We start from the raw sequence: 96242 nt of genomic DNA, 5'->3' as shown, positions 1-96242 counted from the left end.
AAATCCGGCACGCGGTAATTGCGCGGGTTGTCGAGGCTGACACCCTTCGGCGTGCGCGCCGCAAATGCCTGCGGCACCTGCCGGCCGACGTTCACCCCGATGGTGGGTTCTGCACCACCGCACGCATGATCAAAATAGCGCCCGATCCAGCCGTGTTTCTCAAACCGTTCGGAGTCGCTCGCAGTCTGCCAAATTTCCGTGGATCGAAAATGGGATCGATTCGGGTTTGGATACCCGACGCCGTGGATGACTCCCAACTGTCCAGCATCAAACAACTCCTTGAGTCCTCTCAGCGCAGGATGGAATCCAAAACCGTCGTTCAACTTCAGCGATTGGCTTGGGTCGATTCGCAGCCGCGGCCGAGCCTCCTCGTAAAATTCATTACCGATAGGAATCACGGTGTTCAACCCGTCGTTACCGCCAGCCATTTGCAGCACGACCAGGATTGAACCATCGCGTCCTGTGATGACCTGCGTCGTCCGATCCGCGGCGTCAGCCTGGATCGATGAAAACGTATTGGCGAGGAACGCGGGAACAGTCCACGACAGCGCACTCGTGAGCAGCGTTCCTCGCAAGAATTCACGCCGGGTTTGCAAGGTGATCTTTTTCATGTCAGCTCAATTGATAGTCGGTTGTGCCCAACACCAAACGGATTGCCCCCTTGATCGTTTCAGGGTCGAGGCTTGCCGCCGATTCCACATATTCCCGAAGTTGTTCCGCAGCCTTTCCGCGAAGTTGACCTTGAAGCAGGCGTTGTTGCAGCGCGTCCAGGAACACCCGTTTGTCCGCGCGCTCGGCCGATGAAAAAAGAAGCATCGGATCGATGCCGCCCTTGAGCGCTGGCCGCTGGCGTCGCTGGGGGCGATCGGGATTTCCTTCACGGCGGGGCTGCGGTGGCGCTTCGCCATCGACCAAAACCGGAACAGCGGTGTATCTCGCCATAAGGGTGTTCGTGCTGATCCAACTCGTGCCGCCGTCCCAGCCTTTTACATTCGGCGGAGCGAAAAGTTCCTGTCCGAGCGAACGCAACAAATCCAAACAGAATCGGGGCGTTGGCATTTGCCGCTCGAGGAGCCGCACGCTTCCAACCAGCCATTGAACAGGACTCTTCACCTGATTACCGATGACAGCTTGCGCGTAGAACTCTTCGCAAAGGAACATCGTTCGCAGGAACGCCCCGACCATCTTGTCGCAGCGTCGGAACTCGGCAGCCAACGCCGCATTGAGAGCAGGGGCGGGAAATTCGCCCGTGAAAAACTGCCACAGTCTTCCCGTGATGAAGGTGGCGGCTTCAGGGCGATTCACGATGATTTCAATAACGTCCTCGCCAGTGAAGTTGCCAGTTTTCCCCAGAATGACTTTCTCGCCCTCGTCGTGCCATCGTGGGCGGGTGACGAACCGCTGCGCTGCCCGATCAAGTGTCCAACCCGTGAAGGCGCGGGCCGCCTCAGCAACGTCCTTTTCCGTGTAATGACCTTCGCCGAGCGCAAATAACTCCATCACTTCACGTGCGAAGTTCTCATTCGGCTTTTCCTTGCGGCTTTGTCCCTGGTCGAGCCAGATCAACATGGCGGGATCGGTTCCGACCTCGACAAGAATGTCGCGCCAGTTGCCGACGGCAATTCGGCGGAAAAGCTCATTTTGGCGCCACATGTAGTAGGCATCGCGCACCTTCTCGAAGCTCGTTGCGAAATGCCCATGCCAGAAGAGGGTCAGCTTCTCCTGCAGCGGCCGCGGGCCAAAAGCCATGCGATTCAGCCACCACAGGCGCAATTCCAAAAGCCGTTCCCGTTGCAATCGCTGTTCCTGCCTTTGGAGTTCACGACGTTCAGGTTCAGGAGCCTTGCGCAAGTCGGCCAGACGTTGAATGCGTTCGGGATCAGGCTTTGCCCATTCGGGATCCGCCGTGGGATCCGGAATCCGCTGGAAATCAACCAGCTCCTCAACAGCGGCGGAAGCGCCGAGTTCGGTGAATCGCGCAACTTCCACAGGCTTTCCGCCGAACCCCGCGCGATTCAGCAGGTGCGCTGCCTTGCGAACGTCCCAAGCGGCAGCGGCAATCGGCTTCAGCATGAAATTTGAGACGAGCTGTCCCAAACATTGGTTTCCCGTGAACTTTGGCACCCCAAAAAAAGCGGGTGCAGGGATGCGAACGGGGAACTCACCCCACCTGAGCCGTTTCTCCTCGGAAAATACGGACAATTCCCCCGAAGTTTTTCTGACTAATCCCTTGACAGCTTTGCCCAAAAGGAGGACAACCCTTCACAACACACAGGAGAAGAATGAAAAACACGCAACGCACTCGTTTTGGGGTAAAGAGTCAGGCTTGCCTGGCCGCCGTTTCCGCGCTGGTTCTCGCTGCGCCTTCTCCTGCGCTTGCGGCGCCGGCAAAGCTCACTGATAGCAACAGCTCCCTTGTCATCAATCCCACGAGCGATCAATTGATGACCACGTGGCTCGTCGACGGCGTGAGCCAGCTGGTATTGCAAAGCTTTTACCTTCGCGTGGGCAGCGTTGGTGGCGAAAGCGCGCTGAGCACGCTCCCGTTGATCAGCCAGTCACAGCCGACCGCGAACACACTGAATGTGCTGTATGGCAACGCCATGTTCAGCATCGAGACGAGCTACTCGCTCGTGGGTGGTTCATCGGGCAGCGGCGTCTCCAGTGTTTCCGAGCAGGTCAAGATCACCAACCTTTCCGGGTCAGCACTCGATTTTCATTTCTTCCAGTACGCGGACTTCGACCTGGCGGGATCATCGGCCAATGACACGGTGCAGCTCGGAAAGAACATCCAGGGCTTTTACAACGAAGCCTTGCAGTTCAAGCCTTCCAATCTCGGAACGGTCGATACGGTCCTGACATCGGGCGCGAATCACGGTCAGGTTTCCAGTTTCCCCACCATCCTCAACTCGCTTAACGATGGCGCACCGACAACGCTGAACGACAATTCGGGTCCGATGACTGGCGACGCAACCTGGGCATTTCAATGGGACCGTCTGATTGCTGCGGGCGACTCGTTCATCATCGGCATCGACAAGAATCTTTATCTCGTCCCGATTCCTGAACCTTCGATCTTCGCTCTCGGTGCCCTCGGTGCCGCCTTTATGGCAATGAAGCGCCGCAACCGCTAGGCCCCTCCCGTTTTGGTGGTCCCAACTACCGCGCTGCGCTTCAAATGAATCAGCGCGGATCCTCCCGACTCGCGGCGTAGTGCCCTTTCCCGCTCAGTTCGCTCGCAGATGGCGGCCCTTACGTGATTACAAACATCGCGACGCGACGTTCGCCGGCGGGCAAAATTTTTTTCCACTTCGTTCCCGTTCAAGTTCTTGCCCTTTGCTGCTTCCGTGATAAAACGGAGTTCCATTTTCGCCGCATGAAAAAAGAACCTAAAAAAGCTAACGAAGCCCAGTTGCTCGAACTCCTGAAACGCGTCCTGCCGAAGGCCACGCACGACCCGAAACTCGCCGACAAAATCTACGGCGCCGTCGAAAACGAACTCAAAGCCACAGCCCGCGTCACCGCATTCGAGAAGTTCTGCCAGCACTTGGAAATTCCGGATCTCGAACCGAAGAGCATTGAAGAAGTGAAACGGCAACTGACGCAAACCTTCGGCGATGGCGACGTCACCGTGCGTCCGAACAAGAAAGAAAAGACGCTGACCGTGGAACTTGCCCTGACCGATGGCGCCCAGTTCACAGGCGAAGTGCGCGTCAATCCCAACGCCACTGCGGACCAGGCCGAGGAAGAGGAATTCAAACCCAAGTTTGCGCCATTCCCCGTGGCCATGCCCGGCGACAAGGAACTCGTTTGGATCCTGGCCAAACACGAGACGCTTTCGCCTGAGGAAGCCGGGATCGCCCTGTCGAAAATCGAAGAGGAATTCTGGGCTTCTAAATCCGGACAGAAGCTCCTTCGCGATCGCGTTGAACGCAGCTTTCCAGAATTCATCTCGCGGGTTCCTGCCAAGTTGCTGACCGAGGTTGGACTCAAGCGACATTACAAAACGCCGGAACCTATCAAGGTTGTGCGATCCGGTGCCCAGGCCAAAGCCAAGGCGGCGTAAGGCAAATCAATTTGAAACGTTGTCCGAGTGTGCCCGTGACGGGGAAGAGTGCGAAGATAAGACCTTTAACAGGAGCACGCAGAGGTAGCAGAGAAAAGGCAGAGGAAGCTGTCTCTGAATCCGTGTTCGTCCGCGGTTAGATTTATTTTCCGCTGCCCTCTTTTCGTGTGGTTCGTGTGATTCGTGGTTGAAGTTGCTCTCTTCAATTCGCGAACATTAGCGTCATTCGCCTAAGCCGTTCTCCTCACCGGCGCACTCCGCGTTTATTCCAGGATCGACATCCCCACCAACTCAATCTTCCCATCAGGGGCCAGTCGTTGGACCCGAAATCGAAGCGAGCTGATTTCAACGATGGCATTCAACTGGGGTTCGTCAGGCGCAAGTTTCTTTCGCATCAGTTGGTCCAGCGTCGTTTCATTGTCTTCTTCCATCGAGATGGAATAAAACTCCTCCAGTTCCCCAACCCTCGTCGAGCCTCGGAACGGGAACTCTGCCGTGGACGGCACTGAGGCTCGTTCAGGGGGATTCCGTCCAAACACCTGATCCACGAGCGGTTTCGTGCCGGGGCGCAATACGAGGATGACGTGATCGCCTGCATGGATGCGCGTGAGCCCCTGGGGCGGTATGATTTGTTCGCCCCGCGCGATCAGCGCGATGACCACTCCGCCGGGCAACGCGAGATCCTTGACCTGCCGACCCGCAGCGCGCGAATCGTCGGTGATGGCATAATCCAGAACTTCGCCATCAACGTTGCGCAACGAACTGATCTCAAGGTTCACGGGAGGCTCAGGTTCGCGCGGCGTTTCCAATCCCAGCCATTTTGCAACCGGGGCCAGGCTCGTGCCCTGGACGACGGCCGACACGACGACAATGAAAAACACCACGTCGAAGATCAATTGCGCCTGGAGTGATCTCTCGCCGGTGGCGAACATCAACGGGAACGTCGCCAGTGTAATCGGAACGGCGCCTTTCAATCCAACCCACGACATAAACGTCAGCTCGTTCCACTTGAATCGAAACGGCAGGACCGAAAGCACCACGGAGACAGGCCTCGCAACGAAAATAAGAACCAGGCTGATCAACACCGCCTTGCCGCTCACCTCGAGCAAACGACTCGGGAAACAGAGCAAGCCGAGCGTAACGAACATGATGATCTGCGCGAGCCAGGCAATGGCATCGTGGAATCGTCGAATGCCCTGTTGGAACATCAGCTTTTTATTGCCAATGATGACGCCTGCCAGGTAGACCGCAAGGAACCCGCTGCCGCCCAGTTGCACCGCCGCACCGTAAGTCAGCAGGCCGAAGGCGCTCACGAGGACGGGATACATTCCTGCCGCACCGAGCTCAATCCGGTTCACGGTCCAGACAGCCGCATAGCCACCCGCGATGCCAAGGATTGCGCCGATTGTCATTTGTAACGCGAACAGCTTGAGCAATCCAGGACCCATTTCCACGTTCCCCAACAGCAGTTCAATGCACCCAACGGTCAGGAAAATGGCCATTGGATCGTTGGATGCGCTTTCAACTTCGAGCACGGAAGCGATCTTCTTCGGCAAACCGACTCCGCCCCATCGTAGAATGGAAAACACCGCGGATGCGTCAGTCGAACCAACAATACTGCCCAGCAGCATGCCTTCGAGAAGGCTGACTCCCAGGATCCAGGTCGCGGCCACGCCCGTGATCACCGCGGTCAATATGACGCCGACTGTGGCGAGGAGGATGGATGGCTTCCACGCGATCCGAATGGCAGCGGCCGAAGTTCCCAGTCCACCGTCGAAGAGGATCATCGCCAACGCGACCGTTCCGATGGCATGTGCGAGCTTGTAGTCTTCGAACTCAATACCACCAATGCCTTCGGAGCCGGCGAGCACGCCAACAAGCAGGAACAGCACAAGAACGGGCATTCCAAGCCTGGTGGAAAGCTTGCTGGAAACAATTCCGAACAGCAGCAACAGGCCCGTTATGAGGATCAGTGTATCAACGATGAACATTCAAAATCCAAACGACAAACGGCGTAAACGCCGCGCTCCCAGACTGCACGCTTCAGTCTGCTTCAACGCCAAACCTGCGAACGCGTTGGCATTTTGCCCACGCACTCCCGCCTTCCACAGCCCAAGCGGCGTGAACGCCGCGCTCCTCGGCTACGCCGCAGGCGTTTCAGGCTTCTTCACCTTCAGATCAATGTGCAATTCCCGAAGCTGTTTCGGCTCGACCGTGCTCGGCGAGTCGGTCATCAGGTCAGTGCCTTTTGCCGTCTTTGGGAACGCAATCACGTCGCGAATGCTCGGCGTATTGCACAGAATCGCGCAGAGCCGATCGAAGCCCAGCGCAATGCCGCCATGCGGCGGTGCGCCATACTTGAACGCTTCCAGCATGTAGCCAAAGCGGGCCTTAACGACATCCTCAGGAATCTGCAGGAGCTCCCGGAAAATGGTGTTCTGCACGTCAGGCTGATGGATCCGAATCGAGCCGCCGCCCAATTCGACGCCATTCACCACGATGTCGTAATGCTGTCCGCGCACCTTCTTGGGATCAGTCTTCAGCAGCGGGATGTCATCCGCCACAGGTGCAGTGAAGGGATGATGGCTCGAGTACCAACGATTCTGTTCCCGATCGAAACCCAACAGCGGAAACTCGATGACCCAAAGGAATTCAAAACGATTCGAATCGATCGTGAGCTTTCCCTGCCCTTTCAAAACCTCTGCGCAATAGAGGCGGATCTTGCCCAGGATCTCGCAGGCATTCAGCCATTGGTCTGCCGCAAAAAGAATCAGGTCGCCTTCCTCAATCGCCAGCTTTGTGATCAGCGCCTGCTTTTCAGCGTCGTTGAAGAACTTCACGATAGGCGATTTCCATTCGCCGTTCTCCACCTTGATGTAGGCGAGGCCCTTGGCGCCGAAGCTTTTGGCATATTCGGTCATCGTCTCGATTTGACCCTGCGTCGCTCCCGCCATTCCTTTCGCGTTCAACGCCTTTACGACGCCGCCATTAGCGATCGCGCCGCTGAATACCTTGAAGCTGCTCGCGCGGAAGGCTTCGGTGAAGTCGACCAATTCCATGCCGAATCGAGTGTCGGGCTTGTCGATGCCGTAACGGTCCATGGCTTCCTGGAAGCTGATTCGCTTGAATGGCGTGGGAATATCCACGTTCAACGCGGTTTTCCAGACCCGTTTCAAGTAGCCTTCAATCAGCGCGTAAATGTCTTCGCGCTCGATGAAGCTCATCTCAAGATCGAGTTGCGTGAATTCCAACTGGCGATCGGCGCGCTGATCTTCATCGCGGAAACAGCGCGCAATCTGGAAGTATCGTTCCATCCCTGCCACCATGAGCATCTGCTTGAACTGCTGTGGTGATTGCGGCAGCGCGTAAAAGGTTCCGGGCTCGCGCCGATTCGGCACCAGGAATTCGCGCGCGCCTTCGGGAGTCGACTTGAACAGGATCGGTGTTTCCACTTCAAGGAACCCCTGCTCGTCCATGTATTGGCGCGTGGTGATGGCGACCTTGGAACGCAGGCACAGGTTGCGCGACATCTCGGGACGGCGCAGATCCAGGTAACGATGCTGAAGCCGCAGTTCCTCGTTCACCTTGCTCGAGACTTCGGGATCGTCGACAGGAAACGGCAGGACCTCAGCCATGTTCAACACTTCGAGCTGCTCGGCGACCACCTCGACATCGCCGGTCGGGATCTTGGAATTGTTGGTGCCCTCGGGCCGCTGGCGCACCTTGCCGGTGATACTGACCACACATTCGCTGCGCAACGCCGCCGCATTGGTGAAGAGATCCGCCGCGACATTCGACGGGTCAAAAACGGTTTGCGTGCGGCCTTCCCGATCGCGGATATCAATAAAGATCAAGCCGCCGAGATCGCGGCGGGAGTGAACCCAACCTGATAAAGTGACTGTTTGCCCGATGTGGGACGGCCGTAATTCGTTGCAATGATGCGTGCGTTTCATGTTCGTGCGGACTGCGGAATTCAGGTAACGGAATTCGGCATCCTGAGCGAGCGCGCATGTTGTCGGGGTTCGGGATTGAATTCAAAAGAAAAGTAATACTCCGCCTCACCGCCTCACCCTCTCGCCCCGTGAGGCACGAGCGGGGAGAGAGCCGGAGAGAGGGGCAGCTCGTTGGAATTTCACAGGAGCACACAGAGGTAACGGAGGTCCGGAAATCTTCGGCGATCAACCCCGTCACACCCGCGCCCACCGCCCTCCCTATTTGCTCCGCAACTCCCTGACCCTCTCGCCCCGTGAGGCACGAGTGGGGAGAGAGCCGGAGAGAGGGGCAGCCCGTTGGAATTTCACAGGAGCACACAGAGGTAACGGAGCTTCGGAAATCTTCGGCGGTTAACCCGTCACACCCGCGCCCATCGTCCTCCCTATTTGCTCCGCAACTCCCTCACCCTCTCGCCCCGTGAGGCACGAGCGGGGAGAGAGTTGGAGAGAGGGGCAGCCCGGTTCACATCTCAGACGCGCCCGCCGCGCTCCTATTTCCCCTGCAACTCCAGCGCGATATCCATCTTCATCTTCATCGTCTGCCGCTGACCGCCAGCATTCATCGACATATTCATCTCCAGGTGCGACTTGCTATTGCCCGACAGCGGAAGCAGCCGCACAAGATCCATCACGCCGGTTCCGCTTCCCGCCCCAGTCAACTTTTCCAGGTCCATCTGCATCGACGGCATCCCTGGGTTCGTTATTTTTTGGCGGCCTGCAGTCTGGGAAACTCTGGTGCTCAGCGTCACCCTGCTGCCTTCCATCGCCGTGAGTTCCTGCGTGGTGACCTGGTTGATGGTTATTCCCTGCGACTTCAGTGGCGACCGAACCTCCCATCGCGCCCCGATCCCCACAGGCTCCTCAGGCAACGGCAACGTCAGATTCGCCAGGACTTCCTTGATTTGGTCAACCGTCTGTTGCACTTGCGGGTTCACATTGCCGCTTGTCTTGACCTCCAGGTGTTTGCTGATCGCGCGGCTGCTCAGCGTGCCCGACGTCGAAATCCCACGCACCCCTTCCACGGACCCTTTCATGGCATCCGTGACCTGGCTGGGTACGGACGGATCGTCGCGCATGCTGACTTCGCTGATCACGCTTTCGAATTCGATATCACCGTTCTCGGCCACGCTCTTGACCGTGACCTCCACCGTCATATCCATGGGCGGCGTCTTGATTGATTGAGCGGGTGCGGCGCCCATTTCCATGGAAATATCGAAAGTCATGGTCATCCCAACCTTCTGCACATCGCCCGGCTTGGGTTGCAGTCGAAGGACCTGGCGCGGTTCGGCGCCTGGCGCGAGAAGCTTGACCGGACCTGCGGCAGACCGGGCTGCCGATGCGGCACTTTGCGGCGTCGCAGGTTCAGGAACCTGCGACAGTTTATTGATCTTGTCGGCGAGGTCTGCGAGGCGTGTCGTCACCATGCGGCTATTCCATGTCGGATGAGCGCGCTTGAACTGCATCAATTCGATCTGTGCCGCTTGATACTTCTTGAGGGCTTCCTCGCGTTTGCCGTCGGCGCTCAGTTTCTCAGCCTCGGAGAAAAGCGAGTAGAGGCGGACATATTGATCATCTGGCGACGTGGCTGCGCGAACGGATGGAAGTGAAAAGCAGACTGCAAAGAGCGAAAGCCAAAGCAAAGCCGCGTGGCAGGAGAGGCGCCTCATCATCATGGCCGAAAACTCTAGACCGCCCAATCAATCGGTCAATGCGGAAGTCGATTTTTGATCCATATCGGCTGGATCAAAAGTAGTGATCAAACTCGTAGTTCTTAAACTCCGTCTCTTCCGAGCGCAGCCCGGGGAGCAGAGGCATAGCAGGGTCGTTCATCATCTCTGCTATCAAAATTTTTAACAGGAGCTCGCAGAGGAAGCAGAGGTTCAGATTTAGGACGATTTCAATCCCCTCTCTCCAACTCTCTCCCCGCTCGTGCCTCACAGGGCGAGAGGGTCCAGGGGTTTACAGATCGCAGTGATCACACACACTTGATCACGCCCATCCGTGCTAATCCGTGCGAATCCGTGTCTCAACCGGTTTACAGCTTGTCAGGCATTCCTCTGCTATCTCCGTTTCCTCCGGTCAACCTTTCCGCTTCGGAGTGTGCCCGCTCCAAGACCGATTCGCGTCCGCCTCGCGCGATACGGAGTGGTCGACTATTGGGTTCCAAACAGGAACTGCAGCCTTTCCGTCCACATTTTCGTGTGGTTCGTGTGTTTCGTGGTCATGCATCTTCTGCTGGATCCGTGTCCATCCGTGGTTGCCTCCCCTTCTTTGCCGCCGATTCGTTCGTTGTTCCTGTTACCCGGCGCTTTGCGCTTTGCCCTTTGGCACGTCCCAGCCTAAACTCCGCGCCCATGAACTCATCAGCACCTCTCAGGGTTGGAATTTTAATGGGCAGCGATTCGGATTGGCCCGTGATGAAAGCCGCGGCCGACGTCTGCGCTGATTTTCAGGTCGGCTTCGACGCGCGCGTGATTTCAGCTCATCGAACCCCGCACGATCTCGAGGAATTCGTCCGCGGCGCTTTCGATCGCGGCATTCGCGTATTCATCGCTGGGGCGGGCGGCGCCGCGCACTTGCCTGGCGTCACGGCGGCTTTCACTCCCCTGCCCGTCATCGGCGTTCCCATCCAAGGAAAGGCGCTGGAAGGCATGGACGCTTTGCTTTCAATTGTCCAAATGCCTCCCGGCGTTCCCGTCGCGACGGTTGCCGTCAATGGCGCCAAAAATGCCGGCCTGCTTGCGATGCAGATCCTGGCGACCGGCGACGAACGCCTGCAGAAAGCGTATGTGTCTTTCAAAGAGAAACTTGCAATGGAATCCCGCGCCAAAAACGAGACGCTGGCCAAATCCCTGAAGAACTGACGTTTTGAGTGAAATGCAACGGCTAATCGAAGGCGTTCACAAGTTTCGAAAAGAGGAATTCGGACGCTACAGCGCTCTCTTCAAGAAGCTTTCGCGAACGGGCCAGAGCCCGCACACGCTGTTCATCACCTGTGCCGACTCACGCGTTTTGGCAGAACTCGTGACGCAGAGCCAGCCGGGCGAACTCTTCGTCGTGAAGAACATTGGGAACATTGTGCCGCCTTCGAGTGTCGTGGGCACGACGAATTCCACTGCGGCGGCGATTGAGTTCGCGGTGGATGTCTTGAGGGTCAACGACATCGTCGTATGCGGCCATTCGAAATGCGGTGCCATGGAAACCCTGTTGAATCCGGCAGCGAGCCTGCAGAACATGCCGCATCTCAGCCGCTGGCTCGAACTCGCCGCTCCCGTGCGCGAGACGCTCGAAAAGAATTACTCGAACCTGACGGCTGCCGATCATCGCAGCACGGCTGCTGCCGAGGAAAACGTTCTCTTCGCTCTTGAAAACTTGCATTCGTATCCGTGTGTTCAAGAGCGATTAGCCGACGGCTCCCTTCGGCTTCACGGCTGGTTCTTCAAGATAGCCACCGCGGAACTCTTCGCCTACGACCCCGAAACCCGGCAATTCCAGCCCATCAAGCCCCCCGACGCCGCATAATCCGCAGTCGAAGGTAGAGACATTGCCCTGCGCTGTCCGCATCGCGTAGACCTGAAGCTTGCACGAAGAGTCTGTTCCCCGCTAATCCGCGGAGAATCGCAGCGTGCACCGTATTTACCCCGCGCATGCGCGGAAGGTTCACGATTACATGCTTTGTTTCGTGTGATTCGAGTGATTCGTGGTTGGTTGTTTTAGTATTTCAGCTTTTTAGCGTTTCAGCATTTTTTTCAGATCCATGTCCATCCGTGGTTAAAGTCCCTCTCTTCAATGCCTTCCGACTTGCATTCCTCCCTCGAAAACCCTCTAATCCGGGGGTCATCAGGAGCACATGAAGAAAGCAGCAAATGGGGAGAAGCGAACCAGGGTTTTTGTGGTCGATGACCATCCCCTGGTGCGTCAGGCATTGAAAGAAGCGATCCGGAAAGAATCCGGACTGGAATTCTGCGGAGAGGCTGACGACCGCGAGGAAGCGTTGCAAGGCATCGCCGCCGCGCAACCCGACCTTGCGATCATTGACCTTCGCCTGCGATCCTCGGACGGCCTCGACCTCATCCGCGATCTCCGCGACCGATTTCCGAAGGTAAAAACGCTCGTCCTCTCGATGCAGGACGAAACCATCACCGCCGAGCGGGCAGTTCGAGCTGGCGCCCGCGGTTATGTTTCCAAGCAGGAACCGCCCAAGACCATTGTGCAGGCGATGCACAAGGTAATCGCAGGCGACATTTATTGGAGCGAGCGTGCCGCTGCTCAGGTAGCGTCCCGGCTCGCATCCCCATCCACGACGCATCAATCCGTGGCGGAACGCCTTTCAGAGCGAGAGTTGCAGGTATTTGAACAAGTCGGCCTTGGCCGCAGCACCCAGCAAATTTCCGAAACCCTCCACATCGACATCAGCACGGTTGAGACGTATCGCTGCCGCATTAAGCAAAAGCTCGGTTTGAAGGACGGATCCGAGCTCCTCCAGATGGCAATTCGCTGGGCGCTTTCAAACACGTACTGATCAAAAAGCTTTAAGAAGTCGCGCTTTCCTCCGACCATGCATTCCATGAACAGCCCAACACGATTCTTTCAGGCTCTTTCGCGGCTGGCGCTTCTTGTCACGACATTGTTCCTGATCCACGCGGGCGCGGGCTGCGCCTCGTCGGTGCCGAAACCCAAGGCCACCAAGGAAGCGGAGGCCCTGAAACAAGCTGCAGCAGCAGCCCAGGGAACCAACACCGTTTCCGACGCCACGAACAGCAATAGTTCTGTTTCGGTCGTATTGCGCGAAGGCGATGTGCTCCGAATCGGATTTCCTGGAAACCCGAACTTGAACTCGGTCACGACGATTCGCCGCGACGGAAAGATCGCCCTGGATCTGGTCGGCGAGGTGCCTGCAGCGGGATTAACTCCGATTCAGTTGAAGGACGAACTCGTCAAGCTGTACGGCGATCAATTGATCGACAAGGAAGTGAATGTCTTCATTGAGTCATCGAGCTACCCGATCTTCGTCACAGGCGCTGTGCTGCGTCCCGGCAAAGTGATGGCCAATCGTCCGTTATCGGTGCTCGAAGGCATCATGGAAGCCGGTGGATTCAACTACGGCACCGCCAATTTGAAGGCCGTGCGTGTCATGCGCGAGGTTGATGGCCGCATGAAGCACTACCAATTCAATCTTCGCAAGGTGATGAACGGGGCGGAATCCGAGCCATTTTACCTGAAACCCTCCGACATCGTCTACGTCCCCGAACGCTTCGTTTGGTTCTGATGGAAGGGACTACGGGACTACGGGACTAAAGGACGACGGGACTAAAGGACTAAAGGGTGAGGGGATGAGGGATTACAGGAAGATTCAGGCATGGAAGCTGAGTGACGAGTTGACATTGGCGGTCTACGAATGCACTCGGAACTTTCCACAGGCAGAGATCTACGGTCTGACGAGCCAGCTTCGCCGTGCCGCGTATTCGGTTCCGGCCAATATAGTCGAAGGTTCCTCACGCGAGACCCAACGCGATTACCTACACTTTCTCTACATATCGCGCGGTTCGCTTAGCGAGACCCAATACTTTGTCCACTTGGCTAGCCGCTTAGGTTACCTGACAACCGAACAAGCTGAATTGCTCGAAGGTGCAGGCCGGAGAACTTTTGCGTGTCTGCACGGCCTCATTACCGCCGTTGAAAAACAAACCGGAAAGTAGTCCCTTCGTCCCTTCGTCCTTGAGTCCCTTCGTCCTTTAATCCCTTCGTCCTTTAGTCCCTTCGTCCTTTAGTCCCTTCGTCTCGTGGTCCCGTGGTCCCCTCGTCCCGTCGTCCCTGCCCGCCCATGTAGCGCTCCCCACTACACCCTGTCATGCTCGGACGGACGGCAAAATCAGCATTGTCCACGACAGACAACCCCTGCCGCCGTGTACACAATCCCATCCCATGAAACCAAGTTGGGACACAAAGCGGACGGCAGCATCGCGTCCGTTGATCGCCGACAGTGCAAGACTGGCGCGATTTGAAGCACTTCCACTGGTTGCACCGCACTTAAAGGTAAAGAATGTTCCGCGCGGAACGATAGATGCAGCGGCCCCCGGAACAGAAGTATGATCGCACAGTCTGAAAGTAGCTGCATCGAAACGATGAACTGGTATTGCGCGCGGACCAAACCGAAGCATGAGCACATCGCGGCCGCGAATCTGGTTCGTCAGGTCGGATTGGAAGTGTTTAATCCCCGGCTGCGCATTGAGCGCGCCACTCGTCGCGGTCCTGTTCGAACCGTTGAGCCGCTCTTCCCTTGTTACATTTTTCTTCGCTGCGAACGCTCGCAGATGATGGACATCCGCTTTGTGAACGGCGTGAGCACCCTCGTCCATTTCGGCGATGAGGTTCCTCCTGTGCCTGATGCGATCATCGCCGATCTGCGCAGTTGTTTTGAGTCCGAGGAGCCGATGCCAGTCGAAGACCGCCTGGAATCTGGCGCGGACGTTATCATCGCGGAAGGTGCCTTCCGCGGGCTTTCCGGGGTGGTGCTGCGTTCGATGCCCGCGAGGCGCCGCGTTCAAGTCCTGATGGATGTGCTTGGACGCCCGACGCTTGTGGAAGTCGATCGGAGCGCGGTGACCTTGGAAAATCGAAGAATGGCCGATCTCCTTCCGGCCCTCGCGGCGGTGACCTAGCATGGCAGTTTTGGCCCGGTTCTCGCGGGGCTTGCCACGGGCCAAAAGGACCTCTGTTTGCCGCAGAACATTGGATTGGCGCAGAAGATGATATTGAAGCGCCAGAGGAGCGCGCCGGCAACGAGCGCTGGAAATATGGGAAGCATTGGGAACGCCGTTGAAGTTTGCGAAAAGAATTCAATTCGCGAACAAGTGCGGAGCCCGTACAGACGGCTCTGAGTCGCGTTTCACATCCCAATTTAGTCACCCCCCGGAGCGTCGCACAGCCCCGTCAATGATCCCAAACCAGCAGGCGCAGCCCTCCGCAACTACTGACCACATTTATTCAAGAAGCAAAATTATGACCAAACACATCAACGTTGGCGTCGTGGGCTGCGGCTACTGGGGCCCCAACCTCATACGCAATTTCCGGTCTCTTCCGGGCTGCACGCTGAAGGCTATGTGCGATGTCAGCGTTCAACGCCTGCAACATTTGAAGAACTTGTATCCGGAAGCCGCAACGGAGACTCAGTTTGAACGCATGCTGACGGATTACGATGTCGACGCTGTTGTGATCGCAACGGCTGTCAAGCATCACTTCCCGATGGCGAAAGCCAGTCTCCTTGCCGGCAAACATACGCTCGTGGAAAAGCCTTTGGCCGATTCGGTCGCGCATTGCGAGGAGCTTGTTGACATCGCCGAAAACAAGGGGCTCGTGTTGATGGTGGGCGACACATTCCTGTATTCACCCGCGGTTCGGAAGATCAAGGAAATCGTGGAATGGGGCGATCTGGGTGACATTCGATACATTTCCGCTCGTCGGCTGAACCTTGGTTTATTCCAGCAAGACATCAACGTCGCATGGGATTTGGCTCCTCACGATCTTTCAATCATCCTCCATATCACCGAGGAAATGCCATTGAGTGTGAACTGTACTGGAAGCGCTCATGTGACGCCTGGAGTCGAGGACGTTACGGCAATGTGCTTGTCTTTCCGCCAGAACCGCTCGGCGATTATTCACAGCAGCTGGCTCGATCCGCGGAAGACACGTGAAATGACTATTGTCGGTAGCAAACGGATGATCGTCTATGATGATGTTGCCACGCTCGACAAAATCAAGGTGTTCGACGCCTGTGTCGACCGTCCGCCGCATTACGACACATTCGGAGAGTTCCAATACGCCTATCATTACGGCGACATGTATGTTCCGTACATCAAACACGAGGAGCCTTTGAAGTCTGAATGCCAGCACTTTCTGGATTGCATTCGAGAAGGTATCACGCCACTGACGCATGGCCGTCGCGGTTTGGAGCTGGTTCGCATCCTGGAAGCTTCGTCGGCATCGTTGAAAATGAACGGTGGCGTGGTCGTGTTGGAAGACCGGGTATTGGCTGCAAAGAAACTGGCGGCAAACGGCGGGCACTTGAAGGCAGCGGGAAACTATGCTGTTTCTGAGAAGGCCGTGACCGCATGACGTGCAGCTCCGGTCGTTAACGCATCCACGGTGCCTGCATCCGCCCGAACTCGGTCGGGCAACCCTGCGCGAATGTTGAAACTTGCGCAACCCGCTGCGTGGAAATTCAACGTATCGATCCGCGAGCGGGAACGGAGTGGGACGCCGCAGTTTCCGGGCTTGAAGGTTTCAATGTATTCCACACCGGTGCATGGGCAGCAGTCTTGCGGGAAACCTACGGCTACACCCCGCATTACCTAATCGCAAGAGAAGCCCTCGCAAGCGACGCAGATCCATCAATTCCCTTCCCTCTCCAACCTGCCCTCCAAAGTGGCTTGACTGAGGATGGGTCAGATGGGAGAGGGCTAGGGAGAGGGTCCGCCGCCCTGCCCTTACTGGAAGTTGATAGCTGGCTCACCGGCCGCCGAGGCATCTGCCTCCCCTTCACCGACTCGTGTCCAATGCTGGGTGACAAAGATTCGCAACGCGAACTGATCAACGAGGCCATTCAACTAGGAGAGCAGCGGAAATGGAAGTACCTGGAATTCCGATCCGACCTTTCCGATCTGGAACACCCGAAGTTCAACGAACCGTCAATCCAGTTCCACAGACACACATTGAACCTTTCAGCGTCGGCTGACACGCTATTCAACGGATTTGAAAGTTCGGTCCGTCGCGCCATTCGAAAAGCAGAACGGGCCGGCGTCACAATCGACAAGTCAAACACCCTTGATGCGCTCCGAACGTATTATCTGCTTCACTGTCAAACACGGCAAAAGCATGGGATACCGCCGCAACCGTTCCGTCTTTTTTTGAATCTTCACCGCCACATTCTGTCCCAAGGCCTGGGCATGGTAATTACAGCCCGATACCAGAGCAAGCCGATCGCAGCCGCTGTGTTTTTACATAAAGGCGCGCACTCGATCTATAAGTTTGGCGCCTCGGACCCCGTATTCCTGGAGCTGCGCGCAAATAATCTCGTGATGTGGAAAGCGATTCAATGGCTCAGCGCCTTGGGAGCGCGCATCTTGGATTTCGGCCGAACCTCCATCGGCCAGGAAGGGTTGCGCCGTTTTAAACTCGGTTGGGGTGCTGAGGAACTTGCGATCGGTTATCATCGCTACGATATCTCGACAGCCGCCTGCGTCCCTTCAACCGATGATAGTTCCGGCCGTCACGCAAGCGTTCTGCGCCATGTTCCACTTTCCATCCTTCGTCTGATCGGCGCATTGCTGTATAAACACGTGGCCTAGGCAGCGGGCCATGTTCCAATTTCATTATGTCTCATCCCAATCCACCGTCCGCTGGACCGAATTTCAAGATCGGCGACGCATACCACGCCGTTTTTCGGCACAAATGGAAGATTCTGCTGATTTGGGCAATCGGACTTGTCGCAGGTGGTGCGATCTGGTTTACGCAGCCGAAAGTCTATGAGTCTCGCACGAGACTCTTGATTCGCTATATCACCGACACCCGGTCGATTGTCACCGGCAGTGACGACACCGTGATGACCCCGGGCGGCCGTGGTTCCACCGTGATGAGTTCGGAACTCGCGATTCTGTCGAGCTTTGATTTGGCTCGCCAAGTTGCCGAGGCGATCGGCGCTTCGAATATCCTCAGCAAAGTCAGTGGCGGTTCGGATTTGGGCGCAGCTGCCGGGGTGGTGCGCGGGGGCTTGATCCCTGAGGCGCGAGGCTCTGTCATCGGGATTACCTTCCAACACCCTGACCCTGCCGTTGTTCAGCCGGTTCTGAACCAGGTCATTGCGAGTTATCTCCGGATTCATCAGCAGGTTTATCACGCACCTGGCACACTTGACGAAGTGCTCACCCGGCAAACGGACCAACTTCGCGTCGAACTGCAACAGACGGAACAAGAGCTCCGGACTGTCGAGGGGAAGTCGCCCGTTCTTACCTTGGAAGACAGCAAACGCGCATGTGCGGAACAGATCGCGCGCATTCGAGAAAACTTGTTCGCTGCTGAAGCCGACCTAAGGGCACGGCAGCTTTACTTCACTGACTTGACAAACATGGTTCCCGTTTCCATGGAATCCAACATGGTCTCCATGACAGCGACATCTGCTCCCCCTGAAAAAGTACAAGAGTACAAAAAAGTTTCAGCGCTTTTGGAAACCCTGCGCAAGGTCGAGAAGGACCGCCTGCTCCAGTATCTCCCTGATTCTCCTCGCGTGCTTGATATCCAGAAGCAAATCGCCGAAAAGGAGACGGCGATGACCGCCTTGGAAGCAGAGTTTCCGCAGTTGCTGGGGACACCAACTGCCGCAGCGACTCAAATGACGGCCGACGGGCCTGTCGTAACCCAGCGGGATGTTTGGATACAACTCGCCCAAATCCGCCAGATTCAGTCGAAGATCGGTGTGCTTAATGAGCAAATGCAGAAAATTCGCCTCGAAGCAGCACAGATCGCGGAAATCGAAAGCGACATCAACGAACTGCGTCGCAAGAGAGATCTTCTGGAGCGGAACTACAAGGACTTTTCATCCCGGCTGAGCAGCGCAAGATTTGATGACGCTTTAAGTTCTGGCCGGATATCCAACATCAGCACGGTTGAAAGCCCCACTCCCCCCAGTCGGACTATCACAAAGACAGCTCAGATTGCCATCGGAGTCGCAATCGGTTCCCTCCTGCTGGGAATTGCCGTGGCGTTTGGTATCGAGATGTATCTCGACCGGTCAATCAAACGGCCCATCGAGATTGAGCAGAAGCTGAAAGTTCCGCTCTTCCTCTCCATCCCCTACTCTCGTAACAGTCGCCGCAAGCTCCTTGGGGCTCCCGCCACGAATGGAAACGGGCATGCCACCAACGGCAATACACCCCCTGCATTTCCCTGGAACGAAGATTCCGAAATGCGCACCTATTACGAAACATTGCGCGACCGTCTGTTGCTCTTCTTTGAAGCGCAGAATCTTACCCACAAGCCAAAGCTGGTGGCGGTGACGGGCTGTGCGCCGAGCAGCGGCGTCAGCACCATCGCGAGCGGGCTGGCAGCGACTCTCTCGGAAACCGGAGATGGAAACGTTTTGCTGGTGGACATGAATGAACTGGAACGAGGCGCCGCTGCGCATTTCCACCATGGCAAGCTTGCCTGCGGTTTGGACGAACTTCTCGAAGGCAATGGGACCAAGCGCGAAGACGCAATGGTGACCGACAATTTGTTTGTCGTGGCTGACAGTCCCGGCGATCGCAACCTGCCTCGCATTCTGCACAAACGTTTTCAAAGCCTAATCCCTAAGCTTCGTGCCAGTGATTACGACTATATCATCTTCGACATGCCGGCGGTCAGCCAGATCAGTCCCACCTCCCGACTGGCGCGGTTCATGGACATGGTCTTTCTGGTGGTGGAATCCGAAAAGACCGATCGGGACATCGTGAAGCGAGCCGTGGACATGCTAACCCAGACCAAAGCCAACGTCGGCGTCGTCCTCAACAAAACCCGCACCTACGTGCCGAAGGCATTGCAGCAAGAGCTGTAAGGCAAACGCTGAAAAGCTGAAAACTGAAAGCTGAAATTCGTCCCGGAGTGAAACAGCGGAAAAACCGCAAACGAGAGGGATTATCCCAAGCGGCTTTAAGGCAAGCTCTTTTCCGAAACGCCTCTTTTAGCCTTTTAGCGTTTCAGATTTTCAGCGTTTATATCGAACGATGAGCCGCCTGTCTGAGGAGTTGAGGGAAAGGACGAAAGCTTATGCGTCTGCAGTCATTCGTCTTTACGTCGCTCTGCCTCGGCAGCGCAAGGAAGTTGAGGTTCTAGGTCATCAACTCCTTCGATCCGGCACTTCGGTAGCAGCACATGCCCGCGAAGCATCACGGGCGCGCTCCGACAGCGAGTTCTGCTCAAAACTCGACGGTTTGTTACAGGAAGCCGACGAAACCCAACTCTGGACCGAACTTCTTCGAGATGATTGTGGAATCACGGGCACTGAAGTGGAACTGGTAAACCGAGAAAGTGGAGAACTGCTCGCAATCTTCACAACAATCGTCTCCAAGCTAAGACGCCGCTGATTTTTAAGCATTTTTGCTTTTCAGTTTTTTAAGCATTGGCCTTTGAACGCTTTTTAGCTTTTTAGCTTTTCAGCGTTTCAGCTTTTAACAACGAACGTGTTTAGAAATCGCCTCTATTACCGCTTTAAACCTCTGATCCCGCGGCAGGTCCGAATGGCGGTACGTGGGCAGTTCGCGCGATGGAAGCGGAGACGCGTTCAGGACGTGTGGCCCATCCTCCCCGGGTCGGAGAAGAAGCCTGACAGTTGGCGGGGCTGGCCCGATGGAAAACAGTTCGGCGTGGTCCTCACTCACGATGTAGAAGGACCTGAAGGATTGGCGAACTGCGAAGCCCTCGCGCAAATCGAAAAGGATCTCGGGTTTCGCTCGTCCTTCAATTTCATCCCTGAAGGTTCCTATCGCGTCAACGGAACGCTGCGCGGAAAACTGACGAACGAAGGATTCGAAGTCGGTGTTCATGATCTGCAACACAATGGGAAGCTTTTCCAGAATCGGGATGATTTCCGACGCAAAGCGGAACGGATCAACGATTACCTCCGCTCCTGGGGCGCAGTCGGTTTCCGCTCCGGCTTCATGCTGCACAACCTGGAATGGCTGCATGATCTCAACGTCACTTACGACGCTTCAACTTTTGACACCGATCCATTCGAGCCTCAGCCCGACGGACGCCACACGATCTTCCCTTTTTGGGTTCCCCGCGGACGATGTGAAGAAGCGAACGGTCAACAGAATGGCAATCGCAAATCGCCTTGGGCTACGGGGTATATGGAGCTGCCCTACACCCTTCCCCAGGATTCGACCCTCTTCCTTCTGCTCAAGGAAAAGGACCCGAGCATCTGGATTCGGAAGTTTGACTGGATTGCGGAGAGGGGCGGCATGGTCCTCGTGAATGTTCATCCGGATTACATGAACCTGAGCGACGGAAGCGGCTCGCCAGGAAACTACCCAGTCAGCTTTTACATCGATTTCTTGAAGCATATCCGCAAGCACGCATCCGATCGCTTCTGGCATGGGGTGCCGCGCGAGCTCGCGCGCCATTGCATCGGTCAAAATTGCAGGATCAACGGACCTGGAACTCTGAGCAGTTCAGTGATTCCATCGTCGTCCGATAAGGTTGGACTTAACCAGTAAGATATGATCCGCCTTCGGCACAAATTATTGATCCAGGGATTTCGTCTCTTCGACCAGATCCTGGTTTTCTGCTGCCTCGCAGCGGCAGGCGAATGGCTGCCGCTTCTGACCGGGAACGGTTCGCCGATCGGAATCTTCAAGCGTTCGTACGACGCGTCGGACGCCATAGGGATTGCGCTGTTGATTATCGGATGGAACGTCACGTTCAATGCTTTCGTTCGTTACAACGCAAATCGTTTCAACACCCTCGTCTCCCAGTTGATCGACCTGATCAAGGCGACAACCGCAGCATCCTTCTGGCTGATGCTTGTCGCGTCCGTTGCCTCGTTCGACCGGATCTCTGTCACGATGATCGTGATGTTCTGGACAATGGTGACGGTTCTGGGTGTGCTGAGTCGCGTATTCATCAGGTGGTTCCTGATGACCATTCGCGCTTTCGGATACAATTATCGGTATCTCTTAATCGTTGGGACCAATCTGCGTTCAAGAACCATGGCCGCACGCATCGATGCCAGCCCGGAACTCGGATATAAAATTGTCGGTTTCATCAGTGAGGAACCCCTTGAGAACAAGGCAGTCGAAAGCCCCAGTTCACAGGCAAGCTGGGCTATCAAGGGATCGATGGACGACTTCCAGGAAATCGTCGGCCATGGAACCGTCGACGAGGTTCTGATTTGTTTGCCCGTGGAGGAGCAGTTTTCGAACATCGCCAAAATCGTTCGTGCTGCCAAGGAGCTGGGAGTTGTGGTTCGGTTGTTGCCCGACGCCGAAGACGCCTTGTTGCTGAAGAAACTGCACCTCGAATCGTTTGACGGGGAATACGTCATCACGATGTTCCGAGAACAATTGCTGGTGCAACTGCTGATCAAACGTCTCGCTGACCTGCTGATATCGGCCCTGCTGCTGGTTGTGCTCAGCCCTCTTTTGCTGATCGTCGGCATTGCGGTGGTTACCACAAGCCCCGGCCCGGTATTCTTTGTCCAGGAACGTGTTGGAATGAACAAGCGGCGGTTCCGCCTCTACAAGTTCCGGTCAATGGTGGTGGACGCGGAAACGCGAAAAAGTGCTCTCGCGCACTTGAACGAGATGGATGGCCCGGTCTTCAAAGTCAAAAACGATCCCCGCATCACTAAGGTGGGCAAATTCATCAGGCGCACGAGCATCGATGAACTTCCGCAGCTCTACAACGTTTTGAAGGGCGAGATGAGCCTGGTCGGACCGCGTCCGCCATTGCCGGGCGAAGTGGACAAATACGACTGGCTGTATCGGAAACGGTTGTCGATCAAACCTGGCTTGACCTGCTTATGGCAGATCAGCGGCCGAAACGAAGTGTCATTCCAGGACTGGATGGCCATGGACCGGGAATACATCGAGAACTGGTCGTTATGGTTGGACTGCAAAATCCTCGCCAAAACCGTCCCGGTGGTTCTGCTCGGCAAGGGTGCATCCTAAACAAATACATCGAGAAATCATTATGAGTTCAATTGCTATCGTGGGAACTGGTTATGTGGGGCTTGTCACCGGAGCGTGTTTCGCAGAGGTCGGTCACAAAGTGATTTGTGTCGACAATGACCGATCCAAGGTCGATCTCCTGAACCGCGGCGGGATTCCCATCTACGAACCAGGACTGGAGGAAATGGTCCATCGAAACAAGGCCGCGGGACGCCTGAGCTTTACAAACGACATTGCAGAGGCCGTGGCCGCGTCGCAGGTCATCTTCATCGCAGTTCCCACGCCGCCTTTGCCTGACGGCTCAGTCGATTTAAGTTTCATCGAGAAAGTCGCCCGTGAAATCGCCAGTGCCATCAAGGAATACCGCATCGTCGTGGACAAGAGCACGGTGCCCGTAAAAACCGGCGAAAAAGTTGCCGAAACGATCCGCCGCTATTGCAAGACCAAGGTCGAATTCGATGTGGTCAGCAATCCCGAGTTCCTGCGCGAAGGTTTTGCCGTCGAAGACTTGATGAAACCCGACCGGGTGGTGGTGGGTGTCGCGAGTCAGCGGCCCGTCACGGCCATGCGCGAAATCTATGAACCGTTCGGGGCTCCCATCATCGTCACGGATATCAACTCCGCGGAACTCATCAAGCATGCCGCGAACTCGTTCCTCGCACTCAAGATTTCCTACATCAACGCAATCTCTGTGATCTGCGAAGCCTCCGGCGCGGATGTGCAGCAGGTCGCGGACGGAATCGGCATGGATGCCCGAATCGGCCGGCGTTTCCTTGATGCGTCCCTGGGTTTCGGCGGCAGCTGCTTCCCAAAGGATCTCAGCGCCTTTATCGCCATATCGGAGCAACTGGGATACGATTTTGCTCTCTTGAAGGAAGTGCAGCGCATCAACGCGCAGCAAATGGACCGGTTTGTCAAAAAGATCACGGACACGCTCTGGATCCTGAAGGACAAGAAGATCGGCGTCCTCGGATTGGCCTTCAAGCAGAACACCGACGATGTGCGGATGTCCCCTGCGATCGAATTGTGTCAACGTCTTCTCAAACTCGGCGCGACACTGCGCGTGCACGATCCGAAGGCCATGGAAAAGGCGAAAGCCCTGCTTCCGGATGTGGAATATGTGGAGGACATGAACGCCGTTGCGGAAGGTTGTGACGCGCTCGTAATTGCTACCGAGTGGCCTGAGTTCAAGAAGCTCGATCTGGAGAAGGCGCGCCTGGTCATGTCCCATCCCATCCTTTTTGATGGACGCAACCTGCTCGATCCGAAAATTCTGGAAAGTCTCGGATTCATTTACAAATGCATTGGGCAGCAGGAATTGCGCGATTCCCAGACCTTGCCGATCCGATCGTTGGAAATATCCTCTGCGACTTAATCGGCAGCAGGCGCAACGGATGAAAAATCGCCCGAAACGGGTCGTAGCCATTTCTTCGGGAGGAGGGCATTGGGTTCAACTCCTGCGCCTTCGCCCGGCATTCGAGGGATGCGATGTCACGTTCGTGACGGTGCGTGAAAGCTACCGTTCGGAAGTAAACGGGGCGAATTTCCGAGTCATTCCTGACTCGAATCGCTGGAGCAAGCTTGCGCTCATGCGAACCGCTTTGGGTGTTCTGTGGGTGCTGCTGCGGGTGCGCCCGGATGTAGTCATTTCAACGGGAGCAGCGCCGGGCTATTTCGGAATTCTGATTGGCAAATATTTGGGAGCGCGCACTGTCTGGGTGGACAGCGTCGCAAATGTCGAGGTGTTGTCGATGTCCGGCCAAAAAGCCAAACGCCACGCAGACTTGTGGCTGACGCAGTGGCCGCACCTCGCTGAGAATCAAGGACCCTTTTTCCATGGGAGCGTATTATGATCTTTGTAACCGTCGGAACAGACTTGCCATTTAATCGGCTGATCAACGCGGTGGACCAATGGGCGAAGAAAACCGGGAGGACCGACGTGTTCGCCCAGATTGGCGATACCGATTGGCAACCGTCGCACATCAAGTTCAGCAAATTTCTGGAACCGCCGGAGTTCACCCATATGTTTTCCTCGGCGACCGCAGTGATTGCCCACGCAGGAATGGGCACGATCCTGTCGGCCTTGCATTACGGAAAGCCAATCCTCGTCATGCCGCGTCAGGCGCGGTTGGGCGAACAGCGCAACGACCATCAACTCGCCACGGCCCGTCGTTTGGCTGAGATGAACAAGGTGCATGTTGCATTCGACGAGAAGCAGCTTGATCAGCAACTGCGCGAGCTTGCCGAATTGAAGCCGCGCGCACGCATCGGCGCCTTCGCGAGCGAAGGACTCCTCGCCGCGATTACCGGCTTCATTCACCAGATTCCAAACTCTCCGCTGAAAGTCCCTACCCCGCAGGCCCGGCTGCATAATTCTCCAATGCATGCCCCCCAATCCAATGCCGCTCGCTGAAGCAACCCCGTCTCAAAGCCATCCTTCTGACCGGTCGCTACGCGTCCGCCTCTCCCGCGTTATCGTCTCCCTGTTCGACGTCGGCTCCTATCTGCACGCGTTTCGGATCATTCACTATTACGGTTATAGCCACGTTCGGGAAAAACGGCGGATGAGAATCGGCCACGGAACCGGCATGGCTCCAAACGTCTCGCTCCGAAACGGACACTTGATCGAGATTGGCCACGATTCGCATATTGGCGAGCGTTGCTACCTCTGGGCCGGCGCTGAAACGGGTAAAATCGTGATTGGAAATTTCGTCTCTCTGGCACCGGAAGTCTTCATTACCGCGTCCGATTACCAGTTCGTTGCGGGCGTTCCGTTCCGGCAACAACCGCGTCGTGAAAGAGACGTGGTTCTAGGAAACGACGTCTGGCTTGGAGCACGCGTCGTGGTGACTGCCGGCGTCTCGATCGGCGACGGATGCATCATCGGTGCGGGAGCGGTCGTCACCAGGGACATTCCTGCAGGATCCATAGCTGTCGGCGTTCCCGCAAAGGTCGTGGCTCAGCGGAGCAAACCAGTCTCGCATGATTGACGTATCGGTCATCATCGTAACGTACAACTCCGAGAAGCAGATCGTTGCTTGTCTCGAGAGCGTCTTTGCGCAGTGCCAGAACATCACGCAGGAAGTAATTGTCCTCGACAACAGTCCTGCAGACGGCACCGCCAAAATCGTGCAGAACCGATTTCCTCAGGTGAAATTGATCCTGCCTGGAAAAAACCTTGGCTTCGCGGCGGGTGTCAATGAAGCGTGTCGCCACGCAACCGGAGAATTCGTCCTCCTGCTGAATCCCGACACTATCATCCTGCGAAACGCCATAGGCGTTGTGGTAGAATTCGCGCGCGCCAATCCGAGTTACGGAATCTATGGCGGCCGCACACTGAAGGAGGACGGAAGCCTGGAGCGGTCTTCTTGCTGGGGTTTGCCGTCATTATGGAGCCTAGCGACCTTTGCAGTTGGCCTGAGCGCCATTGCTCCGAGGAGCGCCTTCTTCCATCCGGAAGGGTTGGGCCAATGGAAACGCGACACTGTTCGGGAAGTCGGCGTCATCACCGGGTGTTTCCTTCTCGCGCCGCTCACTGTCTGGCGGAAGCTGAATGGTCTCGACGAACGATTTTTCATGTACGGTGAGGACACCGATCTCGCGATGCGGGCCCGCAAAAGCGGCTTCCGCCCCGTGATTTGTCCCGCTGCTGAACTGGTCCATGAAGTTGGGCAATCGTCCTCCACGCCCTTGCACAAGGCCCTGCTCCTGTATCGAGGAAAAGCCTGTTACGTTCGGACGCACTGGAGCGGCATTCGTCAGCAGGCAGGTCTCTGGATGCTGCAACTTGGGGTCGGACTTCGCAGCCTTGCCGCAGCGATGCTTCGGAAACCTGATTCGACGTGGTGCGCCCTGTGGAAGAAGCGCGGTGAATGGCTGGCCGGGTATCCCGCCTTTGCACCCGAGGCACGAACGCCGAGGCTCGCTCCTAAGCCGGTTCGTTAATCAAAATACAGGCGCTCCATTTCGGAGGGCGGACCATGAATTCTCCCGTGATCAGTGTTGTCATTCCGGCATTCAATCGCCGTGACAGTCTGCAGAAGCTGCTGGATACCGTGTTCAAGCAGCAGGGCGTCGATTTCGAGGTGATCGTGGTAGATGACTGCTCGCCGGACACCACTGCAGATGCAGTCCGTCAGCACTTCCCTTCTGCGACTGTTCTTTCCAACGCTTCGAATGGCGGTCCCGCAGTCAGTCGGAATCGCGGGATCCTCGCAGCGAGAGGTGAGTTTGTTGTGGGATTCGACAGTGATGTCACGGTGCCAGACTCGACACTGTTGAAGAGGGTCCTGGCGACCTTCCAGCAAAATCCCGATGTCACAGGGCTGGCATTTCGGATTATGGGACATGACGGCCTGTCTGACGATGTGCCGCGTTGGTGGCATCCGGTGCCCGTGACGGAGTACGGAAACCGGCAGTTCATGACCCATTATTTTAGCGGGACGGGGTACGCCTTTCGGCGTCAGGAGATGATGGATGCTGGCATGTTTCCCGAGATCCTTTACATGCATTACGAAGAAGTGGAGCTCGCTTTCCGCATCCTGGACAGAGGCGGCTCGATCATGCATTGCCCCGATCTCCAAGTGTCCCATCATGTGCATGCAGTTTCGACGCGGAGCAAAATCAACGTTTTCTACAAGCCACGAAATCAGATTCTTGTGGCGCTCGCTTGTTATCCCTGGCTGCGCGCAATCACCTATTTGTTCCCGCGTCTTGGCTATCACTTTATTCAATCCTTACGTGGAAACTACCCGGTCGAGTTTTTACGGGCACTGGCCTCTGCCGTGTCATTGATGCCTCGACGGCTTTCAACCCGGGCGCCATTGCGCAACGAAACCTGGCAGCGGATCGCGGCCATGCGGAATCCAATCCGCGGCTGATCGGATATGCGCGTCGTTCTCATCGCACCGTTCTATAGTCGCGATGCCGCAGGCGAAAGCTGGAGCACGTACAAATGGGTTCAAGGAATCTCGGAACGATGCGACGCCACCGTTCTTACGACGCATCAAACAGGATGGCACCCGGACCATTCACCTGTCTCGGCCCGGGAGGTCGTCAACTGGCCTGATGTGAAACCGCCGAATCGCCTCCGACGCCTCAATTGGGAGTTGAAACCTTCCTACGTGCTGTTTTACAGCCGCGCGCGGCGCTGGCTTAAACATGCGATCGAACGCGGCGATAAAATCGATTTGGTTCACCAGATCAATCCGTTGGCGCTGCGTTACCCCTGCCCCGCGCGGGGACTTGGAGTTCCGTATATCATTGGGCCTTTGGCCGGAAGTCTGCCGACCCCAAAAGGATTCAAGAGCCAAGGCACCGACCGCCAATGGTTTCGAAAACTCCGGCATCTCGATCAGCTCAGGTTAAGAATCGATCCCTGGCTGCGGGGATCCTATTCGGGAGCCAATGTCGTGCTCGGGGTGGCGCCCTATGTAAGGGATTTGCTGCGGCATATTCCACTCCACCGGTTCGAAGTCATGGCAGAGACCGGGATCGAGCAGGTTGCCGCGTCTCCCAAGTCCGCGCCCTCACCTGGGCGCCCGCTGCGTTTGCTGTATGCCGGGCGAATCATTCGGACCAAGGGCGTGCTGGATGCCATTCGCGCTGTAGCGATCGCCGCAAAAAAATGCCACGTCGAACTCGACGTCCTCGGCGACGGAGATTCATTAGCCGATTGCCGCCTACTTGCGCAGGATCTGGGTATAGGCGACCGGGTAAGATTCCACGGCCGACGCCCGCGATGCGAAGTGTTTGCGCGATGCGACGAAGCCGACGTCTTCTTCTTCCCCAGTTTTCGCGAACCGAGCGGTAACGTCGTGTTTGAAGCTATGAGTCGTGGGCTTCCAGTGATCACGAGTACCAAAGGCGGACCTGCTCACGTCGTGACGGAGAACTGCGGAATCCGGGTGGAACCGTCAAACCCGGAACAATACTCCAAAGCCTTGGCCGATGCGATTGCGTCATTTTCTCAGAATCCGGAACAACTGCCCAAAATGTCTGCCGCCGCCCTGCAACGCATCGAGTCGCTGGCGATGTGGGGGAAAAAAATCGACCGTTTGATGGACACCTACCGAGGTGCACTTCCAAAGCATTTGGTTGGCACCGAGGCTCTGCCCGTACCGGGTCCTGCGACGATCGAAGTTTGATGCGCCATTGGACACCCTGGTGCCTCAATTTCCATCGTGCAGTAATTCGCTTTAAAACCCCGAAGAATTTGCGACTGGCTTGCCTGCTGCTAGAATGTGCCGCTATGAGTAATTGCATCAGATGCTTGACTATTCTAGGGGTCCTCTGGGCCCGGAGTGTCATTGCGATGGACAGTGAATTGACCAACTACAAGTCAGGCATCGACGTCACGTGGGGCGGGGAAAAGGGAGTCGACTACTACGAGGAGTACTATTTCCACGACAAACTGCTGGATGACCACAAAGTCGTCTACATTCGTGACACGACGAAGATCGCCTTCTCACATAATGCTCGCAATGTCGCCTATTACCACAGCACGGAGGGAGGACGCCAAAAGATTGGAGCTAATGGGAAGGATGGAATCGCTAACAGCGGAGACGAGGGCATTATCCGCTACAAAATCGACCGTGATCGGCAATACAAATACAAGTGGGCGATGAACTCGGCTGGAACCGACGCCAATTTTGTACTTCCTGCCGCTGGCACCGGTTTCACGCTTAAAGAAATCCAATTCGAACCTGGAGTTCCCGTTGTCGGTTCCGTCGGCCCTTCATCCGACGTCACCAAATCAAAGGGTGGCACCTATTTTCGGGGCCTGCTCGATTCGTTCGGTGATGAATGGCACACTCTCGCATATGCTGATGATGATCGTGCTTTCTTGTGGGCCCGATATGTCGCGACCAGCAACTTCGTCGATCAGGCATGGTATGCCTCCGACGGAAAAACCGTACAACTCGTTGTTAATCCCAAAACGCCCTGCCTTACGATGAGGGCCACTGGCACGGGGCAGTTCTACACAACTCCTCCAAAGGCTTACTGGACGCCGAAACTCGTGCCCCAGATCACGTATTTGTCCGCTGGCACCGATGGGGCGGTTTCGATTGAATTGCGCGACATCTATGGAAACGAGGTGTTCTATCGCATCAATGGCGGCGAATTTCAGGGCGCGAAGGGCAATTCGGTCGTGATTTCACATACGGAGTTCTCCCGCGGAACCAACACTCTGGACTACTATTACGCCGGCAAACAGGCTTTCACGAAAACGCGTATTGTGGTGAAAGACCCCGAATTTCCAAGCCGCCACGAACCACATGGAACCTACCTCTGGGTGGACAGCGCTGGATACTCCACCGTCAGGAACCGTTTGCACCGCCCACCCTACGCTGCAACCTATTTAGCGTATAAGAGCCGCTCCGAGGTCACAGGACAGGAGAGTTGGGATAAAGGACATCGCCGAGGCGATCGCGTCGGTGGCGCTTACGCCTTGGAGAATGCGTTTGTCGCCAAAGTGGAAGGTTTTGATTTCGCAAGGAGCGGGGCTTCTCGTTCCCATGGAGTTTACGCAAAGGAAATGTTGTTGGAACAGACGAGGAATACCGATCCGCTGGGTTTCGAACTCCAGCACTCCTCCGATTCCATTCCCACACGAGAGCTGCACTATCGCGGATATTACGATTCTCTTCCGATTCTCAAGGGCATTTTCGCGTATGACATCATGGTGGCGAACTTTCGCAGCGATCAGGTGGACGGAGGAATTACAGCAGTCGAAGATTATTTTATCCGCGACAAATTCGCGGGGTTTGTCTACGAGGCGATGCAATGGTCTGCCGACATGACCGCCTTGGGCGCGCCAGGGATGTGGGGTGGTGCGCGAATGATGTGCGCCCAGTCCATAGCCATGATCCTGCGCGAGTACTCGACACCATACTATGGCACAAGCGGTTTTGGAACGAATCAGACGACGTATCCCCTCTGTCCGTACGATGAAGATCGTTATACGTGGAAGGAAGCATTGTTCGATGCGACTGGAACCCGACGAGGCTTCCCCAATTTGCAATGGTTCACGGGCCTTTCTGAGAATGGAACGGAATCCCTGTTGATGAGTGAAAATCAACAATGGGGAACCAACAGGTATCCCTTTGCGACGTGGCAGGACAAGGCGGCATATTTTTCGTCCGGTCTGATGGGAATTCACCTGCAAGTCTGGGCGAACATGGCTCGGATATGGGGCAACAATAAACGTGATGCGCGGCTCGAGATCGCTTTCGAACGAGCATCGAATGGAACCTTTATTGGCGCAAAGGATCCGGTTCCTCAACTGCCTGCTCGTTTCACTCAACTCCTCCTGCTCAATGACGGATGGCCCAATGTCGTGAGCAACGCGGCGCGATGGGTCAGGGCGCTGCCGAGCGCAGACGGCAACTCGATCAGCAAATCGATGCAGGACGCCGGTGTCTTCGGATTTGCATGGTTTGACGACAAGAAGGTCGCGGAAATAGTTCCACCGCTCAACCTTCGGGTTGAAAGCAAGAAATAGAACGGCCGCTGCAGCGGCTTTTCGATTGTAGGGTCCTTAGGAGGCCGCCGTTCCGGCTCGATTCAGTTTCTCCCGGTGAATCCGATTTTTCTCGTATTCGTCCTGTCGCTAGTCGTCGCGCAGGTCGCCCTTCCCAGGCGATGGGCGTTCGTGCCACTGATGGTGGCCGGCTGCCAGATCGGGAACGTGGAATTCCTGCCACAGTTCACAACTGCCCGAATACTCATTGTGATCGGGCTGGCCCGTGCCGTGGCAGGGGGATTTTTAAAGTGGGACAAGAATTCGCGGCTTGATCAGTTCATGCTGCTCTTTTCCGTGGTTGCAGTGGTGAGTTCGATCGGACACACGGCGGACTTCTACTTCCCTTCGCCCTTCAAGGCGCGCGTTGGATTGGTGATCAATGTCCTTGGAACCTATTTGTTTGCCCGCGCGTATCTGCCGGATTTCGAGAGTTTCCGACGCTACGCCTTTATTCTCCCGATTATCATTCTCCCGCTCGCCGTTGGGCTCAGCATAGAAAATCGCACCCGCAAGAATGTTTACCGATCCCTGGGCGGCAGTACGGAGGCCGCGGTTCGAGAAGAACGCGTGCGCGCGCAAGGTCCATTCCGGCACCCGATTCTTGCGGGAACCTGTGGGGCAACGGCGTTGCCATTTGCGTATCTCCTCTGGCGCTCGCGCAGGCGAGTTGCCGGCGTGCTGGGGTTCACGGCCTGTTTCGGCGTTGTTCTCGCCTCATCTTCCAGCGGCCCGCTCGCCGCTGTGGCAGTCACAATGGCGGCCATCTTCATGTGGCGCTGGCGGTATCTCGTACCGCATCTGGTTTGGACCGCCGTCATTCTGGGTTTTGTCTACAATATCGCCAAGGGCCGGGGACCTTGGTACATCATGGCGAGTCTGGATCTCGTCGGTGGCAGCACCGGATGGCACCGCGCTAAGCTGATTGACCAGGGTTTCAAGTACCTCGGCGAATGGTGGCTCTGGGGCACCGATTACACGCGGCATTGGATGTCGTCAGGCGTGCGCTGGAATCCAAACATGGTCGACCTGACCAATTACTACCTGCACTTGGGCGTGACGGGAGGCCTCGGATTGAGCCTGTGTTTGATTGCCTTCATCGTAGTCAGCTTTCGGATGTTGTTGCGGCGGATGCGCGAGATGCGAAGTGACGGGGATCCACGGGAGATCACCCTTTGGTGCGCCGCCGCTGCGTTGGCCGCACACGCGGTCTCATTCATTTCCATTTCCTATTTCGACCAGATGTACGTGTTCTTCTATTCGCTCCTTGGAGCCATCCCTGGCCTGGTGGCCGTGGGTCAAAAAGTTGTCACCGAACCGGAAATTGTCTCCGACTCGATTGACGATTCAGAACGAACCCAAACGCCGGTCTGGTCTCATTGACCCATCCCTGCAACGCCCCAGCCATGCTTGACCTTCCTGTCACAGTTTACAGCCCCGAATCCCCGCTAAAAAATCCGGGATTGCTGCTTAAGCGGATGTTCCGCGACCTTATCGCCTCGCGCGGGCTTGCATGGCGGTTATTTGTGCGGGATCGCAGCGCACAGTTTCGCCAAAGCGTGTTTGGTTATATTTGGGCGTTTGTTCCGCCGTTGATCGCCAGCCTCCCTTTTGTGTTCCTGAACGCCAACGGCGTCGTCTCCATCAAGGAGACTCCGATCCCCTACCCTGCCTTCGCAATCATCGGCACGCTCATTTGGCAGGTTTTCGTGGACGCATTGAATACCCCTCTGAAGACCGTTGCGGCCGCAAAACCGATGCTCACCCGCATCAACTTCCCCCGGGAAGCGCTTTTGCTCTCAGGCTTGGCGACCGTGCTCTTCAACTTTCTGATCCGTCTCGTGCTGCTCGTAGCAGTGATGATCTGGTTCAAGATCACTCCGCCTTCCACGATCGTGCTGTTTCCGTTGGGGATCCTCGCGCTCATTTGCCTGGGTTTCACGATTGGCGTCCTGTTGACGCCGCTGGGTTTGCTCTACAACGACATTCAACAAATGATTCCGATGGTCACGATGTTCCTGATGTTCCTCACGCCCGTGGTTTATCCCAAGCCAAGCGGCGGCTTCGCTGGACGAATCATGGAATGGAACCCCGTCGCGCCTCTGATAACGGCTTCCAGGGATTGGTTGACCACGGGCTCAAATGGAAACGTTTCCCAACTCGCTTGCATCTTGGGCGTGGCAATCCTCCTGTCCTTCGTGGGCTGGGTGTTCTATCGCCTCGCGTTGCCGCATATCATTTCGCGGTCTGGCAACTGATTATGCCGCGTTCTTTGAGATCTCCGATGAAGAGCAACGAAGTATTGGTCCGGGTCGACAAGGTAAGCAAAAAGTTCTGCCGTAGTCTGAAGAAGAGTTTGTGGTACGGCGTCAACGACATCGTCGCCGACTTGCTCCCCTTTTCCAAACGAACCTCCAACGGAACTGCTCAAAGCCCTTTGCGCTCCTCCGAATTCTGGGCTGTAAACAACGTCTCGTTTGAACTGCGCCGGAGTGAATGCATCGGTCTGATCGGCCATAATGGCGCGGGCAAAACCACGCTCCTGAAAATGCTCAATGGGCTCATCACGCCCGATTCCGGCAGGATCGAGATGCGCGGACGGATCGGGGCCTTGATTGCCCTCGGTGCGGGATTCAATCCCATACTCAGCGGTCGTGAGAACATCTACGTCAACGGTGCGGTTCTTGGCCTCACCAAGTCTCAGATTGACGCGAAAATTGAGGAGATCATTGATTTTGCCGAAATCCGGGAGTTCATCGACGCTCCTGTGCAGAGCTATTCCTCGGGGATGGCGGTTCGCCTGGGGTTCGCCATTGCAGCGAAAACCGATCCGGACGTCCTGTTGCTCGATGAGGTCCTGGCGGTCGGCGACGTTGCGTTCCAGGCGAAATGCTTCAACACGCTTGCAGAGTTCCGCGAACGAGGCACTGCCTTCATCCTGGTTTCGCACAACATGCATCAGATATCCCGCTACTGTGACAAGGTCCTGTATCTGAAACGCGGACAAATTGCGCACAGCGGCGACCGGGAAACGGGGATCGATACTTTCCTGCGCGACATGCATCAAGCTGATGCGAATGGCAGCGCCGAACGGACCGACTGGTCGCGTGTTTACGGGTCAGGCAAGGTGGCGTTTACTGCGGCACGTTTTCGGGATTCCGAAGGCAGAGAGGTCAACGAAATTAGTGTTGGCGATTCCGTCACGCTCGAAATCGACTACGAACGTCGGGGTGATCTTCCCCATCCACCAGTTTTGGATCTGATCATGAGAGATCGTGAGGGGATTCTTTTCCAAGGCACGAATATTTCAGAGGGCCACCCTTTTGGTTTTTTGAATGTGAACGGCCATTTTCAGGTTCAATTTCCAGCACTACCAATTAATGCGGACTACGTTGAGTTTTTCTTCTGCGCTTTAGATAAGCAGAGCTCCGAGATTCTTGATTGGAAACGGCACGTTCGACTGAACATCCGGAGGACCGGTGCATCGCATGGGAAACTCCAGCTTCAAACCCGGTGGAGCGCCCTGTGATTCTGTTCGAATTGATCGACCTACTTCGCGATCTTTCAACGCGCAAACGGGCTATGGCCGCGTTGCGTCGGAACAATCCTGAAGTTCAGTTCGCAGATGACGTTATCATCTTGGGCGATCCACGGCGCGTTAAGCTCGGAAAAGGGAGCCAAGTTGACGGTGGAGTAATATTCGACCTCCGCACAGGAGGTGAAGTGGTATTTGGCGAACGAGCTTCCCTCCGACGCGGAGCAATTTTGTCGCCGTATGGCGGACACATCACCTTTGGCAGCGACTGCGGCGTGCAACACTATTCCGTGCTCTATGGACATGGAGGGCTGACAGGGGGAAACTACGTGAGATTCGCTGCACATTGCTTGGTGATTCCTGCTAACCATGGAATCGAACTCAACGGCACACCCATGAACCTCCAGCCTCTCTCGAAGAGAGGCATCCAAATCGGGAACGATGTTTGGATAGGGGGCGGGGTGAGGATATTGGATGGCGTAACTATAGGCGACGGAGTTGTCGCAGCAGCTGGCTCCGTTATCAACAAAGACCTTTCATCCAACGGAATTTTTGGCGGAGTACCCGCAAAACTCATTAAGGAACGATCTTGATCAAGCAAGTCACGTCAAGGATTGCGCGGTTGAGCCAATCCAAACGCCGGGCGGAATTACGGAACTCGGCAAAACAGGCGCTGGTTCAGCCGGGTAAGGAAGACTGCCGGCCTGCGGAAGAAAGGTTCGCGGAGCTGCAAGGGCGTTACCAACCTCGCCCGGAGTACGGCTATGATCCATTCAGCATTTTTCGACGTGCAAGCGAACGAGCACTAGACGTGTTGAAATTGCCAGGCCTCGAAAAACCAGGCTTAAAAGGATTCGATCTGGGAACTGGGGATGGAATGCTTCCGACTCTCCTTCAAACTTTCGGTCATAGAATGATGTTGTCCGATCTGGAAGACTGGCGAACGGACGCAGCAAAATCGCTCGACTTCGTGAAGGCGGATTGCTGCCAGCGCTTGCCATTCGAGGATGCACGTTTCGATTTCTCGCTTAGCTACAACTCGTTTGAACATTTTCCAGATCCAGCGAAGGCCTTCAACGAGGTTCTGCGAATTACTCGGCCCGATGGGATCCTGCATTTTAGTTTCAACCCCCTTTATTGTTCGCCTTGGGGGTTGCACGCGTACCGAATGCTGAGAATGCCATATCCGCAGTTCCTTTTCTCTGACAGTTTCATACAAAGGAAACTTGAGGAAATCGGAATCTGGGACTTGGGCAAAAAGCGGTCCGAACTCCAAGCTTTGAACCGCTGGAGAGCACATCAATTTGACGCCCTCTGGAATCGCCCCGATGTCGAAATTCTGAACCTTCAATGGCACGTTGACGCTGATCACCTGAATTTGGTTTCGGAGTTTCCGACATGTTTCCAAGGCCGGCACTTGACCTTTAATGATTTGATCACCTCCGGCGTTACGGTCACGTTGCGAAAAAAGGTATGATCGCAGACGCTGCGGAGCCTCGGGTATCGGTTATCATGTCCGTCCACAACGGACAAAAGTACCTGCGCTCTGCCGTTCGAAGCATTCTTGACCAAACTTTTGCCGACTTCGAATTCTTGATCGTCAACGACGGTTCTGTTGACGGCAGCGCCAGATTGCTTTCCAAACTGGCTCGCGCCGACCGCCGGGTGATCGTCATCGACACGCCGAACCAGGGACTGACCAAGTCCCTGAATCTCGCCATTCGGCGCGCTAGAGGGAAATTCATCGCGCGCATGGACGCTGATGACATCTCCCTGCCCCAGCGCTTCGAAATTCAGCTGCGCGCCTTCGATCAGAATCCTGAACTCGTTATTGTCGGAAGCGAAGTGTTGCTCGTGGATTCCCGCGGCTGGCCGATTGGAAAACGCGGTGTGGCATTTCAGCACGAAGACATCGATCGGCGGCTGCTGAATGGGGATGGCGGGGCTATGACCCATCCCGTCGTGATGATGCGCACGCAAGCCGTCCGGGATGTTGGCGGTTACGACGAGCGTTTTACCACAACGCAGGACCTTGATCTGTTCCTTCGCCTGGCAGAAATCGGCAAAGCAGTCAATCTGCCAGAGATTCTTCTCCTGTGGCGCCAGCATCCGGAAAGCATCAATCACCGAAAATTCACGACGTGGTCTGAAATGAAGCGAATGGCGCTGACGGCTGCGGCACAACGCCGAAATGTCGTTCTAAACGTCGACGCAATCGTTTCCAAACAGATCATCCCAACGAAGGAGCCGTTGCGCCGGCTCACTTACGCGCGGCAGGCGACGGCCAATCGCTACTATGTGGCCGGCCTGCGCCACGCCGTTCTTTCGACCGCAGCTGGCGAAGGATTTTGGGCTCAGATGCGCCTGGTGAAAACCTGCGTCAAGGGGATGACCAAGCAGGCTTTCGCCCCCGCCCTGGCTGCCCGAGTGAATCACTGAAGCGCTTTTTGCCGCATGAATGTTTCGATCATCATCTGCACTCGCAACCGCGCGGATTCTCTGCGCCAAACGCTGCAGAACTTCCGGGTTGTCCTCCCGTTGGAACACGGGACGGCCGAGGTGATTATCGCCGACAATGGTTCCACGGATGGAACACAGGAAGTCGCTCAGCGGGCCGAGATTCCAGGCTTCGAGGTGAGGTACGTGTTCGAACCTAACCGCGGCCAGGTTAATGCCCGGCACGCAGGAATGGCCGTCGCCAGCGGTCAGATCATCGTCTTTACCGACGACGACGTTCGACCGAGCCCGGGCTGGCTGCGGTCGCTCGTCGAGCCGATTGCCGCGGATCGTGCCGACGCCACGGTGGGTACGGTTCGCATTGCGCCGCATCTGTTGCGTAGTTGGATGACGTCGACTCATCGGGGCATGCTGACCTCCACAGAAAACCTCAATCGGCAAGAACCTGAAGCCATGGTGGGCGCGAACATGGCGTTTTCCCGCAACGTTTTGACGCGAGTACCAGGATTCGATCCCGAGCTTGGACCGGGAAGGCTTGGATTCTGGGATGACTCGCTGTTTTCGTTTCAGGTGAAACGCGCAGGGTTTCGTCTGCGGATGGCCGTTGAAGCCGAGATGGAGCATCATTTTTTACCCGATCGGCTTTCGCGAGCGGCGCTGTTGGATCGAGCCAAGGGCGAAGGGGAGTCGGAAGCCTATGTGGCGTGGCACTGGAAGCATCAATCCATCGAGTCGCCCACGTATCACGCCGGTCGTGCGGCTTTAAGGCTCTTTATGAAGCGGGTACTCGCCGCCGGAAAGAACATCCAATCGGAAGGATTGGAACTCTGGGAATTGAACCTCATTCGAAGAATCGCATATCTCCGGCATCTCAACCACGAACGCAGACGAACTCCTAATTACCAGCCCTACGGCCTGGTCAAGATCTCCGCGCCCCCGCAAGGCGGGAGGATCTCATCGCAAGATGCCTTGAGCGCCGCCGCTTCCACGACCAATTAGAATCGTGCGGCCGGCCGTTTTGAATTCGATTTGCCAGGTCCGATGAAGATTGCAGTTTGGCACAACCTACCCAGCGGCGGCGGAAAACGGGCGTTGTTCCACCACGTCGAGGGTTTGCTCGCCCAGGGGCACAAGGTGGAAGCGTGGTGTCCGCCGACCGCCGACCAGACATACCTCCCGCTCTCACAATTGTGCCGCGAGAATGTCGTTCCATTGGCGTCGCGGGCGGGGGGCAGGAAGGTGCGATGGCGGCCCGTCAGCGCGATGACCGCGCGTTTGGGAGCGATGGATGAACATTGCCTTTTGTGCGCCGCTGACATCCAATCAAAAGGCTTCGATCTATTATTCGCGAATTCGTGTGCCGCCTTCGCAGTATCGCCCATCGCGCGGCATGTTCAGATTCCTTCCGTCATTTATCTCGGGGAACCTTTTCGGCATTTGTACGAATGCATGCCGGGCTCGCAGCACGGAGCCGGTTTTCCATGGGCGGCGCTTCCCGAGCGCGCAGGTCAATCACGCAGTCGTTACTTCAAGTCGCAACTCGCTGACCTGCTCGGCAAACGCGCGCTGCGGCTCCAGGTGAGGGAGGAAATCAGAAATGCGAAAGCATTTTCCACAATCCTGGTGAATTCTCTTTTCAGCCGGGAAACCGTGTTGCGAACGTATGGACTGGAAAGCCGCGTCTGTTATCTGGGCGTCGATGTGAAAGGCTTCAAGCCTACGGGAGAACCGAAGGAAGGCTTTGTTGTCGGGCTCGGAGGTCTGTATGCGGCCAAGGGTCCCGACCGGGCGTTGCGTGCGCTGGCGACGATTCCCGACGCCGCGCGTCCGCCATTTCTGTGGATCGGCAACATGTCTCCCAGTTCAGGGTATGCGAAATCCCTCGCGGACCTTGCGCGCTCGCTTCAGGTGCGTTGGGAGACCAGGATCCGCGTTCCCGATGCGGAATTGGTGTCGATCCTGAGCCGCGCCAGCGTCCTGCTTTACACGCCGCGCTTGGAGCCATTTGGTTTGGCACCGCTCGAAGCCAACGCCTGCGGGACGAGTGTCGTCGGTATCGCAGAAGGCGGGTTGCGCGAGTCCATCCACCACGGAGCCAATGGCCGACTCGTGAATCACTTCGACCCCGACGAACTCGGGCGGCTTGTGGCTGAGCTCACAGGGTCAAGGGAACTTGCGCGGGAGGAGGGAGCGAATGCCCGGCGCCACGTGGAAAACCATTGGGCCGCGGCATCCGGAATGGCGCGATTAACGAATGAATTATCCCGGACTCTGGAAGATTTCCGGAGAATCCCCGGCATGAAAAGCAACCGTGCGGATATCACGGTGCAGAACGGCCCGGCAACTCACAAGGCGACGCTGGCAATGCCGTAATAAGAATGGTTGCGCATTCAACAAATGAGCTTACGCGGCCGGTTTGGTCGGTGATGATCCCCGCGTACAATCCGCCCGCAGAGTGGTTCAAGCAGGCCTTGGACAGCGTTCTGCAACAATCGCTTTCGCCGGCCGAAATGCAGATTGAAGTGGTGGACGATTGTTCACCAACAGTATCCGTCCAGGAATGGGTGCGACGAATTGCAGGAGATCGCATCGGCTACAGCCGCACCCCGAAGAATCTTGGGCTCGCGGGTTGTTGGAACTACTGCATCGAACGCGCACGCGGCACCTGGGTTCACCTGCTGCATCAGGACGATTACATCCTGCCCGGATTCTATGCAGCGTTGGGGCGGGCGGCGGAAGCGCACCCTTCCGTAAACCTGATGGCCACACGCGCGCATCTGGTCGATTCCGCGGGTGTGTCGAAAACGACAACGCCGAGAATTCCGGACCTGGAAACAGGCGGGACTGCTGTTGAAGACTTCTTTTACACCACTCCGATTCAATGCCCGGCAATCGTCGTCAGGCGTTCATTTTATGAGGCACACGGTGGATTTCGAAACGACCTGACCTTCTCGCTCGACTGTGAGATGTGGACGCGGGTCATCAGCAAGGGAGGCGGCGTGGTTCTGCCGGAAATTCTTGCGGCTTACCGCATGACGGACGTTAACCAATCGAGCCGGTTGAGTCGCACTGCGGAGGGTTTGCGCGACCTGCAACGCCTCCATCGAATCTTTTCGGAACGGCATCAGAGGTTCGACCCAAAAAAGGGGGCACGCGAAATCTGTGAGATCGCGTGGAAGCGCTTCCAGTTCTACAACAGCAGGGGCGACATCGAAGCCGCCAATGCGAATTTTGAATTCTGGAACTTGTTTGCACCCGCTTCCATGCGGCTGCGCAAATCCGCGCGGTCCCTCCCCGCCCGGCTCAAAAGACTGGTTCGTTGACCGTAGTATGCTCCACTGGATTTCCGTTATTCCATCGTGACCATTTCCATCATCATTTGCACGCGCGACCGGGCGGACAGCTTGCGCATGACACTGCAATCGATCGCATCTGCGGAAATTCCTGCCGGTTGGTCCGCCGAATTGTTGGTCGTGGACAATGGCTCCACCGATCACACCTCGCAGGTCTTGCAAAATGCCGTCTGCAACAATCTCCGCCTCCGCCACGTGATGGAGCCGACGCCCGGGCAATGCTTCGCCCGAAATCGCGGCCTTAAGGAAGCCACAGGCGACGTTATCGTGTTCACCGACGATGACGTCCGGGTTCCGTCCAATTGGATCGAGGGCATGTGCCGGCCGATCGCAGACGGACGCTGTGATGCCGTTGCCGGCGGAATTGTCTTTCCTCCGCACATCGCCCATCGCATGTCGCGCCCGCCCCTCGTCCTGTTGCGCGCCTGGTTCGCTTCGAGCGACTATCTCGATCCCGAAAAACCAGTGAACATGATCGGGGCGAACATGGCGTTTCATCGTCGCGTATTGAGTAAAGTCCGGGCCTTCGATACGCAACTCGGACCCGGTGCACTCGGGTTCTTTGATGAAGCCCTGTTCTCCTGGCAAATGACGGCGGCGGGTTTTCGTTTGAAGGGATCGTTGGACGTTGCCGTGGAACATCATTTTGACACAACACGACTGACGCGGGATTCGCTGCTCACACTGGCGCGCAAAATGGGAAGATCCCGCGCCTATATCTTTCATCATTGGAAGCAGCAACGTTCGCGCATGATCGTGCCCCGGTTGACCTGGGCTGAGCTCCAACTCGCCTGGGCGCGAATCCTGGATCGGAACGGCCGATTGGCGGGCCGCTTGCCGTCGATCGAAGTCATCCGTCAGGAGGAAATGAGGGCGTTTTGCCGCGAATATCTGGTCCAGCGAAAAGGTCCCGCTCGTTACGCCGTTTCCGGAACGGCTGAGGTCCAGGCAGAACCGGCTTCGACCGTTTGTCCGTCACCGGCGATGGCCAATGGGAGAGGCAGCCGATGAGGCCATCGATTCTTTTTCTTTGCACAGCACCTCCGCTGGGAAACAGCGGAGCCGGCGTCAGAACCCGGCAAATCGCGAAGACGCTTCACAGCCTTGGACAGGTGACGATAGTTGGAATTTCGAATCGTCCGTGGTCCAAGGAACAGATCGCACAAGCAAAGGCGGAATTCGACGTTGCGCGAACCATCACGTATCAACCCTGGCCGCACGTGGGCTTTTCCGGGCGCGTTCGCCAGGTTCTGGATCCCCAATATTTAAACTCCAACGCGGTCCAGGTTGCCCCGTCGGACCGGGAGTTTGTCGATGACCTGATTCGCCAGCGCGATGTCACGTGGATTCATACGCTCAAAATCGCCAATTCGTTTCAGCGGCTTCATTGGAACAGGTCAGTGATGGATGTGGATGACATACCGAGCCGATACCACACCCTCGCCGCGGCGCAGGCTGCCACTGTCGGTGCGAAGCTCAAACGCTGGCGGAACGCTTTTGCCGAAAAGCGTCGCGAGAGGTTGTGTCTGGATCGCTTCGATGTCCTCACCGTGTGCAAGGAAAGCGATCGCGAGCACTTCGACAATGACCCGCGCGTTCACGTCGTGCCGAATGGGTTCGCCACGCCGGAATCGGTCGCGCCCAGAAGTATCGTCCCAGGGCAGCCGCGGCTTGGAATGATTGGACATTTTGAGCACCTTCCGAATCTGGACGGCTTGAAATGGTTCGCGAGCGAGGTCTGGCCGCACGTTCGCAGCAAGGTTCCATCGGCCGAGCTCCGTTTGGTTGGAAAAGGCAGCGACTCCCTCTCGCAAAAGTTGAACGTCCCGCAGATCAAGGGGCTGGGCTTTGTCCACGATGTGGCACAGGAGATGGCGACCTGGTCGGGAATGATTGTCCCCACCCGTCTTGGCGGAGGTACGCACCTGAAAGTCGCTGAAGGGCTGGCGCGGCGAGTGCCAATCGTGATGACTCCTCACGGCGCCCGAGGATACGATGTCTCTCACGGGTGCGAAGCGCTGATTGCAGAAAGTAGTTCGGAGTTTGCGATCGCCTGCCAGCGTATCCTGCTGGATCCGGCCCTGGGAAATCGCCTCGCGGAGGCTGGATGGAGGTTGTTCAACACACGCTATTCGTGGGAATCCATTGCCCCTACGATCGCTGCGACAGTCGATCATTGCCTAGCATTGAATCCGAAGTTGGCTGATGCCGCTCTTTCATGAAAGTCGGCATCATTACTGTTCATTCCGTTCCCAATTACGGGGCGGTTCTCCAAGCCTACGCCCTGGCAACCTACCTTCAGAAAACCGGGCGGACGGTTCATACGATTGATTATCGACAGCCGCAACTTGAAGAGATGTATCGCTTGCGCTGGAAGTTGCCGCCGCCCGTCAACCATTGGATCCGCCTGCGCCGAAACACGCGGTTCGTGGAAAGCCAGTTGCCGCTCAGCCCGCGAAGATATCGTTCGGTTGATGAATTCATCCCGGACGTTGGCAATTACGACGCCTTTATCGCAGGCAGCGATCAGGTTTGGTTCACGGGGCCGGTCCAATATTTCGATCCCATGTTCTTCCTGAACTTTCCGGTGAACGGACAACGGAAGATCAGTTATGCCGCAAGTTCGGGCGGAACCACAGCCTTCGGTGAGTTCGAATCGCAGGTTAAGAACGCATTGGCGGACTTCGATCATGTGGGTGTGCGCGATTCGCACACGGCGAACCTCGTGGCGCCACTCTCTCCCAGTGTCCCCGTTCAGGTGGTCGATCCCGTCTTCCTTTGCGACTTTGGGGATTTGATCGATCCCAAGCCGCCGCTGAGCGAACCCTATCTTCTGGTGTTCGGCGACTTCACGCGCGGGCTTGGTCCGGCTCTCCAGAAGATCATCGAGGCAACCGGGCTGAAGACGGTCGTCTCTTTGCAATATCCCTGTCACCAGGCAACAAAGCGGATTCCTTCCCCCGGACCCGCCGAGTGGCTGTCATGGTTTCGCCACGCGTCTTTCGTCGTTACCAGCTATTTCCATGGAACGGCGATCGCCGCCAAATTCGAACGGCCCTTCATTTCCATCCCAACCCCGGGACGGCGAATCAAAGTAGCCACTATGCTGGATTGGATGCATTTGTCTTCGCGTTGCCTGTTGGACTCCCCTTCACCTGAAGCGGCAGCCGCCCTGGCCATCCAGCCTATTGATTGGAACCGATCCCGTGCCGCTCTGCAGGAGCAAATAAAGGTTTCGCAGCAGTTCATTGAAACTGCTTTGAAATAGAGCTGGTCCACTCGTTTCGACGCTAATTCCGCTTTCGCCGTGTCCACTGATCGATCCATCTGCGTTGTCATTCCGACGTTCAATCGTTCGCAACTTGTCGCGCTTGCCATCCGCAGCGTCCTCTCGCAAACGCATCCCCCTTCTGAAATCATCGTCGTCGACGACGGTTCCACTGACGATACATCCGCAGTGCTTGCAAAATTCGCGGATCGAATCCGGGTGATCCGGCAGGAAAACGGCGGGTTGAGTGCGGCGCGAAACACGGGAATCCAGGCAGCTCGGTCAGAATGGGTTTCATTTCTTGATGACGACGACGAATACGCTCCTGATCGGCTAGCAATTGCGTCGGCGAGCATCGAGAAACATCCCACGGCGGATGCTCACCTCACAAACACCGCGATTGTCGCGCAGGACGGGCCCGAACTAAACCTGTTCAAAATTCGCGGGGTGGAGTCGGGTCAGCTAATGAAACTGGAACGGCCGCTGACCTGGGTGCTGCGCGGCTGCTTTTTCGCGCAGTCATTGGTTGCCCGCCGCAAAACTCTGCAGGAGATCGGGCTGTTTCGGAAAACGTTTTATGAAGACATGGACTTGTTTGTGCGCCTCGCGCGGCAGGCACAATGGATCGTCGATGAACGCCCTGCCCTGCGCTTGATCCGACGACAAAACACGAGCGCCATGTCCGACGACTGGCGTTCCAAGCCGGTGACGCGATGTGAGGCCCTGATTCGAATTCATCGCGAAGCCCTCAATCATCCAAACATCACGCCCGCCGAACTTCAGGTAGTGCGAACGGGACTGGCAACGCACCTCTTCGATCTTGGGACCGCGTTGACCTTCAGTGGAAACGCCAGCACGGCACGGATTCACTTTTCTGAAGCGGCGCGAACGTTCCCCGCCCGCCATAGCCGGATTAAAGCAACAGCGGCGGGGATTGGAGGGAAACCGGTATTGAAGCTCCTTCAGAAGATCGCGCAGCGACGGCGGGGTCTCATTCGTTGAGCGCGCGCATGCATTCTCTCGTGAACTCTGATGGTGAAGACCGGGCACAGCGCGCTTTGACATTTGTGCTGCCGGGCGACGGCCGGTCGGGGGGCGTTCGCGTCACCGTCATCATGGCCAACCTGTTGCTCCAGCGCGGCTATTCCGTTCGGATTGCCTGCCCGAACAAGCGGGAGACGATGCGCAGCAAGATCGGCCGTCTGGCGGCATTCTGGCAGGGACAAGCAACGACAGCGGGTTTCCTGCATGAGTTCACAGGCACCGTTGCGTTCTACGACACTCTTGACGAACTGGATTTCCGGGAGGACGAAATCGTAATCGCGGTTGGAACTTACAGCGTTCCGGACGTTCGCGCGCTCGCCAAGCCTGTGACAAAACTGCGATTCAACCACGGCTTCCCCGCGAAGCCGAATCCGCTTCAGGACCAGGCGTGGCGAGGGTCCATGCCGACGATCACGGTGTCGAACACCCTGGTGGCAAGGCTCGAAGAAATGAGCGGTGAACCGGTAATCGCCGTCGTGCCGAATGGAATAGATACGCAGCAATATTTTCCAGAAGCGGGAGTCTCCCGGACGGGAATCGGAGCCGTTTTCAACAGCCATCCCAACAAGGCCCCGGAAGACATGCTGGCGTTGCTCGAAATGGTGCGACAGCGGTGGCCTGAAATCCCGCAAATCGTGTTCAGTACTGAACGCCAGCCCCGGCGCCTGCGGCATGTAAACTACACACGGCTCCCATCGGTTGCAGCGGCGAGAAACATTTACAATCGCTGCCGCATTTGGCTGCTCACGAGCCGAACGGAAGGCCTTCCGGGAGTCGTGCTGGAAGCCATGGCATGCGGTTGCATCGTGATCAGCACCGACAACGATGGCAGCCTTGAAATCCTTCGGCACAATGAAAATGGGCTTGTCGTTCAGCGGGGCGATCTCCCGGCGTTCCTCGAGCAGATCGACAGCGTTTTGAAGAACGATTCGCTTGCCCAACGGTTGGCTGCGGGCGCACTGGAAACGGCGCAGTCGTTCACGTGGAGCCGGGCTGCGGATAAAATGGAGAGCGCGCTCGCGCGAGTTCCGTCCGGGCAAGGGCGCATCGCCAATCTCTCTCAGTCATGACTTTCCGGCTCCTGGGATGGACCAAAGTAATCCAACGACATACCGTGGTTCCGCTCGTTTTTGAAACTACATGACGAAAATTACCAAGCTGCGCGATGTGGTCGATTGGCGCCTGTGCATAGGTTGCGGCGCCTGCGCTTACATTTGCCCTGAGGAAAAGGTGGAGCTTTGGGATTTCCTAAACGAGGGAATCCGTCCTGTCGTGAAGGAAACCGACTGCGCCTCATGCCGTCTATGCCTGGACGTATGTCCCGCAGTGCATACGAACTTCACTCTTCCCCCTGAGGACTCCGAACGTGTCGTGAGCGACCCGGCACTGGCTGCGCCAGAATATCGACATGATTGGGGGGAAGTTCTGGAGGTGTGGGAGGGACACGCCACGGATCCCGAAATCCGCTTCAAGGGTTCTTCCGGTGGCGTGCTCACTGCGCTTGCAGCGTTTTGCCTGGAGCAGAAGGGAATGCACGGCGTTCTTCACATCGGCCAGGATCCCGACGATCCCGTGCGAAATTGGACGCGCCTCAGCCGGAGCCGGGAAGAACTAATTTCTGCCACCGGATCGCGTTATTCACCCGCTTCTGTTTGCGACCATCTGGAGTGGGTTGAGGACGCGCCCGCCCCATGTGTTGTCATCGGAAAGCCTTCGGAGATTGCAGCCCTGCGGCGAGCCGAGGCGCTGAAACCGCAACTTGCGAGAAACGTTGGACTCACGTTGTCCTTCTTCTGCGCCGAGAGTCCCTCAACCGCGGGAACCGTGGCGCTGCTGGAGGGCATGGGTCTGAGCCCTTCTGGCATCAAAGACCTCCGCTACCGCGGTTATGGCTGGCCGGGACATTTTGCACCGATACGCCATGGCGAGACCGAGCCGTTTCAAAAGATCCCTTATCGTGATAGCTGGCGTCGCCTGCAATCGTTTCGCCCCTGGTCCGTGCATATGTGGCCGGATGGAACGGGCGAACTCGCCGACATCAGTTGCGGCGATCCGTGGTACGAGCAACCCGACGGGGAGAATCCAGGGTTCTCACTACTCGTGGTCCGGACGAATCGCGGCCGACAGCTCCTCCAACGCGCGATCGAAGCGGGTTATTTGAAAGTCTCGCGCGCTGAAGCATGGAAGTTGGTCAAGTCCCAGGGTTACCTGGCAAGGAAGAAGGCGTCTACGTGGGGTAGACTGCTGAGTCTGCGATGTTTCGGCGCTCCCACGCCGCAATTCAAGAATGCGCATCTCTTTCGCTGCTGGCTCCGATTGTCATTTGGCGAGAAGGTCCGGTCGGTGGCCGGGACAATCCGCCGCATCGTGCAGCGCAAACTGTATCGCCCGCTGAAACTGGATCATTCAACGGCAATACGGGTTCGCACGCGGTCTGCCCGACAACCCTCTGTGACGGCCAATCTGTGAGAACCAAATCGGACCCATTCATCGCGGTGATGGGCACTCCAATCAGCTCGCGCAACTGCGGGGTGCTGGCGCTCGGAGCGTCGACAATGAGTTTATGTGCCCGGGCATTCCAATCCCGCAATCTGGTGCTGCTGCTGGGCCATAAGGATAACCTGCCAGCGACTTTCCGGGTCGACGGCGAGACACAACAAGTAGCGGTCGCCAATTGCCGCCTGTCGCCAAGGGCACGAAAGGAGCACCTGCTGTGGATTCTCGTGATGGCGCTCATTTACCGGTTTGTTCCAATCCAACGATTACGAAAGCGTCTGCAGGACGCCAATCCATGGATCCACATTGCTGTGACCGCGAGATTGGTCGGTGACATTCGCGGTGGCGATAGCTTCAGTGATATCTACGGTTTGCAACGGTTCCTGTGGGGATTCGTCATGCAGTGGGTGGTCATCCTGGTCCGTGGGGAAATCATCCAATTTCCGCAAACCTACGGCCCGTACAAAAGTCGCGTCGCCCGCGTTCTCGCGCGGTTTCTTCTTCTTCGCTCTTCCGTGATCATTGCGCGGGACTTGGAAAGCAAACGCGTCGCGCAAGGGCTTGTCGGCAATTGCAAAACGGTTCTCCTCTCGCCTGATGTTGCGTTTTCTCTGGAACCCGTGGTGCCTGAGAACATTCAACTGGATCCCCCTTCTCCACCATCGTCCGTTGCGCGTTCAAGTCCCATTGTCGGCGTGAACGTGAACGGTTTGATGTTCAACGGTGGATACAACCGCCAAAACATGTTTGGCCTGAAGATGAACTATCCCCGGTTTCTCAAGGAACTGTTGTTGGCTCTGGCTAAGGAACAGCCCGGGGAAATCTGGCTGGTGCCGCACACGTATGCACCCAAAGGAAACGTGGAGAGCGACAACGATGCGTGCTTCCAGGTGCGCGATGCCCTGCCGGAAGGGGTCAGAAACCGCGTGCGGATCGTCACTGCGGAATACGACGCGCATCATATCAAGGGCGTCATCGGTTTGTGTGATTTCTTCGTCGGCTCGCGAATGCATTCGTGCATCGCCGCACTCTCGCAGGGGATCCCTTGCGTGGGCGTTGCGTACAGCATGAAGTTCCGCGGCGTTTTCGAAAGCGTTGGGATGGCTGAATGGGTGGCGGATGCGCGGAGCCTGACCACGGACGAGGCATTGGCGCGCGTGCTGGAACTTTATCGCTCGCGCGAGGGTGTTCGCCCAAAACTTGCGCTCAATTCCGATCAAGCGCGCCAGCGTCTGAACACCTTGTTTGCGGATCTTGCAAGTGGTCGCCTGCCGAGTTCGGAATTAGCGGAGCCTCAACTCCGTTCTGCATCGGCCGCTTCCGGGGGCTGATCGTTTTCGCAACGCATGAATGTTGGAGTCGTCGGACTGGGTTTTGTTGGCTTGCCCCTATCGTTGCAATTTGCGCGATCCGGGGTTTCCGTGCTTGGCTTCGATATCGACCGCGCCAAAGTCGATTCCCTGAACCGTGCGGAAAGCTACATCCAGCACATTGCCACGTCTCACATTGACGAGTGCATCCGGGCGAACCGTTTCTCTGCGACGACTGATTTCCACCGCGTCCGCGAAGTGGATGCTGTGATCATCTGCGTTCCGACCCCGCTGAACAAGAATCGCGAGCCCGACATTTCATATGTCCTTGAGACAGGACGGACGATCGCCCCGCATTTGAGGCAAGGCAGTCTAGTGGTGCTCGAATCCACAACCTACCCGGGCACTACCGACGAAGACCTTCGGAATGTCCTTGAGAAGACCTCGAAGCTTAAGGCTGGCGTGGATTTCCATCTGGCATTTTCTCCGGAACGCGAGGACCCCGGTAATTTCGAAAGCAAAGTGGCGGACATTCCCAAAGTGATCGGCGGCTACACACCCGCCTGTCTTGAAAAAACCAGGGAACTCTATTCCAAGGCGATCAAGACTCTCGTTCCGGTTTCTTCCTGCCGGGTGGCCGAAGCGACCAAGTTGCTGGAGAATATTTTTCGAGGGGTAAACATCGCGCTGGTGAATGAATTGAAGGTTGTCTACACCGCGATGGGCATCGATATCTGGGACGTCATCAACGCAGCGAAAACCAAGCCCTTCGGCTTCATGCCGTTTTATCCCGGTCCCGGTCTCGGCGGACATTGCATTCCAATCGATCCGTTCTACCTGGCCTGGAAAGCGCGCGAATACGGGCAAAACACACGTTTCATCGAGCTCGCGGGGGAGATCAATTCGGCGATGCCGGAATACGTTGTCCATCGTGTTGCCGAGGCGTTGAACGAAGCCAGGAAACCAGTTAACGGCAGCCGAATCCTGGTAATCGGGCTCGCCTACAAGGCCGATGTCGATGATGAACGCGAGTCGCCCAGTTATGTGCTCATGGAAATGCTCAAACAGCGCGGCGCTACGATCGACTATTACGATCCGTATGTTCCCGTCATCCGTCCAACGCGCGAGCATGCACATTGGACTGGAACCAAGTCCATTGGCTGGGATCAGAAAACGATTGAAAACTATGACCTCGTCCTGATCTCCACCAAGCACACCAACGTGAACTACCAGGAACTGTCGGACTGGTCGACGTGCATTGTCGATACACGCAACGCCATGGCGGGGATCACGGGCAAGGCGCGCGTCTGGAAGGCGTAACGGTGAAAAAATCTAAACGCTAAAATCTAAAATGCTGAGAGCTGCACGCGAGGGAGAACTCGAGGCACCATAACCTGCAGTCCAGAGTTTTAGCTTTTCAGCGTTTCCGCGTTTCACCATTTTCCTCCTCATGAACCTTCCCCACTCGCGCACGTTTCCCTCCCATCAGCGGATCCGCGTTTCGGTTTCTCAGAATTTGCGACGAAAGGTTCGACGATCGGCGCCAGGTCCGCGCTATCCCGCCTGGCTAGCCCTGGTTTACACCATCCTCGCTTTACCCCGGGCTCTCGCTCAACCAGTGCTCGTGGCTCCGCCACCCGTGGTCAACGCGCCAATTTCAGTCAACTTCGACCCCGCACCCGAAGAAGACCGCGAACCGGGCGCTGACCCTGACGACGCGATGGAATCTTCGGCGAGTACACCGCGCAATTTTAATCCGCTGGTCTGGGGCCCGTTCACCTTGCACCCGTCTGTTTCCTACACTTTCACGCACAGCACGGGAATGCCGATCCGCGGAGGGCGACAAGAGGATTCCATTGTTCAGTCTGTCACCCCGAGCATCAGCATCAACATCGGAAGACGATGGGTTGCAAGCTATACCCCTTCATTGGTCTTTTACTCGAACGAGGAACTGGATGATCGGCTGCAACATACAGCGTCATTGTCCGGCAATGCTCAATTTGACATCTGGAGTTTTTCTTTGGGCCAGAACTTTTCCATGAGTTCCGAGTCTCGCAGTGAAACAGCCACACAGACCGATCAAAAACATATCTCCACTTCGCTCTCAGCGGCGCGTGCCATAGGTCGCGACTGGTCGCTGCAGCTTCAGGTTTCTCAAAGCATCGCCGATCAAAGCGGCTACGAGGATGCGCAGGGAGGGAGCCGCTCCTGGTCGACGATGAATTGGTTGAATTACCATCTCGCTCCTCGAATTTCGCTGGCCGGAGGCGTGGGCGCCGGGTACGTCGACGTAAGTTCCGGCACTGACATGACTCATGAACAACTGCAAGGAAGAATCACTTTTGGACTTTCGCAGAAACTATCCGCTTCGCTGAACGCCGGAGTTGAAATCCGGCAGTTCCTCGATACCGACAAAGGAAGTCTGATCAACCCCTTGTTTGGTTTGTCGGTGTCGTATGCTGCGACAGAACGAACGACATTGGGCCTGGCGGCAAGTCGGAATATCAGCACTTCGTTTTTTCGGAATCAAGTGACAGAAAACACGTCGGTCACGGCGACGTTTACGCAACAAATCTTCAATCGCCTGGCTTTGAACATGAGCGCCAGCTACACAACCACGGACTACGAGGCGACCACGTCGGCCGTGTCAACGTCGCGAAAAGACGAGAATCTCGCGTATCGTGCCTCGTTGAGCACCGCGGTCTATCGCCGGGGAAGTTTTTCAGTTTTCTACGCTCGCAGCGAAAACCTTTCCAACTCCTCGGGTTTCGATTACGCCAGCAACCAGACAGGGTTTTCGTTCTCCTTTGGTTACTGACTCACCTGTGAAGCAATGCGTCCATTTATGGCCAATTTAACGCGACGTTCTGGAAACGACGCCACCCCTCGCGCAGTTCCACTGCCAGTCTCAACTTGGGGTTCCGACCCTTGGAAACTCCTGGCAGGTATAATCTGTGTTCTCGTCGTTGCGTATATTCTGCCTCTTTATGAGCTGGCTAGGTTCTCGTTCGGAAAAGACCTCTTTTCCCACGTGCTTCTGGTGCCTGCGATCACGGTGTATCTGATTCGCACCAGCCGGGATTGTTGGCCCGCGCTGCATAGCGGCGATCGGATGTTTTTGATTCCATGCGTGGCCGCGGTCACTGTGCTCATCGCTTATTTTGTCCGGCTGAAAACCGGTTGGAACGCACCGACGCAGGATCGAATTGCGTGGCTGACGTTGAGCTTCGTTTGCCTGGTTTGGAGTGCATGCTTATACAGCCTGGGGCGGGGATTCTGCCAAAAAATGATGTTCCCGCTTGTGTTCATGATTTTCATGGTTCCCTTTCCTCAGGCGGTGGAACATTGGTTGGAAGCAGCACTCCAGCACGGTTCCGCGGACGTGTCACACTGGTTCATTCAACTCTCCGGAACGCCCATCCTGCGCGATGGAACTCTGTTCACGCTTCCGAACATTAGCCTTCAGGTGGCGCCCGAATGCAGTGGCATCCGATCGAGCCTGGTGCTGTTCATGACAGGTTTGCTTGCCGGATATTTCTTCCTCCGGCGGACGTCGAGCAAGTTGTTCTTCGGAGCCCTGGTCCTCGGGTTGGGCATTGTCAGGAACGCATTCCGCATCTTTGTACTGGCGATGCTCTGCGTGCATGTAGATCCCAACTTCATACACTCGGCGCTGCACAGGCGAGGCGGACCCGTTTTCTTCGCGCTGTCGCTCATTCCGTTCTTTCTGATCCTCTGGCTCCTCCGGCGCTGGGAGAGGCGCGGGCTCAGGCCAAACGCTGAAACGCTAAAAAGCTGAAACGCTGAAAGGGGACTGCCTGTCGATAATGGATGTCAGATGATGGAGGAATCGGAGCCGGACGATAGAGATTAGAGATTAGAGAACAGAGGATAGAAGGTGGAAAGATCCGTCGTGGCCCTGTTGAGTCGGAGATTTCAGCTTTTTAGCCTTTTAGCTTTTCAGCATTTGGCCGTCCTCAGTCCTCAGTCCTCAGTCCTCCGTCGTCAGTCCTCAGTCCTCCGTCGTCCCGTAGTCCGTCGTCCTTTAGTCCCTGCTCTTTCAGCTCTTCAGCTTTCGGCCCCTGTCCGTGCGGTTTCCCGTCACACCCCCTCTCTTCCACTCGGGAGTGGAGGAGAGGGCCGGGGAGAGGAGGCGCCCTTTCTCAGCTTCAAAGGTCGAAGGAGGGAACGGATCAAAACACCCTCTTCCCCAGCCCCTCTCCCGCTCCTCACGTCGCAGGCGAGGGGAGGTTGAATGTTGATCCTTCGGAGTTTCAGCTTTTAGCATTTTAGCTTTTGGCCCTGTCCGTGCAGTTTCCCGTCACCCCCCTCTCTTCCACTCGGATCCACTCGGAGTGGACGAGAGGGCCGAGGAGAGGAGGCACTCTTTCTCAGTTTCAAAGGTCGAAGGAGGGACCAGACCAAACCACCCGCTCCCCCAGCCCCCCTCCCGCTCCTCACGTCGCAGGCAAGGGGATGTTGAATGTTGATCCTTTGGAGTTTCAGCTTTTAGCATTTGAGCGTTTCAGCTTTTGGCCCCCTCTGTCCCCAGTCTTTAGTCCCTTAGTCCTTTAGTCCCTTAGTCCTTTAGTCCCTTGGTCCTTTCGTCCTTCAGTCCTTTCCTCCGCGACGACTGATGCCCAAAGAAAGGCGCTTGTGGACGCCTCGCGGCACCTTATACTCGCGACAACTCATCAACCACCTATGTTTGACTTCATGCATCGGTTCCTGCTGTTGCCGCTCATCGTCGGGCTCATGGGAGTTTCCACCGGGTGCTCCAAGGCCGCGCGTGGAGACCGGCATCTGCAAAGGGCGGATCAGTACTTCGGCGCAGGCAAATATAGCGAGGCGGAGATTGAGTATATCAATGCATTGCGCCTGGACGGGAAAAACACGCATGCCATCAAGCAACTCGCCTTGATCTATCATTCGAGCGGCCGCATTGCACGCGCCTACCCCCTTCTCACACGTGCAGCCGAAACCCACCCGGCCGACCCGGAAATTCAGTTGAAGGCAGCGGAGGTACAACTCGCCGTCGGCAACGCTAATGCTGCTTTCGACGGATCGTTAAATCTTCTTCGTTCGAATCCCACCAACGCCGGAGCCGCTATTGTGATGGCCGAGGCGGTCCGAACCACAAATCACCTGGCAGCAGCCACGGAGGCACTGGAACAAGCGCGAAAAACCGCTGGTGATACCGCGCCACTCCTGACGGCTCTCGCGGTTATTCAGGCCCGGGCGGGAAACACACAATCCGTTTCTCATACGTTGACCCGCGCGGCGGCGGCGGATCCCAGATTCGGACCTGCGCAAATGGCCCTGGGATCCTGGCATCTCGCCCATCAGGATGTCACCAACGCACTCAGCGCGTTCAAACGGGCTTCGGAATCAGCTCCGCCGCGTGCCAACTTCCCCGTGCGCTATGCCGATCTTCTCGCCAAGGCGGGGCAGGTGGAGCAGGGACGACAAATTCTCACATCGATCACTGAAGCGACTCCTGACTATCTGCCCGCCTGGGTCGCATTGGGCGAACTGGAACTCTCCCAGAATCAACTCACAAACTGTGCGCGTGCCGTGTCCCGCGCGCGCACGGTCGCTCCGGAGGATTTTAACGCGGCGCTGCTGGACGGGCGATTGAAGCTCGCACAGCAGGAACCCGAGATGGCGATCGCCGCATTCGATAAAATGGCGGTAGACTTTCCCAAGGCGCCGAAGGTGCACTTTTACCTTGCGGCCGCCTATCTTCTCAAAGGAAACGATGTTGCCGCAGCGAAAGCTTTGGCGCAGTCCCTGGTGCTTGACCCAGAAAACGAAGAGGCACTCTTGCTGCAGGCACAGCTGGACATTCGGCGCGAGAATCCCACGGTGGCCATTACATCGCTGACGCGGTTGCTGGAACGGAAGCCCGGGCTTGTCGAGGCTCACTTGCTGTTGATCAACGCCTACATGCGCAATGGAGAACCCGAACAGGCGCTGCGACGCGGCGAGCAACTGCGACGGCTGTTCCCGGACAATGCCCAGGTCCCGATGCTGATCGGGAGCATTTACCTCAGCCAGAAAAAATCTGCCGACGCCCGCCGCGAATTCGAGCGTGCAGTTCAACTGGCTCCGGAAGCCCTTCAACCCTTCGAACAATTGGTCAACCTGGATCTTTCCGATAATGCACCCAGCCGGGCGCTCACGCGTATTCAAGAGAAGATGCAGCGGTGGCCAAAATCGCCGGTCCTCCCCGTGTTATTAGCACGCGTTCACTGGGCGCTCAATGAAACCAACAAAGTTGAAGCCGCCTTGCAACAGGCGATTGCCATTCAGCCCGAATATTCCGCGCCCTACCTGCTGCTGGCGAAACTCTACGTCGATTCCGGGGAATCGGCCAAGGCACTGAAACAACTGCAGAATAGCATTGAGCAAAATCCGAACGACGCCGCTGCTTTGTTTCAAATGGGCGTGATTCAGTCGGATACCGGTGATTACCAGGCAGCGGTGGCCACCTACGAGCGCGTGCTCGAAATCAACCCCAAGTTCAGCCCCGCTTTGAACAATATCGCGCATTTGTATTCTTCGAAACTGCCACAGTTGGACAAAGCCATTGCCGCAGCCCGCCGTGCGCGCGACCTCGCTCCGGCAGATCCTTTCGTCGCCGATACGCTCGGGTGGGTTTTGTTCCTGCGAGGTGACTTCTCGGGTGCACTTTCATTTCTGCAGCAGAGCGCCGACGCCCTCGTTCAGGATCCGGAAATCCAGTACCACCTTGGTTTGACCTATTACATGCTGAACCAACCGACCCAAGCGAAAACGGTACTTCAACGGGCCCTGGCCCTCGACAAGGACTTTGCTGGGAGGCAAGACGCACAAGAGCGACTTGCGGCATTGAACCTCGACACGAGCAAATCCGATGCGAGCACCATAGCAGCCTTTGAGGAACGAGTTCGCCAACAACCGTCAGATCTGGTCACGCTGATCAAGCTGGGCGAGTTGTATCAACACGCTGGAGCGACCACGAAAGCAGTGGCTCTTTATGAGGACGCCTTGCAGAAAAATCCGCGGAACCCGTCCCTCATGAAGCCGCTCGCGTTGCTGTATGCCGCGAATCCAGACTCCCGTGACAAGGCGGTGAACCTCCTGAAGGAGACCTACAAAGTGTCGCCGGGCGATGCACAAGTGGCGGCCGCGTTGGGACGCGAAGTCTTTCGTTCCGGCGACCATCCGTGGGCCTTGAGCCTGTTGCAACAGGCATCGCAGCGACTCCCGCGTGACTCGCAGGTCCTGTATGACCTCGCATGGGCACAACTCAGCGTCGGCCGCGTTGCGAATGCAGAGACCACCATGCGCCAGGCGCTCGAGGCCAATCCGGGATTCAGCGGCGCGGACGAAGCGAAGCTATTTGCTGAACTCACCGCGTCATTGAACGGAAAAGGCGGCGTGACGCAGTCCTTGCCTCGGGTTAACGAAGTTTTGAAAGATCAGCCCGATCACCTTGCAGCGATGGCGTTGAAGGGAATGGCGCAACGGGAACGCGGGGAATCTGTTCCGGCAATTCAAACCTTCGAGCAGATCCTGAAGCAATATCCTGGATTCCTGCCGGCGACGAAAGAATTGGCGCAACTCTATACGGCCGAGAATCCTGGCTCTGCAAAGGCCAATGAATTTGCTGCGAAGGCACGGACCGCATTTCCGAGCGATCCTGAAGCCGCGAAGACCCTGGGTATCGTGAGCTACGCGCGGAAGGATTATTCCCGGGCCGCCTCTTTGCTGAAGGAATCGTCGCTAAAACGCCCCCAGGACGGTGAAGTCTTCTTTTACTTGGGAATGGCGCAACACAGCCTGAAGCAGCGCACCGAGTGTCAGGATTCATTGCGCAAGGCATTAGCGCTGAACTTGTCTCCGAACCTCGCTGAAGAGGCAAAGCGGACTTTGGAAACATCCGTCGCCGAAAAAAAGTAGCGTGGGCCCCGTCGCTCAGCCTTTCAGCTTTTCAGCTTTTCAGCTTTTTGGCTTTTGACCCCTGCCCGCCCTCCACGCTCTATCCTCCATCTTCCGCAGTTCGCCCTCCCTCGCCACTTTCCACCCTTCCCTCGTGATCCTCCGATCCTTCATTCCCCCCTCGACATCCCCTCGTCCTGTAGTCCCGTAGTCCCCTCGTCCCGTCGTCCCGTCCTCAGTCCTCAGTCCTCCGTCCTCAGTCCTCCGTCCTCAGTCGTCGGTCCTCGGCTACCCTCCGTTTCCCCGTAGTTCGAGTGTTGATGGTTCCCGATTTCAGCATTTCAGCTTTTTAGCGTTTCAGCTTTTATCCGCAAGTCCCTCCGTCCGTTTGTCGGCTGCCTTTACAAACCCCGATTTCCATTGTCTGAGCGATTCTCCATAGCGCAACTCGATCTCATTGCAATGCAGCAACTTACGCCGCCAGGATCCTCTGTCTAAAACCTTGGCACGGCAGACGCTAGATGGGAGGAGAACACCGAAACACTAAGAACAAAATATTATGAAAAAAGCACTTTTAATTGCAGCAACCGCAGCGTTGGTCAGCTTGAGCGCCCATGCGGCACAAATCGACGGAACCGTTGATTTCGCCGGACCTGTGCGAACCGTTAATGCAGCGAATGCTACCGTTCCCGTGAGCGTCGCGACCGGCTTGGACTTCAATGCTGGCGTCAGCGGGTTTGCAGTGACTGGTTCAGGCACTCTCGGAGCCCTGATTCCGTCGTTCTCAACGGTCCTGTTCACCGACTTCCAGTTTAGCCCTGTCCTGTCGCCGAGTCCCGTGAGCCCACTGTGGGTTGCTAACGGCATCACATTCACGCTGAGCTCCGTCTCCATTACTTCTCAAACCGGAACCGGCTTGACGTTGTTTGGAACCGGCACAATCTCCGCTCCTGGATACGATCTTACGAGCGGAACATGGACCATCGGCGTTACGAGCCCTGACTCTGTTACCTTCTCGTTTCAATCTGGAACAGCCGCTGGCGTTCCGGATGGTGGAACGACGGTGATGCTGCTCGGTGCTGCGCTGTCAGGCCTCGGCCTGATCCGTCGCAAAATGGCGGCCTAATCAGAAACCGACCAAACTCATTTCGGTGTTTTAGTCGAAGGCCGGGAGAAATCCCGGCCTTCTTCGGTTTTATCCGGGTGTCCGCTGTCAGTCAGTTGTCCGTCGTTGCATGTTGGGAGAGCCATCCACAGTCTACCGTCCTTAGTTGTCCCGTAGTCCCGTGGACCTGTAGTCCAGTAGTCCTTTATTGGCCGTTGGTTGAGCGGTTGAGGGTTGAGAGGTCTGAAATTGTGTGGCCCGATCCCAATTCGATCTTCGGTGCTCGGTTTCCGGCATTTCAGCTTTTAGCATTTCAGCATTGGGCCGCGCTCCGCCCATCCGTCCACCATCAGTCTCGCAGTCTCGCAGTCCCGCAGTCCCGCAGTCCCGCAGTCCCGCAGTCCCGTAGTCCCGTGGTCCCGCGGTCCCGCGGTCCCGCGGTCCCGTGGTCCCAGTTGGTGCCCGGATAGTGTTGCCAACTCCGTTTTATCCGCGCATTTTTGAACCGGCACATGCGCTCTGAAACGACCAAGCCAAAGCTGGAACAGTTTATGGCCGCCCTCTCAGCGGAAGTCCAGAGCCCTGGACGGATCTACTTTACTGGCGGCGCCACCGCGCTGCTGCACGGGTGGAGGTCGTCAACGATCGACATTGACCTCAAGTCCGATCCGGAACCGTTACGGTTCTTCGAGGCCATCGCTTATCTCAAAAACAAACTCGACGTTAACGTTGAACTGGCCAGCCCGGATGACTTCATTCCGGCCCTGCCCAAATGGCGCGACCGAAGTCTCTTCATCGCCCGACATCGCGACGTCGAGTTCTACCACTACGATCCCTACGGACAAGCTCTCGCCAAACTGCAACGCGGCCATGACAGAGACCTCGCAGATGTGGCCAACTTCATCAAACACGCTCTGGTGGAAAAGCGACGGTTGCTGGAGTTGTTCCGGGAAATCGAATCGTCATTGATTCGTTATCCTGGCATCGACGCCGATATGTATCGGACTCGAGTGCGCCGCTTTTGCGAATCCAATCCTTAGCTTGCATTCTCCGAACGTGAACACCACAGACGACATTTGCGGCGGTCTTCCTGGGGAACATCTTGTCCGGAAAGGATTTGAGGACTTGAAGCAGGATCAATTCTCGATTCCGGCCTGTCTCGTGAGCATCGCGAGGACCCGCCTTTGCAGCACCGGAATATTTGATTGCGAGGGGCTCGCGTTTATTGCCGACCCGGAACATGCCCTTTACGCACAACTCAAGCGGGAGGACGGTGATGCCTATTCTCGCTACAACTCGCTCATTCGCGAATTGGTCAGCTTCGAGCAGGCGTTGGATCACAGACTCAGTAGTATCAAAGGTTGAAGCGCCGTTGACCGTTTGTTGTCGGCGAAGGATGGCAGGCGCAACCAATCTCCCCCGGGGATCAACCCGCCTAAAGAGTCGTACATAAAAAAAGGGCCGGATTGCTCCGGCCCTTTGATATTGAAATGTTTAGCGTTGCCCGATGCGTCCTTACAGCTTGCGGCGGAGGCCAGCGAGACCGAGCAGGCCGGTTCCCAAAAGCATCGCTGTCGATCCAGCGTCAGGAACTCGCGCGCCACCAGCACCGACCACGACAGTAATGTCAACTTCAGCCAAACGTGCTCCGCCAAGTCCGGCGCCTGCCTGGACAGCGAAGAGTTCGTATTCGTAGGTTCCATCAATCAGCGGGTTCCCGTTGGCGGGCCCAAAGACGATGTTTTGGGAGTTCTGGAACACGGTGTAATTGCTTGGAGCCAAAGCACCTTGGGCAGGCGTCAAACCGGCTCCGTTAGCCGTTGCAGCGGTTCCAAATTCGTTATCAGTCCAGAATGTCAGCGCATTCACGTATTGATAGTTCACGCCCTGGCTCGCATCAATGTCGATGCCAATGTAGTAGTCATATGCGGTAAGGGGAGCAGTTCCGGAACTGGCAGAAAATTCCCAATTCCAAACCGCACGATTGTTGGCCGGCGGAATTGTGCCTGTCGCAAACGAATAAACGCCGTTCACATTGGCAGTCGACGTTGCCGGATGGCGGTTCTTGCCACGGAGAGCGAGCGTCAGGCCACTGCCAGTGTCAGTCGTCCAGCCAGTGTTGGGATTTCCGCTTCCGAAGATTGCGGTAACATTCTGGTTGTAAGAATCGGCGGACGCCGACGAAATTGTTCCGACGAGTGCGAGAAGAAGTAGTTTCTTGTTCATGGATTTGTTTCTGGGTTTAGTTGCTCAATGCCCTATGCAAGTAGCGAGCCAAGCTTATGTTTAACGTCAGAATGTCTGGAAACCTTTGCGGTGCAGCTGTTTGCGTCGACCAGACGCCGAGGCCTGTTATCGCCCTCGAGACCGAATGTAAAAGAACCTACCCGGGATTCAGAAGTTTTACGGTCGGTTCCAAGAAAAAACCGGCCGGAATTGGCATCCCGGCCGGCTGTAATTTTTGTCTCGAAGGAGAATGGACCGCTTAGGCGGCCATGCGGCGACGAGCTGCAACGATGCCCAAGGCGGCAATGCCCGTCAGGACGAGGGAGCTGCCAGCGTCCGGGACACTCGTGCTCGTGATGGTTCCTTGAACGATTCCTGTCGAACCATCAAGTGAATTCACGGTGTAGGTCCCGGTAAACTCTGCGTCGGCGTTAGGGAAACCAGAACTGGGGAAACCTGCGTCGGGACCTGCAGTCTGATGCAGCGTGCCGTTCGCAATGAACGCCGGGCCAACGCCACTGAAATCGATTGTCATTGCGAGCGTTCCGAACGAATAGCTGAAATCGCCAGCGTTGAAGAGGCCGTCAATGTTTGAATCGTAGAAAATCCGATAGCTGCCTGTATAGTCGACTACAGCACCAGCCACGGAGGCTACGGTTCCATCCATGTTGTAGCGATACCGGTTCAGGTCGCCACCAGTGATGGTCGGATCTCCAGGGCCAGGGACGTAGGCGGCAAAGGAGCCACCCACGATGGAGAATTGATCTCCAACCTGGGCGCCGGGTGCGGGATTGTTATTGATGTTATTGACCGTCGCAGGAGCTGAAACGGCGGTGAAGGCTGAGGCGGATTGGGTGGCAATCACGCAGAGCGATGCCGCGCCCAGCACTTTTAAAGATGTTTTAATCATATTGTGAGTCTTCTGCCGCTGTTGGTTCGACAGCGCACCTACTCCTAAGCAGCATGGGTGCCTTTGTTTGAACAATTGTAAACGATGTCTTAAGCGCCACATCCACAGGTGTTTACAAAAGGTTGAAAACCGAAAGCGTGGAAAGCCAGATGAGGTGTTTGTAAAGCTGACCGACAGCTCTACCGTCGATATCGCGAGGTGGAAAAGCTGGAAGATGCCGATTTCGGCGGCCCACGGAGGGAGAGAAAACGACGAGTGGGGAAACAGCGTTCTTTTGCTTCGCTGAAAATGGCGCGAGTGCCTCCTCCCCCGGCCCCTCCTCCGGCTGCGCTCGGAAGTGGGGAGATTTGGGCGAAAGCGCGCAAGGCGGACGTCCCGTCGTCCTGTCGTCTCGTGGTCTCGTTCCCCCAAAGCGCTGAATTGACCTCATGCGCGGATTCCGCTTTGCTCCCAGCATGATTGGTCTGACCTTGTTGGCGCGTCGTCCCCTGCTCTTCCGATTCTTTGTCTGCATCACGATGGTTTCTCTTTTCAGCACCGGGTGCTCCAAGGAATCGCGGCGGGATCGCGCGTTGGAAAAGGCCAATGAATACTTCCAGGCTGGCGACTTTCCCAAAGCTTCCATCGAATATCAAAACGCGGCAAAACTCGATCCAGAGCACAACACCGCGATTCAGCGGCTCGGCCAGATCTATTTCAAGCAAGGCCAGTCCCGCCGCGCCCACGCATTCCTGCGCAAGGCATATGAAAAGGACAGGAAGAACCTCGATATTCTCCTGCCGCTTCTTCGGATCTACAGGGACGGCAATGACGCCACAAACGCAACTGCCATCGCCACCGAAATCCTCGCATTGCAACCCGCGAACGAAGAAGCCGTTCTCACGCTGGTTGCGATGACTTCGACCGAACAGGAGTCAGAGCTGAACGCGCTTCTCGAACGGTTGCGCAGTTCTGAAAACAAAGCGGCCTTCGAACTCGCCAGCGGAATCATCAGCGTTCGCCGCCGTGAATTCGAGAAGGCGGAAACTGCTTTCAAGGCGGCCGAAGCTTTGAATCCGTCGTCACCTCACATCCACGCCGCCATGGGCAACTATTACCTGATGCGTGGCAATCGGGAGCTCGCCCGTGAACATTACGAGAAACGTTTGAAGGCCGCTCCCGACGACCTGTTCTCGCAAATCCACTTCGCTGAGTTCCGGGTGCTCATGGGTGAAAAGGCGCAGGCCCGCAGGGATCTTGAAGCCCTGACGAAAAAAGCGCCCGAGTTCGTTCCTGCCTGGAGCGTCCTGTCCGCAATGGCGCTGGAGGATTCGCGGCTCGAGGATTGTGCGCAGCTCGTGGGGAAGACCCTCAGCCTCGAGCCCACCGACTTCCGCGCCCTTCTTGTCCGCGCACGACTGAGCCTTGCACAAACCAACATCAGCCAGGCGATCGCGCAAATTCGGCAACTGAAGGCCGCCTATCCCCGCGTGCCGCAAGTCAACATGGAATTGGCGCGGGCACTTCTCGCAACCAACGACATGGGCGCAGCGGTCACGGCTCTCAATGAAGCCCTCGCTGCAAACCCCAATTTCGCCGATGCGCTGTTTCTCAAGGCGCAGGTCACGTATCGGCAGGGAGACTTTGTGTCGGCGCAATCCGCGTTTTCGGATCTCACGAAGCTGAACCCGCGCCTGGTTCCGCCGCAGCTTGGCCTGGCGGAGGTGCATCTCGCGCGAGGCCAGCCGGAACAGGCAATCGAGGTTTACAACAATCTCGCATCGCTTTACCCGTCCAATGCCCAGCCGCGATTCCTGACCGGAACGGTCTACCGCCGTCAGGGCAAAACCGCGGAAGCAGAAAAGGCGCTGAACGAAGCGCTGCGACTGGATCGCAACCATCTGCCTGCGCTCCACGAACTGCTGGATCTCAAGGTGCAGGAGAAACAATTCGCCGAAGCTGAAGAAATCCTGAAGCGACTGGAAACACTGAAGCCAGGCGACGCCCTCGTCCTCTTCTCTCGCGCCCGCTTGCGACTGGCCCAGGAGAATTCGTCCGCAGCTGAAAACGATTTGAAGCAAGCCATCGCAGCAGATCCGAGTTTCTTTCCCTCACGCGACATGCTCACCGCGCTTTACCTCACAACCGGCCGCAACGCTGAAGCACTCGCTTTCCTCGAACAATCCGCGGCTGCGTTTCCGCGGAATTTCAAGGTGCTCCTGCAAACCGCCCTGCTGCTCGACCAGGGAACGAATCACGCCCAGGCCGCTGCTGCGTACGAAAAAGCGATTGCAGTCGAACCCGACTCAACGCTGGCGCTCAATAACCTCGCTTACCTTTACGCGGAAGATCTGGGCAATCTCGAGCGGGCATTGGAACTTGCACGCCGCGCTCGCCAGCTGGCACCCGAAGACCCGGTCGTTGCGGACACTTACGGATGGGTTCAATTCAGGCGGCGCGATTATGCGCAGGCGCTTACTCCGTTGCTTGAAAGCGCGGCCAAACTGACGAACAATCCGCACGCACAATTTCACGCCGGCATGGCCAGCTACATGCAGGGTGACGAAAAGAACTCGCCCGTCTTCCTGAAGCAGGCTCTTGCGATGGATCAGAACGTAGCCGGCGCAGAACAGGCGCGGCGTTGCCTCGCGATTCTGCAGGAACCCGCGTCCTCCACCAACGAAGCCTCCATTGTGCGCCTTCAGGAACAACTTCGAATTCAGCCTGACGATCCGATTGCGGGCCGCCGCATGGCCGAGGTGCATCGACGAGCGGGAAATTGGGCGGCAGCCCGGTCAGCGCTGGAGAAGGTGCTCGAAACCACTCCGAAATCAGCGCCCGTGTTGATCGAGCTTGCGGAACTTCTCGCCGATCGCTTTGCCGATCCGAAAAAGGCGTTTGAGCTGGCGAAGCAAGCGCGGACAGCCGATGCAGCAAATCCCGCCATCGCGCAAACGTTTGCCCGGCTCGCAATGCGATCCGGAGAACAGGAATGGGCGGCGTCCGTGCTTCAGGAACAAGTTCAAAACCAGCGGCCGCCGTCTGCTGAACTTCTCTACGATTGTGCGGTCGCTTTGCACTCGATCGGGCGCACCCCGGAAGCAATCGATCATGTGCGGCGCTCCCTTGAGGCAGCACCCTCTGCAGCGGTTCAAAAGTCAGCGCAGCAATTTCTCGTCTTTGCGACGGCCACAAATGCGCCGAATGCTGAGCTTGTCGCTGACGCCCAGGCGCGCTTGAAAACGGAACCGCAATTCCTGCCTGCGCTGATGGTTGTGGCATCAGGCCAAACGACCAGCGGCGACATCGCGGCGGCGCGGAAGACGTACGAGCAGATCATGCAGGATTACCCAAAGTTCTCCCCTGCCTTGAGAGCGCTGGTGCTGTTGCCGGGATTCAAAACCGATGATCCCACCGGCCACGATCTCGCATTGCGGGCGCGGAAGGCGTATCCGCGGGATCCGCAGGTGGCGTTTGTGGCGGGCAAATCGTTCTTCCAGCGAAACGATTTCAACTCAGCGCGGCTTCCGCTAACCGATGCGACGAGCGGCACCAACGAGAATGCGGAGGCGTTGTATTATCTAGGCATGATCCGATACAAGAGCGGTGATCGTGCTCGTGGGGTTGAGGATGTGAGAAAAGCAGCGAACCTCGGACTGCCTGCTCCACTAGCCAGTGCCGCGACCGACCTTCTGATTCAGGAAGATCTCGCCAAGCAGCGCTGACAACGCTGCGTAGCCCACACAGAGACGGCAATACAGCAATTGGGGCAACTGGAACGCGTCAATGCGCAGTGGCGTCAGGCATCTCTGCCTGACGTGGAGGGCGGCATCCTTGCTGCCCGGAAAAAGCGTGAAGCAAGAGCGAGGCTCAAGTCCTGTCAACGTGCTCCAGCTTATTTGGCCCTCCCTCCGCCGGGCTGGAAGCCGCGGCTCCACGGCAGGCAAGGATGCCTTGCCGCTACGACACACGCAATAGCCGACGCAACCCAGTCAATAGAACGAGGCCGCCGCCAAGAAGCGCGAAAGTAGAACCCGCGTCAGGAACCGTTCCGACGTTTCCAACGCGAACGATGATTGCTGCGCGGCCGTCGGGAAGTTCCGTGCCGGTGTCGTCAAGGGCCACCAGCGCAAAGCTGTATTCACCGGTCGCGAAAGGATCAAACGGCGCATAGCTCGCGGGCGTGTTCCCCGGGAAGGGGATCAGCCAGAATCCGAAGGACATGTTCTCAGAGCCTTCGATCTTGTTTCCCGAGGAAACCATGAAATCGAGCTGCCCCAGTTGTGAGATGTCCGTTCCAACACTGGGATCTAGATCATAGTAGAGGCGGAAGTATTCATCTCCGGCCACCAGCGACGTCGGCAGATTCACATAAAATCCAATGTTCCACGTTGCTGCCGTTCCGGGATTCCCGGGCGTACCGTCGTTGGCACCCGGTTGCGCGAAGTAGGTTCCCGCGCCGTCATTTTGAAGCGGCGGGTTGTTGTAGCGTTGATGGGCGATCAATCCGAGTATCGCACCATTGGGGGCGCCGCGCACCGCGGCCGGTCCGGTCGGAATTCCCGTCCCTCCCCAGGTCGCGTCCGGCAAATCCTCGAACTCATCGTATGAAGGGACGATCGCCGCTCCAAAAGCCGAACCGGCAATGAAAAAACACGCCGTACCAATGATCATTCTTTGGGTCATTTCTGACGTCGTGCAGAATGCGGGCCAGTGTCGGAAGGATTACGGACGAATGCCCGATCCTCCTCGGAAAACCGCACAAAAATTTTCTTCAGTGGGAGGAGTTCGGACGTAATTCTACCGACAATTTGTAAATGTCGCCGACTGTGGACCGCGGCGTTCACGCGGCTTTCACTCGTGGACGAAGGGCCCATTAGCATGGGTCACGACGCACGCAACTGTCGCGGCAAAGCAGCCTGAAGGCTGCGCTCGGTGGCGCGGCGTTCGCGCTTGCGCTCCTTGCGCGTCCTATCCGCCGGCAACGGGCACCTGCGTCATCGTGAAATGAGGGTCGGAATTGGTTTCTCCAGTTCCAGTCCGAGCAGGGTTTGCTTCAGTAAACGTCACCCCTTTGTCGCACCGGGTTTTCTTGAGCCGCCCTTCAGAAATTTGTGTGGTCACAAATTTGAGGAGTTCCATCGGGGAAATGGATGGGTTGGCGACACACAATTCGCGAAAGCTGAACTCTCCGCCGGGAACGGTCATATTCATGACCAGATAGCGTGCAGAAGCACAAGCATCCTTACTATGGGGTCCTTCACTCCGAATGAATCGGCCGTTCGAGGACGCAACTCCGGTTTAACAGGAGCAAATGGAGGTAGCAGAGGAATGCCTGACAAGCTGAAAACCAGTTGAGACACGGATTGGCACCGGATAGGCGTAATCAAGTGTGGGTGAGATCACTGCGATCTGTAAACCGCTTGACCCTCTCGCCCCGTAAGGCGCGAGCGGGGAGAGAGTTGGAGAGAGGGGTATGCGGATTGGAAGAGAGGAAGTTCAACCACGAACCACACGAACCACACGAAAAGATAGCAGTGAAAATGAAAATCTAATCACGGATGGAGACGGATGAACACGGATTCGCAAACAGCTTCCTTTGCCCTTTCTCTGCTGCCTCTGCTTGCTCCTGTTAAACGTTTTCTCTTCGCGCGTCTTGTGCCCTTCCCGTGAGGCAACTTCTTTGAATTCTGGAGGCAGATCGGGAAAGACAAAACGGGTCTACGCGGATTGCGCGAATTGAAGAGAGGAAGTTCAACCACGAATCACACGAACCACACGAAAGACAGCAGTGGAGATGAAAATCTAATCACGGATGGAGACGGATGAACGCGGATTCGGAAACAGCTTCCTTTGCCCTTTCTCTGCTGCCTCTGCGTCCTCCTGTTAAACGTCTTCTCTTCGCGCGTCTTGTGCCCTTCCCGTGAGGCAACTTCTTTGAATTCTGAGGCAGATCGGGAAAGACAAAACGGGTTGACACGAATTGCGCGAATTGAAGGGAGGAAGTTCAACCACGAACCACACGAACCACACGAACCACACGAACCACACGAACCACACGAAAAGATAGCAGTGAAAATGAAAATCTAATCACGGATGGAGACGGATGAACGCGGATTCGGAAACATCTTCCTCTGCCCTTTCTCTGCTGCCTCTGCTTGCTCCTGTTAAACGTCTCCTCTTCGCGCATCTTGTGCTCTTCCCGTGAGGCAACTTCTTTGAATTCTGGAGGCAGATCGGGAAAGACAAAACGGGTTTGCGCAAATTGTCGCGAATTGTCGCGAATTCAGGGCAACGTGTTAGCCTCGCATGGACACTGACCAATACGAATACCTGGAAACCGCTTTACCCTCTCGCCCGTGAGGCACGAGCGAATGGTCGGTTCTACAAAGCCCGGCGAAACCCTTCCACTTTCACTTTCCATTTCCCGTTGTCAGGGAACCCCGGCGCAGGTTTCTGCGGCCCTCCGTCCCATCCGCCCGCCATCATTCCGACCGCATACAACAACGATCCGTTTCCCGGGAGATAAATGGTCAGCCCCGGCCGTTGATAATTGTGGCCGTTCAAACCCATGTGATTCTTGGGTGTATCGAGAAGCAACGCATCAATCGCGCGTTCCGGTTCGCCAAGCCGCGCGGCACACATCGCGAGCATGCCGTAATCCCAGCCCCACGTGTCAGGCCAGTTCCAGTTGTCCCAAATCCAATGCAGCGTTCGCCTCATCGTCTCAGGATCGACACCCGGCCCAGGCAACATGCCGTAGGCCGCAGTCACACTGGGATGATCGTCGGTCCACTTCTTGTCCGTGTAGGTGCCCGTCGCAGTCTCTGCAAACAGATACTTCTCTTGCTCAAGCGGAAGCGGCGCCAGATCCTTCAGCACGCGATCCCATTTTGGCTCGCGCAACTGCCCGAGACGCTGACGCCATGTCTGCGCCATTTCCAATCCCCAGCGCCAGTAGGTCAGTTCAAAGGTGGGGTTCAGCGTTTTGTCTTTTGGGAAAATTTCCTGCGCGCATTGCAGCACGGGTCCGAGCACGTAACGATTGCTGGCCGCATCCCACGCAGCGTAAGACGCCATGAATTCCGCTGTCTGGTGAATCACGTTGCCAAAACGTTCCAACGTCTTGCGATCCGGCTTCTGACGATACACAAGCTCCGCGTACAGGATCGGATGCGGTTGTTGCCAGATCAGGAACGGACCGATCGGAGATGGCGAATCGACTCCCGATGGATCTGTCATCTTCGACCAGCGTGCGCCCGTGTATCCCTGCCGCTGAGCGTTGCTCAACGCGACTGGCAAAGTGTTGCGATAATAGTCCAGGCTGCGGTCGAGCAGCGGCAGCCGATCCCACACAGCGAAATGCGCTGCGTGCCAGTAATGCATTTCCAGATGAAACTTGCCTTCCCAACTGTTGTAGGTAAGACCCGTTTCCTGCGGCGGATAAATTCCCGAACATTGAATGGCAGTCAAATACTGCGACAACACAATCCGCCGCTCCAGTTCGCGCCAGCGCGGATCGGAGCTCTCCGAAAGATCCACCGCGCCGCCTGTGCTCCAGAACTTGTCCCAATGCTTCACTGAGGCGCGCCGCACGTCACCGAAATCCGGAATTCCGGCCTGATTGCGTTCGGGCGTAAATTCCACCGCAAACTCAAGCGTGTTCCCGGAATTGCGGGGAGTCAGCACAAAGCGATGTTTGCTTTCCTCGCTCATCGTCGCGCCCGAAGTCCAAACTGCGGATGCGACGTAAGCATCGCTGTCCAACTGACGTTCGAAAACACCGCCGCGCGTGCCCGCCGCCTTGAATGTCGTGGAGTGAGCGTCGGGTTTGGTCCAGTCGGCTGTGATGGTTGAACCCGTGCCGTACGGGAAATCGAGCCGCAACTTGACCCGGCCCGTGCGCAGCAACGGGGACCGCACCCGCACGGCGAGGACATCTCGTTCGGGATGACAAACGGTTTCCACCTCCACGATCTGACCATCCCATTGAAACCGGCTGTGCAGAATTCCTGTCCACAGGTTGAGTTTCTGTTCGACGGCTGCCAGGTCGGCAGCAGTTGCGGCGCTTCCATCCGTGCGGGTCAGGACAAATCCCAACCGACCCAGATGGAGGCGATGCGGATTGCCACGCAGCCAGCGAATTTCCGGCGTTTGAATATTTCGGGGAACGTCGTTGTAAGGAACCTTGCGTCCGAACACATCGTACTCGCGATGCTGGAACTTCTGCTGGCTCCACCCCTGGGGATTCGGAAACGAATGCCAGCCCCATTGGGAGAGTGTGCCGAGAGGCGTTGTGTTCGTGAACGCATCCGAGAAGGTTTGCAGGCCCGTGACATCGGCAGTGAACGCAAACTTTCCATTGCCCACCGACAGCGGATTCTCGGCATCAAACTGGCGCAGGACGGGATTGTGCCGTGTGACGAGTGCTTCGCGATTGATCTTTCGCTCGGCAGCCGGCACGTGCGAAGTGATGCAAATCAGAATGGCGGCGACGAATGCGAATCTCATGGAGCCGCTATTTCATCCGAACGGGAGGCGCACCACAAGTCCGCGTCCATCCATCAAATGATGTAGCAAAGATCGCGGCGTGCACGCCGCTTCAACTCGCGGACTAAACAAAGCGCAGGCAAGGTCCACGGTTGACGCACGTTTCCACGCTGAAGCAGCCTTGAAGGCTGCGCGCCGAGGCAGGGCTCAGCCGCCCACTTCGGCGCGGGCTTCGGCTGCGAGCGGGGTGCTCAGGTAACGTTCTCCAGTCGAGCACGCGACCGTAACAATCGTCTTGCCCTTGTTCTCCGGACGCTTCGCGATTTCCATAGCCGCCCAAACGTTCGCACCCGTCGAAATCCCTGCCAGCACGCCTTCTTCCCGGGCAAGCCGTCGTGCCATCGCAAACGCATCGTCGTTTGAAACCTGCACGCACTCGACAATCTGCGGAGTGCCTTTCGAGTCCTGGAGACGCAGGTTCTTCGGAATGAATCCCGCGCCCGTGCCCTGAATTTTGTGCGGCCCTGGCTTGAGCGGCTGGCCCGCGAGCGTCTGCGAAATCACAGGCGAATCCTTCGGCTCGACCGCGATCGCCTGAAACGAAGCCTTCCGCGGCTTGATGTATTCAACACAACCCGTGATCGTTCCGCCCGTTCCCACAGCCGACACAAGGATATCGATCTTGCCGTCTGTATCCTCCCAAAGTTCCGTAGCCGTGGTCTTCATGTGAATCGCGGGGTTGGAAGGATTCTCAAATTGTTGCGGAATCCAGGAGTTCGGCGTTTCGCGCGCGATCTGTTCGGCCTTTGCAATGGCGCCCTTCATGCCTTCCGTTCCAGGTGTCAGCACGAGCCGCGCGCCCAGCATCGCCAGCAGCGTGCGTCGTTCGAGCGACATCGTCTCCGGCATGGTCAGGATGAGCTTGTAGCCCTTGGCTGCAGCCACAAATGCGAGTGCGATGCCCGTATTGCCGCTGGTCGGCTCGATGATAACGGTTTCCTTCTTCAACACGCCGCTCCGTTCCGCATCCTCGATCATCGCCATGCCGATACGATCCTTGACGCTGCCAAGAGGATTAAAGAATTCGCATTTGAGGAGAATCGTTGCGGGCAGGCCTTCGGTGACTCGGTTCAAGCGAACTAGTGGAGTGCGACCGACGGTTTCAACAATATTGTTATAGATGCGTCCCATAAAGCATTCAGTGTTTGGTTGACGTGTAGATGGCGAATTGTCGCCAAAGGCCCGGAGGCGGCAAGCCTTTTTCCCGGGCTGTCTCGTTTGAAGACGGCGGGTGTTCTGAAACGCGGAATCTTTCCCGGGAAAATTGCCTGCAATGAGTGACGCTCGCAAAGGAACCACTGCTGCCAGCGTATTCATCGTCCGTGCGGATTGAAGCGGCACATTTCATGCGTGAGAAAAAACAACCCTGACGAACTGCCAAATAGAAAATTCTGGATTGCCGTACACAATGAAATCAAACGTTTGGTGTTCCACGGAACAAAATACCGGCCCGCGCGTGTTGCTGTATCAAAGCGTCGGCTTCCTCGCGATTATCTTTCTGTCGTGGCTCGATGACTGGCTCAACCTTTCGTCTCTGATCTTTGGAGAAACCCACTTCATTCCCGAGTTTCATGCCTCAACCCTCGCCATGCTGTTCATCCTCGCGGTATGGCTGCTCGTCACGCGTTCCACTCGACGCATGCTGGACCGCGTCAAATACCTGGAAGGATTCCTGAAAGTCTGTGCCTGGTGCCGTCGCATCGATCACAAAGGCCGATGGATGCCGCTCGAAGGTTTTCTGCAGGAAAGTTTCGACACACCGACTTCGCATGGGATTTGCGAGGAATGCCTGCAACAGCAGAAGGCAGCGCTGCATCGGGTGCGGGAACAAAAGCGCACCGAAGCCAGCGCTCAACCGGTCAAGTCTTAGCAGCCCAGTCACGGCAGGGATGGCTGCGCTGCGCCATCCCAGCCCATCAGCGCGGCATAAAACGAATCCCAATCCGGCAGCGTATTCTTTCATTCCTCGCGCAATCCTGCGCAGCCTGGCGTCCCATGTCGCGCAGACCTTTCAGCGCGATGCGCCTGCCGTTCGGCTTTTACCCCAGTTGAAATGCCCTCTCCGGCGGCGACGTTGCGGAAACCTTGGCGGCTCGCAAGACGTGTTCACCGCCGCGAATACGGAGAATCCTATGAAAAAACCAACGACCCTTTCGTCACTCGTCCTGACCGGTTTAACCGCTGTCATGCTGCAGACCGGCTGCTCCAACCTTCCTGGCGATAAAGGCCAGCAGGGCGCCGTGATCGGCGGCCTTGGCGGTGCGGCTGCAGGGGCTGCAGTGGGAGGCGAAGACAATCGACTGCTCGGAGCGATCCTCGGCGGCGCACTCGGTGCCGGGGGCGGTTATGTCGTGGGGGCCAACAGCGATCGCATTCTCAACAAGGATAAGGGCGGTGCAGAAACTGCGACGGAAGCCGCGCAGTCCCGTCCAGCCACGCCCGAGGAAGCCCGCAGCGCAGCGACAGCCGATTTGAACAGTGACGGATTTGTAACCCTGGATGAAGTCGTTGCGCTCGACAAGGCAGGCTACACGGACCAGGAGGTCGTCAGCCGCCTTCAAGCCACGGGCCAGGTCTTTGAACTCACCAGCGAGCAGCAGACCTATCTCACAAACCAGGGCGTGAGCCCGTCGGTCGTGAACCAGATGAATTCACTCAATCGCGAAGCCCGTGACCGCATCATCTCACGCCCTCAATAACACTTCACAACTAACAGCATGCGCGAAGTTAAAACACAGGACTGGGCCGGTTTCTGGGAGCGGGTGAACCAGAATGAACGCGGCGGAACTCTCAACATCCACAAGGTCGAGCCAAACGGCGCCAAGATTCAGGTCGCCAGCAACGTGGCCTTCGACACTGTCGAGTTTGGCCGTCGCGATGACTGCAATGATCGCATTGCGTTGCGCACGAGCGGGGAGGCGGGCCGTGACCTTGAAATCGTGGAGCCAATCCGGATCAAGCTGATGGAATCCGAAAACGGAACGGCGTATCAATCTGTCATCGTGGAAGCGGAGGACGGCGTAACCATCCTGACATTCCACCCGACGCTCAAGGCTGACTGGCTGAAGGATCTCGATTTGCAGTGAGGGGTTTCCCGTGGGGCGTTTCCGAACGGGAAGGAGGGTGTTCTCCGCGTTGAGGCGGAATTGGGGAAGACACACGTTGACGCAACTTGTTAGTGCAGTAACCAAAACAAAAGGATTGAGGTATGAAAAAGTTCATGGCGATTGCCGGTGCAGCGTTGTTGCTTGCCGGTTGTAACCAGGGTGGAACGGGCGATGACTACAACAGCGGCGTCGGCACCGACACCAGCTCCAGCACCAACTATGGGACCCAGCCGTCCGCAGATCAGGGTTCAGCGACGAGCCCGGGTGGAACGAGCTCCGGATCGAGCGGCAACATGGGAGGCAGCTCCAGTGACACCGGCACCAGCTCCGGAGCAGGCGGTTCGGCAGGAGCCGGGGCGGGTTCGACTACGCAGGGCGGAAACAGCGATACCACTGGCGGCGGCACAACAACTCCGTAATGGTCGCATCAAACGCAACAGCCCGCTGATTCCAGCGGGCTGTTTCTTTTTCGAGAGTGGCAAACGGCTGATCTACTGTAACACACTACTTGCAAGCGTCGACTGGGAGCTCGCCTGCTGTTGCACTACGGGCGCGGTATAGCGGCGGCCTTCGACAAGCGTCAGTGCTGCGCCATTGTCGCCGCGGAATTGAATTGGAATACTGACGCGTTCGCGGCCGCTCACGGTTTTGAACACGCAGAAGTGCAGATGCGGCCCGCTCGAGAATCCAGTGTTGCCAGACAAAGCGATGACCTCACCTGCCTCTACCAATTGTCCCGGAAACACGCGGACACCGTCCTTCAGCAAATGGCAGTAGTGTCCCAGCGTTCCGTCATCGTGACGGATTAAAACGTAATTGTTGTAGCGATCGTACCGGATGCTCCCGCCGCCCAGGTCTGAATCATCCTTGGACTTGATGACCAACCCGCCGCGCGCCGCATAGATGGGCGTCCCTTCGGGCATTTTCCAATCGATGGCGTATTTGTTCGAACCCGTGTGGCTGAAGCTTCCTCCAAATGCCTGGGTCACCTTGAATGTCGCGCCGGGCTCATACGGGAGCGTGTAGAGATATCCGTCCGGCACGGCAAGCGCGCTTCCGAGCTTGAAATAATTCGTGTAGGCGTACTCCCAAGGCTTGTCAGGCGAGTTCGGGGCGAGCACGAAGGCTTCGGTTTCTCCGGGAGCGAACGTCGCGGTGTAGGGAAACGTCACATCGGATTTCAGGTTCACGACCTTGAAATCGAACGTCATCGTGACCTCGGAACGCTCGAGGTTGTGAACGTAAACGCGGGTTTGATCGCCTTCGCGCCGGGTGGTGACGCGGACATTGGTCGAATCCGTGGTGATGGCGCCCTTCCCTTCCGTGTGCTTCAGACGCCACATCGCGCCCGCAAACATACCGGCAGAAATTGCCACGGTGACCTGGACAGCCAGCAAAAAAGTTCGGGTGGAGAACAGTTTCTTCATCATTTTCGTCTTGGAACGATGGAAAGCTCCTTTCATGCCGCGATCGGAACCGACTTTCCTTTGCGCGAAGGAACAACGGCAGCGCGGCGCGGAAGGGGTTCGCCGAAATCAGGAAAGCCATCGCTGCTCCAGGCAAATTGCTTGGCATGGACGTCGCGATCTTCCCAGCCATGCTCGAGGCTGGTCTTCGAGTGATAAACGATCCAGTCCTCCGTCTGGCACATGGACTTCACGAACGAGCAATGGCCGACGCCCCAGACCTGATCGGTCTTTTGAAACACGGGGCCGTGCTTGATCCACTTGGCGGGATTCAACACATCGCCTGTGTTGTTGTGCAACAATCCAAGACAGTAATCAGGGGTCCAGCTTGCGCTCGCAGAATAGACGATGAAAATGTCGCCGTTGCGCTTCAGCACCTGCGGGCCTTCGCAGATGGGCATCGTCGCGCGTTCCCATCGCTGTGTCGGCGCGGCGATCATCACACGCGGACCCGAAATCGTCACGGGGTCGCGCATGGGAGCGATGTAGATATTCTGAAGCCCGTCGCGCTTGCCGGGCCAGCCCGACCAGATGAAAAACTTGCGGCTGTCGTCGAGAGTCAGGATGGTTCCATCAATCGCCCATCCGCCCGTTTCCAGGCGCCCGCGGCAGCGATAGCGTCCGATGGGATCAAAGCCGTCGCCTTCGAGAACCCACATGCGATGGTTTTCATTCCGGCCGTCGTCTGCGGCGTAATAGATGTACCAGCGTCCGTCGACCAGGTGAAGTTCCGGAGCCCAGACATTGTTGCTGTTGCCTCCGCGGGAAGGCGCGCTCCAGACGCACACGCCAGGATCAGCCCCGATCTGCGCGATGGTCCGGGAACGGCGGATATAGATGTGACGTTTGTTCCGCGTCTCGCAGTAGTAATAGAATCCGCCGTGATAAATCATCCACGGGTCGGCCGAATGAGGTGGCAGAATCGGGTTTATAGCTGTGCTTGTGTTGCGTTATTTATTTTCTGAAACGCTCGCGGCCAGGCCGCACGCTTCGTGAAAAAGAATTCCGCAACTGCAGGTCCCCATAAATCGGCACCGGTCTGAAAGGCCTGTCGTGGTTTGTCTGACACGTTTTCCGAACCCCTGGCTGCACTGGCTTGGCTGGAAGTGTCCGCGACGGAAACGTATTTGAAGCCGTTCAGCAGCTGAAACCCAAATGGGGGGTTCGAAAGGTCACGACGGAGAAAACCGTCCGCCCGGTCAGTCGCGCTTCGTGCGGCGACCCGCCCGCTCCCGCGCTTTTCGCAGGGCGTCCACCGCCGAAGCACCGGCGTCATCGGCGGGGACGGGGGCGGGATGTCGGGCTGCGGATGGCTTTTTCAGCTCGGCTGTGGGGGCGGCGGGCGCGCGCGGGGATTTCACGGCCGGGCGCCCCTCCGCCGGGACCGGCTCGGCCTTAGCCCCAGCCGCGGAAGCGGATTTTCGAATTCGCCCAAACCATCCCGTGCGGCGTTCGAAGATTTCCACCAGGAACAGCAGAGCAGCCATGACAAACAGCCACGGGCTCAGATCGATCCATCGCGGCTTGGCGACGAGGTCAGCCCAGATCTGCGGCAGTTCAATCCGTTCCTTCCCGCCAGTCGCCGCCGCAAGTTGCACCAGCGTCGGCGCACCGCGCCCGGGTTGATCGGGCGCGAACTCGGGTGAATACGGCAAACACACAGGAGCAAGCGTGATCGGCCCGTGCCCCGGAATCTCCACCGTGTTCAATACAGTTTCACGCCCGGAAATGGGAATCGTTGCCTCAAGCAGATCCGCGCTCTTCCATTGCAATGGAATCGTCCGCCGCGCGGGCGCAGACCCCTGGCTCCCGTGCAGCACCTTCACCCGGGGCAGTGCCTGGAAGGGATCGCCTTTGCGGGCGGGATCGAGATGCAGTTGCACCACACAGAACCCATCGCGCACCCGCTGCACGAGCAACTGATCATCGGGAAGCGGCTGGCGTTTCCCCGCCGTCCAGCCAGCCAGTGTTGCGTAGAATTCCCCAACCTGAACCCAACCCGCAAAATCGCCGCTAAATTTTCCGTCGGCTTCACCCAGGTAACACAACACGCGTCCGTTTCCCGCGTTCCATGACGCCACCACGGGCGCCGCATATTCATCCTGCGTCACGGCGGCGAGGTTGGCCTCGGGGCGTATGTAACAGAGATTGTAGCCGCCCAGTGCCGGGGGATTCTGCGGCAACGTGGCGCCGAGCGCGGTAAAACCGGCCGTCAATTGGAAGGGCGTGGGTGTGTCGACGAACGTGCTGCGCGCGACCGTGAATGTGTCCTGGGCGAACAGCCGCGGGATTTCGTCGGGCGATGCCGTGAAGTAGCAGGTTCCCCCACCCCGCGCCGCGATGTCCTTGAGCAAGGCAGCATCGACATCGTGCTCAGTTCCCAATCCGATCACGCTGACCGTCACTCCTGCCTCGCGGCATTTTTCGAGAAGCGCAACATACCGTCCGGGTTCCTCCGAATCCGCCGCGTCCGCGAACAGAATGATGTGCTTTGTTTCTGCCTTTGCGGCCAGCACCATGCTCGATGCCGCCGACAAGGCTTCGAATACAAAAATGCCGCCGCCCATCGAACCGATGCTGAGGATGCGTCCGCGCTGCGATTGGTTCACCTCCACGGAGTTCAATGGGACGATGACATGGGGCGAGCTGTCGACAGCGATGACACCGATCTCGTCGAGCGGCGAAAGCAGATCGAGCACTTGAACAGTTCCGAGGTCTGCAAGATCCATTTTGGTGCGTCCCGCGCCCGCGGGAGCGGCCATGCTGCCCGAACGATCGAGGGCAACGACAATCGCGAGCGACATCTTGCGATGCTCGCGTCGCATTTCCATGGAGATAGGCAAAACGCGATCCAGCGGCGACTTGAAATATCCGCCGGGGCCATAGGCTTTCTGTCCGCCGGTGAGCATCAGGCCGCTGCCAGTTTCCTCGACCCAGGCCGCAATGGATTCCATTCCGCTGCTGCCAACCTGGTTTGCAGGAACATTTTCAATCAGCACGCCCGCGAATTGTGCGAGCCCTTCGAGCGACCACTCGCATTCAGTGGGCCGCTGAACGATCAGATCAACGCCGCTGCGCTTGAGCAATTGCGCCAGACCGGAACTTTCGCCCGCGGCCGACACGATGAGCAGCGGACGCGTGCCTTCGACCGAAACCAGCGCGCGCGCCTCGTTGTTCTCGGGAATTGGATCCTGCTCAAGTCCATCGATCGACAACGCATACTCCTGCACGCCCGCCCCGCCTGCGCGATCGCGAAACATCAATCGGTTCAATCCTGCAGTGAGTTGGCGCGTGCCTGAGGCAATGACGGTGTTGCCACGGCGAAGTCGATACTGCACCTCCACGTCCGCAGGCGAACGCACCCATCCGCTGACCACAAAGGCCTGGGCGGGCATCACGGAATCCGGCGCGAGCAACGATTGGATCGCCACGTCGCTCACCTGGGGCCGCGAGAGGAGCCTGTAATCCAACCCCACGCCGCGTCCCGCCGCGCGCGCTGCCGCGTTCATCGGATCACCGCCCGTCCATTTTCCGTCAGAGAGAACCAGAATGCGGCCACCAGCATCAGGCGGAATGAGAGCCAAAGCGGATTCGATCGCGCTGTTCAGGTCGGAATGTTCGCTTCCCACCTGCGCAGTGAAGCCGCTGAACTCGCCGTGCTGCGGATGATGTTCCACAACCGCCTGCCTGCCGAAGGCCACCACACCGAGTTGATCCCGCGGTCGCATCGCTTTGTGAAGCAGATCAATGATTTCCTTTTGCGCGTTATCCGCCTGTTTGGGCATCGACTCACTGCGATCCGCAACAACCACCACGGTTCCCGCGCGATCGGGGAGGCGAATGGTGAATTGCGCGAGCGCTAGCGTAATCAAAATGAAGATGACGGCGCGCAGCACGCGCAAGCCCCGGCTGGCGAGCGGCCAGACGAACAGAGCGACCGCAAGGGGGATCAACAACAGAAGCCATGCAGGCTGGAAGAATTGGAACATGGCGATCACGCGGCGCCTTTCCCGAGTGCCAGCATGCACAGGTGAACCGACAAAACCGCGAGCGCGCAAAGTGCAAAGATCCACGCGAGCGGCGACTGCTCCTGGCGCCGCGTCACGTCCTCGTTCCATGCGCCCCACTCACCCTCCGCCGCCTTTTGCAAATTCGATTCCTCGGGCGCCAGCGTGTTCACGGCGAACAAATTGGTCGAGCTGCCGAACACGACCGAGTAAACGCCGGGAATGGGCGCGTCCACCGCGAGTTGCTGCTGAAAGTGCGGATACGTTTTCTCGCTTCCGTCGGGACTCCGAACGAGGACTGCATCAGCGCTCGTTCGCACCACGACATCGGAGCCGAGCCGGACGTTGTTTTCCACCAGGCCAGGCATTTGGCGGATTCGCCAGTCGAGGAGGTTCCACCACAACACCGGCCAATCGGGCGAACGTTGCAACGTCGAAAGCTCGGGCTGGAAGTTGAGCGTCAGGAAGCGGCGTCCGCTCAGGTCCTCGCGCGCCGAAAGCAACGGCACGTTCCCCGCCATCACGACTGGAACCTCATCCGCCGCGTTCGTGATGGCCCCGGCCGCCCATACGACGCCCGCCAGCGCGACGCCCTCGGAAAGAGGATGTGCGCTGTCGATCACAAAAGGGCCCGTGAACGCCTTCGCATCAGCGGGAATATTCCAGCGCACGCTCCACGTGTTTGAACCCGGGGAATGATCGGAATGATGGATCACGAGCTCGGGATTTTGAACAAGCGCCGCGCGCAAGCCCGTGGCCTCGAGAGTTCGCTCCACAAGTTCATTCAGCGGTTCGTTGGTGAGCGCAACGCGGACACGAACGCGCTTGCGTTGCGGCGGCACCAATTCCACCAGATCATCCAGTTCGACCGAATCGGCGGGAAGACGCACCTGCAGCACTTCTCCGGATTTCGGCAGGTTAAACACGAACCGCTGCTGCTCCCCTGCCCCGAGTTCAAGCACTGTTTGCTGGACAGCGTTGGAACTGGATTGGACGGAAATCCGGCTGGAGTGCGGCTGGCTGGAGAAGTTCGCAACTTCAAGGAGGCAGCGATCCTCGTCACCATGGGCGGTGCGTGACGCATTAACGATCGCGACGTTGTTGATCGGCCGCCCAAAGCTGCGCCACTGCAACCGCGGGTTCACAATCTTCTCGTCAGCAGGAGCGTGGTCGCTAAGGACCAGAATGTTTGCTTCGCCACGCCCAACCTCTCCAGCGAGCGTCACCGCAGAATCGAGCGCGGCATGCGGCGCAAGGCACCTCCAGCCCGCGAGCAAGGCTTCCACTTCGGCAGCAGTGCGTGCGCTGCCGCCCAGCAACTGCGGCTGGGCTCCCGCCAGGATGACGCGCGTGGACGGCGGCGCCTGGAATCGATACAACCGCAGCAGCGCAGCACGGGCGCGATCGGCACTGGTTGCGCCATCGGATTTCGCACGCATCGAAAATGAATCGTCGAGAACGACAATCAAAGGCCGCGTGGCCTTCGCGAGCTTCCAATGCGGTCCAGCCGCCGCAGTCACAAGCATTAGCAACGCGAGAAGCTCCAGGAAAAATATCAGGGGAAGCTGAAGCTTCTGAACCCGCGCCCCGCCCTCCTTCGACTGAACCCGAAAACGCCAGAGCATCAGCGAAGAGACCTGGCGGCGGCGAAAACGATTCCGCAGGAAGTAAATCGCCGCCAGCGCGGGAAGCGACGCGAGTGCGAGCAATGCAAGGGGATACGTGATCATCCAGGCATCAGCAGTTCCATTGCTTCAAGCTCGCCGAGCGAATCATCCACTTTTTCGGCGATCAAGGTCGTGAGTTGGGCGCCGGACTGGCGGCAGGCATCGGCCCACGACTGCTGCAGCGTCGCGAGGTTCTCGCGGTATTGCTTCTTCACGCTGGCGTCGACGAACAATTCCGCCACCTCACCCGTTTCGCTGTCGACGAGGCGGATGCTGCCATTTTCCGGCGGGTTCAAATCCTCGGCTGCCAGCAACTGAACAACGAACAGCGCCGCGGCTCCTTCCCGAAAGCGGCGGATGGTGCTCACGGGATTGCCGGGCCAAAGGAGGTCGCTTAGCAGCACGCGAATTCCCACGCGTCGCAGCTTGGGCGCTAAAATCTCGAATGCCTCGTCAGGTGTTCGCGAGCTCGCCAGATCAAACCCGCTCCACGCCGAGGGCGGATGAACATCATTGGCGATGCGCTGGAATCCCTCGGCCGAAAGCCACACCGCACGCGAGCAGTGGGCATTCGCCGCCGCGGTCGCGAGCAATGCGGCAAGTTTCGCGGTCGCTCCCGCCTTGGCCGACTCTTCAAGGTTCATAGAGCGCGAGCCGTCAACGATCAGGTCGAGATGCGGTGTCACTTCCTCGCGATACAATTTCACGCTCACGCGGTCCGTCCGCGCGTACATGCCCCAATCAATGAACCTCAGGTCATCGCCGGGCTGGTATTCACGGTAGTCCTGGAAATCGATGGAACTCCCCGCGCGGCGCCCGAGCCGCGATCCGATATGGCCCGAGGCAGCGACCTGTGGGATCTGCAGCGCGTAACGCGAGCCGAGTTGCTCGCCTTGTTGCAGGGCATCTGAAAGCGCGGGTTCCATTCGGGAAAGTCGCGTCAGGAAACGCCCTCGCCCGTTTGCATCACCGGCGGAATGTTGCCAGGAAGCGGCGGCGGCGCAGGCGTCCATTTTTCGAGCGGACGAAACGCTTTGATTTGGTTCGCAAACCAGCGCGCGTTCAGCAGCACAGCGATAATAATCCAGATTGCGGCGCAGATCAGATGAGCGGTTCGCTGGGGCCAGTTATGGACCATGTAGATATTGAACACGTTGCCAAATTGCGTTGCTTCCATCGCCCGAAACGAGAGCCGATTCGCAAAGAACAGCGCAATGTTGGGTGCGAGGGCCAGGACCGCAGGGATCAATACCGTGAAGATGCCCGCGAGCTTGGGCGAACGCCGCGGCATGAAACGGCGTTGCAGGAATAACCCGGTCAACGCATAGGCCAGCGCATAAAGAACGGTGGGGATGATGGAGACAGTGAATTCGTCGAGGTCATCTGTGGACATTGTCTGGAACGCGGGTGTGCGGTCCGTCGCTCCGTGCAGCACGATGAGCATGACCCCGACGGTGATGAATGACAGCAGGCTGATCCAAATGATCCCGCCCGCGGCTCCGTTGAAGAAGAGGAGCGCTGTGGCGCGCTTGAATGGGTTTGCGGGAATGTCACGCCGAACCCGCAGGCTCAGGGCATCGTGATTGCTGACCACGACCACCATCGCGAGCGCCAGAAGCGAGAGGCTTATCAGTCCCCACACGAGGATCACCTGCGCGGTTCGAATCTTGAACACCCAATACAATGCAACCAGGCAGCCGATCAACCAGGCGCACGTCAGATAGCCTCGCAACGCGAAGGCGCGGTTGGCCGACGGAGGGGAGATGAGCGCCACCGACAACAGGTACAGCAGGATGGTTCCCGCGAGCGCGAGGCTGAAGAAGAGGAAGAAGCCATTCCAGAAATTGGAGGTGCCCATCAGCGACCCGACGCCGGATTGCATCATGCTGTAAAAAACAAACGTGAGCCATGCGATGGCGGGCATGATCCAGCCGATGCCGAACAGCGCGAGGAGCACCTTGAACAATCGGCTGATTGGCAGGCACGCCACGAAAATGGCGATTTGCACGGCGATGCAGACCACTGCGAAAAGACAAACCAGGATGAACGCCACGGTTGGCAGATCGACGCCGCGCAGCAGGTTGGTGAAAGCCATGAAGGGCATGCACGCACTGAAGAACAGAACAGTCATGTAGGCGCCGCACAGGAATTTTCCACGGATGATGCGCGCGGGTGTGAGCGTGGTGATGTAGAGCAGGTCCAGGTTGGCATCCTGCCTTTCCGCAGCCAGCCTGACGCCCACATACAACGGAATGAACAGCAGGCTTGCTCCCGTGAGGATTCCCGTGAACACCTGAAATATGCTCGCTCCCACGCGTTGATCGACATGGAACTGCACGGTCTGAGTGATCAGCAGCCCGAGCGCGGTACAGAACAGCACGGCAAGGAACAGGAGCAGCATGCCCGTCACCGCCCAGCTTCGCACCGCCTGGCGCAGTTCCTTCACGACCACGGGATTCAATTCCCACTGCCGCCAGTTTGAGAAATGTTCCCTGATTCTTCCCGGAACGTTCGTCACTGCACGCCTCCCTTTGTGACGTTCATGAAAATATCCTCGAGATCGGCCTTCGTTTGGCGGAACTCCACAATGCGCATTCCGCGGGCAATCAGTTGGGCGAGAATTTCACACGCGGCTGCCTCCTCTGCGCCGAGTTCGAAATGAACTTCGTTGCCCACTGCGCGCGGATTCTCCACCGAAGGCGTCTCGAGCAGCGCCTTCAACAGGGCTGGCGTCTGATTCAACTCCAGGGTGCGAATGGCCACCGTCCGCCGCGGCGCGCTTTTGCGCAGCACTTCTTCGATCGTTCCCGTCTCCAGCAACTTGCCGCGTTCAATAATCACGACACCGTTACAAATCTCCGTGAGCTCAGTCAGGATGTGTGAGCTGATCAGGATCGCCTTCTTGCGCTCCGCAAGCAGGCCGAGCAATTCACGCAATTCCACGCGCGCGCGAGGATCGAGTCCTGCCGCAGGCTCGTCCAGGATCAACACGTCCGGGTCATAAACCAGCGCGCGGCCAAGGCTGACGCGTTGCTTCATTCCTTTCGACAACGCCTTGAGGTGCTTGTCCCGAATGCCTCCCACGTTCGTGAATTCTTCAATGGCGTCCACAGCCTGGGTTCGCTTGCGTCCCCGCAATCCGTAGGCGCGCGCATAAAAATCCAGGTATTCATGCACCGTGATATCCGCATGCGCAGGCAGGCTGTCAGGCACATAGCCAACGGCCTTGCGCGCCAGCTCGGGCTGTTCCCGCACGGAAATCCCATTCAGAAGAACGTCGCCATCCGTCGGTTCCTCGATCGTGGAAATAATCCGCATCGTCGTCGTCTTGCCCGCGCCGTTCGGTCCCACAAATCCAAACACATGGCCGGAATCGAATGAGAACGAAATGTTGTCCACGGCCACGGTGTTGCCGAATTCCTTGCGGAGGTTTTTAACCTGAACTTTCATGGCGCGGGAGAGGTTTCAAGGATGCCATACACGAGAGCGCTTTCCTTCTTGCGCCCGTTTTTCGACGCAGACGACAGACCCGGCTCAAGAAACGGATTGGAATTGAGGCGCGCGATGTAGGTATTCGGCTGCAGAATCTGCAGCGCGAGGGCAGGATCAATTGCGTCGAGAGGCCGGAACGCGAAACGCTCGGCCAAAACGGAGATCGTGCTAAAACCTCCAGCGCGCACGCCCGGGCCCTCCGCAGGTTGCAGCGCGGCCTTCGCCCCTGCGGGAATGTTTGTAACGGCGAAGAGTTTCCCGGAGGCGTCCGCGAACCACAGTTCGCGAATCGGCACGCCCAGGCCATTCATCAAGGTCGTTCCCTCGACTTGAATCCGCTCGCGCCGGGTTTCCGGTTTTCGCAACTGGAAATGTGCAGGAACCCGCGCAGTCACCCATCCGCGTTCCAGGTGCTGCCCTTGGGTCCAATCCAGCTCCCGCGCGTTCCCGCGGTTGCTGTCGTGGCTGACCTGCGGGGTGACTTCAGTCTCCGAATCGAAACGCAGCCCGCCGCCGGGTGTGAGCGGACAATAATAGGCGACCATTCCCAATGTGATGGCGCGATGATTCTGCTGGTCGAGGCAGGTGATCGATTCCATGCGAATGTCCGGCGTGAATCCTTCGCGAATAACACTGTAGCCGAACACGCCGAGCGTCGTTACAAACGAGATCGCGGGGATTGTCCACAGCAGCCAGACACGCCGCTTCTTTCGCGACAGATAAACAATGTTCAGCGGACCGATCGTGATCACAAAGGCGAGCATGATGACGACGATTTCCCGGACGGGGATCTTGACGTTCTCCACCACTGGAAAGGTGGCGTTGGCGCTTTCCTCGTCCATGGTGCTTCGCCACGTTCTCCCGCCTGTCTGTACCGCCTCCGTGATCAGACCCCGCGCTCCCGGCGGGAAATCACTGATGTGCTCGGACGCAAACAGAACGCAACGGCCAAATGCGGGAAACAGCGCCGCGCCGTTTTCGCTCGAGGTCTTCGGAACGTGATTCCATGTGCCCGCGAGGTTTACGTTTCCAAAAATCATGAGGGTGCCACCACATTCGACGTAGCGTTGAAGCGCCGCCTGCGCGCCCGGCAGGAGCATCTGCCAATCCCTGCCATGGATCGCCACCGCGTCGAACGGCGTGTAGGAAAGCCAGGCATCGCTCCATTCCTGGATCGGCACCTCCGATCGCAATGCCTGATGTCCGCTCACCATCCCGGCACGGCCCGCGAAAGGCCCTGTCAACGCGCTGCTCACGCGCGCGACGTCGGCCCACACCGATCGGCCCGCGCCGTCCAATTGAACGGCATCCATGTTGATCATGCCCGCGTAAACCATTCCGAAGTTCACGTGAACGCTCGACACGGGTTCGGTTGTTCGTGGAAATGAAAACGTCCGAGGCGCGCCGGGAGGTGGAGGTCCATGCGAAGATGCAGTGACGGGTATGACCGCAAGGTTGGTTCCTGACGCAGCCTTCAGTGTGATCGTGCAGTCATACGACCCGCCCATGGTGTCGAAGATTAGCAAGCGGTCTGCAATGATGCTCGTATTGAAGTCGGCTTCAAACCAGTGCGGACCCGGGGCGCTGGGATCGGGTGTCCACGCAGTCGGAGTCACCCCGCGAGCGCTGCGGGAATCCGGCGGGCCGGTGAGCGCCGCCGCAGAATAAGCCTGCCGATCACCGCCGAGGGAACGCGACAAATCATCGAAATTCAATGAACGGCTGACCAGCACTGTGCCGGGAGCGATCGTGCCGCTCGCGTGCGAACTTGCGTGGTTCATATGCAGGTTGCCTGGCATGTTGATAACCCCCTCGGGCTGGCCGTCAACGATGATGCGCGCCATTCCGTTTCCCGCCTGCCGCAAGGGGGGCTGCCAGATCGGAACGGTCACGCGTGCTCCCGGCGCGAGTCGCACCCGGCGGGAAATCCGCCTGACGGAATGGCCGTAGTCGAAGGAGCGGTCGGGAAAAACAAGTGTGACTTCGTGCGTCTCCTTCTGTGATGTGTTCTCGAGCAGAAAGCGATATTCCCGGTAACCATGGTACGTTTCGCCTCCCACCAGGCTTTGCGACGACACGCCTATGGATCCGAAATGCTCGGCAGCGCGCATGTCCGTCGCCGCGCCGAACATCACCGCCAGCAGCAGCAACAGAGTCGAAGTTTTCATGCCGGCTGCAACTGAACGTCCGCCGGCAAGTTCAAGTCTGTCTCGTCCATGCCCGTCAACAGTTCACGCACGAGCCGCGACGGAGTCATGCGATCAAACCGCGCCTGGTAATTGAGAATCAGGCGATGATTCAAAACAGGTTCCGCAACCGCTTTTACATCCTCGAATCCAACCGTCGCGCGCCCCGCCAGCAACGCGTGCCCGCGCGCAGCCTCCGCTATGGCAATCGCCGCGCGGGGTGATGCCCCGTAGGAAACGTACCGCTTTACAGGCTCGGATGCATCGCTGTTGCCGGGGTGCGTCGCGGTCACGAGCCGCGCAATGAACCGGGAAACAGCGCGCGGCAGGTAGATCCGCCCCATGATCTGAAACAGGCTTTCCAGTTCGCCACGTTCCATCTGCCAGGTCGCCGCAGGTAATTCGCCACGGCGTCGTTCCGAAATGATCTGGTCGAGCGTGCCGGCGTCGACACTGTCGAAGAGCAGGCGAAAGAGGAAGCGATCCAACTGCGCCTCGGGCAAGGGATAGGTTCCTTCCAGTTCAATTGGGTTTTGGCTCGCCAAAACAAAGAACGGCTCGGGCATGGCGCGGGTCTGCCCCAGCAACGTCACCGAATGTTCCTGCATCACCTCCAGCAATGCCGACTGGGTCTTGGGCGAAGCGCGATTGATTTCGTCCGCCAGCAGGATGTTCGTAAAGATGGGCCCCGGCTGAAACTGCATTTCGCGATTTCCCGACTGGGTCTGCTGCAGGATGTGCGTTCCCAGGATGTCGCCAGGCATTAGGTCCGGAGTGAATTGGATGCGTTTGAAATCGAGCCTGAGAATCTGTCCCACGGTCCGCACGAGAGCGGTTTTGCCCAGCCCGGGCAGGCCTTCAAACAAGACATGGCCGCGGCTGAGAATGCCAATCAGGACCAGCCGATGCAGTTCCTTTCGGCCGAGAAGAATGCGGTCCAGTTGTTCGAGGGTTTTGCGGGTGAGGTCGGAAGCGGGTTTGAGTTCTTCGGGGCGGAGAATCGAGGCAGGTTCGCTCATGCAGGTTCAGGGTTACTCCTTGCGTTTGAAAAATTCTTGCACGGTTTGTTTGTGTCGAGGCAGAACCACCTGCGAATGTGCAGCTCCTCCTGCCGCTGACGCCCCGGCCAATGCACCCTTTCCGGCCACAACCTCCTCGCCGCTCAACTCAGGCGCTGTCCGGCTGATTCCCACAAACTTCGAGTCAGCGAAGCGGTCCGACATTGGCAGCGCCTCTTCCTTGAACTTGGCGCCCTGCTCGCCGGATTCATCCTTCCACGTCATGGGTGCGTCGCCGCGGCCGCGGGTCACGCCGCCATTGCCGTAGCAGAACGACAGCGTGGCGCTGCACGCCGATGCATTCGTGTTCTCGCATAGAAATGCCGCAAGGGCCTGTGGATTCAGGCATTGCCCCGCACTCTTGCATTGTGCCAGTGATTTCGCATCGATCAGCCGCAACTTTGCGAAGTTCGTCATCGCCTTCCCGAAACTGCTCTTGTTGAACTGAATCGCGGCCATCAGTTTCTCCAGGTCCTCGCGTTTGAACGATTCCAGCGCGTTCAGCAACTCCGGCGGAATGGTGCCATTGATCAATCCCTCCTCCAGCTTCGCGGATTTCAGCATCGCGGCGAGCTCCTGCGCGAACCGCGTGGCCGCTTCGGGTGACAAGCCTCCCTGGTCAGCCATTTGCAATGCATTCGCCAGCGTCTCAGCCTCAGTCAGGCTCCTGGTCTTGGAGATCATCTCCTCCGCAGCCTGTTGCGCGAGGTCGGCGTTGGAATCCTTGATATGATCCAATGCCTCCCAGGTTTTATTCGGGTCTATTGCCGACGATTTTTCATGGAGCATCGTCAGCTGCTTTTGCAGATCCTCGGCCTTTTCCTCTTCAAGGACGTTTTCTTCTTTCAAGGTTTCAACCTCCGCCTGAAGTTCGCCGACCAGCTGCCCAATCTCGAGCGACTTCGGCCGGGCACTCGCAGTCAGGCGATCGGGAAGGAGCAGGGCCAGCGCGGCGAACGCGGCCGACAGCCCCAGCAAGCCAAAAGCGCGGCCACAGCGCCAATGAACGCGGGGTGAAGCAGCGGCGGGAAGTTCGTTCCCCCATGGCGACGTGTCCGCAACTTCCGAGGCCATGATGACTCCGCCACACTGGTTCAAGCCGTCGTACGCGGCGCGGATATTGCCCGTGGAAACGCGACGCCGATAAGCGCGAATCGCGGCCACAATCCCGACCGGCAATGCAGCCGCCAAACCCCATGCAAGGTCGCGGGCGTCGCCGAGGCGCGCAAACCGCAGTCCGAGCACGATGGCGCCCCAGAGGAAGAGCCAGACGGCGATCCACTGCAAAGCCGAGCGCAACATCAGCAGCGTGGCCAGTTTTTGACCGAACCGCTTGACGACGTCCTGATGCGTTTTCATGTTGTTTGCCTTCCTCTATCGAACAATTGGAACGACCCGCCGCCAGGTCATCACGTTCAATGATGAACCATTTTATTTGCCTGCACTCAGTTAAACCCCGAGGGAATCCATCCGTTTCTTACTTCGCGCCGATCGTGAAATAGAACGTCGCACCTTCGCCGACGTTGCCTGCGGCTCGAATGTTTCCACCGTGCCGGCTAATGATGCGCTTGGCCGTGCACAAACCAATACCTGAGCCCGGAAACTCCTCGATCGTGTGAAGCCGCCGGAAGGGCCGGAACAGCTTGTCGACGTATTCCATCTCAAAGCCAGCCCCATTATCGCGAACAAAAAACTCGCGCCGTTCCGATTCCGAACCCGTGACGCCCACCTCGATCCGCGTGACGGGGGTATTCGATGTGAATTTCCAGGCATTGGAAAGAAGGTTCTCCATGACAATGCGCAAAAGTCCGCGATCCCCATGCGTTTCCAGGTTGTCGGCGATGCTGACTTCTGCCACCCGCTCGGGTGCGCTGGCCTGCAGCTGCCGCAGGATTTCACGCGCCAACTCCGTGAGGTTGACGGGCTGGAGGCGCATCTCGCCCTGCGTCACCCGGGACATTCGCACCAGGTCATCCATGAACTCCCGCATCTGTCTCGCGCCGTCGAGGGCTTTGCTGAGGTAGGTTTTGCCGTTGGAGTCGAGCGCGTTGCTGTATTCGCGCGAGAGCAATTCGCAATACCCTCGAATGCACCGCAGCGGCGCGCCGAGATCGTGTGACACAGCGTATGCAACGGATTCAAGCTCATCATTCGCGGCCTTCAGCTGCGCGTTTCGGGTTTCGACCTTTTCCTTGAGGTCCCGTCGTTCATCCAGCATCCGGATCACGCTTGCGAGGCGCAGGGTCTGGTCTTTTTGAATGAAGTCGCTGGCACCTTCCCGGAACAGCATCTCAATCTGGCGGCGATCGTCGGAACCGGAAAGACAAACGAAGGGGATTTCAGGATTGCGATCCCTGGCCATGCGAAGCGCTTCCAGTCCGCCGAAGCCGGGAACCCCGCTGTCAGCCAGGATGACATCCGGGCGGCCTGATTGCAGAGCCTCCTCGAATTCCTGCCGGGTTCGAGCCAGAAGCATTTCGACTGAAAGGTTGTGATCTGACAACGCGCGTTTGATGAGAAACGCGTCCTCCGCGCTGTCTTCTAGATGAAGGATCCGTAACGCCATAAAATCGGAGGCCACAACAGTTTAGGCCTGCGCCCCTCAATGTCCAGCCCCCAAATCCAAGCGAGTGTGGCTGCAAGGCATCCTTGCCTGCCGTGAAACCGGGCTTCCAGCCCGGTGGAAGAAATCTCAAACGAAGCCGAGCGCATTAAGAGGATCTGAGTGTCGCCACGTGCTTGACGTTTTTCCGGGCGGCAAGGATGCGCGCCCTCTACGTCAGGCAAGATGCCCGACGCCACCCTCATGCGGCTTCCCAGCCGTTGCGCTACGCGGGCGGCGCAGCTGCGGGAAGCTCGCGCTCGGTCTTTAACCGGAGCTGCCCGCAGGCGGCATCAATGTCGTGGCCCTTTTCCCGGCGCAACGTCGCGGTGACATCCTGCTTCTCGAGCGCGGCGAGAAATTGCTCCTGCGCCTGTTCGGATGGCCGCTGCCATGGGAGATCCTCCACGGTGTTGTAGGGAATCAGGTTCACCTTCGCGTGCAACCTGCGGGCCAGTTGCGCCAGGGGACGGACCTGATCGAGCCCATCGTTCACCCCTGCAATCAGGATGTATTCAAACGTCAGCATCCGCCCCTTCTTCTCCTGGTAATATTCACAGGCCCCAGCCAGTTCACCCAAGGGATACTTGCGATTCACAGGCATGATCTTGTTGCGCACGTCGTCGGTGGCCCCGTGCAGGGAGATGGCGAGTCGAAACTGCAGGGGATCGTCGGCGAGCTTTCGAATCTGCGGCGCCAGGCCACTCGTGGAAATCGTGATCTTGCGCGCTCCAATCCCGCCACCCCACGGTGCATTCAGGATCCGGAGTGCCTTCAGCAGGTTCTCGTAGTTGGCCAGCGGTTCACCCATTCCCATGATCACGAGGTTATCGACAAACCGCCCGGAAGGAGGAGCGGTGGCGCCCTTCTGCCCGGCAACCTGTTGTTCGTTCCATCGTTCAACTCCCAGGACCTGTTCCACAATCTCGTCTGCAGTCAGGTTGCGCTTCCATCCATCAAGGCCGCTGGCGCAAAAGCGGCAACCGTAGGCGCAGCCCACCTGGGTGGACACACAAAGCGTATGACGATCACTGCTTTCCCCATACAGCGCCGGATTCGCGGGAATGAGGACGCTCTCGATCAAGGCGCCGTCGCTGAGCCGCCAAAGGAACTTCTGCGTGGTATCGTGAGCCCCCTGTTTTCGAACCAGCTCCATGGTCCGCAGCGCAAACTCCTGGCCCAGGCGTTCGCGGAGGGCTTTCGGCAAGTTCGACATGGCATCCCACGATGCGACGCGCCGGCGATACAGCCAGTCGAGAACCTGGGTGGCGCGATAGGCGGGTTCGCCCCATTCCTTGAAGCGCGCCAGCAATTCTTCCTGCGTTACGGATCGGATGTCATTCAACACGGCGAATCACGTTAACCCAGCGGTGCGAACCCGCAATCAAAAGCGCCCGCCCTTCCGCACGGCGCGGCGCGCCAGAAGGCTTGATTCATACGCAGGGAGGAAACGGCTGCCAGAGCCGGCGCGTGAGCGCGTCCGCAAGTGAAAAGGCTCCGCCGCCATGAAAGGTGCCGGTTCCGTTCCGGGCACAGGCTGCGAGCGGTGCAAGATCTGTATGCGACACGAAGGAAGAGGGCGTGGGCTTTCGAAGCTCACGCCCGAGCGGGATCAGGGCTCAATGGGACAACAAACATTTTCATCCCGATCCCCGAAGAAATACACAACCTCGAGCTCCTGCTGATGAAATTGCTTCAGGACCAGCTTCCACGCATTGACGCTCGAAGGAAATGGAACAGCCTCGTTCGGTTCGGCTTTCCATTCGTCACCTGCATAAAACAGATTTGTCTCCCGGCTGCGCAGCAAAATTTTCATCAGCTCTATCGGTCATCGGCAATACGTGCGGGATTCGAAATTCTTTCAAGATATTTTGAAGAATCTTCAAGGGCGCGGCGGGAGCATCTGGTTGCGTCTTTTCCTTTGCAGCGGCCGAGTCTTGGCGCTTTAATCACCGCCGCATGAAAATTGTCCTAGCGTATTCGGGCGGCCTCGACACGTCGGTGCTGCTCCTGTGGATTAAGGAACATTACAATGCCGAAATGATCGCGTTCTGCGCGAACATCGGCCAGGAGGAGGAATTACGCGGACTCGACGCCAAGGCCAAAAAGACGGGCGCCTCTAAAATTTACGTCGACGACCTTCAGGAGGAATTCGCCCGTGATTTTATTTTCCCGATGCTCCAGGCGGGCGCCATCTATGAAGGGCAATACCTGCTCGGCACCAGCATCGCCCGCCCGCTGATCGCCAAGCGCATGGTCGAAATTGCACAGAAGGAGAAGGCGGACGCCATCGCGCACGGCGCCACCGGCAAGGGCAACGACCAGGTCAGGTTTGAACTCACCGCCGCGGCACTCGCTCCTGACCTGGAGGTGATCGCACCGTGGCGTGACGAGCGCTACCGAAAGGAATTTCCCGGCCGCCAGGAAATGATCAATTACTGCGCCAGACACCGCATCCCCGTCCAGGCGAGTGCCAAGAAGCCTTACTCGATGGATCGCAACCTCCTGCACATTTCGTACGAGGCCGGCATCCTGGAGGATCCATGGTACGACTCCTACGACCTGAAGAATCGCGATTATTTCACCACGCTTTCCGTGCTGCCGGAAGACGCGCCGGACAAGCCGGAGTTTGTTGAACTCGAATTCCAACGCGGAGATTGCATTGCCGTGAATGGCAAAAAGCTCAATCCCCTTGGCGTGATGAGGGCTTTGAACAAAATCGGCGGAAAGCATGGCGTCGGCCGCGTCGACATGGTGGAAAATCGCTATGTCGGAATGAAATCGCGCGGTGTCTATGAAACCCCGGGTGGCGCCATCCTGCACTTCGCGCATCGGCAAATGGAATCGCTGACCATGGATCGCGAAGTCATGCACCTTCGTGATTCGCTCATCCCGCGCTATGCGGAACTGGTGTATTACGGTTATTGGTTTGCACCGGAGCGGCTCGCACTGCAGGCGCTCATAACCGAAAGCCAGAAGAACGTGACGGGAACGGTGCGAGTGAAGCTCTACAAGGGAAATATCATGATTGCGGGCCGCAAGTCACCGCTGAGCCTGTATAATCCGCACATCGCCACCATGGAAGCCGACCCGACCAAGGCTTACAACCAGGACGATGCCACTGGGTTCATTCGGTTGAACGGCCTCCGCTTGAAGGTTGCCGCGAAGGTTCACGGCAAACGCAAAACGCGCGGGTGAGGTTGCGTCGCGCAGGTCTCTGGCCCAGCGCCAGGCCCCTCCTATTTCTCCGCGAGCATCGCCGCTGGCGACAGTTCCAGGAGTTCCTTGCAATAAGGAACTCCGCGCCGCTGAACGACCATCAGGCGGAGCAGATGCTTGACGAGTTTTTGAATCGTGGGGAAACGGACGGTGATCTGGCCCTGCGGCATCGAGGCGACCAGGACGCGCATAAAGCCTTCGATCGACATCACGTTTCCGTAAAGCGAAAGGTTCGAAATAACCACGTGCGGCCAGCCAGCCGGAATGATGCTGGAGTTCACGCTGCAGCGCGTCTCGCCAGGCGAATATCCGAGCACGGGGAAACTGCCGCGGCGCAACGTGGTGACAATGGATTCGAGTTCCGTTGGCAGCAAGCCAAACACGGCGCGCGTCAGTTCCGCCGCGCCGCTCAGCCCGGATATGCCATACTCATAAGAGAAAGGCGTTGTCAGGAACAGCTCGAGCCCCGTTACCTCCTCCTGCCCCGTCAGCCGCTCGAGCCGCAGGCAACCATACTCCGCGGTGACCGCCCAGCTGCGTCCTATGTCTTCCCTGCGAAACGCGGTGATGCCGGAAGGCGTGGCTTTTCCGAGCACCGCAAACAGGCGCGCACCGTTGCGAAGTATGCTTCCCTCGAGCGAAGTCGTCAGTGTGTTCAGCTTTTCCGGCATGTTCAAACGCTCGCTCGGGAATGGTTCATTTCCTGACTGAGCATGGACACCATAACTGCACGGATGCCGTTCGAAAATCCGTAGAGCAACCCAAAATCGATCCGGAAACTGCGGACCTGAACGCTCGGAAGTTTTTGGTTTCAGAGCACGCAACGAGCACCTAACCTGCGCCGCGTGACGGTTCTGGAAAGCATTCAGAAGAGCACTGAGTTCCTGCAGAAGAAGGGAATCGATTCCCCCCGCCTGCATGCTGAACTGCTGCTCGCGCATGTGCTGCGGTTGCCCCGCATGAAGCTTTACCTCGCGTTCGAACGGGTGCTGACCGCGCCCGAAACAGATGCGCTGCGCGAATCTGTCCGGCGCCGCGCCCTTCGCGAACCGCTGCAACACATCGTCGGAACCACATCGTTCTGCGGTTTTGAAATTTCTGTAAACCGCCACACGCTCGTTCCGCGGCCCGAAACAGAATTGCTCGCCGAAGCAGGATGGACCTTCCTTGCGCAAACGTCGTCGCCTTCAGCTCTCGACTTCGGAACAGGCACTGGTTGCATTGCCATCGCGCTCGCTTCGAAATGCCCCGCAGCACGTGTCGCCGCTCTCGATGTCTCGCCTGACGCCCTGCTTGTCGCTCAAGCGAACGCCGAACGCCATTGCGTTGCGGATCGCATTCAATTCGTCCCCGGCTCGGGGTTGGAGGCCTTGCCGCCTGATGTGGGTCCTTTCGATCTCATCATCAGCAATCCTCCCTACATTCCTTCGTCGGAAATCGAAACACTCGAACCCGAGGTCCGTGATTTCGATCCCCGCCTGGCGCTTGATGGTGGAACGGATGGACTCGATTTTTATCGGCGTCTTGCCAACGAAGCGGGCGCCCTGCTGAAGCCGCAGGGAAAATTGATGGTTGAATTCGGCGATGGCCAATGCGATGCCATCCACAACATCTGTTCGGCACAGAAGTGGATTGTGGATGAAATTCGCGAGGATTACACTCGGCGCCAACGAATCCTGATCGCGCGACGTGAATAACCTTCCCCTAAACGGCGCGGGCTGGATCAGTCTCAACTCGTCCCATGGATAGTCTGTTAATCAAAGGCGGCGTGCCCTTGCACGGAGAAGTGACCATCAGCGGCGCGAAGAACGCCGTGCTGCCGATCATGGCTGCCACGCTCCTGACGCGCGAACCCTGCGTGATCCGCCGCGTGCCCAACCTCAGCGATGTCCGCTTCATGGGCCAGATCCTTCAATGGCTCGGCGCGAGCGTGAAATTCGACGGCGATGCCGTCCGAATCCAGGCCAATCGCATCAAGGGCCTGGGCGACTACGATCTCGTTCGCAAGATGCGCGGATCCATCTGCATCATGGGACCCTTGCTTGGGCGGCTGCGGAAAGCAACCGTCTCATTGCCCGGCGGGTGCGTCATCGGTGCCCGTCCTATCAACCTTCACCTGAAAGGTTTTCAGGCGCTCGGGGCAAAGATCCGCATCGAGAATGGATATGTCGAGGCAAAGGCAACGCGCCTGGTTGGGGCGCCCACTTTCCTGGGCGGCCGCGCAGGTTCAACTGTTCTCGGCACCGCCAACGTCATGATGGCGGCAACGCTCGCAGACGGCGTCACCATCATCGAGAGTGCAGCGTGTGAACCCGAAGTCGTTGATCTCGCCAAGTTTCTCAATGCCATGGGCGCAAAGGTTTCGGGAGCGGGGAGCCCCACAGTAACGGTAACGGGCGTGAAAGAGTTGCACGGAGCGGAACACGATGTCATCCCGGATCGCATCGAAGCCGCCACCTACGCCATTGCCGCGGCTGCAACGAAGGGCCAGGTCACTCTGGCGGGCGCGCGTGCCGATCACCTGCACGCAGTTCTCGACAAGTTGCACGATGCCGGCGCGAAGATCGTGCGCAACGAAAAGGGAATCACCGTCAGCAGCAATGGAAAATTGAAAGCCGTGGATGTGACCACCCTGCCCTACTCCGGATTCCCAACGGATGTGCAGGCACAGATCATGGCACTCATGACCCTGAGCCCCGGAATCAGCATCGTGACCGAACGCATCTTTGAATCACGGTTCATGCACGTCAGCGAGCTGACGCGGCTCGGGGCGGACATTGAAATTGAGGGCCCCAGCGCGATCGTCAAAGGCGGGAAGCCGTTGAGCGGCGCACCCGTGATGGCGAGTGACCTGCGAGCTTCCGCGGCACTCGTGATCGCAGGCCTTGCAGCGCGCGGAACCACACAGGTGAATCGCATCTATCATTTGGATCGTGGTTACGAAACGATGGATCAAAAACTTCGGCAGCTCGGAGCGCGCGTCGAACGTGTCGAAGAAGCAACGTAGGCCGCCGGCTTCAACCGGAAGAGGGAGTTTGCATAAACGAAGTTTGATCACCCACTTTTGAACATGCCTCAGGAACGCCCGGGAATATTTTTCTCGCAAACGCGCAATCAGCGACTTAGTTTGAATCCGCGTTCAATCTGACGCGCCTCTCAAGTTATGGACATTATTTTCAACTGCCCCAAGTGTGATCAGGAACTTGAAGTCGACAGCTCGGGAGTCGGCAGCGAAATCAATTGTCCGTCGTGTTCCGAGACCATCCAGATCCCGGCGCCCGGCAGCCGCGGCACGCGCACCAGCGGTGCTGCAACGAGCGACCGGATCCCCGTCGCCCCGTTGCCGTCGGGCAATCCGATTGCGACTTCCGCCGCCGCCAAGGTGGAGATGCATCTGAAGGTGCCGGTCCGCTCGACGCCCGGCGAAAGCCTCATCACCAAGCCCCTGCCTCCACTCGAGGTGAGCGCCAAGGAAACAGACAAGAGGGTCAAGGTGAAGACGATCCGCCACACGGATTGCGTGGAGGTCGGCCACGATCGCTTCGACGAGATCGTTTCGAATTTTTTAGGCAAAGTGGGCGAAGATAACATCATCAACATCAGTCCGATGACCTACACCCACATTGATATTTCCTCGCAAAAGCTTGTGAGCGATTACGCCGTGTTGATCGTGTATCGCGGCTGATCCAGCTCCTCCTCTCCCTGCCCTCTCCTCCACTCCGAGTGGAAGAGAGGGAGATGACTTTATTGCTTTTACAATCGGGCATTCGAGGTGCATTCGCCATTTAACAAATGTCCCAAGCATTGCGTTCTCCCCTCGCCTGCGACGCGAGGAGCGGGAGAGGGGCCGGGGGAGAGGGTGCTCAGGTCCGGTCCTGAAATAGGTTGTCACTCATATGGCAAAACGAGCAGGGCAAAATCATGGTATTCGGTATAGCGAGGCGTTCAAGATGGGCGTTGTGCAGAAGATTGAAGCGGAGGATTTGCCGCTGGAGCACGTGCGGCGA

Annotated in this window: 79 protein-coding genes; 53 read left to right on the top strand and 26 right to left on the bottom strand. The window is 57.5% G+C overall.

What is annotated here, in order from left to right:
• Together VEH04_05280 and VEH04_05275 are read right to left on the bottom strand one after the other, a co-directional pair.
• Positions 1-611 (bottom strand): hypothetical protein (locus VEH04_05280; protein ID HYG22177.1); only part of this gene is annotated, 611 nt, incomplete at its 3' end.
• 1 nt (position 612) lies between these two features.
• The gene (locus VEH04_05275; GenBank protein HYG22176.1) at positions 613-2073 is read right to left on the bottom strand and encodes a DUF1800 domain-containing protein; all 1461 of its coding nucleotides are present in this window, start codon (positions 2071-2073) and stop codon (positions 613-615) included.
• Between the two features lie 209 nt (positions 2074-2282).
• On the opposite strand from VEH04_05275, the gene VEH04_05270 reads away from it, so the two are divergent.
• Together VEH04_05270 and VEH04_05265 are read left to right on the top strand one after the other, a co-directional pair.
• On the top strand, positions 2283-3131 hold the full coding sequence (locus VEH04_05270) for a PEP-CTERM sorting domain-containing protein (protein HYG22175.1): 849 nt from the start codon (positions 2283-2285) through the stop codon (positions 3129-3131).
• Positions 3132-3373: 242 nt separating this feature from the next.
• On the top strand, positions 3374-4063 hold the full coding sequence (locus VEH04_05265; GenBank protein ID HYG22174.1) for a hypothetical protein: 690 nt from the start codon (positions 3374-3376) through the stop codon (positions 4061-4063).
• Positions 4064-4326: 263 nt separating this feature from the next.
• Here VEH04_05265 and VEH04_05260 read toward each other — a convergent pair whose 3' ends face one another.
• The 3 genes from VEH04_05260 to VEH04_05250 form a co-directional block, all read right to left on the bottom strand.
• Positions 4327-6054: a potassium/proton antiporter gene (locus VEH04_05260; protein HYG22173.1), complete on the bottom strand. Its 1728-nt coding sequence runs from the start codon at positions 6052-6054 to the stop codon at positions 4327-4329.
• A 150-nt stretch (positions 6055-6204) separates the two neighbouring features.
• A complete protein-coding gene (gene aspS / locus VEH04_05255; GenBank protein HYG22172.1) occupies positions 6205-8016 on the bottom strand; it encodes an aspartate--tRNA ligase in 1812 nt (603 codons plus the stop codon).
• Positions 8017-8546: 530 nt separating this feature from the next.
• Entirely contained in the window at positions 8547-9728 is a 1182-nt protein-coding gene (locus tag VEH04_05250) for a hypothetical protein (protein HYG22171.1), read from the bottom strand.
• A gap of 681 nt (positions 9729-10409) precedes the next feature.
• Between VEH04_05250 and purE the strand changes: the two genes are divergently transcribed.
• From purE to VEH04_05130, 24 genes are all read left to right on the top strand, one after another.
• A complete protein-coding gene (purE, locus tag VEH04_05245; protein ID HYG22170.1) occupies positions 10410-10919 on the top strand; it encodes a 5-(carboxyamino)imidazole ribonucleotide mutase in 510 nt (169 codons plus the stop codon).
• Positions 10920-10932: 13 nt separating this feature from the next.
• A complete protein-coding gene (locus tag VEH04_05240; protein HYG22169.1) occupies positions 10933-11577 on the top strand; it encodes a carbonic anhydrase in 645 nt (214 codons plus the stop codon).
• Positions 11578-11905: 328 nt separating this feature from the next.
• Complete coding sequence (locus tag VEH04_05235) at positions 11906-12577, top strand: response regulator transcription factor (GenBank protein HYG22168.1); 672 nt, start codon at positions 11906-11908, stop codon at positions 12575-12577.
• Positions 12578-12622: 45 nt separating this feature from the next.
• Positions 12623-13324 carry a polysaccharide biosynthesis/export family protein gene (locus tag VEH04_05230; GenBank protein ID HYG22167.1) on the top strand — a complete coding sequence of 234 codons (702 nt, stop codon included), beginning with the start codon at positions 12623-12625 and terminating at the stop codon, positions 13322-13324.
• Between the two features lie 64 nt (positions 13325-13388).
• Complete coding sequence (locus VEH04_05225) at positions 13389-13754, top strand: four helix bundle protein (GenBank protein HYG22166.1); 366 nt, start codon at positions 13389-13391, stop codon at positions 13752-13754.
• 390 nt (positions 13755-14144) lie between these two features.
• Entirely contained in the window at positions 14145-14717 is a 573-nt protein-coding gene (locus tag VEH04_05220) for a transcriptional activator RfaH (protein HYG22165.1), read from the top strand.
• Between the two features lie 340 nt (positions 14718-15057).
• Positions 15058-16170, top strand: coding sequence for a Gfo/Idh/MocA family oxidoreductase (locus VEH04_05215; GenBank protein HYG22164.1), 1113 nt, complete (start codon positions 15058-15060; stop codon positions 16168-16170).
• A 98-nt stretch (positions 16171-16268) separates the two neighbouring features.
• Positions 16269-17402: a GNAT family N-acetyltransferase gene (locus tag VEH04_05210; protein ID HYG22163.1), complete on the top strand. Its 1134-nt coding sequence runs from the start codon at positions 16269-16271 to the stop codon at positions 17400-17402.
• Positions 17403-18178: 776 nt separating this feature from the next.
• Positions 18179-19642 carry a hypothetical protein gene (locus tag VEH04_05205; protein ID HYG22162.1) on the top strand — a complete coding sequence of 488 codons (1464 nt, stop codon included), beginning with the start codon at positions 18179-18181 and terminating at the stop codon, positions 19640-19642.
• Between the two features lie 169 nt (positions 19643-19811).
• Positions 19812-20171 carry a four helix bundle protein gene (locus tag VEH04_05200; protein ID HYG22161.1) on the top strand — a complete coding sequence of 120 codons (360 nt, stop codon included), beginning with the start codon at positions 19812-19814 and terminating at the stop codon, positions 20169-20171.
• Positions 20172-20375: 204 nt separating this feature from the next.
• Positions 20376-21302, top strand: coding sequence for a hypothetical protein (locus tag VEH04_05195; GenBank protein ID HYG22160.1), 927 nt, complete (start codon positions 20376-20378; stop codon positions 21300-21302).
• A gap of 3 nt (positions 21303-21305) precedes the next feature.
• Positions 21306-22754, top strand: a complete 1449-nt coding sequence (locus VEH04_05190) for a sugar transferase (protein HYG22159.1) — start codon at positions 21306-21308, stop codon at positions 22752-22754.
• Positions 22755-22776: 22 nt separating this feature from the next.
• Positions 22777-24129, top strand: a complete 1353-nt coding sequence (locus VEH04_05185) for a UDP-glucose/GDP-mannose dehydrogenase family protein (GenBank protein HYG22158.1) — start codon at positions 22777-22779, stop codon at positions 24127-24129.
• A gap of 19 nt (positions 24130-24148) precedes the next feature.
• Positions 24149-24607 carry a UDP-N-acetylglucosamine--LPS N-acetylglucosamine transferase gene (locus VEH04_05180; GenBank protein ID HYG22157.1) on the top strand — a complete coding sequence of 153 codons (459 nt, stop codon included), beginning with the start codon at positions 24149-24151 and terminating at the stop codon, positions 24605-24607.
• Positions 24604-25167, top strand: a complete 564-nt coding sequence (locus VEH04_05175) for a glycosyltransferase (GenBank protein ID HYG22156.1) — start codon at positions 24604-24606, stop codon at positions 25165-25167. The genes VEH04_05180 and VEH04_05175 overlap by 4 nt, the downstream gene beginning before the upstream one ends.
• The gene (locus VEH04_05170; GenBank protein HYG22155.1) at positions 25139-25744 is read left to right on the top strand and encodes an acyltransferase; all 606 of its coding nucleotides are present in this window, start codon (positions 25139-25141) and stop codon (positions 25742-25744) included. The genes VEH04_05175 and VEH04_05170 overlap by 29 nt, the downstream gene beginning before the upstream one ends.
• Positions 25737-26699 carry a glycosyltransferase family 2 protein gene (locus VEH04_05165; protein ID HYG22154.1) on the top strand — a complete coding sequence of 321 codons (963 nt, stop codon included), beginning with the start codon at positions 25737-25739 and terminating at the stop codon, positions 26697-26699. The genes VEH04_05170 and VEH04_05165 overlap by 8 nt, the downstream gene beginning before the upstream one ends.
• Before the next feature lie 35 nt (positions 26700-26734).
• Complete coding sequence (locus VEH04_05160) at positions 26735-27634, top strand: glycosyltransferase (protein HYG22153.1); 900 nt, start codon at positions 26735-26737, stop codon at positions 27632-27634.
• Positions 27635-27640: 6 nt separating this feature from the next.
• On the top strand, positions 27641-28900 hold the full coding sequence (locus tag VEH04_05155) for a glycosyltransferase family 4 protein (GenBank protein HYG22152.1): 1260 nt from the start codon (positions 27641-27643) through the stop codon (positions 28898-28900).
• A 167-nt stretch (positions 28901-29067) separates the two neighbouring features.
• The gene (locus VEH04_05150; protein ID HYG22151.1) at positions 29068-31257 is read left to right on the top strand and encodes a hypothetical protein; all 2190 of its coding nucleotides are present in this window, start codon (positions 29068-29070) and stop codon (positions 31255-31257) included.
• Positions 31258-31332: 75 nt separating this feature from the next.
• Entirely contained in the window at positions 31333-32658 is a 1326-nt protein-coding gene (locus VEH04_05145; GenBank protein HYG22150.1) for a hypothetical protein, read from the top strand.
• Between the two features lie 23 nt (positions 32659-32681).
• Positions 32682-33533 carry an ABC transporter permease gene (locus VEH04_05140; GenBank protein ID HYG22149.1) on the top strand — a complete coding sequence of 284 codons (852 nt, stop codon included), beginning with the start codon at positions 32682-32684 and terminating at the stop codon, positions 33531-33533.
• Between the two features lie 26 nt (positions 33534-33559).
• Entirely contained in the window at positions 33560-34804 is a 1245-nt protein-coding gene (locus tag VEH04_05135; protein ID HYG22148.1) for an ABC transporter ATP-binding protein, read from the top strand.
• Between the two features lie 53 nt (positions 34805-34857).
• Complete coding sequence (locus tag VEH04_05130) at positions 34858-35403, top strand: acyltransferase (protein HYG22147.1); 546 nt, start codon at positions 34858-34860, stop codon at positions 35401-35403.
• Positions 35404-35654: 251 nt separating this feature from the next.
• Here VEH04_05130 and VEH04_05125 read toward each other — a convergent pair whose 3' ends face one another.
• A complete protein-coding gene (locus VEH04_05125) occupies positions 35655-36182 on the bottom strand; it encodes a hypothetical protein (protein HYG22146.1) in 528 nt (175 codons plus the stop codon).
• Positions 36183-36283: 101 nt separating this feature from the next.
• Between VEH04_05125 and VEH04_05120 the strand changes: the two genes are divergently transcribed.
• The 18 genes from VEH04_05120 to VEH04_05035 all read left to right on the top strand — a co-directional run bounded on the left by VEH04_05120 (position 36284) and on the right by VEH04_05035 (position 59131).
• Positions 36284-37249, top strand: a complete 966-nt coding sequence (locus tag VEH04_05120) for a glycosyltransferase (GenBank protein ID HYG22145.1) — start codon at positions 36284-36286, stop codon at positions 37247-37249.
• 15 nt (positions 37250-37264) lie between these two features.
• Positions 37265-38266 carry a glycosyltransferase family 2 protein gene (locus VEH04_05115; protein ID HYG22144.1) on the top strand — a complete coding sequence of 334 codons (1002 nt, stop codon included), beginning with the start codon at positions 37265-37267 and terminating at the stop codon, positions 38264-38266.
• A gap of 42 nt (positions 38267-38308) precedes the next feature.
• Positions 38309-39640, top strand: a complete 1332-nt coding sequence (locus VEH04_05110; protein HYG22143.1) for a glycosyltransferase family 4 protein — start codon at positions 38309-38311, stop codon at positions 39638-39640.
• A 5-nt stretch (positions 39641-39645) separates the two neighbouring features.
• Positions 39646-40590 carry a glycosyltransferase gene (locus VEH04_05105; protein HYG22142.1) on the top strand — a complete coding sequence of 315 codons (945 nt, stop codon included), beginning with the start codon at positions 39646-39648 and terminating at the stop codon, positions 40588-40590.
• 36 nt (positions 40591-40626) lie between these two features.
• On the top strand, positions 40627-41631 hold the full coding sequence (locus VEH04_05100) for a glycosyltransferase family 2 protein (GenBank protein HYG22141.1): 1005 nt from the start codon (positions 40627-40629) through the stop codon (positions 41629-41631).
• Positions 41628-42842: a glycosyltransferase family 4 protein gene (locus VEH04_05095; GenBank protein HYG22140.1), complete on the top strand. Its 1215-nt coding sequence runs from the start codon at positions 41628-41630 to the stop codon at positions 42840-42842. The genes VEH04_05100 and VEH04_05095 overlap by 4 nt, the downstream gene beginning before the upstream one ends.
• Positions 42839-43888 (top strand): polysaccharide pyruvyl transferase family protein, encoded by a 1050-nt coding sequence (locus VEH04_05090; protein ID HYG22139.1) that lies wholly within the window; start codon positions 42839-42841, stop codon positions 43886-43888. Before VEH04_05095 ends, VEH04_05090 begins: the two co-directional genes overlap by 4 nt.
• Positions 43889-43927: 39 nt before the next feature.
• On the top strand, positions 43928-44890 hold the full coding sequence (locus tag VEH04_05085; protein HYG22138.1) for a glycosyltransferase family A protein: 963 nt from the start codon (positions 43928-43930) through the stop codon (positions 44888-44890).
• An 8-nt stretch (positions 44891-44898) separates the two neighbouring features.
• Entirely contained in the window at positions 44899-46002 is a 1104-nt protein-coding gene (locus VEH04_05080) for a glycosyltransferase family 4 protein (GenBank protein ID HYG22137.1), read from the top strand.
• 70 nt (positions 46003-46072) lie between these two features.
• On the top strand, positions 46073-47401 hold the full coding sequence (locus VEH04_05075) for a Coenzyme F420 hydrogenase/dehydrogenase, beta subunit C-terminal domain (GenBank protein HYG22136.1): 1329 nt from the start codon (positions 46073-46075) through the stop codon (positions 47399-47401).
• Positions 47398-48759 (top strand): polysaccharide pyruvyl transferase family protein, encoded by a 1362-nt coding sequence (locus tag VEH04_05070; protein ID HYG22135.1) that lies wholly within the window; start codon positions 47398-47400, stop codon positions 48757-48759. Before VEH04_05075 ends, VEH04_05070 begins: the two co-directional genes overlap by 4 nt.
• 15 nt (positions 48760-48774) lie before the next feature.
• Positions 48775-50058, top strand: a complete 1284-nt coding sequence (locus VEH04_05065; protein HYG22134.1) for a nucleotide sugar dehydrogenase — start codon at positions 48775-48777, stop codon at positions 50056-50058.
• A gap of 304 nt (positions 50059-50362) precedes the next feature.
• On the top strand, positions 50363-51556 hold the full coding sequence (locus VEH04_05060; protein ID HYG22133.1) for an outer membrane beta-barrel protein: 1194 nt from the start codon (positions 50363-50365) through the stop codon (positions 51554-51556).
• A 15-nt stretch (positions 51557-51571) separates the two neighbouring features.
• A complete protein-coding gene (locus VEH04_05055) occupies positions 51572-52537 on the top strand; it encodes an exosortase/archaeosortase family protein (GenBank protein HYG22132.1) in 966 nt (321 codons plus the stop codon).
• A gap of 917 nt (positions 52538-53454) precedes the next feature.
• The gene (locus VEH04_05050; GenBank protein ID HYG22131.1) at positions 53455-56682 is read left to right on the top strand and encodes a tetratricopeptide repeat protein; all 3228 of its coding nucleotides are present in this window, start codon (positions 53455-53457) and stop codon (positions 56680-56682) included.
• A 538-nt stretch (positions 56683-57220) separates the two neighbouring features.
• On the top strand, positions 57221-57787 hold the full coding sequence (locus VEH04_05045) for a VPDSG-CTERM sorting domain-containing protein (protein HYG22130.1): 567 nt from the start codon (positions 57221-57223) through the stop codon (positions 57785-57787).
• A gap of 491 nt (positions 57788-58278) precedes the next feature.
• Positions 58279-58806: a DUF6036 family nucleotidyltransferase gene (locus tag VEH04_05040; protein ID HYG22129.1), complete on the top strand. Its 528-nt coding sequence runs from the start codon at positions 58279-58281 to the stop codon at positions 58804-58806.
• A 16-nt stretch (positions 58807-58822) separates the two neighbouring features.
• Positions 58823-59131, top strand: coding sequence for a hypothetical protein (locus VEH04_05035; protein ID HYG22128.1), 309 nt, complete (start codon positions 58823-58825; stop codon positions 59129-59131).
• A 150-nt stretch (positions 59132-59281) separates the two neighbouring features.
• On the opposite strand, the gene VEH04_05030 is transcribed toward VEH04_05035, so the two are convergent.
• Both VEH04_05030 and VEH04_05025 read right to left on the bottom strand, forming a co-directional pair.
• Positions 59282-59992: a VPDSG-CTERM sorting domain-containing protein gene (locus tag VEH04_05030; protein ID HYG22127.1), complete on the bottom strand. Its 711-nt coding sequence runs from the start codon at positions 59990-59992 to the stop codon at positions 59282-59284.
• A gap of 259 nt (positions 59993-60251) precedes the next feature.
• Positions 60252-60902, bottom strand: a complete 651-nt coding sequence (locus tag VEH04_05025; protein HYG22126.1) for a VPDSG-CTERM sorting domain-containing protein — start codon at positions 60900-60902, stop codon at positions 60252-60254.
• A gap of 455 nt (positions 60903-61357) precedes the next feature.
• Between VEH04_05025 and VEH04_05020 the strand changes: the two genes are divergently transcribed.
• Complete coding sequence (locus VEH04_05020) at positions 61358-64606, top strand: tetratricopeptide repeat protein (protein ID HYG22125.1); 3249 nt, start codon at positions 61358-61360, stop codon at positions 64604-64606.
• Positions 64607-64841: 235 nt separating this feature from the next.
• Here the strand turns inward: VEH04_05020 and VEH04_05015 are convergent, their stop codons facing one another.
• The 4 genes from VEH04_05015 to cysK all read right to left on the bottom strand — a co-directional run bounded on the left by VEH04_05015 (position 64842) and on the right by cysK (position 70562).
• A complete protein-coding gene (locus VEH04_05015; GenBank protein HYG22124.1) occupies positions 64842-65555 on the bottom strand; it encodes a VPDSG-CTERM sorting domain-containing protein in 714 nt (237 codons plus the stop codon).
• 297 nt (positions 65556-65852) lie between these two features.
• The gene (locus VEH04_05010; GenBank protein HYG22123.1) at positions 65853-66095 is read right to left on the bottom strand and encodes a hypothetical protein; all 243 of its coding nucleotides are present in this window, start codon (positions 66093-66095) and stop codon (positions 65853-65855) included.
• Positions 66096-67265: 1170 nt separating this feature from the next.
• Positions 67266-69392: a hypothetical protein gene (locus tag VEH04_05005; protein HYG22122.1), complete on the bottom strand. Its 2127-nt coding sequence runs from the start codon at positions 69390-69392 to the stop codon at positions 67266-67268.
• A gap of 186 nt (positions 69393-69578) precedes the next feature.
• Positions 69579-70562, bottom strand: coding sequence for a cysteine synthase A (gene cysK / locus VEH04_05000; GenBank protein ID HYG22121.1), 984 nt, complete (start codon positions 70560-70562; stop codon positions 69579-69581).
• Between the two features lie 277 nt (positions 70563-70839).
• On the opposite strand from cysK, the gene VEH04_04995 reads away from it, so the two are divergent.
• The 4 genes from VEH04_04995 to VEH04_04980 all read left to right on the top strand — a co-directional run bounded on the left by VEH04_04995 (position 70840) and on the right by VEH04_04980 (position 72957).
• Complete coding sequence (locus tag VEH04_04995; protein ID HYG22120.1) at positions 70840-71301, top strand: hypothetical protein; 462 nt, start codon at positions 70840-70842, stop codon at positions 71299-71301.
• 262 nt (positions 71302-71563) lie between these two features.
• Positions 71564-72130 carry a hypothetical protein gene (locus tag VEH04_04990; protein ID HYG22119.1) on the top strand — a complete coding sequence of 189 codons (567 nt, stop codon included), beginning with the start codon at positions 71564-71566 and terminating at the stop codon, positions 72128-72130.
• A gap of 18 nt (positions 72131-72148) precedes the next feature.
• Complete coding sequence (locus tag VEH04_04985) at positions 72149-72517, top strand: hypothetical protein (GenBank protein HYG22118.1); 369 nt, start codon at positions 72149-72151, stop codon at positions 72515-72517.
• Between the two features lie 122 nt (positions 72518-72639).
• Positions 72640-72957: a hypothetical protein gene (locus VEH04_04980; GenBank protein HYG22117.1), complete on the top strand. Its 318-nt coding sequence runs from the start codon at positions 72640-72642 to the stop codon at positions 72955-72957.
• A gap of 72 nt (positions 72958-73029) precedes the next feature.
• Here VEH04_04980 and VEH04_04975 read toward each other — a convergent pair whose 3' ends face one another.
• The 13 genes from VEH04_04975 to VEH04_04915 all read right to left on the bottom strand — a co-directional run bounded on the left by VEH04_04975 (position 73030) and on the right by VEH04_04915 (position 90832).
• Positions 73030-73968 carry a M23 family metallopeptidase gene (locus VEH04_04975; GenBank protein HYG22116.1) on the bottom strand — a complete coding sequence of 313 codons (939 nt, stop codon included), beginning with the start codon at positions 73966-73968 and terminating at the stop codon, positions 73030-73032.
• A gap of 29 nt (positions 73969-73997) precedes the next feature.
• Positions 73998-74924, bottom strand: coding sequence for a glycoside hydrolase family 43 protein (locus VEH04_04970; protein ID HYG22115.1), 927 nt, complete (start codon positions 74922-74924; stop codon positions 73998-74000).
• A gap of 279 nt (positions 74925-75203) precedes the next feature.
• A complete protein-coding gene (locus VEH04_04965; protein ID HYG22114.1) occupies positions 75204-77993 on the bottom strand; it encodes a vWA domain-containing protein in 2790 nt (929 codons plus the stop codon).
• 5 nt (positions 77994-77998) lie between these two features.
• Entirely contained in the window at positions 77999-79741 is a 1743-nt protein-coding gene (locus tag VEH04_04960) for a VWA domain-containing protein (GenBank protein HYG22113.1), read from the bottom strand.
• Positions 79738-80604 carry a DUF58 domain-containing protein gene (locus VEH04_04955; GenBank protein HYG22112.1) on the bottom strand — a complete coding sequence of 289 codons (867 nt, stop codon included), beginning with the start codon at positions 80602-80604 and terminating at the stop codon, positions 79738-79740. The genes VEH04_04960 and VEH04_04955 overlap by 4 nt, the downstream gene beginning before the upstream one ends.
• Positions 80605-80618: 14 nt before the next feature.
• Positions 80619-82196, bottom strand: coding sequence for a hypothetical protein (locus VEH04_04950; protein ID HYG22111.1), 1578 nt, complete (start codon positions 82194-82196; stop codon positions 80619-80621).
• Positions 82193-83128 carry an ABC transporter ATP-binding protein gene (locus VEH04_04945; GenBank protein ID HYG22110.1) on the bottom strand — a complete coding sequence of 312 codons (936 nt, stop codon included), beginning with the start codon at positions 83126-83128 and terminating at the stop codon, positions 82193-82195. The genes VEH04_04950 and VEH04_04945 overlap by 4 nt, the downstream gene beginning before the upstream one ends.
• The gene (locus VEH04_04940) at positions 83125-85338 is read right to left on the bottom strand and encodes a hypothetical protein (GenBank protein ID HYG22109.1); all 2214 of its coding nucleotides are present in this window, start codon (positions 85336-85338) and stop codon (positions 83125-83127) included. The genes VEH04_04945 and VEH04_04940 overlap by 4 nt, the downstream gene beginning before the upstream one ends.
• Complete coding sequence (locus tag VEH04_04935) at positions 85335-86375, bottom strand: AAA family ATPase (GenBank protein ID HYG22108.1); 1041 nt, start codon at positions 86373-86375, stop codon at positions 85335-85337. The genes VEH04_04940 and VEH04_04935 overlap by 4 nt, the downstream gene beginning before the upstream one ends.
• A 12-nt stretch (positions 86376-86387) precedes the next feature.
• Positions 86388-87773: a hypothetical protein gene (locus VEH04_04930; GenBank protein HYG22107.1), complete on the bottom strand. Its 1386-nt coding sequence runs from the start codon at positions 87771-87773 to the stop codon at positions 86388-86390.
• Between the two features lie 118 nt (positions 87774-87891).
• Positions 87892-88980 carry an ATP-binding protein gene (locus VEH04_04925; GenBank protein HYG22106.1) on the bottom strand — a complete coding sequence of 363 codons (1089 nt, stop codon included), beginning with the start codon at positions 88978-88980 and terminating at the stop codon, positions 87892-87894.
• 262 nt (positions 88981-89242) lie between these two features.
• On the bottom strand, positions 89243-90364 hold the full coding sequence (rlmN, locus tag VEH04_04920) for a 23S rRNA (adenine(2503)-C(2))-methyltransferase RlmN (protein HYG22105.1): 1122 nt from the start codon (positions 90362-90364) through the stop codon (positions 89243-89245).
• A 264-nt stretch (positions 90365-90628) separates the two neighbouring features.
• Positions 90629-90832 (bottom strand): hypothetical protein, encoded by a 204-nt coding sequence (locus VEH04_04915; GenBank protein ID HYG22104.1) that lies wholly within the window; start codon positions 90830-90832, stop codon positions 90629-90631.
• A gap of 143 nt (positions 90833-90975) precedes the next feature.
• Here VEH04_04915 and VEH04_04910 point away from each other — a divergent pair, with 143 nt between their 5' ends.
• On the top strand, positions 90976-92214 hold the full coding sequence (locus VEH04_04910; GenBank protein HYG22103.1) for an argininosuccinate synthase: 1239 nt from the start codon (positions 90976-90978) through the stop codon (positions 92212-92214).
• Positions 92215-92255: 41 nt separating this feature from the next.
• Here VEH04_04910 and VEH04_04905 read toward each other — a convergent pair whose 3' ends face one another.
• Positions 92256-92906 carry a hypothetical protein gene (locus VEH04_04905; GenBank protein HYG22102.1) on the bottom strand — a complete coding sequence of 217 codons (651 nt, stop codon included), beginning with the start codon at positions 92904-92906 and terminating at the stop codon, positions 92256-92258.
• Positions 92907-93080: 174 nt separating this feature from the next.
• Here VEH04_04905 and prmC point away from each other — a divergent pair, with 174 nt between their 5' ends.
• The 3 genes from prmC to VEH04_04890 all read left to right on the top strand — a co-directional run bounded on the left by prmC (position 93081) and on the right by VEH04_04890 (position 95920).
• Complete coding sequence (gene prmC / locus VEH04_04900; protein HYG22101.1) at positions 93081-93932, top strand: peptide chain release factor N(5)-glutamine methyltransferase; 852 nt, start codon at positions 93081-93083, stop codon at positions 93930-93932.
• Between the two features lie 44 nt (positions 93933-93976).
• On the top strand, positions 93977-95242 hold the full coding sequence (gene murA, locus VEH04_04895; protein ID HYG22100.1) for a UDP-N-acetylglucosamine 1-carboxyvinyltransferase: 1266 nt from the start codon (positions 93977-93979) through the stop codon (positions 95240-95242).
• Between the two features lie 156 nt (positions 95243-95398).
• Positions 95399-95920, top strand: a complete 522-nt coding sequence (locus tag VEH04_04890; GenBank protein HYG22099.1) for a hypothetical protein — start codon at positions 95399-95401, stop codon at positions 95918-95920.
• The last annotated feature ends 322 nt before the right edge of the window (positions 95921-96242 follow it).

This window comes from Verrucomicrobiia bacterium (genome assembly GCA_035629175.1).
In the GTDB taxonomy this organism is placed as follows: Bacteria; Verrucomicrobiota; Verrucomicrobiia; order Limisphaerales; family DASXHY01; genus DASXHY01.
The sequence above is the reverse complement of the archived record's forward strand: the minus strand, read 5'-3'. Positions and strand labels throughout refer to the sequence as shown.

Coding starts and splice junctions, on each gene's coding strand:
- VEH04_05275 (HYG22176.1), bottom strand. CDS start 2,073: ATGCTGAAGCCGATTGCCGCTGCCGCTTGGGACGTTCGCAAGGCAGCG.
- VEH04_05270 (HYG22175.1), top strand. CDS start 2,283: ATGAAAAACACGCAACGCACTCGTTTTGGGGTAAAGAGTCAGGCTTGC.
- VEH04_05265 (HYG22174.1), top strand. CDS start 3,374: ATGAAAAAAGAACCTAAAAAAGCTAACGAAGCCCAGTTGCTCGAACTC.
- VEH04_05260 (HYG22173.1), bottom strand. CDS start 6,054: ATGTTCATCGTTGATACACTGATCCTCATAACGGGCCTGTTGCTGCTG.
- aspS (HYG22172.1), bottom strand. CDS start 8,016: ATGAAACGCACGCATCATTGCAACGAATTACGGCCGTCCCACATCGGG.
- VEH04_05250 (HYG22171.1), bottom strand. CDS start 9,728: ATGATGATGAGGCGCCTCTCCTGCCACGCGGCTTTGCTTTGGCTTTCG.
- purE (HYG22170.1), top strand. CDS start 10,410: ATGAACTCATCAGCACCTCTCAGGGTTGGAATTTTAATGGGCAGCGAT.
- VEH04_05240 (HYG22169.1), top strand. CDS start 10,933: ATGCAACGGCTAATCGAAGGCGTTCACAAGTTTCGAAAAGAGGAATTC.
- VEH04_05235 (HYG22168.1), top strand. CDS start 11,906: ATGAAGAAAGCAGCAAATGGGGAGAAGCGAACCAGGGTTTTTGTGGTC.
- VEH04_05230 (HYG22167.1), top strand. CDS start 12,623: ATGAACAGCCCAACACGATTCTTTCAGGCTCTTTCGCGGCTGGCGCTT.
- VEH04_05225 (HYG22166.1), top strand. CDS start 13,389: ATGAGGGATTACAGGAAGATTCAGGCATGGAAGCTGAGTGACGAGTTG.
- VEH04_05220 (HYG22165.1), top strand. CDS start 14,145: ATGATCGCACAGTCTGAAAGTAGCTGCATCGAAACGATGAACTGGTAT.
- VEH04_05215 (HYG22164.1), top strand. CDS start 15,058: ATGACCAAACACATCAACGTTGGCGTCGTGGGCTGCGGCTACTGGGGC.
- VEH04_05205 (HYG22162.1), top strand. CDS start 18,179: ATGGTTCCCGTTTCCATGGAATCCAACATGGTCTCCATGACAGCGACA.
- VEH04_05200 (HYG22161.1), top strand. CDS start 19,812: ATGAGCCGCCTGTCTGAGGAGTTGAGGGAAAGGACGAAAGCTTATGCG.
- VEH04_05190 (HYG22159.1), top strand. CDS start 21,306: ATGATCCGCCTTCGGCACAAATTATTGATCCAGGGATTTCGTCTCTTC.
- VEH04_05185 (HYG22158.1), top strand. CDS start 22,777: ATGAGTTCAATTGCTATCGTGGGAACTGGTTATGTGGGGCTTGTCACC.
- VEH04_05180 (HYG22157.1), top strand. CDS start 24,149: ATGAAAAATCGCCCGAAACGGGTCGTAGCCATTTCTTCGGGAGGAGGG.
- VEH04_05175 (HYG22156.1), top strand. CDS start 24,604: ATGATCTTTGTAACCGTCGGAACAGACTTGCCATTTAATCGGCTGATC.
- VEH04_05170 (HYG22155.1), top strand. CDS start 25,139: ATGCCCCCCAATCCAATGCCGCTCGCTGAAGCAACCCCGTCTCAAAGC.
- VEH04_05165 (HYG22154.1), top strand. CDS start 25,737: ATGATTGACGTATCGGTCATCATCGTAACGTACAACTCCGAGAAGCAG.
- VEH04_05160 (HYG22153.1), top strand. CDS start 26,735: ATGAATTCTCCCGTGATCAGTGTTGTCATTCCGGCATTCAATCGCCGT.
- VEH04_05155 (HYG22152.1), top strand. CDS start 27,641: ATGCGCGTCGTTCTCATCGCACCGTTCTATAGTCGCGATGCCGCAGGC.
- VEH04_05150 (HYG22151.1), top strand. CDS start 29,068: ATGGACAGTGAATTGACCAACTACAAGTCAGGCATCGACGTCACGTGG.
- VEH04_05140 (HYG22149.1), top strand. CDS start 32,682: ATGCTTGACCTTCCTGTCACAGTTTACAGCCCCGAATCCCCGCTAAAA.
- VEH04_05135 (HYG22148.1), top strand. CDS start 33,560: ATGAAGAGCAACGAAGTATTGGTCCGGGTCGACAAGGTAAGCAAAAAG.
- VEH04_05130 (HYG22147.1), top strand. CDS start 34,858: ATGGCCGCGTTGCGTCGGAACAATCCTGAAGTTCAGTTCGCAGATGAC.
- VEH04_05120 (HYG22145.1), top strand. CDS start 36,284: ATGATCGCAGACGCTGCGGAGCCTCGGGTATCGGTTATCATGTCCGTC.
- VEH04_05115 (HYG22144.1), top strand. CDS start 37,265: ATGAATGTTTCGATCATCATCTGCACTCGCAACCGCGCGGATTCTCTG.
- VEH04_05110 (HYG22143.1), top strand. CDS start 38,309: ATGAAGATTGCAGTTTGGCACAACCTACCCAGCGGCGGCGGAAAACGG.
- VEH04_05105 (HYG22142.1), top strand. CDS start 39,646: ATGGTTGCGCATTCAACAAATGAGCTTACGCGGCCGGTTTGGTCGGTG.
- VEH04_05095 (HYG22140.1), top strand. CDS start 41,628: ATGAGGCCATCGATTCTTTTTCTTTGCACAGCACCTCCGCTGGGAAAC.
- VEH04_05090 (HYG22139.1), top strand. CDS start 42,839: ATGAAAGTCGGCATCATTACTGTTCATTCCGTTCCCAATTACGGGGCG.
- VEH04_05080 (HYG22137.1), top strand. CDS start 44,899: ATGCATTCTCTCGTGAACTCTGATGGTGAAGACCGGGCACAGCGCGCT.
- VEH04_05075 (HYG22136.1), top strand. CDS start 46,073: ATGACGAAAATTACCAAGCTGCGCGATGTGGTCGATTGGCGCCTGTGC.
- VEH04_05065 (HYG22134.1), top strand. CDS start 48,775: ATGAATGTTGGAGTCGTCGGACTGGGTTTTGTTGGCTTGCCCCTATCG.
- VEH04_05055 (HYG22132.1), top strand. CDS start 51,572: ATGCGTCCATTTATGGCCAATTTAACGCGACGTTCTGGAAACGACGCC.
- VEH04_05050 (HYG22131.1), top strand. CDS start 53,455: ATGCATCGGTTCCTGCTGTTGCCGCTCATCGTCGGGCTCATGGGAGTT.
- VEH04_05045 (HYG22130.1), top strand. CDS start 57,221: ATGAAAAAAGCACTTTTAATTGCAGCAACCGCAGCGTTGGTCAGCTTG.
- VEH04_05040 (HYG22129.1), top strand. CDS start 58,279: ATGCGCTCTGAAACGACCAAGCCAAAGCTGGAACAGTTTATGGCCGCC.
- VEH04_05030 (HYG22127.1), bottom strand. CDS start 59,992: ATGAACAAGAAACTACTTCTTCTCGCACTCGTCGGAACAATTTCGTCG.
- VEH04_05025 (HYG22126.1), bottom strand. CDS start 60,902: ATGATTAAAACATCTTTAAAAGTGCTGGGCGCGGCATCGCTCTGCGTG.
- VEH04_05020 (HYG22125.1), top strand. CDS start 61,358: ATGATTGGTCTGACCTTGTTGGCGCGTCGTCCCCTGCTCTTCCGATTC.
- VEH04_05015 (HYG22124.1), bottom strand. CDS start 65,555: ATGATCATTGGTACGGCGTGTTTTTTCATTGCCGGTTCGGCTTTTGGA.
- VEH04_05010 (HYG22123.1), bottom strand. CDS start 66,095: ATGAATATGACCGTTCCCGGCGGAGAGTTCAGCTTTCGCGAATTGTGT.
- VEH04_05005 (HYG22122.1), bottom strand. CDS start 69,392: ATGAGATTCGCATTCGTCGCCGCCATTCTGATTTGCATCACTTCGCAC.
- cysK (HYG22121.1), bottom strand. CDS start 70,562: ATGGGACGCATCTATAACAATATTGTTGAAACCGTCGGTCGCACTCCA.
- VEH04_04995 (HYG22120.1), top strand. CDS start 70,840: ATGAAATCAAACGTTTGGTGTTCCACGGAACAAAATACCGGCCCGCGC.
- VEH04_04990 (HYG22119.1), top strand. CDS start 71,564: ATGAAAAAACCAACGACCCTTTCGTCACTCGTCCTGACCGGTTTAACC.
- VEH04_04985 (HYG22118.1), top strand. CDS start 72,149: ATGCGCGAAGTTAAAACACAGGACTGGGCCGGTTTCTGGGAGCGGGTG.
- VEH04_04980 (HYG22117.1), top strand. CDS start 72,640: ATGAAAAAGTTCATGGCGATTGCCGGTGCAGCGTTGTTGCTTGCCGGT.
- VEH04_04975 (HYG22116.1), bottom strand. CDS start 73,968: ATGATGAAGAAACTGTTCTCCACCCGAACTTTTTTGCTGGCTGTCCAG.
- VEH04_04965 (HYG22114.1), bottom strand. CDS start 77,993: ATGTTCCAATTCTTCCAGCCTGCATGGCTTCTGTTGTTGATCCCCCTT.
- VEH04_04960 (HYG22113.1), bottom strand. CDS start 79,741: ATGATCACGTATCCCCTTGCATTGCTCGCACTCGCGTCGCTTCCCGCG.
- VEH04_04955 (HYG22112.1), bottom strand. CDS start 80,604: ATGGAACCCGCGCTTTCAGATGCCCTGCAACAAGGCGAGCAACTCGGC.
- VEH04_04945 (HYG22110.1), bottom strand. CDS start 83,128: ATGAAAGTTCAGGTTAAAAACCTCCGCAAGGAATTCGGCAACACCGTG.
- VEH04_04940 (HYG22109.1), bottom strand. CDS start 85,338: ATGAAAACTTCGACTCTGTTGCTGCTGCTGGCGGTGATGTTCGGCGCG.
- VEH04_04935 (HYG22108.1), bottom strand. CDS start 86,375: ATGAGCGAACCTGCCTCGATTCTCCGCCCCGAAGAACTCAAACCCGCT.
- VEH04_04930 (HYG22107.1), bottom strand. CDS start 87,773: ATGAAAACGCATCAGGACGTCGTCAAGCGGTTCGGTCAAAAACTGGCC.
- VEH04_04925 (HYG22106.1), bottom strand. CDS start 88,980: ATGGCGTTACGGATCCTTCATCTAGAAGACAGCGCGGAGGACGCGTTT.
- VEH04_04915 (HYG22104.1), bottom strand. CDS start 90,832: ATGAAAATTTTGCTGCGCAGCCGGGAGACAAATCTGTTTTATGCAGGT.
- VEH04_04910 (HYG22103.1), top strand. CDS start 90,976: ATGAAAATTGTCCTAGCGTATTCGGGCGGCCTCGACACGTCGGTGCTG.
- VEH04_04905 (HYG22102.1), bottom strand. CDS start 92,906: ATGCCGGAAAAGCTGAACACACTGACGACTTCGCTCGAGGGAAGCATA.
- murA (HYG22100.1), top strand. CDS start 93,977: ATGGATAGTCTGTTAATCAAAGGCGGCGTGCCCTTGCACGGAGAAGTG.
- VEH04_04890 (HYG22099.1), top strand. CDS start 95,399: ATGGACATTATTTTCAACTGCCCCAAGTGTGATCAGGAACTTGAAGTC.